Raw genomic sequence first — 114,647 nt, 5'->3', positions numbered from 1 at the left:
TAGGCGTTAATCATGTAGCGCCCCTGCGACCAGCGCGCCGCCAGCGCCGGCGGGCAAACATCGCCGCCTACCAGCAGCGTGTGCAAATGGGCGAATTCGCCCGCCGGCAGGGTCGCCAGCGCTGCCGGTGGAATCAATGCATGGCTGACCGTCTGCCGTGTCAGCAAGGCGGCCAGTTCTTCGCCCAGCAATTGTTGCGCCGTCGGCACCACCAGCGCCGCACCGGCGGCGAAGGCCATCAGTTGGTCCATGATGGAAGCATCGAAACCACATGAAGAAAATTGCAAAACACGCGAATCCGGCGTAATTGCCAAGCGCTCAAGCAGGGCAAGCGCCAGGCTGCTCAGACCCGCATGAGGCACCACCACGCCTTTGGGCGTGCCGGTGGAACCTGAGGTGTAGATGATGTAGGCCGCCTCTTTCTCATTAAATGACCGTCCTTTGCCAAGCTTGCCGAGATTGCTATCGGCCTGTATCGCCAGTGAGGCAACAATGGTGTCGCTATCGAGAACCAAGCGATGGGGAACGTCGACCAGCTGTGGCAGTTGCGCAGCGCAAGTGATCACGCAGGCTGGCGCCGCCTCGTAAAACACGAAAGAGCTGCGCGCAGTCATATGATTCGGATCGATAGGCAGATACGTCGCACCCACTTTGACGATGGCCAGATGCGCCAGCATCAGGTCCAGCGAGCGTGGCAATACGGTGGCGACGATCGCACCGGGAGCGATGCCTTGTCCGCGCAACAGATGCGCAAGCCGGTTGGCCCGGGCATTCAGCTCGGCATAACTTACCGTAGCGTGATCAAGCGCCACTGCTACTGCGTGCGGACGTGCGCTGGCCTGGGCTTCCACCAAGGATGCCATGGTGACTGGCTGCAAGTTGCGCGCACTACCGCTCCAATCGACCAGCAGGCGTTGGCTTTCCTCGGCGCTCAAGATATCGATGCTGCTGATTGCTTGGTCCGGTGCGTCGCAAGCCTGTTCCAGCAAATGCAACAGGCGCGCCGCGATGGCTTCGACGCTGCTGCGTTCGAACAGATCGCTACTGTATTGAATGCCGCCGCTGATGCCGCCCGGCAAACCGTCGGCGCTGCGTTGTTCGCTGAGAATGAAGGACAGATCGAATTTTGCGGTATCGATCGCCACCGGCTGTGGTGTGATCGACAAGCCGGGCAAGCTGAAGGAGAGCCGGCTGCTGTTCTGGAAACCCAGCATGACCTGGAACAAGGGCAGGTTGCTGCGTGAACGCTCGGGCCGCAGCAGTTCCACCAAACGGTCGAATGGAAATTCCTGATTGGCATAGGCGGCCAGGTTGGTAGTGCGGACCCGCGCTATCAGCTCACGCAAGCTGGGTTGACCGGAGGTGTCGGTACGCAGCACCAGCGTATTGACGAAACAGCCGATCAATTCGTCCAGTGCATGATCGCTGCGGCCGGCGACCGGGCTGCCGATGGCGATATCGTTACCGGCGCCCAAACGGCTCAACAGGCCTGCCAATCCCGCTTGCAATACCATGAATACGCTGGCCTGGCTGTCGCGCGCCAGTTGCAATATGCGTTGGTGCAATTGCGGCGCTATTTGCAGCGGTACGACGTCGCCCCGATAGCTGGGGGTGAGCGGGCGTGGATGATCCGAGGGTAATGTCAATTGCTCGGGAAGATCGCGTAACGTGGCGCGCCAAAACTCGCGCTGACGGCCAGCCATGCTATCGGGATCGTCTTCGTTGCCCAGCAATTCTTGTTGCCATAGGGCGTAGTCGGCATATTGCAACGGCAACGGGGTCCAGCCAGGTGCTTCAGCGCGGCAGCGCGCAGCGTAAGCGATGCTCAGATCGCGGCCTAGCGGCAGCAGCGATGCACCGTCGCCAGCGATATGATGGGTCAGCAACAGTAGTACATGTTCATCTGGCTCCAGCCTGAATAAATAGACCCGTAAAGGTGCTGCACTGCCAAGCGCAAAACCATGCCCAGCCGCTGCCTGCAACATGGCGGCCAGTTCATCTTCGCTGGTGTCGGCTTCGATCAGCGCCGGATAGGCAGCCGCGCCGTCGAGTATCTGTTGATATGGCAGCCCCGCTTCATTGGGATAAATTGTGCGCAGGCTCTCGTGACGTTGCACCAGATCGCCCAGGGCTGTGTGCAGAGCAGCGCGGTCGAGTGCGCCGGACAAACGCAAAGCCAGCGGCATATTGTAGGCAGGGCTGGGGCCTTCCAGCTGGTTCATCAGCCACAAACGGCGTTGTGCGAAGGAGAGTGGAATCCGCGGTGGGCGTGGCATGGGCGCCAGGCTCGGACGCGCTACCGACTCCTGATCAAGCCGCTCTGCCAGTCCGGCGATGGTGGATACCTGGAACAAGGTATCCAGCGGCAGATCGATCATGAATTGCTGACGGATCATCGAGATCAGTTGCACAATCATCAGCGAGTGGCCGCCGAGTTCGAAGAAATTGTCATGGACGCCGACGCGCGGCAGGTGCAAAGTCTCGGCCCATAGTTCAGCCAGTATTTTTTCGGTTGGCGTGCGTGGTGCGCTATACGGCGTCGCTGCCTGCCGTTCGGGCGCCGGCAACGCCTTGCGGTCGAGTTTGCCGCTGGGGCTGAGCGGCAGGGCCGGTAGATTGACGAAGGCTGAAGGCACCATGTAGTCAGGCAGGGCCAGCGCTACATGCTGGCGCAGTTCAGCCGCTTGCGGATCGGCGGCAGGGACGGCGACTACATAGGCCACCAGGCGTTTCTCGCCCGGCACGTCTTCACGCGCAATCACTGCCGCTTGCGCTACCTGCGGATGCTGCAGCAGCACCGATTCAATCTCACCCGGCTCGATACGGAAGCCGCGGATTTTTACCTGCTGATCGGCGCGGCCGAGGAAATCCAGGCTGCCGTCGCTGCGCCAGCGCGCCAGATCGCCGCTGCGATACATGCGGCTGCCTGCTGCGCCGTAGGGGTTGGCAACGAAGCGTTCGGCGCTGAGCACGGGCCGGTTCAGATAGCCGCGCGCCAGGCCGCTGCCGGCAATATACAAGTCGCCAGTGACACCGGCCGGCACCGGCTGCAAGCCGCTGTCGAGCACATACATTTGGGTATTCCAGATCGGGTAACCGATCGGAACCCGCTCTGGATTTGGTTCTGCAGGTGATGCTGCATCCGATCCGCGGCGGCATTCCCACGCGGTGACGTCGACCGCGGCTTCGGTCGGTCCGTACAGATTATGCAGTTCGCAGCCAAGGCGTTGCTGGAACTGCGCTTGCAGTGACGGCGCCAGCGCTTCGCCGCTGCAAATTACGCGCCGCAGTGTGCCACATGCCGCCGCCGCGGGTTCAAGCAGGAACACTTCCAGCATCGACGGCACGAAATGGATGGTGGTGATGTGCTCGCTGGCGATCAAGGCAGCCAGGTAGGCCGCATCCTTGTGACCGCCGGGTTTTGCCAGCACCAATGTGGCGCCGTCTATCAGCGGCCAGAAAAATTCCCATACCGAGACGTCGAAGCTTGAGGGGGTTTTCTGCAGCACGCGATCATCGCCCTGCAAGGCATAACGGGCTTGCATCCAGCGCAGGCGGTTGACGATCGCGCGGTGCGATACCACCACCCCTTTCGGAGTCCCGGTAGAGCCCGAGGTGTAGATCACATAAGCCGGGTGCAGAGGGCTAAGCGCCGCACTACGCAGGCTGTGGTCCAGGTTGGTGCCGGCAAAGCCAGCTAGCGCTGTCGTCGTCTGTGGCAGATCGAGCAATAGATGGGGGGCTTGGCCTGGCAGTGTCTGCGCCAGCTCCGCGATCGTGATCAGGCAAACCGGTTGTGCATCGCTGAGCATGAATGCAATCCGCTCTTGCGGATAGTCTGGATCGACCGGCAGGTAAGCGGCGCCGGTTTTCAATATTGCCAATAGTGCGACCACCAGTTCCAGCGAACGCGGGACGGCAATCGCCACGGTACGCTCTGGGCCGGCGCCACGCGCATGTAGCAGATGCGCCAATTGATTGGCGCGTTGATTCAGTTCGGCGTAGCTCAGAGCTTTGCCCTCGAAGCGCAGTGCGATGGCTTGCCCATTGCGGGCGACCCGGGCTTCTATCAGCGTCGCCAGGTTGCTGTCCGGCACAGCGTGTTCCGTGTCATTCCAGTCGACCAGCAACTGCGTGCGTTCGGCCGCATCAAGCAGATCTATGTGGCCGATTTTTTGCGTCGGTTGATGGATCACTGCCGTCAGGAAGGTCAGCAGGCGGCGTTGATGATCGGCCAGATCCTGCGCGGTATACAGCGCAGGATTGGCGTCAAAATCGATCTGCAAGTCCTGGCCGTTGCCGCGTTCGTAAAGAAATATTCCTAAATCTTCGGCCGTGCCGTTGGACAGATTGCGCGGCTTGGCGAGATGCTCGCCAAAACGAAAATCGTAATCGAACGGCTCGACGTTGATCACGGTGGTGAACAATTGCCGATTGTTGAGCAGCATGCCCAAGTCATTGCGCAGGTTTTCGTAGCGATAGGACTGATGCCGCAAGATCTGCCGCATCTGCCGTCCGACTGCCCGAATCAATTCTTCGATCGGCAGTTCCGCACTCAGCGCCAGACGCAACGGCAAGATATTCGCCACCATGGCCGGCACGCGCCGCATGCGATCGTTGTGGCGCGCCGTGACCGGCACGCCGATCACCATATCCGCAACGCCGGTAGCCCGATATAGATAGGCCGCAGTGGCGGCAATCAAGATCTGCGGCAGGGTAGCGCCCAATTCCTGCGCGATGGTTTGCAGAGCGCTCACGCTGGCAGCCGGCAGATGGACCGTCTGGCGTAGCAAGCCACCGATGTTGACCGAGCGGTTAGCGGCCAGGCTTAAAGGATCCGGGGCATCGCTAAAGTGCTCGATCCAATACTGGCGATCACGCGGGAAACGGCCCGATTCGCGGTAAGCGCTATCCTCTTGCGCAAGCTGCGAAATCGGCGCAAAACGCGATTCTTCCGGGGCGGCGCTACGCTTGACCAGCGCACTGTAAATGTCGGCCAGGCGGCGTGCGATCAGGCCGCCGCCAAAGCCGTCGAGTACGATGTGGTGGCTGCGGTGGTACCAGATATAGTGATCCGGCGCGGTGCGGATCAATGCCGACATCCATAACTGGCCGTGTGTCACATCAATGTTGCGACTGAAATCGGCGCGCATCCAGGCTTCCGCTGCAGCGCTTGGATCATGGTCGCGGCTGAAGTCGAGATAGGGCAGTTCGCCGCTGAAGCTCGCCGCCACTATTTGTTGCGGCCCATGTTCGGTATCGGCGAAACGCAGGCGCGCGGCCTCGGCTTCATTGGCCACTTCTCGCATGGCGGTGAAGAAATGCACCAGATCTATCTCGCCGAAGATATCGACGGCCTCGGCCAGATTGAAGTTGGTGTCTGGCGACGCGAATTTGGCGCCAAGCCACATTGCCATTTGACCAGGGGTCAGGGCTGCGGTCACAGCAGGGCGATCGACGGTATCCAAGCGTTTCTCCATATCATGAGTGAATGCGGCAATGAGTTGGCAACGGGTTCATGGCACGGGATGAATGCATGGCTCACCCTCTGATGCGGGGGAAATATGGATAACCTGTTCGCGTTAATGCACCCGTCGATCCGCACAAACGCTAGTCAAACGCTAGTTTTGCGGGTCAATTTTGTTGCAATGCGATGGATGATATTTGCGATGATGCAGGCAATCGAATATTTCCAAGCGGAAATTAATATATCTTGTCGATTTCTGCTTTGCTAGCTATAAAAAATGACAGCTATTTAAAAAAGAGAATTGGTGATAAAAGGCTCGCGCCGGTGTCTGGCGCGATAGCTTTTGATTAATTTTTTTGAAGGATTATGCTGCGTTGCGGTGCGTTAAATTGCTCTGCAACGCTTACTAGTGCACTAGTGTAGTGCGCTAGTGCTGAATTGGTTCGCCAGTCAGCATCTCGTTCAATACGGTTTCTGGTTTTAGGGTAGTGCAAACACCAGGCAGGTAGTAGTTGCATGTGCATAGATTTTGCCGTCGACATCCACGATATCGGCTTCCGCCACACCGACCCTGCCGCCGACCTGGATCGCTTTGCCGATGGCGCGCACCGGGCCGGTTTTATCGGTCAGCGCCCGGATCAGATTGACCTTCAACTCCAGCGTGGTATAGCCGCTGCCCTTGGGCAGCATCGATTGCACCACGCAACCGAGCGCCGAATCCAGCAAGGTGCAAAAGTAACCGCCGTGCACGCTGCCGATCGGATTGTAGTGCCGCATGTCTGGCGTACCTTGAAACACCACGCGGCCGGGCTCCGCCTCGATCAGGGTGAAATCCAGGGTTTGTGCTATCGGCGCTACCGGCAACTCTCCGTTCAGGATGCGTTGTAAAAATTCAACGCCGCTGTATTGCTTCAATTGTTCCAGCGAGGCTACGCCAGGGCCGGCCAGTTTGGCGCGTACGGCGCTTTCCTGTGCTTGCCATTGCGCCAGGATTTGTTCACGGTTGGACATTCGATTTGTTCTCCTGTTTGCTGCTTGTTGCAGCAGCTCATCATAATTAAATGTAAAAAGGATAATGCTTGAGGGTGAGATTTTGTTTGTGTAGCATTCGGCAATTTTTCAGGGGCTGCACGACAGTGCGCCCGCTTATCACGGAATATGAATATGAAATTGGTACGCCGAATTGTAGTTGCTTCTGTCTTTTGCTGTTGTTACACACTGGGGCAAGCGCATGCCTCTGAATCCAGCCTGCCCAGGGTCTCCAGCGCCTACGCACAAACTAAATACCCGATCGTGCTGGTGCACGGATTGACCGGTACTTCCAAATACTTTGGCCTACTCGACTACTGGTGGCAGATTCCTGGCGATCTGCGCGCCAACGGCGCCACTGTCTATGTTGCTAACGTCGCAGCCTTTAACAGCAACGAACAGTCCGGTGAAGAGTTGCTGAAGCAGATCGGCAGCGTACTGGCCGCCACCGGCGCCGCTAAAGTCAATCTGATCGGGCATAGCCAGGGCGGCACTACCTCGCGCTATGCCGCTGCTGTCAAACCGCAATGGGTCGCCTCGGTCACTACCATCGGTACTCCGCATGCGGGAACGGTGGTTGCCGATATGGTGAACGATATTGTGAATATGACGCCGCAGGCCCTGAAGAATTTGGTGGTTGACGGCAGCTCGCTATTTGGCTCCTTGGTGAGTTTGTTTGCCGGCAACTTGCAGTCGCAAGATCCGTTAGCGGCTTTGCACGCCTTGACCACAGTCGGCGCCGCCGATTTCAATCGCCGTTATCCTAGCGCCGGCTTGCCTGCCAGCTGCAGCAGCCAGAGCGGCGCGGTTTCCGAGGTCCGTAGCGGCAACACGCAATTGCTCTACTCCTGGACCGGCAACCAGCCCTTCACCAATTTTCTTGACGTCGGCGATTCGATGATGTTAGTGGGCAGTGCGATCATCAAAGGCGCGGGCGGCGGCGCCAATGATGGCACGGTGTCGGTATGCAGCGCACGCTTCGGCCGCGAACTGGGGGGGTATGGCTGGAATCATCTGGATGGAGCGAATCAGTTGTTCGGTTTGCGTGGCTTGTTCAGCGCCGATCCGGTGGTGACCATACGGACTCAGGCCAATCGTCTCAAGACAGCTGGTTTATAAAGGTTTGCCAGATGCAAGCCAAAAATCGGTTGCAGTTAGGGCTAGGGCTGCTGGCGCTCGTCATCGGCTTGCTTGCTGTGGCGTTGATCTGCTTCCGTTCGACGGGGCCGGCAGCGTTGACGAGCGGCGCGCAAGCTGACGCACAGGTAAATGCGTCTGGCCGCTTCGGTCCCGGCCAGTGGAGCGATGCGGCGCCGGCAAACGTCGCGGCTGCGGCTGATACCAGCCCGCCACAAGGGCTGGAAGTGGGCGTCGATCAGCATTTGCGCATTAACCGTGCCTTGCGCGATGTGTTCGACTATTACTTATTGGGTGGTTTTCCGGGTTCCAGGGCTGAACACATGGCGCAGTTGCTGGCGCATCTGAAAGCCGGCTTGCCGGCGCTTGCCTATGCCGATGCCGAGCGGCTTGCCCAGTCTTATCTGGCGTATCTGACGGCCCATGATGCATTGCTGGCGCGCCAGGCCATGCCGGTCGTGACGCTCGACAGCCAGATGGCAGCGCCGGATGCAGAGCGCATCGCGGCCTGGTTTTCGCAACTGTCGCGCCTGCGACAAGACATGCTGGGTGTTGCAGTGGCAAGAATCTGGTACGGCGACGAAGATGCGGAATCGCAACAGCTGCTGATGGCTTTAAGCGGCGGCGCCAAGATGCCTTTGAGTTCCGCCGCCGCGGACCCTGTGCAAAAGGGTTTTGACGACATCCGTCTGCTACGCCAGCAGGGCGGCGGCCGGCAAGCGCAACGTGACATGATGGCGCAGCAGTTTGGCGCGGCGGCGGCGCAGCGCTTCGATCGGCTTGGGCAGGAGGAGCAAGCCTGGCAGGATCGTTATGTGCAATATCGTCAGGCTGCCGAGCAGATCCGGCAACAGACCGGTAGCGCAAAAGAAGATCGCCAGCGGCAAATCGAGGCCTTGCGCAGCCGGGCCTTTAGCGATGACGCGGAACGCATGCGTGCGCAGGCGCTCGATCGTCAGTGAGTTTGCATATTAAATTAAACTATGCAACTGTGTTGCAATTAAGTTGCAAACAATACCGGTTCGAGATTACACTCGCAGCATGACGTCTTTGATTTTTACCAGAGACAAGAACCAGGCCAAAACCGCATGTATTGTCAGCAGATCAGATCCGTCCAGTCGTCGCCGCGCTTAGCACGCTTAGTGCACGATACGGACACGTCTGCAGATTTGCGGAAGATAGCCGTGCCTTGCCGCCGCGAGGACCGCGGGGGCCGCAGGTGTCTTCCATGCGGCTGATCGTCGAACCGCATTTCCATGCCCGGCGCCGCTTCAGGCTGCGTTTGCAGCAGCTTGCGCTGTGGCTGGCGCTGGCCATCCTGGTATTGCAACTGGTCGGGATGGCTTTCCACAACCATAGCCTGGCCGATGTTTCGTCCGACTGCGTCAGCTGCGATCTGGCTGCCGATTTCCCGTCTCCTGTCCCCTCCAGCCCGGTACCGGTGCTGACGCCGGTGCTGGTATTTGCGTACCGTACCGCTGTCGAACAGGCCTATGCCTTTATACCGGCACAAAAGCATTACCTGATTCCCCATTCTCAAGCCCCGCCGACCTCCCTCGTCTGACGTTTTGTTTTTCTATTTGTGTCTGACTTAGGACAGCCCTAAAGCTGTTTGCATGCCATTTCCCGCTCGTGTGGCGGCGCTTGCCGCCGCTCCGGAAATGCTGGTCGGGTTATTCGCGGGGTTATTCCCCTTGCTGGAGTTTGAGAATGAAAACACGTTTGTTACGACTAACTACTTTGATTGCGCTCGCCTACGGCGTTGCCATCCCGGCCGCTTATGCACAGTCCGCCGCAAAACAAATCAGCGGCGCCGTCCACGATGCGCTCGGCCATCCTTTGCCTGACGCCACCGTCGCCTTGAAAGACGCGACCGGCAACGCCGTCGGCAGCACCAGGAGCGATCAGCAGGGGCATTTTGTCTTTAGCGGCATTGCTCCCGGCAGCTACGCCATCAGCGTTGGCAAGCCTTCCTTCCAGTCCGAAACCGGCACCGTGACGGTAGCTGACGAGGCGGGTGCAACTGCCGATATCACCTTGAAAGCCAGCCAAGCCGGCACGGTCGAGGTTGGCAAGACGGTGGTCATCACCGCTGATCGCCTGGATCGCGCCAGGAACGGGATACAGGTAGAAACCGGCAGCAGCATTTATCGCATCGGCCGCAAGGAAATCGCCGCCATGCCGCAGGGCGAGGACACGGCGTTCAATGAAGTGTTGCTGCGCGCCCCCGGCGTGGCCCAGGATTCCTTCGGTCAGTTGCATGTGCGCGGCGACCACGCCAACTTGCAATACCGGTTGAACGGCATCATCCTGCCGGAAAGCATTTCCGGTTTCGGCCAGACCCTGGATACCCGCTTTGTCGACAGCGTCAGCGTCCTCACCGGCGCCTTGCCGGCGCAATACGGCTATCGGACCGCAGGTGTGGTCGATATCCATACCAAGACCGGCGAGCTGGCCAATGGCGGCGATATCGGCGTGCAGATCGGCAGCAACAATACGCGCCAGGTCAGCGGCGACGTCAGCGGCAGCACCGACTCCTTCAGTTATTACATCAACGGTTCTTTCGATGCCAACAATCTGGGCATAGAAAATCCGGTCGGCACGCGTAACGCTTTACACGACCGGACTTTGCAAAACAAGGCCTTTGGTTATTTTTCCTATTTGCTCGATCCTGATACGCGCGTCAGCCTGATCCTGGGCAATTCGGACGGCCGCTTCCAGATCCCGAACCGCCCCGGCCAGACGCCGAGCTTCCAGCTCGACGGCGTGACCGATTTTCCGTCGGCTAACGTCAATGAACGGCAGCGCGAAACCAATCGCTACGGGATTCTTGCCCTGCAAGGAAAAATCGGCTCCGACATCGATTACCAGGTGGCGGCGTTCAGCCGTTATACGAAAGTGCTGTTCGAGCCGGACCAGGTCGGCGATCTGTTGTATACCGGCGTTGCCTCCCGCGTATTGCGGACCGGCCTGGCGAACGGCTTGCAGGCCGACGGCAGTTATCGCCTGAACGCCAGCCATACAATACGCGCCGGTATCAATTACACGCGAGAGAACCTGAAGAACAGCAGCGACTCCCTGACTTTCCCCGCCGATGACAGCGGCGCCCAGCTATCTACGCAGCCGATCGCGCTGTCTGACCGCAACCAGAAGACCACCAACCAGACCGGCTTGTATCTGCAAGACGAATGGAAGCTGAACGATAAAGTGACCGTGAACTACGGCGCCCGCGCCGACTGGATCAACGCCTATGTCACTGCCAGCCAGTTCAGCCCACGCATCGGCGTGGTGTACCAGATGACACCGCGGACCACCTTCCACGCCGGTTACGCCAGATACTTCACGCCGCCTGCCAGCGAGCTGATCGGCTCCAGCACCATTGCCAGCTTCAACGGCACCACCAATGCTTCCGCCAGCAGCCAGAACGACCCGGTGCAGGCCGAACGTGCGAATTATTTCGATCTGGGCGTCAATCATCAATTGACGCAGCACCTGACCTTGGGGCTGGACGGCTACTACAAGAAAGTAACAAACCTGCTGGACGAAGGACAGTTCGGATCGGCCCTGCTGTTCACACCGTTTAACTATGCACAGGGCAAGGTTTATGGGCTGGAGCTGACCTTGAACTATCGCAATGGCGACCTGGGCGCCTATCTGAATCTGGCGCGCGCCACGGCGCTGGGAAAAAATATCGTGTCCGGCCAGTACAACTTCTCACAGGATAAGCTCGATTACATCTCCAACCACTGGGTGCACCTGGATCATGACCAGGCCATCACCGCGTCGACCGGCGTCTCCTATCTGTGGCAGGGCACGACGCTGACCGCGGATGCGCTGTTCGGCAGCGGCTTGCGCAGCGGCTTCGCCAATACCGATCACTTGCCTGCGTATACCGAGGTCAACCTGGGCGCCAGCCATGTATTCAAGGATAGTCCGATCGGCAAGTTCACTACGCGCTTAAGCGTCATCAATCTGTTCGACAAGGTCTACGAAATTCGCGACGGTTCCGGCATTGGCGTCGGCGCACCGCAGTTTGGGCAGCGGCGCGGTTTCTATCTGTCGATGACAAAATCGTTCTAAGTGTGCCAAAAGTGCACCAGGTGCGAGGCCGGGGAGTGTGCTTCCCGGTCTCCGATCGCGATATTTCAGGATGCGGAATTTGCGTTTCATAATATGAAATATGAAAATGCGAAGCACCATTTTCATATTTCACTCTCAGGGATTTTATTCCACATCGCGAAAATTGAAAGTTAAGTTATTGAATTTAAACGAAATAAAAATACTTATATGTCTTATATAAGACATTGTTGCCGCGCACAGATAAGCCTACTATTTAGTCATCGAATTTGATTTCACTTTTTGTTTTTAACAGGAGAACGACGATGACTACACGTGAACAGCAAGTAGCAGCATTGGCCAAGGACTGGGCTGAGAATCCACGCTGGAAAGGCGTTACCCGCAATTATTCGGCGGAAGACGTGGTCCGGTTGCGCGGTTCGGTACAGATCGAACATACGCTGGCAAAGCGCGGCGCCGAAAAACTGTGGAATCTGGTTCACGATGAGCCCTTCGTCAACGCCCTCGGCGCGCTGACCGGCAATCAAGCGATGCAGCAAGTCAAGGCTGGCTTGAAAGCGATCTATCTGTCGGGCTGGCAAGTTGCCGGCGACGCCAACCTGGCCGGCGAAATGTATCCTGACCAATCGCTGTATCCAGCCAACTCGGTGCCGCTGGTGGTCAAGCGCATCAACAATACTTTCCAGCGTGCCGACCAGATCCAATGGTCGGAAGGCAAAAACGATATCGACTTTTTCGCCCCTATCGTGGCGGATGCTGAAGCCGGTTTCGGCGGCGTGCTGAATGCCTACGAACTGATGAAATCGATGATCGATGCCGGCGCTGCCGGCGTTCACTTCGAAGATCAACTGGCATCCGTCAAGAAGTGCGGCCACATGGGCGGCAAGGTGCTGGTGCCAAGCCGTGAAGCAGTCGAAAAGCTGAACGCCGCACGTCTGGCTGCCGACGTTTCCGGCACATCGACCCTGGTGATCGCTCGCACCGATGCGGAAGCTGCCGATTTGCTGACTTCCGACGTCGATGACAACGACAAGCCATTCCTGACCGGCGAGCGCACCGTTGAAGGTTTCTACAAGACCCGTCCAGGTATCGACCAGGCAATCTCGCGCGCACTGGCCTATTCGCCTTACGCCGATCTGGTGTGGTGTGAAACCGGCAAGCCGGACCTGGCTTTCGCCAAGAAATTCGCGGAAGCGGTGCATGCCAAGTTCCCAGGCAAGATGCTGGCGTATAACTGCTCGCCGTCGTTCAACTGGAAAAAGAACCTGGACGACGCCACTATCGCCAAGTTCCAGAAAGAACTGGGCGCCATGGGTTACAAGTTCCAGTTCATCACGCTGGCTGGTTTCCATGCATTGAACTACTCGATGTTCAACCTGGCGCACGGTTATGCACGCAACCAGATGTCGGCTTTCGTCGAACTGCAAGAGGCCGAATTCGCTGCTGCCGACAAGGGCTTCACTGCGGTCAAGCATCAGCGCGAAGTCGGCACCGGTTATTTCGATGCAGTGACCCAGGCTATCCAGCAAGGTCAGTCGTCGACTACAGCTTTGCACGGGTCGACCGAAGATGAACAATTCTTCGAATCCAAGGTTGCCTGATCTGCCGTATGAAAGTTGATTGAATGCCGGTGCTATCTCGCCAGTGATTCAGGAAGCCGCATCCCACAAGGATGCGGCTTTTTTATTTGACCCGGAATTTATGCGGCCGGCAACGGCAGCATATTGGTTGCCTTGATTTCATCCAGGCAGACGCTGGAACGCACGCCGCTGACGCCGCGCATGCGCATCAGTTTTTCCATCAGAAAATCCGACAGTTCTTTCAAATCGTGCGCGGTAACCTTGAGCACGTAATCGAAATCGCCCGTGATTGAATAACACTCCAGAATCTGCGGCCATTCGTTGATGGCGATTTTGAAGCCGGACAAATCGTTGATATGACCTTTCTCCATCGATACGTGGACAAAGGCAATCACGTTCAAACCCAGGCTGGCCGGGCTCAGCCTGGTTTCATAGCCGACAATGAAGCCCGCTTGCTCCAGTCTGCGATGGCGGCGATGACATTGCGGCGCCGACAAATTGACCGCTTCCGCCAGTTCCAGATTGGATGCACGGCCGTTCTGCTGCAAGAAAGTCAAGATTTTGCGGTCGATTTGATCGATGTCGATTTTGTGCAATTTATTCTCGATTTATTGATTTACGCCGAAATTATATTTCATAAGCGATTAAAAATCGGGCTCAAGTCGCAAACCAATTTTCAGCGTTAAAAGCTATACTTTTTTCGAAGCTGGAGTCGCAGTTGGGTGGCGGCAAGTGTGCAATCAGGCCTGCCTGACTGCCGATTCCGGGTTTATATAAAATCTGTAGCGGCAGGGAAATATTTCTTGCCGTAATATAAAGAAGCCGATTCCCGGCAATCAAAACAGATCAATCTGGAGACAAATTCATGAAATTTCCTTTCTTACGTTCAGCTATCGCATCTGTAGTCCTGCTCAGCCTGGCGGGCGTATCCGCTTCGGCTGCCTATGCCGCTGACAAAACCGTGGTCGTCACGGCGATCGTTGAACATCCTGCGCTGGACGCTGTGCGCGACGGTGTCAAGGATGAGTTGAAGGCCGCCGGTTACGAGGCCGGCAAAAACCTGAAGTTCGAATACCAAAGCGCGCAAGGCAATAACGGCACGGCGGCGCAGATCGCGCGCAAGTATGCCGGCAGCCAGCCGGATGTCGCGGTGGCGATTGCGACCCCTTCGGCACAGGCGCTGGTAGCCGCTACCAAGACGGTGCCCATCGTGTACGCCGCGGTTACCGATCCGGTAGCCGCCAAGCTGGTGAAGAGCTGGGATGCCTCCGGCACCAATGTCACCGGCGTTTCCGACATGTCGCCATTGGCCAAGCAGATCGAACTGATCCGCCAGGTCGCGCCGAAGGCCAAGCGCATTGGCGTCATCTATAGCCCGGGCGAAGCGAACTCGGTGTCCATCGTCGAATCCCTCAAGAAGCTGCTGGCCGGCACCGACCTGACCCTGGTTGAAGCCGCTGCCGCCCGCACCGTCGATATCCCTGGCGCTGCCCAAAGCCTGATAGGCAAGGCCGATGTGATCTACGCGCCTACCGATAACAACGTCATGTCGGCGTTAGAGGGCATCGTCAGGGTTGCCGAGCAAGCCAAGCTGCCGGTGGTCGCCGCCGATACCGGCGCGGTAAAACGCGGTGCGGCAGCTGCCATCGGTTTGAACTATTACGATCTCGGCCGTCAAACCGGCAAGATTGTGGTGCGCATTCTGAAGGGTGAAGCGGCTGGCAAAATCGCCTCGCAAACCAGCACGACATTTGAACTCTACGTGAATCCTAAAGCTGCCCTGAAACAGGGACTGACCTTGTCGCCTGAACTGATCAAGTCGGCCAAGGTGGTCGAACAATAAGATGCGCGCGGGTGGCTGTTGCGGCCATCCGCATCGTTCGTACATTGCATCGCTGTTGATTCTGTTTTGTTGGTGAACCGCCTGCCGCTTGTCTGGCTGGGCGGTTCCGAGCTTATTTAAGGAAGTTTATGTCGCTCATCGCTTCGCTTGGCGCCATCGAGATCGGCCTGATTTTCGGCCTGGTCGCGCTTGGCGTGTTCTTGTCTTTCCGTGTCGTCAATTTCCCCGATCTGACGGTCGACGGCAGTTTTCCTCTTGGCGGCGCAGTCGCCGCAACCTTGATTGTCTCTGGCTGGAATCCCTTCCTGGCCACCTTCGTCGCGCTGCTGGCCGGCGGCCTGGCGGGCTGCGTGACAGCCTGTTTGAACGTGTATCTGAAGATCATGCAATTGCTGGCCAGCATTCTGGTGATGATCGCACTGTATTCAGTCAACCTGCGCATCATGGGCAAACCTAACGTGGCGCTGATCAGCGAGCCGACGGTGTTCAGCATGATTCACGTTGGCGATCTGCCGGATTATTGGGTGCAGCCTTTGGTGATGGCAGTGATCGTGCTGATTGCCAAGCTCTTGCTGGATGCCTTCTTTGCTTCCGAGACCGGGTTGTCGATGCGCGCCACTGGCGCCAATGCGCGTATGGCGCGCGCTCAAGGCATTTCCACCAACCGCCAGACTGTCTGGGGCCTGGCGATTTCCAACGCGCTGGTGGCGTTGGCCGGTGCGTTGTTTGTACAGACCCAGGGCGGCGCCGATATCTCGATGGGCATAGGCACCATCGTGATCGGACTCGCTGCGGTGATCATCGGTGAAACCGTGGTGCCGGCACGCAGCCTGGTGATTACCACTGCAGCCTGCATCTTCGGCGCCGTGCTGTATCGCTTCTTCATTGCGCTGGCGCTGGATATGGATTTCATCGGACTCAAGGCGCAGGATCTGAATCTGGTGACTGCCGCGCTGGTCGGATTTGCGTTGTTGATACCTAACTTCAAGCGCAGCTTCGGCCGCATGCGCGGCAATCCGAAACTGAAGCCATCAGGCAACGGTGTTTTGCCGGCCACCCGGGAAGGGGAAAACTGATGTTGCAACTGAATAATCTGGAAATTACTTTCAATCCCGGCACGCCGATCGAAAACAAGGTGTTGCGCGGCCTCTCGCTGGAGATCCCGTCAGGGCAGTTTGTGACGGTGATCGGTTCCAACGGCGCCGGCAAGTCGACCATGTTGAACGCCGTCAGCGGCGATCTGATGGTGGATAGCGGCTGCATCAAGATTGACGGTGTCGACGCCACCCGGCGTTCCAGCTGGCAGCGTGCCGATCTGGTGGCGCGGGTATTCCAAGACCCGATGGCGGGCACCTGCGAAAGCCTGACGATTGAAGAAAACATGGCGCTGGCGTGGAAGCGCGGCAGCGCACGCGGCCTGCGTTTTTCCTTGAACAGCAAGCTGCGCGAACTGTTCCGCGACAAGCTCAGCATTCTTAATCTGGGCCTGGAAAATCGTTTGTCCGACCGCATGGGTTTGCTGTCCGGCGGCCAGCGCCAGGCAGTCAGCCTGTTGATGGCTTCGCTGCAGCCATCGCGCATCCTGCTGCTGGACGAGCATACCGCTGCGCTGGACCCGAAAACCGCCGCCTTCATCCTGGCGCTGACAGCCAAGATCGTTGAATCCAGCCAGCTGACGGCGATGATGGTGACGCATAGCATGCGGCAGGCGCTGGACTACGGCACGCGCACCGTGATGCTGCATGAGGGCAAGGTAATCCTGGATGTGCATGGCGAGCAGCGGCGCGGTCTGGACGTGCCGGATCTGCTGAGAATGTTTGAAACCACGCGCGGCGAAAAAATTGACGACGACAAGTTGTTGCTTGGATAGGTATTGCTTGGTTAAGCATTACTTGAGCAAGCCGACAGCGTTGTCGTAACCACAGAAATATCAAGGAGAAGTATGAAGGCTTTACTGAATGCGTTTGAAAGCAAGGCGCCGGAAATCGTTTTTGAATGGCATGACGCAGAAACCCCTGCACGCGGCTGGATTGTCATCAATTCCTTGCGCGGTGGCGCGGCCGGCGGCGGCACGCGCATGCGCAGCGGCCTTGACCGGCGCGAAGTGGAATCGCTGGCGAAGACCATGGAAGTCAAGTTCACCGTCTCCGGCCCGGCCATCGGCGGCGCCAAGTCGGGCATCGATTTCGATCCTGCCGATCCGCGCAAGGATGGCGTGCTGAGCCGTTGGTACAAGGCGGTCACGCCTTTGCTGAAAACCTATTACGGCACCGGCGGCGATCTGAATGTCGACGAAGTCCATGAAGTGATTCCGATGACCGAGCGCTATGGTTTGTGGCATCCGCAGGAAGGAATTGTCAACGGCCATTTCCAGCCTAGCGACAGCGAACGAATCCAGAAAGTCGGGCAGTTGCGGATGGGCGTGGCCAAGGTGGTGGAAGATAGCCGCTACACGCCAGCCGCCAGCCGCAAATACCTGGTGGCGGATTTGATCACCGGCTGGGGCGTGGCGGAATCCGTATTGCATTACTACCGGCTGTACGGCGGCAGCGTAGCAGGCAAGCGCGTGATCGTGCAGGGTTGGGGCAATGTCGGTTCGACGGCGGCGTATTATCTATCCAAGGCCGGTGCGCGCGTGGTCGGCATCATCGACCGCAACGGCGGCCTGATCAACGCCGACGGCTTTAGCTACGAAGAGGTGCACGCCTTGTTCCTAGCCAAGCAGGGCAATCAGCTGATCGCCGACAACATGCTGTCCTTCGAGGCTTGCAATGCCGCCATCTGGAGCGTCGGCGCCGATATTTTCCTGCCATGCGCCGGCTCGCGCCTGGTCAAGCAGGAGCAGGTGGATCAGATGATCGCCAATGGCCTCCAGGTGGTTTCCAGCGGCGCCAATGTGCCGTTTGCCGACAGCGATATTTTCTATGGCCCGATCTATGAATATGCCGATAATCGAATCGCTGTGATACCTGATTTTGTTGCTAACTGCGGCATGGCGCGCGCTTTTGCTTTCTTGATGCAGAGCGAGGTTGAAATCTCGGATGAAGCCATTTTCGGCGACGTCTCGGCGACCGTGGCCGCAGCCCTGGAAAAATGCCACAGCCATTCCACCAGCCATACTGGCATCGCAAAAGTGGCTTTTGAAATCGCCCTGCAACAATTGATTACCCCAGGAACCCAGGAGCCGGTTGTTACCCACAACTGATCCGATTTGACCCAGTCCACCAGACTTTATATTTAGGAGCGCCTCATGTCCGACCTTTTTGAAAACCCAATGGGCCTGTGCGGCTTTGAATTTGTCGAGTTCGCCGCGCCAGCCCCAAACGTGCTGGAGCCGGCCTTCGAAGCCATGGGCTTCGTCAAGGTTGCGCGTCACCGTTCCAAGGATGTGACCTTGTATCGCCAGGGCGATATCAATTTCATCATCAACTATGAGCCGAAAAGCCCCGCCTATTACTTTGCCAAAGAGCATGGCCCGTCGGCCTGCGGCATGGCGTTTCGGGTCCATGACGCGCACCTGGCTTACCAGCGCGCGCTTGAGCGTGGCGCCGAACCGATGGAAATTACCACCGGCGTGATGGAGCTGCGTTTGCCGGCGATCAAAGGTATCGGCGGCGCACCGCTGTATCTGATCGATCGTTTCACTCCTGGCAAATCGATCTATGACATCGATTTTGAATTCATCGAAGGGGTCGACCGCAATCCCGTCGGCGCCGGCCTGAAGACCATCGATCACCTGACCCACAACGTGTATCGCGGCCGCATGGCGCACTGGGCTGCATTCTATGAGCGACTGTTCAATTTCCGCGAAGTCCGTTATTTCGACATCAAGGGTGAGTACACCGGGCTGACCTCCAAGGCGATGAGCGCGCCGGATGGCAAGATCCGCATTCCTTTGAATGAAGAGTCATCCAAAGGCTCGGGCCAGATCGAGGAATTCCTGATGCAGTTCAACGGCGAAGGGATTCAGCACATAGCTTTGCAAACTGACAACCTGGTAAAAACCTGGGATGCCTTGAAAAAGATGGGCACGCCATTCATGACGGCGCCGCCGGCCACCTATTACGAAATGCTGGAAGGGCGCTTGCCTAACCACGGCGAGCCGACTGCCGAACTGCAAACCCGCGGCATCCTGCTGGATGGCGTTTCGGACGACCAGGGCCAACGCCTGCTGTTGCAGATCTTTTCAGCAACCACGCTGGGCCCGGTGTTTTTTGAGTTTATCCAGCGTAAAGGCGATGAAGGTTTTGGCGAAGGCAATTTCAAGGCGCTGTTTGAGTCGATAGAACGGGATCAGATCCGGCGCGGGGTATTGAAATCCGAATAAAGACAGTTGGGTTTTAGCAACAACATGTCTTGGGGTAACGCTGTCCTGCTATGATGGCCGCACAGCTTTACCCCGGGCAACGCTGAAATGGCAGCGTAAAGAGTAGTAGCAGTGGCGGTAAAGCGACGGTGTAATGCTGTCGTTAAAAAATCTAAAAATGTTCAATCTATGGAGACATGCATGAAAAAAACTACTTTGTTATTGGCAGCGGCGGCAGGGGTGATCAGCAGCAGCGCGATGGCACAAACCAATGTCACGATATACGGCATTGTCGATACCAGCATTCGCTATCTCAGCAGCGACAACGCGGCCGGACAAAAGAACTTCATAGTCACGAATGGCGCAATTTCCAACAGTCGTATCGGTTTCAAAGGCAGTGAAGACCTGGGCGGCGGCCTGAAAGCGATTTTCCGCCTGGAGAATGGCTTCAACTCCAATAACGGCGCCATGGCCAGCCCGGGCGTGTTGTTCAGCCGCCAGTCTTACGTCGGCTTGAGCGGCAGCTGGGGCCAGTTCACAGTGGGTCGTCAACAGACTCCGTTGTTCGATCTGATGGCTGATCACTTCGATCCGCTGACAGTCGGTAATTACGACCAAAACGCATGGATGCCAGCCGGCGCAACCTTGGTCCGCAATTCGAATATGCTCAAATACTACGGTACATTCGGCGGCCTGGCTGCCGGTGTGAGTTATGCGGCAGGCGAGAAGGCCGGATCGGTTAGGTTAGGCAGCCAGATCGGCGGTACCCTGGCTTATACTGCTGGCCCGTTTGCTATTGGCGGCGGTTTTCAGCAAACCGTCAGCCCCACCAATTCGGACTGGAAAGATACTGCCTATAACCTGAGCGTTTCCTACACTTTGGGTGCGGCCAAGCTGTTCGGCGGCTACTATCAGATCAAGGACAGCATGGGCAATACGCCAGCATTTTTCGGCGTCTCCAATAGCGTGGCTGCTGCCGAAGGCGGCATCGGCGGCGTTCAGCGCAAGGACAACGCTTACTTCCTGGGCGCGACTTTCCAGGCAACTCCGGCCTGGTCACTGACCGCAGCTGGTTACTATGACAAGAGCAAGAACGTCACTATCGCCACCCTGGGCAACCTGGGCGACGGCACCCGTTACGCGCTGGTCGGCGTGGCGGAATACGCCTTGTCCAAGCGGACTCAGGTCTACGGCACGGTGGACTACAACAAGGCCAAGAATGCCGCCTTGTCGGAACTGGTCGGCAAGGATAGCGTGACTGGCGTCGCTGTCGGTATCCGTCATATTTTCTAAGCAGGATTAAGCAGCATTTAAGCTGAATTCGGCTTGAGAAAAAAGCGCAGACCCGATTCGGGTTCTGCGCTTTTTTTATGGTTTGACGGGGGGGGCGTGCTTATGCGTCGCTTATGCGTTTATCTTGCCGTCGCGGATTTCGAAGATCTCGTCGCCCAACAAGGCCAGGTCGGCCGGATCGTGGGTGATCACCATCATCGGCACATCGAGATGCCGTTGCAACTCGGATAGCTCGTGCCGCATCTTGTCGCGCAAGCTCAGGTCGAGCGCGGAAAACGGTTCGTCCAGCAGCAAGATATCAGGCTCCAGTACGAGTGCCCTGGCCAGCGCCACGCGCTGCCGCTGGCCGCCCGACAACTGATGCGGGTAACTGTTGGCGGTGGCGCTCAGTTCGAACGAAGCCAGCCATTTTTTTACCATCGGATGATCGTGCGGGCGGCGCAGATTGAAACTGCCTTTACGCAAACCGAAAGCCACGTTCTGCGCCACGGTGAGATGCGGAAACAGCGCATAGTCCTGAAACAGATAGGCGACTTTGCGTTGTTGCGGAGGCAGGCAAATCCCGGTGGCGCTATTAAACAAAACATTTTGCTTGAGACGTATCATGCCGTGGTCAGGTATCAGCAAGCCGGCGATGGCTTGCAAGGTCAGGCTCTTGCCGGCGCCCGACGGGCCGTACAACACTACCCGGTTGCTGCCGGTGCGCAAGGTGATATCCAGATTGAAGCCACGATCACCGGCTTGCAAGTGCTTGCGGATGCTGATCTCCATGCTCATGATTGCTGCCTGCGGCGCTGGCTTTTCGGCAGCAGGCGGCCGGCGATCAGCAACACCACGATGCAGGTGGCCGAGGTAATCAGTACCAGCAGATTGGCGGTCTGGTCGTCGCCGGCTTGCACCGCTTCATAAATCGCCACCGACAAAGTCTGGGTGCGGCCCGGCAGATTGCCGGCGATCATGAGGGTGGCGCCGAATTCGCCGAGTGCGCGGGCAAAGGCCAGCAAGACGCCTGCCGCGATACCCTTGGACGCCAACGGCAAGGTGACGCGGAAGAACACGCCGGCTTCCGAAACGCCCAGCACGCGGGCGGCGTTTTCCAGTTGGCCATCGACATTGTCAAAGGCGGCGCGGGCCGATTTGAGAACCAGCGGAAAGGCGACGATAGTGGCGGCGATCACCGCGCCTTGCCAGGTGAAGACCAGCTCGATGTCCCATTTTTCCAGCCAGGCGCCGAACACGCCACGGCGGCCCAGCAGCACCAGCAGGTAGTAGCCGAGCACCGTCGGCGGCAACACCAGCGGCAAGGTCAGCACGGCATCGACCAGATCGCGCGCCGGGGAGCGCCAGCGCGACAAGCCATAGGCGGCAGCGACGCCGAACAGCATGTTCAGCAGAGTCGCCCAGCCTGCAACTTTCAACGACAGCAACAGCGCGACCCAGGCACCGCTGTTCATGGTTTCTGCTTTCTATTCACCTTGTAACTTGCTTGTACGCAAACATAAAGCCTGACGATAACACCGCAGCTTCAAGGTTTCAAGAAACCGTAGCGCGCCAGCGTGGCTTGGCCGGTCGGCGACAGCACATAGGCGACGAACTTGGCGGCCATGTCAGCTTGTTTGGTATTGGCGGTGACGGCGATCGGATAGCTGACCGCGGTTTGCGACGGCACGTGTATGGCGACTTTGACTTTGTCCGGCATGATCGCGGCGTCGGTGGAAAAAACAAACCCGGCTTCGACTTCGCCGCGCGCCACGTAGTCAAGGCTCTGGCGCACGTTTTGCGCCGGCACGCCTTTGGCGGCAACCGCATCCCACAAGTTGACGTGTTCCAGTGCAGTTTTAGTGTAACGGCCGACCGGCACCGAAGCTGGATTGCCGTAGGCGATGCGCTTGACCGCCGGCAGGGTCAGGTCCTGCAATTGCTGGATGTGCAGCTGGCTGTCAGCCGGCACGATCAGCACGATCTGGTTATTCGCAAAATTCTTGCGGCTGGCGGCCAGCACTGCTTTTTCGCTTTCTGCCTTGTTCATGGCCTCCTGGTCGGCCGATGCAAATACATCGGCCGGAGCGCCTTTGATGATTTGCTGCAGCAAGACATCCGATGCAGCAAAGTTGAGGATCACCTTGGTGCCCGGATATTGCGCTTCAAAAGACTGGCCGAGATCCTTGAAGGCGTTGGTCAGGCTGGCCGCCGCCGAGACCACCAGATCGGCTGCATGTACTGCCGGCGTCAACAGCAACAGCGGCAGGGCGCTGACCAGAACCAGACGTTTAAAGCGACGCAGCATGCAATATCTCCTGAGCGGCAAATGGCAAACTCGAAATATATGGCAGGATACAGCGTAGGTCAACTTTAAAAAGCACCGGGGGCTATGTGAAATCTGCCTGGTTTCTTATTGAGCGGGCGATCTTGTCAACGAAATATCTGAATCGCGGCTGACCTCCTTGCTACAATCCCGCATATGGCAAATTCCAAATCGATTCGGATCAGAGTGTTGCAGGGCGATGTAATCGCCTTCGGTCCCGGCAAGGCGGCACTGCTGCTGGCCATTCATCAAAGCGGTTCGATTTCTGCGGCAGCGCGTGCGATCGGCATGTCGTATCGCCGCGCCTGGTTGCTGGTCGAAGCAATGAACCAATGCTTCAAGTCGCCGCTGGTGGCGACTGCGACCGGCGGCGCCAAGGGCGGCGGTGCGCAAGTCACGGCAATCGGGCATGAGATCATCGCCCGTTATCAAGCCATGCAAGGCAGGGCGGAAGCGGCGGTCGCGGCGGACATGGCGTATTTCGATACGCTGATGGTGCAGCCACGCGACTCTGGCGGTAACTAATTGGCCGCCAAAGCGCCGCCGGCGGCAGCACTCCAATCACGATCTTCTTGCCATCACACACTATGCTGTTACGAAGCACACTCCTAAGATACCGGATTCGCCTGCAACGCCTTTTCCATTTTTCCGAAAGCCATTCGATGCTGTTGTGGGCAGCGGTGGTCGGCTTCCTGGGGGCGCTGGCGACGATCTTGTTCCGCGAATGCATCTCCGGTTTGCAGTTGCTGCTGACTGGCCAGAGCGGCAGTTTTGTCGCGATTGCCAAAAGCCTGCCGTGGTCGATGCGCTTGTTGCTACCGACGGCGGGCGGTCTGCTGGCCGGCGCTATCCTGCTGTGGGCCAAGCGTATGCCGTCCAGCGCTACCTCGGATTATATGGAGGCAGTGGCGCTGGGCGACGGCAATATTCCGGTGCGGCAGAGCTTGTTGCGTAGTTTGGCGTCGCTGGCGACCGTGGTCTCCGGCGGCTCGATCGGGCGTGAAGGCCCTATGGTGCAACTGGCGGCGCTGGCGGCGTCGCTGGTCGGCCGTTTCACGTATTTCAACCCGGCCCGCTTGCGCTTGCTGGTGGCCTGCGGTGCGGCGGCCGGGATTACCTCGGCTTACAACGCGCCGATTGCCGGCGCATTTTTCGTGACGGAAATCGTGCTGGGCGCAATCGTCATGGAAAGTTTTGGGCCGGTGGTGGTGGCGTCAGTGGTGGCCAACATCACCATGCGCGAATTACCCGGCTATCATCCAGCCTACGAGATGCCGCCGTTCCCGCCGCTTGCCGGCATCGAGATCCTGTGGTTTGTTTTGCTGGGAATTATGGCCGGCGTCGCCGCGCCGCAATTCCTGCGTTTGCTGGGCTTCTCCAAAAAAATGTTCACCAAGAGCGCTTTGCCGTTGCCGCTACGGCTCGGCCTGGGCGGCTTGCTGGTGGGCATGATTTCGATCTGGATGCCGGAGGTCTGGGGCAACGGCTATAGCGTGGTCAATTCCTTGCTGCATACACCCTGGCTGTGGTGGAGCGTGTTGCTGGTGCTGGTGCTCAAGGTAGTGGCCACCGCTGTCACCACCGGCTCCGGTGCGGTCGGCGGCATCTTTACGCCGACCTTGTTTGTCGGCGCCGCCATCGGTTATCTGTTTGGACTGGCGCTGCACGCCGTGTTGCCGGGCACTACCTCGGGGCCGTTTGCCTATGCGATGGTGGGCATGGGCGCATTCCTGGCGGCGGCCACCAGTGCACCGTTGATGGCGATCCTGATGATTTTCGAGATGACCTTGAGTTATCAGGTAGTGCTGCCGCTGATGCTGTCCTGCGTGGTGGCTTATTTTATTGCGCGCAGCATCAATGGCGCTTCCATGTACGACATCACGCTCAAGCGCAATCGCGATGCGCAAGAGCGGGTGCGCTTGCGCGGCATCCACATGAGCGAACTGATCCGGCCGGCTGAGACAGTGCTGCCGCTGACGGCGCCGTTCGCCGAAATCAGCGGCCTGTTTTTGAAGTATCCGGTGAAATACATTTACATCATCGATCAGCGCAATCGCTATTGCGGCGTGGTGGCGCTGCAAGACATTACCTCCTGCCTGCTGGAGAAGAGCAATACGCAAGAGAAGGTAGCGGCGGATTTTGTGCGGCGTGAGTTCCTGCATGTGGTGACGCCCGAGATGTCCCTGGGCGAGGCCTTGCAGTCGTTTCTCGATCATCAGGGCGAACGGTTGCCGGTGGTGCGTAGCCATGACGACCCGGAGTTGCTGGGCGCGGTCTACAAGACATCCTTACTGGATGCGTACTTCCGGCTGGATCGTGCACAAGAGCTGCACGCGTAGAATATCGATATCAACTCTGAGGAGCGGCAACGTGATGCTTAATCGCCTACGCAATCGGCTGGCTGCACGCAAGTCGGCCAGCCTGAGCAGCGCACTGGCGCTGATCCCCGCTTCCGAGCATGCGCTACACACGGTGCGCCAGCGTTGCCGGCAGATGGTGGCGCAGCGTGCGTTGCTGTCGGCGGCCGCTTCGGCGTTGCCTGTCATGGGCGTCGATATCGCGATCGATATTCATCTGCTGTCGCGCCTGATCGAAGATATCAATGCCGAGTTCGGCATGACGCCGCAGCAGATCGAAAAACTCCAGCCCAAACTCAAGGTGGCTACCTACAGCACCATCGTCGGCCTCGGCAGTACGCTGGTGGGGCGGGCGGTGAGCCGCGAGCTGCTGCTGAAAATCCTGACCCGCAGCGGCGTCAAAGTGGTGTCCAAGAACGCTACGCGGCTGGTGCCTATCGCCGGCCAGATGGTAGCGGCGGCGATTGGTTTCTCTGCGTTCCGGGCGATAGGCAATCGCCATATCGAGGCATGCGTCAAGGTGGCGGAGGAAATGCTGAAAGTGCAGTCCGCCGGCGAATAGTTGTCTTTTGCTAATGAAACTCGTCAAATGCCGCCGACGATTGCTGCGATGTTAGAATGCGGGTCGCCGTCGCGCCGCCGCTGAATCAGTGGCGCAATGCTAGAGACAGTAGCGTTTGCAAGCGACCTTATTGCATTTTTACACAGCCCGGCACATATCCTTAGCATAGCCGCCGGGCAAGCTGTAAAGTGTAGCAACACACTTCACCACGATAGAGTTTCCTATGTTGAGTTACCGCCATGCCTTCCATGCGGGCAATCATGCCGATGTGCTGAAGCACTTGGTCACCATCCAGTTATTGCGTTACCTGGGCCAAAAAGACACCTCCTACATGGTGATCGATACCCATGCCGGCGCCGGCGTGTATGCGCTGGATGGCGGTTATGCATCGAAAAACGCCGAGTTCGAGACGGGCATCAGCCGCCTCTGGGATCGCAAGGATTTGCCGCCGGCAGTGGCGGAATATGTCGACGTGGTGCGGCAGTTGAACCCGGACGGCAGGCTGCGTTTTTATCCGGGCTCGCCATATTGCGCCGACGCCACCATGCGCGAGCAAGACCGCTTGCGCCTGTTTGAATTGCACCCCAGCGACGGCAAGATCCTGACCGACAATTTCCGCCGCCTCGAAGCCGAGCGCGAGCGTGGCAACAACCGCGGCAAGCGCGTCATGATTCAGCTGGGCGATGGCTTTCTTGGTTTGAAGTCCTTGCTGCCGCCGCCGTCGCGGCGCGGCCTGGTCCTGATCGACCCGCCGTATGAGGTGAAAGAGGATTACCGCCACGTCAAGAACACGCTGGAAGATGCGCTCACGCGTTTCTCCACTGGCACCTATGCTGTCTGGTATCCGCTGCTGAACCGGATGGAATCGCGCCAGATGCCGGATAAGCTCAAGCGCATGAAAGCCAATGGCTGGCTGAATGTCACCCTGACCGTACGGACGCCGTCGCCGGATGGTTTCGGTTTGCATAGCAGCGGCATGTTTGTGATCAACCCGCCGTGGACGCTGGAACCGATGCTGAAAGAATTGATGCCGTACCTGGTCAAGGTGCTGGGCACCGATTCCGGCGCTGGCTTTACGCTGGAATCGGGTCAGACCAAGGCCGTTGATACCGGCACCCGGCGGGTATAAAGCATAAAGCAAGGCCGATGAGTCAGACCTCAGGCTTGAATTTCAGCACCGCGCCGTTCATGCAGTAACGCAGGCCGGTAGGTTTCGGCCCATCGTTAAACACATGGCCCAGATGGCCACCGCAACGGCGGCAATGCACTTCGGTGCGACTCATGCCGAGCGTGGTGTCAGTTCTGGTGGCGACTGCGTTCGGCAGCGGTTGCCAGAAGCTGGGCCAGCCGGTGCCGCTGTCAAATTTATTCTTGGACGAAAAGTCGGCCAGGTCACAGCCTGCGCAAAAAAAGGTGCCGGCGCGTTTTTCATGGTCGAGCGGGCTGGAAAACGGCCGCTCTGTCGCTTCCTGCCGCAAAATCGCATACTGGGTCGCACTCAGGCGTTGTTTCCATTCGGCATCGGTATGCGTGACTTCAAACACTTCGGCGGCAATCGCCCGCCGGCTCCGGCTCGTCAGCAGTCCGCCCGCTAGCAGCGCGGCGCCAGCCCTGAAGATGATATTGCGTCGGGTAACCATGAGTGCATCTCCTTTGGTTTTGAAATTGCATCACATTGGTATACGCGGAAACGGGGTTGGCGGATGCAAATGTGCTTGTTTGCGCAAGCTCTAATTCCAATCTAATCAAAAAGACGGATAATGCGAGTCCTGTTTTAATCGCCCCCGGCTTCTTAGATTCCCTTAGACCCCATATATGCATGGTGATTTATTGGTATGCATATATGACAACAAAATAATGACAAATATAATAAAGCACCACCCCGCGTCTGGCCGCGGCTTGCCATTGCCTGCCAGGAAAAAACTGCTGACTACGTTGATTGCTGCAGCCTCTGCTACGGCCCACATGGCGCATGGACAAAGTATTTCCGATCAGGCAGGGACGGCTGCTGCTGCTACTGCTACGGCTGCTTCCGGGCAGCCACAAGCCAGGACGGATAACACCGCGACCTTGCCGACCATTACCGTGACCGGCAGCGGAACCGGCGCCGACAGTTATCGCAAGAAATCGGCCTCGATTGCTACCTTCGGCGACGCATCCCTGCTCGACACACCGGCCTCGATTTCAGTCATCACGCGCAGCCAGCTGGACGATCAGCAATCACGCCTGTTGAGCGAAGTAGTGCGCAACGACGCCGCAGTCGGCGACAATTACGCGCCGGTCGGTTATTACGAAAATTTCACCATTCGCGGTTTTGCTTTGGATCTGGCGTCCAGTTACCAGATCAACGGCATGAGCATTGCGGGTGAACAAAATGTGGCGCTCGAAAACAAAGAGAGCGTCGAAATCCTGAAGGGTCTGGCCGGCCTGCAAAGCGGCATGGCGGCGCCCGGCGGCTTGATCAATTATGTGACCAAACGCCCGGCCGACGTGCGTTCGGTGACGCTCGAAACAGACTCGCGTGGCTCCCGTTACCTGGCCACCGATATCGGCGCCTTGTTTGGCGAACAAAAGCAATTCGGCCTGCGCATCAACGCCGCCCACGAAAGCCTGCATTCGTATGTGAACGACGCCGACGGCCAGCGCAATTTCGCCTCGCTGGCGGCCGACTGGGTGATTACGCCGCAGGCGCGGCTGCAATTCGACGCCGAATATCAACACCGTGAACAACGTTCCGCGCCCGGTTATCAACTGTTGGGCGGCAGCGTCATTCCAAGCAATGTCTCGCCTTACAAGTTGCTGGGGGCGCAACCGTGGGCCAAGCCGGTGACGATCAATTCGGTGAACCTGAATCTGCGCCTGGATCTCGACCTGACGCCGGATTGGCATGCGTATCTGGCGGCCAGCCGCAGCCGGGTGGTGATCGACGATAACTCGGCATTTCCGTATGGCTGCGGTTACGGCAGCAGCTGCGGCGCAGGAGGAACGCCAGCTCGCTATTTCAGCGCAAACGGCGATTTCGATATCTACGATTACCGGTTCCCGGACGATACGCGACGCAACGACCAGTTGCAGGCCGTGCTGCAAGGACATCTCGATAGCGGTAAGCTGCACCATGAACTGACTCTGGGTGCGAGTACTTTCCGCCGCACCGTGGCGCAGAGTGATGGCGTCAATGAGTATGTCGGCAGCGATAATATTTATAACCCGAATCCGATTGCCTATGCGCCGTCGCCATCGACGCCAGACGCTTCCTATCTGCGTCTCGACAGCCGGCAAAAATCCTTGTTTGCGGTAGATCGCCTCAGCTTCAATCCGCAATGGCAGCTGATCGCCGGCGCGCGCCAGGTGTGGGTGAATGAACGGGCGCTGGATATCACCGGCGCGGCGACGCGCACCACGGACAAATCCTTGCTGCTGCCGCAAATTGCCCTGGTCTACAAACCGCAAGCGGACCTGTCGCTATACGCCAGCTACAGCAAGGGTTTGACGATGGGCGGCCAGGCGCCGTGGTGGACCGAAAACGCCTATGCCTTTTTGGCGCCTACCGTTTCACGCCAGATCGAGGCAGGTATCAAATACGACTGGCGCGACCAGCTCAGCCTGAGCGCGGCGATATTCCAGATGAGCAAGCCTTACGAATATCCGAAACCGGATGAGAATGGTTTTACCTACGTTCAGCAAGGCAAGGAAACCCATCGCGGGATAGAACTGAGCGCGGCCGGCCAGGTCAGCAAGCAATTGCGGCTGACCGCCAGCCTGGCTTTGATTCAAGCGCGCGCCGAAGATACCGGCACCACAGCTTACGACAGCCATCAAGCCATCAACGTGCCACGCCTGCGCGCCGCCCTGTATGCGGCTTACGCGGTGCCGCAGATCAGCGGCCTGAGTTTGCTGGGCGGCTGGCAATACAGCGGCAGCAAGGCGGCGACCCGGGAAGGCAATGTCGAGGTGCCGGCCTATCATGTGTTTAATGCCGGCATGCGCTACAAAACCAGCTGGTGGGGCCATGCCACGGTGCTGCGCCTGAGCGTCGATAACCTGTTCGACAAGCGTTACTGGAAAGATGTCGGCGAGTACATAGGCGATGGTTATCTGCATCTGGGCGCACCGCGCACGGCACGTTTGTCGGTTCAGTACGACTTTTAATCTTAATTATTGAGAGTTTCGTCATTCATGACATCGCCTCGGCAAGAGTCATCTGGGGTCAGAGTCAACGGGGTTAGTCAATTTCTGCAGTGCTTCATCGCCAACTTGACTCTGACCCCACATGACGGATTCGGAGAAAGATAGGGCGCACTGGGTGGTTTTGTTCTTTTTAAAGGCAGGTACTCCGTGGCCCGCTAAGTGGGGTCAGAGTGAAGTTTCTGCAAAAAGCGCGCAGAAAGTTCACTCTGACCCCAGTTAGCTTCGTTTGTTAAACGCAACCGGGCAAGGGCATGTCATGTTTTATGAAACTCTCAATAGGAACTAAGGAAACACGCCGCATGAGCGAGGCAAAACAAAATGACGCTGTCGGCAATGGCAAACCCAACGGCAAACCAACCGTGTTGAGCCACGGCATGGGGCTGGATGCGGTGCCGCCGAGCTGGCCTGCATTGACACTGGATGAAGTGGCGCGGCTGTTGCGCCACTATCCCCAAGTCGGCACAGTCACGCGCCTGAACTGGCATAGCCCGCGGCCGTTTTCAAGCGCCTGCGTGGCGGATACCGAATCGGGGCCGGTATTTGTAAAGCGCTTGCTGCAACAGATCCGGACTGCCGATGAGCTGATGGAAGAGCACCGCTTCATGGCCCATTTGCGGCAGCACGGACTGGCGGTCAGCGAGGTATTGCGAACCAGCGACGGCAACACTGCGCATGCTGACGGTAACTGGACTTACGAGCTGCAACGCCTCGGGCAGGGAGTTGACCGCTATCGCGACGCTACCTCATGGACTCCTTTTGTCAGTACGGCGGATGCGGCGGCGGCAGGCAGTGCCTTGGCCAGGCTGCATCTAGCCGCACGCGGCTACGATGCGCCCGCACGCAGCACCAAACTGCTGGCGTCCGGCTTTACCCTGTTCAATACCGAAAATCCGCAAGAGGTGATCAAGCGGACCGGGCGCTACATACAGGAGCGGCCGGCATTGGCAGACTATCTGGCGCGGCGCGACTGGCAACAGGAAATGAGCCGCGTGCTACTGCCATTCCATGCGCGCTTGAGCCCCTGCTTGCATGGACTGGCACCCTTATGGACACATAACGACTGGCATGCTTCCAACCTGTTATGGCAGGCGCAGGGGGTGAACCAAGCACGGTCCGCGGTGACGACGGTGGTCGATTTCGGCCTGGCCGACCGCACTTGCGCAGTCTACGATCTTGCCATCGCCATCGAGCGCAACCTGATCGAATGGCTGGCGTTGCCATCGACGCCTGTCGACCAGCGTGCGCTGGTGCATATCGATCAGCTGGACGCCATGCTCGACGCTTATGAAGCGATACGGCCATTGTCCGCGCTGGAGGCCGCCGCTTTGCCGGCGCTGTTACCGGTGGCGCATGCCGAGTTTGCACTGTCGGAACTGGCTTATTTTCACGGCGTGCAGAAATCCGCCGAGAACTCGGCGCTGGCATACGATACTTATTTCCTCGGTCACGCCGAGTGGTTTAACAGCGACGCCGGCCAATATCTGCTGGATCATCTGCAGCGACGCAGCAACTGCAGCAACCGTAAAATCCATCAACAGGAGTCATGATGTCAGGCTTGGAAATCAGCGCCGTCATAGTGAGTGCATTAGCAGTCTGGCTGACCGCCCGCCGCCATCTATGGTGCTGGCCGATCGGCCTGGTCTCGGTGCTGCTGTATGCGCGGATATTTTTCGCCGCCAAGCTCTACTCCGATTTGTTGCTGCAACTGATTTTTGCCGTCATGCAGCTGTACGGCTGGTGGCAATGGAGCAGCAGGGGAGCGCAAAGTAGTCAATCCAGCGACCAGCACCATATCCAGCCGCAGCGCTTGTCGAAGTCGGGCTGGCTGGCGGGTTTGCTGGCAGGGGCGATAGGCAGCGTACTGCTGGGTTATGTCATGGCTAGTTTTACCGACGCCCATATTCCGTGGCTGGATTCGGCGCTGACCAGCTTCAGCCTGGTGGCCCAGTTCTGGATGGCGCGCAAATATGTCGCTAACTGGTGGTTATGGATTGCGGTCGATATTATCTATGTCGGTGTATATATCTATAAAGACCTGAACCTGACTGCGGGTTTGTATGCTGCGTTCATCGTGCTGGCGATTATCGGCTTGCGCAACTGGCAGCGGCAGCTGGTTGTGCATCAACCGGCAACCGCTGCGGCAGCGCTTTAATTGGCAAGCAGCGCAGTCTAAGCGGCTTGCATGCGCAGCTTCTGCGCCCACGCCAGCGCCGACAGATGCGCCAGATTGACCTCCATCGGGCTGATCTTGAGCGAGCCGGCCAATGGGCCGAGCAGCGGCGAATTCAGCTCGCAAGCCTCGGCCAGCGCCACGTATGAGCCATACACTCCGGAGCGGGTCAGCAGCGCCGCAGCCACTTGGTCAGACAATTTGATACCGGCGAGAACTTCTTCCATGCTGACGCCCAGCAGGCGATCCAGCAGCGAAAAAATTCCGGCGACAAACAAGTTTTCCGATTCGCCTCTAGGCAGATATTTTTGTCCGAGCAACTCCGAGAAGCGTCCGCGGACGATCGCGGTTTCCATCAACACCGGCGAATAGCCGCTGCTGCTGGCTGTGGCCATCAATAACGACAGCCATTGAAACAGCGCTGAGTAACCTAGCAAAGCGAGGGCGGCGCGCAACGACTGTACTTCTGCTTTCAAGCCGAACGCAGCGGAATTGATAAAGCGCAGCAATTCATAGGACAAGCCAGGATCGCGCTTGAACATTTCTTCGATCTTTTGCAGATCATCGTTCCTGGCGACCATGTTCATGATTTGCACAATGATCTGTTGCGCCGGGTTCAAGCCCGTGGCGCGTTTGCCCGGGCGCGGCGTCAGGTGCAGTTTGCCGACGAATGCATCCAGCCCCAGTATGGCGCAGGCGTCATAGTCTTGCCAGCTGTTGACCGGCCGGCCGAGCATCCGCACCGATGATTTTTTCAGGGTGGCGTAGTGACGTGCCTGCGCGGCAAAATCGCCAGCGGAAAAACGTACTTCAAGGTGTGAGATATCGGAGGACTGCGCAGAAGACAGCGCGGCAGGCAGCGTTGGCCCGGTTAGTTCGGCGTCGCGCAACGATATGCCATAACCTTCGGCACGCAGGGTTTTTACGGCATCCAATGTGTCGGGATCGGCCAGGTCGCTATGCTTGAGCGTCAGCACCGTGCTGGCGGGCGGCATCCTTTTAATTGCCTCGCTTTTAAGCAGGGCCGGAGACACCTCCAGGAACAGCAGCTTGTTGCCCAGCAACCAGCCGGCTTGCTCATCGCTGAATTGATCTGCCACGAAAGTCAGCAAGGCATGCAAATCCTCTTCATTGGTCTGCACCTCGTCGCTGCCGGCATCCTGCCAGGTGAGCTCGTAACCGACAACGCCCTGTTTCGGGTCAAGCAAAGGTTCTCGGACTATGAAATTTTCATTACGCATCTTGGATTTTTTTTGGTGGATGGTGGAGGAGGTAACAAGATCGATTTTCCTAAACAGTATTAACGGCTGTTTTCCAGAAAAATTGAGCAGATGGCCTGATCTGCAAAGAAATGTGTCACGGAACTGAAGAAAAGATGTCGGATTATCACGACAAATGCGCATATTGCCTGTAAGTATTGGGAGGTGTTTCAGATGGGAAATTGCTTACTTTTTGGATATGTGCATTTTTCAATATCGCCCGGAGACGCAGGCCAGTACTAGCGTTATGACATTTAATTGATTGTTATTGAAGGTCGCTCACGTCAAATTTTCCCTTAATTTATGCCCAATTTGTTTCGATAGAATAATTAATGACAATTAGCAATTGTTAAACATTGTCATTACTGTATTTTTGTGAATTTTTACCCTTAGAATATGTTTCGCAGTATTGGCAATTCATTAACTTGAATCGAACATCAACTTTATTTCTGAGGGTAATAATGAAACAAACGACTATCGCTAAATTGCTTGCAGTTGCTGCTGCAGGCTTGTTGTCCCAAGCGGCTTTCGCTGACGGCGGCGCCATCACTTTTACCGGCAACATTGTTGACTCCCCATGCTCGATCTCTCCTGATAGCCAAAACAAGCTGGTGCCTATGGGTACCGTTGCTCGTACCGCACTGGACGGCGCTGCGGGCAAGAGAGCCACGCCATCCAAGTTCACACTCCTGTTGCAGAACTGCGGCGCGACTGCCAAGGGCGCAACCGTCACTTTCACCGGCACAACCGATGCAACAGTGACTGACGACCTGCGTATCGGCGTGGGCGAAGTTGCCGGCGCTGCGGCAACCGGTGTGGCCATCGAACTGGGTGACTCGGCCGGCGCCAAGATCCCGGTTGGCTCGGCATCGGCTACTTACGCCTTGGCAATGGGCGACAACCCATTGAAATTCCAGGCGACCTACGTTTCCACCGGGCCTGCAGTCACCGTTGGTACCGGCAACGCTACTGCGCAGTTCGTTGTTAATTATCTGTAATCAGCGCGCTTAGCAAAAATCCAAAAATCGCACTAATTCCTCCGCACTGCTTCCTCCGCACTACTTTGGCTCTTCATGCGTGCGGGGGAAGAACCGCCTGGCGCTTGCTATGGCCAAGCTTTAAGAATGGGTCGGCGAGCCGACACGATAACGGCATGCCGACCATCATTTTCCGTTACCCATGCATCAATTTGTGAGCACGCGCCAGCGGCTTGCTTAGAAATTTGTGCATTGAACATTTGATAGACGAGGTTTTCCATGTTGAGCAAACGATTCATCACTTCCGCCATCCTCGGCGGCATGCTGGCAACGTGCGCGCTGGCGGCGAACGCCAGTGTGATGCTGGGCGGCACTCGCGTGATCCTGGGCGAGAAAGACCGGCAGGCGTCGATCCCGCTGAAGAACACCGGCAACTCGCCGTATGTGGTGCAGACCTGGATCGATGCCGGCGAAGGCAAGAACAAGACGCCGCTGCTGGTGACGCCGCCTTTGTCGCGGCTCGACCCGGGTGCAGAAAACATCTTGCGCATCGTGCGCATCGCCGGTGACTTGCCGGGCGATCGCGAATCGGTGTTCTGGCTCAACGTCAAGGAGATCCCGGAAAAATCGGATCAGCCGAATGTGCTGCAAATCGCGGTGCGCACCCGCATCAAGATTTTCTACCGGCCGGCAGGCCTGGCCGGCAAGCCGGATGAGGCGCGCGGCCTGATCGCGCTGACGGTGGTGCCGGCTGTGGACGGCAAGGGCGCTGCGCTGCGGGTCAGCAATCCGAGCGCTTATCACGTGACATTTACCGGTTTCAAAATCAACGGCAACAAAGAACAGACCAAGGCCGGCATGGTGCAGCCTTTCGGCGCGCTTGATTTCCCGCTGAGCGCGATCGGCAGCCCGCAAGCCGTCGATGTCAGCTACACCACGATCAACGATTACGGCGGTGAAACCCCGGAAGTCGTGACCAGGGCGGCGGTCGCCAGCGCTACGCCAGCAGCCGCTGGAAAATAAGCGCCGCCGCAATCCGTCAGCAACGCCAGGTCCTGTTAGGGCAAATCAGTCTGTCGCGCGAGGCAGAAATAAAGGAAGGGAAAGCTGTGATCAGATCGTCGCATCAACGCAAGCCGGTACGCCTGGCATTGTCCACGATTACGCTGGCGGTGCTGTCGTTGGCCACGTTATCGCAGCTGGCCCATGCGCAAGGAGCGGCCGGCTCGGTATTCAATGAACAGTTTTTGGATATCGGCGGCGAGCAAAGCCGCGCTGACTTGTCTTTGTTCGCGTTTGGCAATCGCGTCATGCCCGGCAGTTATCTGGTCGACGTCAGCTTGAATGAAAGCGGCATCGGTCAAAACCAGGTGAATTTCGTCGACAAGGGTGATGAAAAAAATGCGCAAGCTTGCCTGACGCGCGCCATGCTGGACGGCTGGGGCGTCAAGGTCGAGGTGTTTCCAGTCTTGATGGCGGCCGGCGATCAATGCGTCGATCTGGCGCAAGCGATTCCCGGTTCCAGCGTCTCCTTCGATGGCGAAAAACTGCGCCTGTTCATCAGCATCCCGCAAGCCGCCATGAAGCGCCAGGCGCGCGGCGCCATCAGCCCCGATAAATGGGACCAAGGCGTCAATGTCGGCATGCTGGACTATCAGTTTTCGGCGGCGCGTTACGACGGCGGCAACAATAACACCAGCAGCAGTGTCAACAGCAGCATCACCGAATTCAACGCCAACCCCAGCACCAATCCCAGCACTACCGCCACCACCCAAGCGCGCAATACCTTGTATGCCGGCCTGCGCGGCGGTTTCAATCTCGGCGACTGGCGCTTTCGTAATTTCTCCACCTATAACCGCGGCGTCGATGGTGAAGGGCACTGGCAATCGGTGACGTCGTATCTGCAGCGCGATATTGCTTCTCTGGGCGGCCAGCTGGTGATCGGCGACAGCACCACTCTCGGTAATTTCTTCGACGCCTTCCAGTTTCGCGGCGTCCAGTTGTCATCCGACGATGGCATGCTGCCTGACAGCCAGCAAGGTTATGCGCCAACCATCCGCGGCGTGGCTCAGACCAATGCACGGGTGACGGTGCGGCAGAACGGTTATGTGGTGTACAGCAGCTATGTCGCGCCTGGCCCGTTCGTGCTGGACGACCTGTATCCGACTTCCTCCAGCGGCGATCTGGAAGTGACGATTACTGAAGCCGACGGCCGTGAAACCAAATTCAAGCAAGCATTCTCCGCCGTGCCGACTTTACTGCGCGAAGGCAGCTGGCGTTACGGCGTGACCGGCGGCCAGTATCGTAACGGCTATTCAGCCATCAATAGCGGTTCCAGCAACGCCAGGCCCAAATTCGTGCAGGGTACTTTGGCGCGTGGCCTGGGGCAGGAATACTCGGTGTATGGCGGTGTGATCGCCGCCGATATTTATCAATCGATCCTGTTCGGGGTCGGCAAGAACCTGCGCGATTTCGGCGCGATTTCAGCCGATCTGTCGCAGGCGCGCAGCAAGGTGCCGAACCAGCAAGACGTCAACGGTCAGTCGCTGCGTTTCCTGTACGCCAAAGCGTTCGAAAATTATGGCACTACGGTGCGCATGGCTGGTTATCGCTATTCCACCGGCGGCTTCCGCACCTTCCAGGAAGCGGCGCAGATGCAGGATCTGCAAGCCGGGCAAAACCTCAATAACCGCCGCAATCAGCTGCGGCTGGAGCTGGCCCAGCAATTGGGCAGCAAGGGCGGTACCGCCTACGCCTCGGCACAGCAGCAAAGTTACTGGGGCACCGATCAGAAAGACCGCTTGATCCAGGTCGGTTATTCGAATTTCTATAAACAGTTCAGCTATAGCGTTTTCTATAACCAAAGCAGCAATCTGAACGGACCGTCGAACCGGCAGTTGATGCTGACGCTGTCGATTCCATTGGGCGATACCCGTTCCTATGCCCGCTACACCGTGGCCAAGGGCAATAACGGCGACCTCACGCAACAGGCCAGCGTGTACGGCTCGGCGCTGGATGACGGCCGTCTGACTTATAACGTCAGCGCGGCCCATTCTAATCAGCAAGGCAACAGCGGCAGCGGCAGCGCCAGCTACCTGTCGCAAATCGGCCGGGTCGATTTCGGCCGTGCGCAAGGATCCGGTTATGGCCAGACCACGCTCGGCATGGCCGGCGGTGTGGTGGTGCATGGCGGCGGCGTCACCTTGTCGCAGCCTCTGGGCGAAACCATGGCGCTGGTGCAGGCGCCGGACGCCGCCAATGTCGGCTTTGAAGTGTATCCCGGCGTGCGTACCGATAGCCGCGGCAACGCGGTATTGGCGAATCTGAGCCCGTATCGGGTGAATCGCCTGGCAGTGCGTACCGAGGATCTGGGCGATAACGTTGAAGTCAGGAATGCAGCGCTGGAAGTGGTGCCGACGCGCGGTGCGGTGGTGCTGGCCAAGTTCGAAACATCGATCGGCTTGCGCCTGATGCTGAACCTGAGCGACAAGAACGGTAAACCGCTGCCGTTCGGAGCCAAGGTCGAGAACCTGCAGGGACAGGAAATGGGTATCGTTGGCAACGAAGGCCAGACCTTCATCAGCGGCGCCAGGGAGGCCGACGCGTTTACCGTGAAATGGGGCCAGGGCGCGGCCGAGCAGTGCCGCATTAAATACCATGTGCCGCCAGAAAAAAATCCAGCGCCGATCCGTGAATTGAATGCGCAGTGTGAATGAGCGCCGACGCCAATCTACTAGGCAGGCAAATAGGGAGTAGGGAAAGAATATGAAGATATTGCGGATCAAGGTTGTCGGCACAAGGCGTTGCCTGGTTTTGCTGGCGTTGTCTGCGCTAGCCCTGTTGAACGTTAGCGGTGCGCGGGCTGCCTGCGTGCGGCCGGCTGGCGCCACCGAGAAAATCATCCAGATGGACATGGGGTCGGTGGTGATCCCCAACAATGCAGCCGTCGGTGCGGTTTTTGCCACCAAGAGCTTCACGATTCCAATTGCCGGCGCATCTGAAATATCATGGAACTGCCCTGGCGGCGGTTATGTCTCCGGCCGCATATTGCAAGGCTCGCCGCTAGCCGGCATGCCCAATGTGTACACAACCGCCGTCACCGGCGTAGGCATCAGATTGTCACGGCAGATTACCGGCATTGGCCAGACTTTTTATCCTCATGTGATCAACATCCCGAATGGCAATGCGCAGTTTTTAAGTCCGTCGTATTTCACGGTCGAGTTGATTAAAACTGCAGCCAAGACTGGCAACGGGCCACTTGCGGCGGGTACTTACACCACCTACACAGGTAACGGCGACAACAAATCGGCCATCACCTCTATCCTGTCCGGCAACGGCATCACCATCATTACGCCGTCGTGCACGGTAGATGTGGGTTCGCAGAACATCGCGGTGAATTTCGGTTCGATAGCGCGCGCCAGTTTCAAGGGCGTCGGCAGCTCAGCCGGATCCAAGGGTTTTAATATCAAGTTGAATTGCCAGCGTGGCGAAAACGCCCAGAATACGATCGGGTTGAGAATGTCCGCTACTGCGGATCCATCCAATCAGCTCGGCGTGCTGCAATTGACGCAGGGCGCCGGTGTCGCCACCGGCGTCGGCATCCGGGTGCTGGATCAAGCCAGCAAGCCGGTCAGCTTCGGCGCATTGATGACGGTCGGTCCTTCCGCCGATATTCAGTATGTCGTGCCGTTCACCGCCAACTATTACCAGACTGCGCCGACGATCACAACCGGCATAGCCAACGGCGCCGCGACTTTTACCGTCGAATATCAATAACGGCGACCCATCCTGCCAGGTCGGGCTGTGGCCATCAACAGCCTGGCGTCATTCCCGCGAACGCGGGAATCAATTTTCACCGCGATACTCAGCAACCTGGATTCCCGCGTTCGCGGGAACGACGGAGCTGCCATGTGGGGAAATTGCCCCTAACTGAACGGTATTGGCGCTAGTGGCCTAATTCACGCCGGAACAAGTCATGGCGTTAACGAGTTGTCGTAATAACACAACACAGCACGCATTGTTCACAGGCACTCATCTAATTTTCAATAGGAAACTAATTGTTCTTTTTGGGACTTATTCGATTGTTAATTATCGACAGGAAAAACTGATTTAAGGTGGTTGTTTGACAATAAATTAATTGTTTTTTATAGAAATAATTTTGCTAAAAATGTTACTGATAGTGGTATTGCACGATTGTAAATGGCCGTGATTTCGCAATTCCCATCGAGATTTTTGAGTTGCATATTGCAACCAGATGATGAGCGTTAAGTGGTGATGCATATATTTTTGTCATAGATGTTTTTTTGTAAACTTTTTGCCGTTAGAATGTGCTGTCCTTAATTGTTAATAGGTTAACTTTTTTGTTAATTTATTGCTTACTTTGAATAGGACATAACTTTACATCTGAGGGTAAAAAATGAAACAAATGACTATCACTAAATTGGTTGCAGTTGCTGTTGCAGGTTTGTTGTCTCAAGCGGCCTTCGCTGACGGCGGCACCGTCATTTTCAACGGTAATATCACTGACTCCCCGTGCTCGATCTCGTCCGGCAGCACCAGCCAGGTTGTGCAATTGGGCAGCATTTCTAAAGCAGCGTTGAACGGCGCTGCGGCCAAGAAGTCGACGCCAGCCAAGTTCAATATCCTGCTGACAGACTGCGGTTCGACTGCCAAAGGCGCCACCGTCACTTTTACCGGCACAACCGATGCAACAGTGACCGACGATCTGCGTATTGATAACGCTGGCCAGGTTGGCGTCACTGCTGCAACTGGCGTCGCCATCGAGTTGGGCGACTCAGCCGGCACCAAGATCCCTGTCGGTAAAGCATCGGCCGCATACGTTCTGGGTTTGGGCGACAATCCTTTGGCCTTCCAAGCTGCTTACGTTTCCACCGGCGATACAGTTACCGCTGGCCCGGCTAACGCTACTGCGCAGTTCGTTGTTGCATACAACTAATCGGCGCGTCTGGAAAAAATCCTAAAACTGCGGTACTTCGTTTTACCGCACACGACGAAACAGAATGCCTGGCGCTAATTACGGCCGGGTTGTGAGGATGCGTCGACATACCGCAGCAGGAAGCGTATGTCGGCCATCATTTCCCCAGAACCAATGCATCAATTTGTGAGTACGCCGCGGCTGCTTGCTTAGAAGTTTGTGCATTGAATATTTGATAGACGAGGTTTTTATGCTGAGCAAACGATTCATCACTTCCGCCATCCTCGGCGGCATGCTAACAGTGTGCGCGCTAGCGGCGAACGCCGGCGTGATGCTGGGCGGCACTCGCGTGATCCTGGGCGAGAACGATCGGCAGGCGTCGATCTCGCTGAAGAATACCGACACTTCTCCTTATGTAGTGCAAACCTGGATCGACGCCGGTGAAGGCAAGAACAAGACGCCGCTGCTGGTGACGCCGCCTTTGGCGCGGCTCGATCCGGGCGCGGAAAACATCTTGCGCATCGTGCGCATCGCCGGTGACTTGCCGGGCGATCGCGAATCGGTGTTCTGGCTCAACGTCAAGGAAATACCTGAAAAAGTCGATCAGCCGAATGTGCTGCAAATCGCGGTGCGCACCCGCATCAAGATTTTCTACCGGCCGGCAGCTCTGGCTGGCAAGTCAAGCGAGGCATTCGCTTTAATCAAACTGAGTGTGGTTCCAGGCGAAGGCGGTAGCGGCGCGGCGCTGCGGGTTAGTAATCCGAGCGCTTATAGCGTGACCTTTCCCGGCTTCAAGATCAACGGCGGCAAGGAGCAGACCAAGGCCGGCATGGTACCGCCTTTCGGCACGCTTGATTTTCCGCTGAGTGCGATCAGCAGCCCGCAGGCTGTCGATGTCAGCTACACCACACTCAATGACTACGGCGGTGAAACGCCGGAAGTTGTGACCAAGGCGACAGTCGCTAGCGCTGCAACGGTGCTGGCACCGACGGCAGAGCAGGCTGCGCCGGCTGTCGTTGGCATCCCCAGGTAACGCCAAGTCCTGTCGGGGCATGTCGCGCAAGACAGAAATAAAGGAAGAAAAAAGTGATCAGATCGTCACATAAACGCAAGCCGGTACGTCTGGCGCTGTCCACGATTACGCTGGCGGTGCTGACGCAGCTGGCCCATGCGCAAGAAAAGGCCGGCTCGGTATTCAATGAACAGTTCCTGGATATCGGCGGCGAGCAAAGCCGCGCTGACTTGTCTTTGTTCGCATTCGCCAATCGTGTCATGCCCGGCAGTTATCTGGTTGACGTTAGCTTGAATGAAAGCGGCATCGGCCAAAGCCAGGTGAGTTTCGTCGACAGGGACGGCGAAAAAAATGCCCAGCCTTGCCTGACGCGCGCCATTCTGGACGGCTGGGGCGTCAAGGTTGAGGTGTTCCCGGCCTTGATGGCGGCCGGCGATCAATGCGTCGACCTGGCGCAGGCGATTCCCGGTGCCAGCGTTTCATTCAACAGTGAGAAGCTGCACCTGTCAATCAGCATCCCGCAAGCCGCCATGAAGCGCCAGGCGCGCGGCGCCATAAGCCCGGACAAATGGGACCAGGGCGTCAATGTCGGTATGCTGGACTACCAGCTTTCGGCGGCGCGCAATGACGGCAGAAAAAATAACGGCAGGGACGTCGAGTTCAACGCCAACCCCGGCACTACAAACACTGCGCAAGCGCGTAATACCTTGTATGCCGGTCTGCGCAGTGGCGTCAATTTTGGCGACTGGCGCTTTCGTAATTTCTCCAGCTATAACCGCAGCGCTAACGGCCGCGGCCGCTGGCAGTCGATGACGTCGAATTTGCAACGAGATATTGCCTCCCTTGGCGGTCAATTGGTGATCGGCGAGAGCACTACACCGGGTAATTTCTTCGACGCCTTCCAGTTCCGCGGCGTCCAGTTGTCGTCCGACGACGGCATGCTTCCCGACAGCCAGCAAGGTTATGCGCCAACCATCCGTGGCGTAGCCCAGAGCAATGCGCGGGTGACTGTGCGGCAGAACGGTTACGTGGTGTACAGCACCTACGTCGCGCCTGGCCCGTTTGTGCTGGACGACTTGTATCCGACTTCGTCCAGCGGCGATCTGGAAGTGACGATTACGGAAGCCGACGGCCGTGAAACCAAGTTCAAGCAAGCATTCTCCGCGGTGCCGACTTTACTGCGCGAAGGCAGCTGGCGCTACAGTGCGACCGGCGGCCAGTATCGCGACGGTTTTTCAAACGCCAATAGCGGCGCCAAGCCTAAATTCATGCAAGGCACGATAGCGCGCGGGATGGGCAAGGAATTCTCGATATATGGCGGTGTGATCGCCTCTGATATTCATCAATCGTTGTTGTTCGGGGTCGGCAAGAACCTGCGCGATTTCGGCGCGATTTCGGCCGATCTGTCGCAGGCGCGCACCAAGGTGCCGAACCAGCAAGATGTCAACGGCCAGTCGCTGCGTTTCCTGTACGCCAAAGCGTTCGAGAATTACGGTAGCAATGTACGCATGGCCGGTTATCGCTATTCCACCGGCGGCTTCCGCACCTTCCAGGAAGCGGCACGGATGCAGGATCTGCAATTCGGTCAGGTACTCAATAACCGTCGCAATCAATTGCAGATCGATCTGTCTCAGCAATTGGGCAGCAAGGGCGGCACCGCCTACATTTCGGCGCAGCAGCAAAGTTATTGGGGCGCCGCAAAAAAAGATCGTCTGATCCAGGTCGGTTATTCGAATTTCTACAAACAGCTTAGCTATAGCGTTTTCTATAACCAAAGCAGCAATCTGTACGGAACCGCGAATCGGCAGTTGATGCTGACCTTGTCGATTCCGCTGGGCGATAGCCGTTCCTATGCTCGCTACACCGTAGCCAAGGGCAACAACGGCGAGGTAAGTCAACAGGCCAGCGTATACGGCTCGGCGCTGGATGACGGCCGCCTGACTTATAACGTCACCGCGGCCCATTCGAATCAGCAAGACAATAGCGGCAGCGCCAGCGCCAGCTACCTGTCGCAGATCGGCCGGGTCGATTTCGGCCGTACCCAAGGCTCCGGTTATGGACAGACTACGCTCGGCGTGGCCGGCGGCCTGGTAGTGCATGGCGGCGGCGTCACCTTGTCGCAGCCTTTGGGCGAAACCATGGCGCTGGTGCAGGCGCCGGACGCTGCCAACGTCGGCTTTGAAGCGTATCCCGGCGTGCGTACCGATAGTCGCGGCAACGCGATATTGGCGAATCTGAGCCCGTATCGGGTGAATCGCCTGGCAGTGCGTACCGAGGATCTGGGCGATAACGTTGAAGTCAAGAATGCCGCGTTGGATGTGGTGCCGACGCGCGGTGCGGTGGTGCTGGCGAAATTTGAAACATCGATCGGCTTGCGCCTGATGCTGAATCTGAGCGACAAGAACGGCAAGCCGCTGCCGTTCGGCGCCAAGGTCGAGAACCTGCAGGGGCAGGAGATGGGCATCGTTGGCGGTGAAGGCCAGACCTTCATTACCGGCGCCAGGGAGTCTGATGAGCTCAATGTGAAGTGGGGCCGTGGTGCGGCAGAGCAGTGCCGCATTAAATACCGCGTGCCGGCTGAGAAAAATCCACCGCCGATTCGTGAATTGAATGCGCAGTGTCAATGGACGTCTGCATCAATGCCGGCAAATAAGGAATAGAGAAGGGACTATGAATATATTGCGAATAAATGTTGCTGGCGGGAGCTGCCGCCTGGTATTGCTGGCGTTGTCTGCGTCAGCCCTGTTGAGAGTTAGCGGCGCGCAGGCTGCTTGTGTGCGGCCAGCCGGCGCTACCGAGAAAATCATTCAGATGGACTTGGGCCCACAGGTCATCCCCGCTAATACCGCCATCGGTGCTGTATTTGCGACCAAGGATTTCACGATTCCAATTGCCGGTGCATCTGAAGTAGCATGGAACTGCCCTGGTGGCGGCTCTGTGACCGGCAGCATATTGCAGGGAACAGCCATAGCCGGCATGTCCAATGTCTACACAACGGCGGTGCCCGGCGTGGGGATTAGATTGTCACGGCAGATTACCGGTGTCGGCCGGACTTATTATCCACACACGCTTAATGTGCCCGCCGCCCCTGTGCTATTTTACAGTCCGTCGTATTTCACGGTCGAATTGATCAAGACGGCCACCAAGACCGGTAGCGGACAGCTGGCCTCCGGTACTTACACCACCTATAAAGGCAACGGCGATAACATATCGGCGATCACCTCTATCCTGTCCGGCAGCGGCATCACCATCATTACGCCGTCATGCACGGTGGATGCGGGCTCGCAGAATATCCCTGTTAATCTCGGTGACGTTGGCAAGAGGGGCTTCAAGGGCGTCGGTTCGACTGCCGGCGAGCGGTCGTTCAATATCAAACTCAATTGCCAACGCGGCGAAAATGCCCAGAATACGATCATGCTGAAGATGAGCGCCACCGCCGACCCATCCAGTCAGCCTGGCGTGTTGAAATTGAAGCAGGTTGCCAACATGGCGACCGGTGTCGGCATTCAGATCCTGGATAAAGGCGGTCAGCCAGTCATTTTCGGTACGCCGGTAGTGGTGGGGCCCTCTGCCGACATCCAATATATCGTGCCGTTCAGCGCCAGGTATTATCAGACCTCGGAGACCATGAAAGCAGGTCCTGCCAACGGCGAAGCGACTTTTACCGTCGAATATCAATAGCGGCTGTAATAGCGGCTGTCCATGCCGCCCGACGCAGGCTTAAGGTTTGACCAGGGCGGCGCGCTGCTGCAGTAAACCAAGCCAGCGCTCGCCGCACTGCGCATCGCTGATGCATAACGCGTAGTCGGTCACGGTACGGGCGGCGCGTTCCAGTAACTGGATATCCGCTTCGTGCTGGCGGGCGACATGCGGATCTTCCAGGAATAACACGCGCCGGCATTGCTGGCGATCCAGGATCAATTCAGCGATTTGCGCATCGCCGCCTAGCGGGCCGCTGAGGAAGGGTTTGACCCAGTTGCGCCCGGCTTCCTCGCCCTTGATTTTCTGCGCCAGCTTATTCAGCAGGCTGCCGGTAGTGCCGGTAGCACAGCGAAATGCAAACTGATCGAGTAGCGCGAAATGACGTTCAGCTATATCCAGCATCCGTTCTTTCATTGCATCATGAGCAATCAGCGCGATGCCTTCCTGTGCCAGATCGAAAGTCGGATCCAGTTCAGGATTCGGTGCGGCGCCGGCGGCCACGGCTTCCAGCTCCAGCCATTCGCGGGCGCCGGCCAGCGTCGATAAGAACGGTTTGCCGTGGATCACGCATTGCCGTTTCAAGGCTACCGCTTCTGGAAAGGTGGATGAGGGATCGACCGGATCCATCAGGTAAATCACCGCATCCAGGGTGCGCGCCGGGTCGGCGTCGACCACGCGCGACACCAGCTTCATCAAGCCGCCGTGGCGGCCGTAAGGGAAGCGTTCGATGTACGGATAAGCAGCGAGCAAGCCTAGTTGCTGCATGGCGTCCAAAGTTCGTCCAACCACTATGAGTTGCGGTTGCAACTGCTGTTCGATGCTATGGCGGCTGCCATTCAGCAACTGGGCCAGCGCGGATTCGGGACCGTGCTGGTGGCTGCGGCTGGTGGCGAGGCCGATCCGGAAGCGGGCGGCAGGGGCGTTGGAGGAGGAATTGGCAGGCATATAACAAGAAACTCGCAGAGGTCAGCAGGGGCAACATTGCACCGGCCTGACTTTACCATATTGGCATGCTGGAAAAACCATGGCGTTGGGCCAAATTGGCAGTCATAGCGCAATTGGAACTACAATGTCAGCCATGAACAAGGCATTTGTAAAAGAATCTGAAGGCGATGACGACGATCTGGAATTCGGGTTGCCGGCGATTCCGCCCGGCACCAAGAATTACATGACGCCGCAGGGCTATCAACACATGAAAGACGAGCTATTGCGTCTGATTGATGCAGATCGGCCGGAGGTGGTGCGCATCGTGTCCTGGGCTGCCTCCAACGGCGACCGTTCGGAAAACGGCGATTATATTTACGGCAAGCGCAGGTTGCGTGAAATCGACCGCCGCATCCGCTTTTTAACCAAGCGCCTGGATCTGGCCGAGGTGGTTGATCCAAGCGTGCATCACGGCCGCGACCAGGTGTTTTTCGGCGCCACGGTGAGTTACCAGAATCATGCCGGCGAAGAGCATACGGTGACGATTGTCGGCATCGATGAGCTGGATCCGCTGCATGGCAAGATCAGCTGGATTTCACCGGTGGCGCGCGCCTTGACCAAGGCCCACGAAGGCGAGAGCGTCACCTTGATGACGCCGGCCGGGCTGGACGAATTGGAAATCCTGGCGGTCAGCTACCCTGCGCCTTAAACTTGCTACGTCCGTTAGCGCGAATCGGACAGCGGCGACGCTGCCATCCGATTCGCCGTGCTTATCGTTTCTGATACTGCTGGCTGCCAAACAAGATATCCCGCGCCTTGTCATCGGTCAGCGGCTTGCGCGCCGAGGCTAGTATTTCGACGCCGCGTTTTACTGCAGGACGTTCGCTGATGGTGTCGAACCAGGTTTTCAGATGCGGATAATCGCTCAGCTCTATGCCCTGATTTTTCCAGGAACGAATCCACGGGAAAGTGGCGATGTCGGCGATCGTATATTCATTGCCAGCCAGGTAAGGGTGTTGCGACAATTGTTTGTCGATCACGCCATAGATGCGCTTGGCTTCGTTGGTGTAGCGATTGACTGCATACTCAATCTTTTCCGGCGCGTAGATGCGGAAATGGTGGGTCTGGCCCAGCATCGGTCCGACAGCGCCCATCTGGAACATCAGCCATTGCAGGGTGTTGAATTTCTCGCGATCGGTGTGGCCCAGGAACTGGCCGCTCTTGCCGGCCAGGTAAACCAGGATCGCACCCGATTCAAACAGGGAAATCGGCTTGCCGTCGGGGCCGTGGGCGTCGACGATGGCCGGGATCTTGTTGTTGGGTGAAATCGACAGGAAGTCCGGTTTGAACTGGTCGCCGGCGCCGATATCGACCGCGTGTACACGGTAGGGCAGGCCCAGTTCTTCCAGCAGGATATGAACCTTGTGGCCGTTCGGGGTGGCCCAGCTATAGACATCGATCATGGCTATTTCCTTTTTTAATGTGCTGCGTTCAGATTTTTGCCAGCCGCTGCAGCGCCTGCTGCAAGGTCTGGTCTTGTTTGGCAAAGCAGAAACGGACGATGCCAGACTCGCGTGGTGACTGATAGAACGCCGATACCGGAATTGCCGCAACGCCGATTTCGGAGGTCAGCCAGATGGCAAAATCAGCCTCGCTTAGCGACGAAATGGCAGAGTAATCGACACACAGGAAATAGGTGCCGTCGGCCGGCAGCAGCTTGAAACGGGTATGCTTCAAGCCATCGCGGAACAGGTCGCGCTTGCGCTGATAGAAAGCCGGCAATTCGATATAGGGCGCGGGATTTTGCATATACTGCGCAATCCCGTGCTGCACCGGTGTATTGACGGTGAAAATATTGTATTGATGGACTTTGCGGAATTCCGCGGAAAGCGCCGCCGGCGCCGCCACATAGCCGATTTTCCAGCCGGTGACATGATAGGTTTTGCCGAAGCTGGAAACCACAAACGCGCGTGCCGCGAGTTCAGGATGACGGCAAATCGATTCATGGCGGATGCCGTCGAACACCATGTGTTCATAGACTTCGTCCGACAGGATCAGGATCTCGGTGCCGCGCACGATGTCTTTCAGCGCCTCGATGTCGGCCAGAGTCAGCACGCTGCCGGTCGGGTTGTGCGGCGAGTTGACCAAGATCATCCGCGTAAGCGGGCTGACCGCCGCTGCAATCCGGTCCCACGGGATCGCGTAGCCGTCCGCGCCCAATGTCATTTGCACCAGCACCGGCTTGCCGCCGGCCAGTTCGATCGCCGGCACGTAGCTGTCATACGCCGGTTCGATCACAATCACCTCGTCGCCTGGATGCACCGCGCACATGATGGCGGTCAGCAGGCCCTGAGTAGCGCCGGCGGTGACTGTGATTTCGGTGGCTGGATCGTAGTTGTGACCGTAGAGTTTTGCGATTTTATCGACGATGGCCTGGCGCAAGGCCGGTACGCCGGGCATCGGCGGATACTGGTTGAAACCGCTTTTCATGGCGTTGCTGACGGCGTCGACCAGCGCTGGATCGCAATCGAAATCCGGGAACCCTTGCCCCAGGTTAACCGCGGATTTTTCGCTGGCGAGGGTCGACATCACCGTGAAAATGGTGGTGCCGACCTTGGGCAGTCTGGATTGAAGTTGCTTGGGCGTGTAGTCTGCATGGGTTGTGTCAACTGCTGCAGCGTCAGGAATTCTCAAATCACGGTTCATCTGCTGTCAATCTCGCTTAGTGTCTGGCTTAGTGCCTAGATTAATGTCTGAATTCGGCATTTTAGCGGTTTGTATGAGACTGCACAGCGGCCGGCGAATTCCTGAGATTAAGCGTTAGCCGGGCTCCATGCCTGGGGCGGGATGATGGCGAAAAGTCCTGCCTTGGCCGTCTTGCGCGCCAGCTTCAACAGGGCCTTGTCTTTGGTGATCAGAGTGGTGGCTTGCGCGCCCAGCGCCAGCTCCAGGAATTTCTGGTCGTCTGGGTCGGTACAGATGGGCAGGAGGATGTCAGTACGCGGTGTCAGCGCCCCGGCTTCCAGGCAGCTGATCAAGGCGTCAAATTCGGCATTGATGGCAGGGCGGGTCTCATCGGTGATGGGAAGATGGGGGTAATGCAACACCATTTGCCACTCCTGGCGGCAGTCGGCGCGGGTTACAGCTTCCACTTCGCCGCTTTGCAAAGCCGCCATTAATCCGCTCCAGCGCGGATCGCGGAAGACAAATAAATCGAGACAGACATTGGTGTCGATGACGATGCGTGGTTTGGTCTGGCGGGTTTGAGTCGTTGCCGGTAAATCTGGGGTCATGCTTAGCCTATGCGGGTTTCCATCAATCGGTAGCGCGCATTTTACCCCGGCTGCGAGGCCGGCAAGCCAGCTTCCAGCAGCTGCGCGAAAGTGGCGGCAAAAAGATGGACGTCGCCGGGCCAGCGGGCCGAGATGTAATTGTGGTCTTGCATCACGAAAGCCGGGCGGCTGTCATGCGTGCTGTCGCGGAACAAGCCGCTGCTTTTACGAAAATAATCCGGCGCACCGGGTGCGACATCGATGAAATCGTCCGACTGCACCAAAGCCCGCGTTACTTCCGCCTGGACGCCGCGATAGCCGGCCGCTTCGCCAGCTTGTTCGCCATAGGTGCGGTAATAGGCGGGGTTCCAGAAACGGCCGCAGAATTTCATCAGAGTCCAGGCGCTGTGCTCCAGTTTCCATGTCAGTGCGGTGGTCTTACGGCCGTACAGGACCGATTTGCCGGTGCGCGGCGACCGGCTGCGCGCGGCAAGAACGACGCCGTGGCAGATTGCCGCCACCGGTTTATTGCTGTCGAAAAAAGCGCCGACGAAATGCTGCAACGGCTGGCTTTCCAGATAGGCGCGCATGCCGCGGGAGTTGTGGCCGCCTGGCAGTAGCAGACCGTCGTAGTCTGCAACTTGCAGCTCAGCATAGGTCAGCGGCGTTTGAAATGCGCGCTCGCCCTGGAGCGTAGCGTAGTCGGCGCGTGCGGCAGCATTGGCGCGCAGCGCCAGGCCTAGCAGCTTTATTTTTTTCAGCAGCGGGAGGAAACCCCAGATATCCAGTCCCTCGCCGGACACCATCAGTGGATCGGCAGCGGCGGGCCGGCCGTCGGGCGTGGCAAAAACCACCGTATGCCCGCGTTCGGTCAATATGCGCCAGGACACCGCCACCTCGCTGGGATCGAAATCCAGATTGGGTATGGGGATCAGGATAATTTTTGACGATGCGCTCATGGCTGGTTCTTGGTCGGATGTGGCGCTAGCTTAGCGTATATCGTGATGTACCGATCAGTAGACAACAAACGGCTCAGTGCTTATGCTTGAGCGCTGCTGGCAAAATTCAACTCCAAGGATAAATAAAGCCTATGAAAGTTCTTGAAACAGAGCGCTTGATCTTGCGCAAGCTGAACGGCGCTGACGCCGCATTTTATCTGCGCTTGGTGAACGAGCCTTCGTGGCTGCAATTCATAGGCGACCGCGGCATAAGAACCGTGGATCAAGCGCACGCAACGCTTCTGAGCGGCCCGATGGCGATGTATGAGAGTCATGGCTTCGGTTTGTACATGGTCGAGCTGAAGGATGGGGCAGTGCCGATCGGCATGTGCGGCTTGATCAAACGCGAAACCTTGCCGGACGTCGATATCGGCTATGCCTTTCTGCCGGAATTCTGGGGCAAGGGCTACGCTTACGAGGCTGCGGCGGCAGTGCTGGAGTACGGTAACAGCGTCTGCGGCCTGCAGCGGATCGTGGCAATTACTGCACCTGATAATTATCAATCGATCAAATTGCTTGAAAAGATAGGTTTGAAATTTGAAGCAATGCTGCAGTTGAAAAACGATGGTTCCGAGACTAAATTGTTTGCCTGTCATTTCTAGCCAGGCTGGTGCGCGTCCACGGTGCTTTAACCCACATCCCGTTTTTCGCGGCGCGCAGTAGCAGCAACATGGCGACCAGGAAGCAAATTGCGATGGCGGCCACCGATGCTTCAAGCCCGAACACGCCACCGGAAATCCATAACGGCCCGCTGACTTCCCCTTGCAGCAAACTGGCGCTTTTGCGGCCGGACACCGCCAAACCGAAGATCCCGCCCTGTGTGAAATTCCATGCGAAATGCGCTCCGATTGGGAACCATAGGCGGCGTTTCAGTAAAAAGGCTGCGGCCAGGAAAACCCCGGCTTCGAGCATGATCGACACAGCGCCTTGCAGGCCGGCGCCGGGATTGAGGAAATGCACCGCGCCGAATAATGCAGCCGAAATAATCAGTGCCAGCCATGTGCCTGACGCCTGCTCGCTGATCCGGAAAATGACGCCACGGAAAATCAATTCTTCCGTTATCGCCGCGTTTGCCGCCGCCATTGCCGCCGGAAAGAGGACGCCCCATGCTCCCATTCCGGTCAACCGGTAATAGCCCGTCATCCACAAGATGGCGAGCGTTAGCGTGAACATTGCGGCGCCCAGCAACACGCCGCCGAACAACTCCAGAAATGCTCCCCGTGCGGCAAATTCAATGACGGGCCGACGTTCTACGCGACTGACGTAAAAACGATAGGCAAGAATCGCCAGCACCATAGTCAAAAGATTGGTCAGCGATATGGCGTGTGAAATGCGGCCCACAAGCGGAATTTCTTTTTTTAACCAATCCAGGGCAGGCAAGGCGACCAGAAGCGGAACGACGATGGCGCTGCATCCTAGCAGGATGCGAAGCAGAGGCCATTGGCGCGCCCGATCCCAAGTGATCTTGCGATTTACGCTCTTGGCCGTGTGAGGTTCTTTGTGCACGCTGTATCTCCGGTTCGAACTTTTGTAAAGTTGATATTCTTTGACTAGTATTGTCTCTATGCGCAAGTTGCCATTTGTGAATGGAAAATCGGCTCGAAATATTACTCTGAAGAAAATAAATTTGGGGGAAATATTTATATTGCGAGCGCCGAGAAGCCATCGACGATCCGGGCGAAATGCATTGTAAGTACCGTCGTGCTAAGGTGATGACTCGCGATTCCACTTCAGCAGGAGGCACAAATGAAGTTGATTGAGCCAGACGAAAAGAACGACTTTCATGCGATTTTGCAAGCGCAGCATCTTGCTGCGGACGACTTTGAATTGCATGAGGTGGATACGACAGATCCCAAAACCGATGAAATATTCGCGTTGAGCGGTTTTGTCACGGTCAGCAGGAAATCCACTGGCCGCAAAAAACAATATCCGATCGGGGACGGTTCGAGCTGGGTCGCTGAATTTGAGCGCGATCTGTCGTCAGGTGATTTTGGCTAAGAGCCGATGGCGCTCAGCAATTGGACTGCGCTCAGCGGCGCCAGCGCCGATATGTTTGTTTCGGTATCATTGCGAACATTCTCAGGTTTATTTGGATGTTCACATGCTGATTGTTTTGTCGCCCGCAAAATCCCTTGATTACAGCACTCCCAGCACTACCGAAACACACACCACGCCAGATTTCATCGATCATTCGGCTGAGTTGATCAGCGTCTTGCGGGAATTGTCGCCGGCGCAGATCGGCAGCATGATGAAGATTTCGGATCCGCTGGCGCAATTGAACACGGCCCGTTTTGCCTCGTGGTCAGAGAAATTCACCAGCGCCAATTCGAAACAGGCGATCATGGCCTTCAACGGCGATGTCTACGAGGGCCTGGATGCGGCGTCCTTGAATACCACCCAACTGAACTATGCGCAAAGCCGCATCCGGATCTTGTCTGGCTTGTATGGCGTATTGCGGCCGCTAGACCGGATGCAGCCCTATCGGCTGGAAATGGGCACCAGCCTGGCCAATCCGCGCGGCAAGAATCTGTACGCTTTCTGGGGTGATACGGTGACCCAGGCTTTGAACCGGCAACTGAGCCAGCAAAAGGCCAAGACGCTGGTGAACCTGGCCTCGGAAGAATATTTCAAGGTGGTGCGGCCGAAGGTTCTCGACGCCAGTATCGTCACTCCGGTATTCGAGGATTGGAAGAACGGCAAGTACAAGATTATTTCCTTCTACGCCAAGCGGGCGCGCGGATTGATGGCGCGTTACGCGGCACTGAACAAAATCAGCGATGCGGAAAAGTTGAAAGCGTTTGATCTGGGCGGCTATCAATATATTCCGCAGGATTCCGATAGCGGCCGCTGGATGTTCCGGCGCCGTTCAGGAGAATAGTCAGGCGGAGGCCGAGCGTCGTCTGCTGCGAGTTAAATATAAAGGATGAAAAAATGGCTGGAACCGAATTTGCTGCACTTGCCGGGCTTGCCGTCACTTACCAGGATATCGCCGCCGCGGCCAAACGCCTTGAGGGCGTCGCTTACAAGACGCCGGTACTTACCTCAAGCCAGGCAGACCACTTGGCGGACGCCAGTATTTTCTTCAAGTGTGAAAATTTTCAGCGAGTAGGCGCTTTCAAGTTTCGCGGCGCGTATAACGCCATCAGCTGCCTTAGCGAACAGCAGAAGCAGCAAGGCGTGGTCGCTTTTTCTTCCGGTAATCATGCGCAAGGCATGGCGCTGGCGGCGCGCATGCTGGGCGTGCATGCGACCATCGTCATGCCGAGCAATGCGCCGGCCATGAAGCTGGCGGCGACGCGCGAATACGGCGCCGAGATCATTTTGTACGATCGTGAGCGCGAGGATAGGGAAGAGATTGCAGCCCGTTTGTCCGCTGAGCGCGGTTGCGCCGTGATTCCTGCTTACGATCATCCTGATGTGATTGCCGGCCAAGGCACGGCGGCGAAGGAATTGTTCGAGGCCGTCGGGCCGCTTGATTATTTGTTTGTTTGCACCGGCGGCGGCGGTTTGCTGTCCGGCTGCGCTATCGCAGCGGCGCATTTGTCGCCCGCTTGTATTGTCATCGGCGTCGAGCCGGAAGCCGGCAACGATGCGCAGCAGTCCTTGCGCAGCGGTAGCATCGTGCATATTCCGGTGCCCGACACGATTGCCGACGGTGCCCAGACGCAGCATGTCGGCAAGCTGGTGTTGCCGATTCTTCAGGCATATGTAAAAGACATCGTTACCGTCAGCGACGATCAGTTGCGCACCCAAATGCGATTTTTTGCCGAGCGTATGAAGATCGTGGTCGAGCCGGCCGGTTGCCTGGCTGCTGCTGCAGTCATGCACCGGGTGCTGCCGTTCGCTGGAGAAAAAGTCGGCGTGATCGTGAGCGGCGGCAATGTCGATATGGAACTGTTTGCGCGCAGTATTGCTGCTGCGAAAACATTTTCTTGATGTGTGTCGGATAAAAGCTGTTTTGCAAGAATTGGGTAAGGGCGCGGAGATCTATGGTTAAGCTGCATGTCATATGAATGTCATATATTTCTTGCTGGTTTGACCGCTTTCCCCGCGACGCGTTAGAATGCCGGGTTATTGAAAACCTGGGCCTTGCTGAATATGCGTCGTAAACTTGTAGCCGGTAACTGGAAAATGAATGGCAGTCTGGTTGCCAACGCTGCATTACTGGCGGAAATCAAGGCTGGCCTGAGTGCAATAGCTTGTGATATTGCGGTGTGCGTACCTGCTCCTTATTTCGCACAATGTCAGTCTGAGCTTGCCGGATCGGCAATTGCATTGGGCGCGCAGGACATTTCGGCGCACGCAGCCGGTGCTTATACCGGTGAAGTCGCGGTCAGCATGTTGCAGGATTTTGCTTGTCGCTACGCTATCGTCGGCCATTCCGAACGGCGCGCTTACCACGCGGAAAGCGATGAATTGGTAGCGCAGAAGGCCTTGCGCGCGTTGCAGGCTGGCATTACGCCTATCGTCTGTGTCGGCGAAACCCTGGCTGAGCGCGAAGCCGGCCAGACCGAGGCAGTGGTGGGGCGGCAGTTGGCAGCGGTGCTGGATCTGCTGGATGCAGCCGATCTGGCCAGGATTGTGGTGGCGTATGAGCCTGTGTGGGCGATCGGGACCGGTAAGACGGCGACCCCGCAGATGGCGCAAGATGTACATCTGGCCTTGCGCGCCAGGCTGGCAGGGAAGAATCCCGCAGCCGCAGTCGAAGTAAAGATTTTGTATGGCGGCAGCATGAAGCCGGACAACGCTGCTGAATTGCTGGGCATGCCGGATATAGACGGTGGTTTGATCGGCGGCGCAGCGTTGAAGGCAGTTGATTTTCTGGCGATTGTCGCTGCAGCCCGATAGTTTGGATTTGGTAATTAGTAAAAACAAAGCATCAACTCTCATTGGAAATCATTAAATGAACACAGTATTTAATATCATTGTCATCGTTCAGGTGTTGTCGGCGTTGACGATTATCGGCCTTGTGCTACTGCAGCATGGCAAGGGCGCCGATATGGGTGCGGCCTTCGGCTCCGGCGCCTCGGGAAGTTTGTTTGGTGCGACCGGTTCTTCGAATTTTCTGTCGAAATCGACGGGCCTGGCGGCAGCGATTTTCTTCATCGCGACCTTGGCTTTGGTGTATCTGGGGAATCACCGTACGGTAGCCAGCGGCGGCGTGATGGATAATCTGCCCGCGGCTCCAGCGCCTGCGGCAGCAATTCCGGCGACGACGGCGGCGCCGGCAACTGCCCCTGCAGCTGCTTCCGCATCGGCTAGTGTATCGACTAGTGCAGCTGCTTCCGTGCCAGCACCTTCGACCGGCAGCGCGCAGTCGAATCAAATTCCTAAATAAGTACTGTTTGTGAGTGAAATTGCTGACTTTTAATCCGATTGTGCATTGAACAAAAGTACTAAATCAGGTTAAAATACGCGCTTATGCCGACGTGGTGAAATTGGTAGACACGCTATCTTGAGGGGGTAGTGGCGAAAGCTGTGCGAGTTCGAGTCTCGCCGTCGGCACCAAAGAATATGAGGCCAGCAACGGTTGCCCCTGCGCTGGCTTTTTGTCGAGGAACTTGTGGTCTGGTTTGCTGGATTGGGGGCGTCAGGTTTGATCATTCAAGCCGGCAAATCATTCTGCAAAGGGGCTGCGAGGGAGTGATCCTCTCTCGTAGTCTCGACTGTTCAAACTACTGGCGCAAAATCGTGAACCTCGAAAATTATTTTCCCGTCCTGCTGTTTATCCTGATCGGTATCGCGGTTGGCATCGCCCCGCAATTGCTTGGTCGTGTACTTGGGCCGCATCGGCCTGACTCCCAAAAAACTTCTCCATACGAATGCGGTTTTGAAGCATTCGAAGATGCGCGCATGAAGTTCGATGTGCGTTATTACCTTGTCGCCATTTTGTTCATTTTGTTCGATCTGGAAACCGCATTTTTCTTCCCGTGGGGGGTTGCCATGCGCGACCTCGGTTGGCCGGGCTTTATCACGATGATGGTGTTTATCGCTGAATTCGTGGTGGGCTTCTGGTACATCTGGAAACGCGGCGCTCTGGATTGGGAGTAAGCCATGTCTATTGAAGGTGTATTGAACGAAGGCTTTGTCACCACTACGGCTGACAAACTGATCAACTGGACCCGCACCGGCTCTTTGTGGCCGATGACGTTTGGCCTGGCCTGTTGTGCGGTCGAAATGATGCATGCCGGCGCTTCGCGCTACGACATGGACCGTTTTGGTGTGATTTTCCGGCCGTCGCCGCGTCAGTCCGACGTGATGATCGTGGCCGGCACGCTGTGCAACAAGATGGCGCCTGCCTTGCGTAAGGTGTACGACCAGATGCCGGAACCGCGTTGGGTGATTTCCATGGGTTCCTGCGCCAACGGCGGCGGCTATTATCACTATTCGTATTCGGTGGTGCGCGGTTGCGATCGTATCGTGCCGGTCGATATTTACGTTCCTGGTTGCCCGCCGACTGCTGAAGCACTGCTGTATGGCATCATCCAGCTGCAAAACAAGATTCGCCGCACCAACACGATTGCGCGCTAAGAGAACACCATGACGACCAAACTGGAAACCCTGGAAGCCGCCGTGCGCAATGCGCTGGGCGATGACCTTCAAAGTCTGACTGTGGCCTTTGGCGAGATCACGATCGTGGTCAAGGCTTCGAATTATCTGTCGGCGATGCGCGTGCTGCGCGATCACGCCGATACTCGTTTTGAAGAATTGATCGACCTCTGCGGCGTCGATTATTCAACCTATGGCGAGGGTACATGGGACGGCGCGCGCTTTGCGGCGGTTTCCCATTTGCTGTCGATCGAGCATAACTGGCGCCTGCGGGTGCGTGTTTTCGCGCCGGACGACGAGATGCCGATGCTGGCTTCGCTGACCGATATCTGGGCCTCGGCCAACTGGTACGAGCGCGAAGCCTTCGACTTTTTCGGCATCCTGTTCGAAGGTCACAACGATTTGCGCCGCATCTTGACCGACTACGGTTTCATCGGCCATCCTTTCCGCAAGGATTTCCCGGTTTCGGGTTATGTCGAGATGCGCTACGACGCGGAGCAAAAACGCGTAATTTATCAACCCGTAACGATCGATCCGCGCGAAATCACGCCGCGGGTGATTCGTGAAGAACATTACGGGATCAAATAATGGCAGAAATTAAGAATTACACGCTCAACTTCGGCCCGCAACATCCGGCCGCGCACGGTGTGTTACGCCTGGTGCTGGAGTTGGATGGTGAAGTGATCCAGCGTGCCGACCCGCATATCGGCCTGCTGCATCGCGGCACCGAAAAGCTGGCAGAACAAAAAACCTATCTTCAGTCAGTGCCTTACATGGATCGCCTCGACTACGTCTCGATGATGTGTAACGAGCACGGTTATGTGATGGCAATCGAGCGCTTGCTCGGTCTTGAAGTGCCACTCCGTGCGCAGTACATCCGCGTCATGTTCGACGAAATCACGCGTCTGCTGAATCACCTGATGTGGATCGGCGCGCATGCGCTGGACGTCGGCGCGATGGCGGTATTGCTGTACGCATTCCGCGAGCGCGAAGATCTGATGGATTGCTACGAAGCCGTTTCCGGCGCCCGTATGCATGCTGCTTATTATCGTCCGGGCGGCGTGTATCGCGATCTGCCGGACACCATGCCGCAGCACAAGGCGTCGCTGGTGCGTAACGCCAAGGCAATCAAGGCCCTGAACGAAAATCGCCAGGGTTCGCTGCTGGATTTCATCGAAGATTTCACCGTGCGCTTCCCGAAATACGTGGATGAGTACGAAACTCTGCTGACCGATAACCGTATCTGGAAACAGCGTCTGGTCGGCATCGGCGTGGTGTCGCCGGAGCGCGCCAAGGCGATGGGCTTTACCGGACCGATGCTGCGCGGTTCAGGTGTCGAATGGGATTTGCGCAAGAAGCAGCCGTATGAAGTGTACGATTTGTTGGACTTCGATATTCCGGTCGGCAAGAACGGCGATTGCTACGATCGCTACCTGGTGCGGGTGGAAGAAATGCGCCAGTCCAACCGGATTATCAAGCAATGCGTAGAATGGCTGCGCAACAACGGCGGTCCGGTGATGACGACCAACCACAAGGTTGCGCCATCGTCGCGGGTCGACATGAAATCCAATATGGAAGAGCTGATCCATCACTTCAAGCTCTTCACTGAAGGTTTCCATGTGCCGCCAGGTGAGGCGTATGCAGCGGTCGAGCATCCAAAGGGCGAATTCGGCGTGTATATCGTGTCGGACGGCGCCAACAAGCCTTACCGTCTGAAGATTCGTGCACCAGGCTTCCCGCATCTGCAAGGCCTGAACGAAATGGCCAAAGGCCACATGATCGCCGACGCCGTTACCATCATCGGCACGCAGGATATCGTGTTCGGTGAGATCGACCGCTAAGTCTAAGTCTGCTGGTACGCAAACGCAGTTATTACTAAACTATTAGCGCAAAACACCGCGCACGAATGGCCAACGACATGTTGTTAAGTCAAGATACATACAAAAAGATCGATCGCGAAGTAGCGAAATTCCCCGCCGACCAGAAACAGTCGGCGGTGATGGCCGCATTGGCGATTGCGCAAGATGAAAAGGGCTGGCTGGCGCCGGAAACCATGCAGGATGTCGCGGATTACCTCGGCATGCCGGCCATCGCGGTGCAGGAAGTCGCGACCTTTTACAATATGTACAACACCAAGCCGGTCGGCAAGCACAAGATCAGCATCTGCACCAACCTGCCATGCCAGTTGTCCGGCGGCGATCGGGCGGCAGCGCATCTGAAGCACAAGCTCGGCATCGATTTCCGCGAAACCACCGCGGACGGCCAGTTCACGCTGGTTGAGGGCGAATGCATGGGCGCTTGCGGCGATGCGCCGGTGCTACTGGTCAATAACAAACGCATGTGTAGCTGGATGTCGAATGAAAAGATTGATGGCTTGATCGCGGAACTCAGTGAGGTAACCCCGAAATGACCAGTCTGCATAACCGTCATATCAATCCGCTGATCCTGGCTGACCTGGACGGCAACAACTGGCACTACGCCGATTACGTCAAGCGCGGCGGCTATACCGCCCTCAAGCGCATCCTGTCCGAAGGCATCACGCCGGAACAAGTCATCGCAGAACTCAAAGCCGGTTCGCTGCGCGGCCGCGGCGGTGCAGGTTTTCCTACCGGCCTGAAGTGGAGCTTCATGCCGCGTCAGTTCCCTGGACAAAAATACCTGGTCTGCAACACCGACGAAGGCGAGCCGGGTACATTTAAAGACCGCGACATCATTCGCTACAATCCGCATGCGCTGATTGAAGGCATGGCCATCGGCGCTTACGCCATGGGCATTTCGGTTGGTTACAACTATATCCACGGCGAAATCTGGTCCGGCTACGAGCTCTTTGAAGAAGCGCTGGACGAGGCGCGTGCCGCTGGTGCGTTGGGCGACAAGATTTTCGGTAGCGAATTCAACTTCCAGCTGCATGCCTTCCACGGCTATGGCGCATATATCTGCGGCGAAGAAACTGCATTGCTGGAATCACTCGAAGGCAAGAAGGGCCAGCCGCGCTTCAAGCCGCCGTTTCCGGCCAGCTTCGGCCTGTACGGCAAGCCGACCACGATCAACAACACCGAGACTTTCGCGGCGGTGCCTTTCCTGCTGAACATGGGCGGCGAGGCTTATGCAGCGCTGGGCAAGCCAAACAACGGCGGCACCAAGATTTTCTCGATCTCGGGCGACGTTGAAAAGCCAGGCAATTATGAAGTGCCTTTGGGCACCCCATTTGCCAAGCTGATGGAACTGGCAGGCGGCATGCGTGGCGGCAAAAAGATCAAGGCTGTGATTCCTGGAGGTTCGTCGGCACCGGTAATTCGCGGCGAAGTCATGATGGATACCGATCTCGATTACGATTCGATCGCCAAGGCCGGCTCCATGCTCGGTTCCGGCGCCGTGATCGTGATGGACGAAACGCGTTGCATGGTGAAATCGCTGCTGCGCCTGTCGTACTTCTATTTTGAGGAATCCTGCGGCCAGTGCACGCCATGCCGCGAAGGCACGGGCTGGCTGTATCGCCTGGTGCATCGCATCGAAACCGGGCACGGCCGTCCGGAAGACATGGATCTGCTGGATACGGTAGCGGGCAACATCATGGGTCGCACCATCTGTGCGCTCGGCGATGCGGCGGCGATGCCGGTGCGCGGTTTCCTGAAGAATTATCGCGAAGAATTTGAATATCACATCGAGCATAAGCATTGCTTGGTGCCGGCATACGTTTAAGCCTGCGCAAGCAGCGGCGTGCAAAACACTTAGGCAAGAAAAGCAAAAGCCATGGTTGAAATCGAAATAGACGGCAAGAAAGTGGAAGTCCAAGAGGGCAGCATGGTAATGGATGCTGCCAACAAGATTGGTACTTACATTCCACATTTCTGCTATCACAAAAAACTCTCCATCGCGGCCAACTGCCGCATGTGCCTGGTCGAGGTGGAAAAGGCGCCTAAGGCCCTGCCTGCCTGCGCCACTCCGGTGACTGCAGGCATGATCGTGCGCACCGCCAGCGACAAGGCTACGACTGCGCAAAAGAGCGTGATGGAATTCCTGTTGATCAACCACCCGCTGGATTGCCCGATCTGCGATCAGGGCGGCGAATGCCAGTTGCAGGATCTGGCGGTCGGTTACGGTAAATCGTCTTCCCGCTACGAAGAAGAGAAGCGTGCAGTGGCGCCGAAAGAAGCCGGTCCGCTGATCTCTATGCAGGAAATGAGCCGTTGCATCCAGTGCACCCGCTGCGTCCGCTTCGGCCAGGAAATCGCTGGCGTGATGGAATTCGGCATGGTTGGTCGTGGTGAGCACTCCGAGATCACTACCTTTGTCGGCAAGACTGTCAATTCCGAATTGTCCGGCAACATGATCGATCTGTGCCCGGTCGGCGCGCTGACATCCAAGCCTTTCCGCTACAGCGCCCGCACCTGGGAATTGTCGCGCCGCAAATCGGTCAGCCCGCATGACGGCCTGGGCGCTAACCTGGTGGTGCAAGTCAAGTCCGGCAAGGTGATGCGCGTGCTGCCACTGGAAAACAACGACGTCAACGAATGCTGGCTGTCGGACAAGGATCGTTTCGCCTATGAAGGCTTGAACAGCGCTGAGCGCCTGACCAAGCCTATGCTCAAGCAAGACGGCAAGTGGCAGGAAGTCGAATGGCAAGTCGCGCTGGAATATGTGGCGCACGGTCTGCGTAACATTCGGCACGAGCATGGCGCTGACGCGATTGCTGCTGTCGGTACGCCGTATTCGACGCTGGAAGAACTGTCGCTGCTGCAAAAAGTGGTGCGCGGCCTGGGTTCCGAAAATATCGATTTCCGCCTGCGCCAGTCCGACTTCGCGCTGGATGGCAAAGTCATGCCGTGGCTGGGCATGTCGATCAATGAATTTGCACAACTGGATCGCACTTTCATCATCGGCTCGTTCCTGCGCAAGGATCATCCGCTGCTGTCGGCACGGTTGCGCCTGGGTATCAAGCGCGGCGCCAAGCTGAGCATCCTGCATGCCACCGACGACGATCTGCTGATGCCGGTTGCTAACAAGATGATCGTTGCACCGTCGGCCTGGCTGTCGGCCTTGGGCCAGGTAGCGGTTGCTGTGGCGCAAGCCAAGAGCATTGCGGTTCCGACCGGTTTCGAGAATGTCGAAGCTTCAGCTGAAGCCAAACAGACCGCTGCCAGTTTGTTGTCTGGCGCAAGCAAAGCGGTATTGCTCGGTAACGCCGCGGCACAACATCCGCAAGCTTCGCAACTGCACGCGGTGGCGCAGTGGATTGCACAGCAGACTGACGCCAAGTTCGGCTACATGACTGAGGCTGGTAATACTGTCGGTGGCTATTGGGCCAATGCCTTGCCTGCTGGCGGCAAGGGACGCAATGCACAACAGATTTTCGCGCAGCCGCACAAAGCATATGTGTTGTTGAACGCTGAGCCTGAACTGGACAGCTTCGACCCGCAGGTCGCTGTGGCGGCATTGAAGCAGGCCGAGATGGTCGTGACCTTGTCCGCCTACAAGCACGGTGCCGATTACGCAGATGTGTTGCTGCCGATCGCGCCATTTACCGAAACTTCCGGTACTTTCGTCAACTGCGAAGGCCGCGCCCAAAGTTTCAATGGCACCGTCAAGCCGCTGGGCGACGCCCGTCCGGCCTGGAAGGTATTGCGCGTACTGGGTAATCTGCTGGGCTTGCCTGGTTTTGATTACGATACTTCAGAAGCGATTCGCGATGAAGTGCTGGGTACCGGCGAAGTTGCTGACGCTAACCTGGCGGCACGTTTGAATAACTTCTGTGATCTGGCGCCACAGACGGTAGCTCAGACCGCGAATGGCGTTCTGGAACGCATTGCCGATGTGCCGATTTATTTTGCCGATGCGGTAGTGCGTCGTGCGCCATCGTTGCAGGAAACCGTGGACGGCCAGGCGCCGCAAGCATGGTTGTCAGCAGCACTGGCAGCAAAACTGGGTGTCGCCGCTGGCGATCGCGTCAATCTCAAACAAGGGCAGGGCGCTGCTGCGCTGGCAGCGGCAATCGATCCTAAGTTGCCGGAAAATGTGGTGCGGGTTGCCGCGTCGCATGCCTCGACCGCAGCCTTGGGCGCGATGTTTGGTTCTATCGTAGTGGAGAAAGCATGATGGATCATTTCATCGCCACCATCAATGCCACCGGTGCCGGCTGGTTCGGTTTTATCTGGCCGCTGATCTGGAACCTGATCAAGATCATCGTCGTCGTCGTGCCGCTGCTGCTGTGCGTGGCCTACATGACTTACTGGGAGCGCAAGCTGATCGGCTGGATGCATATCCGCCTCGGCCCTAACCGGGTTGGTCCGGCCGGTTTGCTGCAACCGATCGCCGACGCCCTCAAGCTGCTGTTGAAGGAAGTCACCTTGCCGGCACGTGCCAACAAGGTCTTGTTCTTCATCGCGCCGATCATGACCATCATGCCGGCTCTGGCCGCATGGGCAGTGGTGCCGTTCGGTCCGGAAACTGTTTTGGCCAACGTCAATGCCGGCCTGCTGTTCGTGATGGCCATCACTTCGATGGAAGTGTATGGCGTGATCATCGCCGGCTGGGCCTCCAACTCCAAGTATGCCTTCCTTGGCGCGATGCGCGCTTCGGCGCAGATGGTGTCCTACGAAATTGCGATGGGCTTCGCGCTGGTCATCGTGCTGATGGTGTCCGGCAGCCTGAACCTGATCGATATCGTGATGGCGCAAAGCAAAGGCTACTTCTACGATCACGGTGTAGGCGTACTGTCATGGAACTGGCTGTCGTTGCTGCCGGTGTTCCTGATTTACTTTATCTCGGGAATTGCCGAAACCAACCGTCACCCGTTCGACGTGGTGGAAGGCGAATCGGAAATCGTCGCCGGCCACATGATCGAGTACTCGGGCATGTCGTTCGCGATGTTCTTCCTGGCCGAATACGCCAACATGATCCTGGTCTCTATCCTGGCAACGCTGTTTTTCCTGGGTGGCTGGGCCTCGCCACTGGCGATTCTGGACTGGATCCCAGGCTGGATCTGGCTTGGCCTCAAGACCTTTTTCTTGTTGTCGGTGTTTATCTGGGTGCGTGCCTCTTTCCCGCGTTATCGCTATGACCAGATCATGCGTTTGGGCTGGAAAGTATTTATCCCTTTGATTCTCGCCTACCTGGTGATCGTCGCTGCCTGGATTCAAAGTCCATGGAATATCTGGAAGTAATGGAAGGTTTAGTGTAAATGGAAGCCATCAAGGATTTTTTCGGCAGTTTAATGCTGCTGGAGTTGCTCAAAGGGCTGCGGCTGACCGGCCGCTACCTGTTCGCACGCAAGATTACGGTGCTGTTCCCGGAAGAGAAGACACCGCAGTCGCCGCGTTTTCGCGGCTTGCATGCGCTGCGTCGTTATCCGAACGGTGAAGAACGTTGCATCGCCTGCAAACTGTGCGAAGCAGTTTGCCCGGCAATGGCGATCACCATCGAATCCGAGCAGCGTGCAGACGGCTCGCGCCGCACCACGCGCTACGATATCGATCTGACCAAGTGTATTTTCTGCGGTTTCTGCGAAGAGTCTTGCCCGGTCGATTCGATCGTCGAGACCCATATCCTGGAATACCACGGTGAAAAGCGTGGCGATCTGTACTACACCAAGGAAATGCTGTTGGCGGTGGGCGATCGTTACGAACCTGAGATTGCTGCGGCGCGTGCTGCGGATGCTGCATACCGCTAACTGTTTGATTAGTTGGGGACAGAGTAATTCGGCGCAAGGTTAACCTTGGCGACTCTTAAGCTCCGTCCCACAATTTGTTTATAGGCCATTATGGAATTTAAGACCTTCTTGTTCTACGCGTTTTCGGTGGTGCTGGTGATCGCCGCCTTGCGCGTAATTACCGCACGCAATCCAGTGCATGCTGCGCTGTTCCTGGTATTGTCGTTTTTCTCTGCGGCCGGTATCTGGATGTTGCTGAAAGCTGAATTCCTCTCCATCGTGTTGGTGCTGGTGTATGTCGGCGCGGTGATGGTGCTGTTCTTGTTCGTGGTGATGATGCTGGATATTAATCTGGACAAGATGCGAGAGGGGTTCTGGGGTTATTTCCCGCTGGCGGCGACAGTCGGCACTATCATCGTGCTGGAAATGGCAGGCGTCATATTCCACGGTTTCCAAGGTTACGACGCTGACGTACCTGCCATCTCGGCCAATATCGGCAATACCAAAGAGCTGGGCAAGCTGATCTATACCGAATATGTGTATGCGTTTGAAATCGCTGCGGTGGTGCTGCTGGTGGCGATTGTCGCCGCAGTGGCGCTGACATTGCGCCGCCGCAAGGACACCAAATATTTTTCACCTTCTGCTGCAGTCAAGGTCAAGAGCACCGACCGGGTTCGCATCGTGAAGATGAAATCGGAAGCCAAGGTTGACCCGATTGCGCCTGCAAGTCCTGCGGCTGCTAACCCTGCGGCTGCGCCAGCGGCCCCACAAAAATAACAAGGACGCAATATGGCTCTTTCGCTCGCTCACTATCTGATCCTTGGCGCGATCCTGTTCGCGATCGGCATCGTCGGTATTTTCCTGAACCGCAAGAACCTCATCGTATTGCTGATGGCAATCGAATTGATATTGCTCGCGGTGAACATGAACTTCATCGCCTTTTCGTATTACCTGGGTGATGCGGCCGGGCAGGTTTTCGTTTTCTTTATCCTGACCGTAGCAGCTGCCGAATCGGCGATCGGCCTGGCGATCCTGGTGGCCTTGTTCCGTAACCTGGATACCATCAATGTGGAAGATCTGGACAGCCTTAAAGGCTAACGCGGTTTGTTCCTGCAAACCTAGGTTTGCAGGGATGGACAGATAAAGAATACACAGATAAATAACGAATAAAGATAAGGTTCATCATGGCGGGGCAACTTAACCCACAATTACTTCTTGCCGTACCGTTGGCGCCCCTGGCTGGCGCTGCGATCGCGGGCTTATTCGGTACCAAATTCTTCGGCAATCTGGTCGGTCGCAAGACCTCGCATACGGTCACCATTCTGGGCGTGTTGATCGCTCTGATCATTTCCGTGCAGACCTTGCTGGCGGTGAACGACGGCGCCACTTTTAACGGCACCTTGTACACCTGGATGACGGTCGGCGGCGTCAAGCTGGAAATCGGCTTCCTGATCGACAGCCTGACCGCGATGATGATGTGCGTGGTGACCTTTGTCTCGCTGATGGTGCATATCTACACCATCGGCTACATGCAAGAGGACGAGGGTTATAACCGCTTCTTCGCCTATATCTCCTTGTTCACGTTCTCGATGCTGATGCTGGTCATGAGCAACAACTTCCTGCAGCTGTTCTTCGGCTGGGAAGCAGTGGGCCTGGTGTCGTATCTGCTGATCGGTTTCTGGTACACCCGTCCGACCGCGATTTTCGCCAACATGAAAGCGTTCCTGGTCAACCGTGTCGGCGACTTTGGCTTCATCCTCGGCATTGGTTTGCTGCTGGCGTATTCCGGTTCGATGAACTATAGCGAAGTGTTCGCGCAAAAGGGCATGCTGGCGCAACTGACGCTGCCCGGCAGCGACTGGATGCTGCTGACCGTAGCCTGTATCTGCCTGTTCATCGGCGCCATGGGTAAGTCGGCACAGTTTCCGCTGCATGTCTGGCTGCCGGATTCGATGGAAGGCCCGACCCCGATTTCGGCACTGATCCACGCCGCGACCATGGTGACCGCCGGCATTTTCATGGTGACCCGCATGTCGCCGCTGTTTGAACTGTCCGACACCGCCTTGTCGTTCATCCTGATCATCGGCTCGATTACCGCCTTGTTCATGGGTTTCCTCGGCGTGATCCAGACCGACATCAAACGCGTGGTGGCTTACTCGACCTTGTCGCAGCTCGGCTACATGACCGTGGCTCTGGGCGCTTCCGCCTATTCGGTAGCAGTCTTCCATCTGATGACGCACGCCTTCTTCAAGGCCTTGCTGTTCCTTGGCGCCGGTTCGGTCATTATCGGCCTGCATCACGATCAAGACATGCGCAATATGGGCGGCCTGCGTAAATACATGCCGATTACCTGGATCACTTCCCTGGTCGGTTCGCTGGCGCTGATCGGCACGCCGTTCTTCTCCGGTTTCTACTCGAAGGACAGCATCATCGAAGCGGCGCACGCATCGACCCTGTTCGGTTCTGGCTTCGCCTATTTCGCTGTACTGGCAAGCGTATTTGTCACGGCTTTCTATTCTTTCCGTATGTACTTCATGGTGTTCCACGGCGAAGAGCGTTTCGGCTTGGCACACAATGGCCATGAACACGAAGAGGAAGAGCCGGGCCATCATGGCTTGGCTCCGGGAGAAAAGCCGCACGAGTCGCCTTGGGTGGTGACGCTGCCGCTGATCCTGCTGGCGATTCCTTCGGCCGTCATCGGCTTCCTGGCGATCGAGCCAATGCTGTTTGGCAGCTTCTTCAAGGACGTGATTTTCGTCAACGAGGCACACCACGCGATGGAAGAGTTACGCAATGATTTCCATGGCCCGGTCGGCATGGTTGCGCACGCATTCAGCTCGGCGCCGTTGTGGCTGGCGATTGCCGGCGTGGCGTCAGCCTACTACTGCTATATGGTCAATCCGCGCCTGCCTGCTGCGATCAAGCAGAAGGCCGGCCCGATCTTTACGCTGCTCGACAACAAATACTATATGGACAAGTTCAACGATGTGGTATTTGCCGGCGGCGCGCGCTTGCTAGGCCGCGGCTTGTGGAACGCCGGTGACCGTGGCCTGATCGACGGTTTGATCGTCAACGGCAGCGCCAAGGCAGTCAGCTGGTTCTCGAAAATTACCCGTCTCTGGCAGTCCGGATACATCTATCACTATGCGTTCGTGATGATTATTGGCGTGCTGGGTTTCCTGGTTTGGTTCATGCCGTATCCGTTTGCCAAATAAGCTAGCGAAGCAAACTCAGCAAGGTAGATAAATAATAAATATGATGCAGTCAACTTTCCCTCTTCTTAGCCTCGCGATCTGGTGTCCGGTCGCGTTCGGTATCCTGGTCCTGGCAGTGGGCCGCGACGATAATCCAACTTTGGTGCGCTGGCTGTCGCTGCTAGGCGCAGTGGTCAGTTTCGTGGTGACCTTGCCGATCGTGAGCCAGTTCGATAATGGTTTCCACGGCATGCAGTTTGTTGAAAAGGCCGCCTGGATCGATCGTTTCAACATCAATTACTTTTTAGGTATCGACGGCCTCTCGCTGTGGTTCGTGCCGCTGACGGCGTTCATTACCGTCATCGTGGTGATTTCCGCCTGGCAGGTGATCGAGAAGAAAGTCGCGCAATACATGGGCGCTTTCCTGATCTTGTCAGGCGTAATGGTCGGCGTCTTCTGCGCACTGGACGGCTTGCTGTTCTATGTGTTCTTCGAAGCGACGCTGATCCCGATGTTTATCATTATCGGTGTCTGGGGCGGCGCCAACCGCGTGTACGCAGCGATCAAGTTCTTCCTGTACACCCTGATGGGTTCGCTGTTGATGCTGGTGGCATTGCTGTATCTGTATTTCCAGTCGGGCGGCAGTTTCGACATCCTGACCTGGCATGAACTGCCGCTCGGCATGACCGCACAGATCCTGATTTTCCTGGCGTTCCTGTTGGCGTTTGCGGTCAAGGTGCCGATGTGGCCGGTGCATACCTGGTTGCCGGACGCCCACGTCGAAGCGCCGACCGGCGGTTCCGTGGTGCTGGCGGCAATCATGCTGAAGCTGGGCGGTTACGGTTTCCTGCGTTTCTCGCTGCCGATCACGCCTGACGCCAGCCATTATCTGGGCGCTTTCGTCATCACCCTGTCGTTGATTGCCGTGATCTATATCGGCCTGGTGGCGATGGTGCAGAACGATATGAAAAAGCTGATCGCCTATTCGTCGATCGCTCACATGGGTTTCGTTACCCTCGGTTTCTTTATTTTCAACGATATCGGGCTGCAAGGCGGTATCGTGCAAATGATCTCGCACGGCTTTGTGTCCGGCGCAATGTTCCTGTGTATCGGCGTGCTGTATGACCGCATGCATACACGTCAGATCGCCGAATACGGCGGTGTAGTCAATGTCATGCCGCGTTTTGCCGCCTTGTTCGTGTTGTTCTCGCTGGCCAATTCCGGCCTGCCGGGCACCTCCGGTTTCGTCGGCGAGTTCATGGTGATCCTGGGCGCGGTCAAATTCAATTTCTGGATCGGCATGGCGGCTGCGACTGCATTGATCCTGGGTGCTGCGTATTCGTTGTGGCTGGTCAAGCGCGTGGTGTTCGGCGCCGTCACCAGTTCGCATGTGAAAGAAATGCTGGATCTGAACAAGCGCGAGTTCGTCATGTTGGGTGTGCTGGCGATTGCTGTCATCGCGATGGGTGTGTATCCGGCGCCGTTCACCGATGCGATGCAAGTATCGGTGGCCGACCTGCTCAAGCATGTCGCGATTACCAAGTTGAATTGATGAATTGCGGGACAGAGTTTAAGAGCCACCGCAGCGTGGCGAATTACTCTGTCCTCAACTGACTAGATAGAAGTGCAGTGCACAAAATAAGCGGCAAATAAATGAATAACATGAATCTGATCCCTGTTTATCCGGAAATCTTTCTGCTGATTGCGACCTCGGTCGTGTTGCTGATCGATATGTTTGTTTCGGATGCCAAGCGCCATCTCACTTACTACCTGACGCTGGCGGTACTGGCCGTGTGTTTCGTATTGACGCTAGGCGCATTCCAAAGCGGGGAGACGGTCTACACCTTCCACAACATGTTTGTCTCGGATTCTCTGAGCAGCCTGTTGAAACTGGTTTCTTACGTGGCGGTAGCGATCACGCTGGTGTATTCACGCCGTTATGTGACTGAGCGCGGCATGGTCAGCGGCCATCTCGGCGGCGAGTTCTATCCATTGGCGCTGTTTGCCTTGCTGGGTCAGATGGTGATGATCTCCGGCAGCAATTTCCTCAGCATCTATCTGGGCCTGGAATTGATGTCCTTGTCGCTGTACGCATTGGTGGCGATGCGCCGCGACAGCGCTGCCGCGACTGAAGCAGCGATGAAGTATTTCGTGCTGGGCGCGATGGCTTCCGGTTTCCTGTTGTACGGGATGTCGATGCTGTACGGCGCCACCGGTTCGCTCGACCTGATCGAAGTCACCCGCGCTGCATCGTCCGGCGGCATCAACCCGACCGTGCTGGTATTCGGCGTGGTGTTCGTGGTAGCCGGCCTGGCGTTCAAGCTGGGCGTGGTGCCGTTCCATATGTGGGTGCCTGATGTCTACCAGGGCGCACCGACTGCGGTCACCCTGTTGCTGGGGGGCGCACCAAAGCTGGCCGCTTTTGCGATTTGCTTCCGCTTGCTGGTTGAAGCACTGCTGCCGCTGGCGTTCGACTGGCAGCAAATGCTGACCGTGCTGGCGGTACTCTCTATGGCAATCGGTAACATCACCGCGATCGCCCAGACCAACATCAAACGCATGCTGGCGTATTCGACCATTTCCCACATGGGCTTCATGTTGCTCGGTTTGCTGGCGGGCGTGGTCGACGGCAATTTGTTCTCCGCTGCCAATGCGTATAGCTCGGCACTGTTTTATTCGATCACTTACGTGATGACCACGCTCGGCACCTTCGGCGTCATCATGCTGCTGGCGCGTTCCGGTTTCGAAGCGGAAAACATGGACGACTTCAAAGGCTTGAATCAGCGTAGCCCTTGGTTTGCCGGCGTGATGCTGGTTCTGATGCTGTCGCTGGCAGGGATTCCGCCGCTGATGGGTTTCTACGCCAAACTGTCGGTGCTGCAGGCGGTGCTCGGCACTGGCCAGGTCTGGCTGGCGGTGGTGGCAGTGTTGTTCTCCCTGATCGGCGCTTTCTACTATCTGCGTGTGATCAAGCTGATGTATTTCGATGAGCCGCAAGACAGCGCGCAGATTGTTGCGCACCTCGACGTGCGGGTATTGCTGAGCCTGAACGGCATGGCAGTACTGGTATTTGGCTTGTGGCCTGGCTTGCTGATGAATGCGACCACCACTGCCATCGTGCGGACCTTGACTTCCTTCCTCGGCCGAGTGGTGTCGTAATCCGTGAACGTCTCGCTCTCCAGCTGGTTCGTGATTCTGTTGGCGCTGCTAGCTGCCAACCTGCCGTTTTTTAACGAACGGCTGTTCGCCCTGGTACCGCTCAAGTCCGGCGGCCAGGCAGCAGTCAAGCCGATCTGGGTGCGCTTGCTTGAACTATTGGCTTTGTACGGACTGGTTGGCGTGCTGGGGCATGTGTTGGAATCGAATATTGGCAATGCCTTTAGCCAAGGCTGGGAATTCTATGCGGTGACCGGCTGCATGTTCCTGGTACTGGCCTATCCTGGCTACGTGCTGCGGTATTTAAAGAAACATCGCTGAAGAAGCAGCGCTGAGCCAGCCTCGTCCTCCTGTGCTGTTCTAGCAGGCAACACAGCCTGCGCCCCTGCATTACAATCTTCCTCTTGTCAGCCTCATCTTTCCTCGGAGTCCCCGCATGGATAGTCACCTGAAAGAAATCCGTATCGCCAGTGCCGAAGCCTATGACGGCAGCTTCCTCAAAGTGCAGCGCGATACGGTGCAACTACCCGACGGCAAACCGACTACGCGTGAATATATCAAGCATCCCGGAGCGGTAGTGATCCTGCCCTTGTTTGAGGACGGCACGGTCTTGCTTGAGCGGCAATACCGCTACCCGCTGGACCGCGTGTTCATTGAATATCCGGCGGGAAAAATCGACCTCGGCGAAGACCACCTGAGTTGCGCCAAGCGTGAATTGCTGGAAGAAACCGGCTATACCGCGACTGAGTGGCAGCACGTCTGCACGATTCACAATGCGATTGCTTATTCCGACGAGCATCTGGAATTGTTCCTGGCGCGCGGCCTGGTCGCCGGCGAGCGCAAGCTCGATGACGGTGAATTCCTGGACGTGTTCAAGGCGCCGCTTGCGGATATGCTGAACTGGGTGAGGGAGGGCAAGGTGACCGACGTCAAAACCGTGATCGGCACCTTTTGGCTTGAAAAAATCGTGGCGGGCAACTGGCAGTTGCCCAAGTAATCTTTAAGGCAGCTACACCATGTAGCTGCCTCTCAGGCAGTCGCTAAGAACACTCGCCTACATATTCGGATAGTTCGGCCCGCCGCCGCCTTCCGGCGTTACCCACACGATATTCTGGGTAGGATCCTTGATGTCGCAGGTTTTGCAATGCACGCAGTTTTGCGCATTAATCTGCAGGCGTTCGGTATTGTCTTCGTTGGTGACGAATTCATAGACACCGGCAGGGCAGTAACGCGCTTCCGGTCCGGCGTAATCGCGTAGATTGACGTTGACCGGCACGTTCGGGTCTTTCAAGGTCAGGTGAATCGGCTGGTCTTCGGCGTGATTGGTGTTGGAGATGAATACCGACGACAGGCGGTCGAAGGTCAGCTTGCCGTCCGGTTTCGGATACTTGATCGGCGCATAATTGGCTGCTGGTTTCAGGCATTCATGATCGGCATGGTTGTGACGCAAGGTCCACGGCGCTTTGCCGCCGAACACCACCTGATCGATACCCACCATCAAAGTGCCGAGATACAAGCCTTTGCTCATCCACGGCTTGAAGTTGCGCGCCTTGTGCAATTCCTGATGCAACCAGGATTGTTCGAAAGCCTGGCTATAGGCGGTCAGTTCGTCAAACTGGCGGTTAGCGCCCAAGGCTTCAAACGCAGCGTTGGCGGCCATCATGCCGCTCTTGATGGCGGCGTGGCTGCCCTTGATGCGGCTGGCGTTGAGGAAGCCTGCATCGCAGCCGATCAAGGCGCCGCCAGGGAAAGTCAGCTTAGGCAGCGATTGCAGGCCGCCGGCGGTAATTGCGCGGGCGCCGTAGGAAATGCGCTTGCCGCCCTGGAAAAACTTGCTGATTTCCGGATGGGTTTTGTAACGCTGGAATTCTTCGTAGGGCGACAGATAGGGGTTCTCGTAAGCCAGGCCAACCACGTAGCCGACTGCGACCTGGTTGTTTTCCAGGTGATACAGGAAGGAGCCGCCATAGGTGTGGGTATCCAGCGGCCAGCCTGCGGTATGCACGACCAGGCCAGGCTGATGCAGCTTGGGATCGATTTCCCACAGTTCCTTGATGCCGATCGCATAGGTTTGCGGATCCTTGCCTTTGTTCAAGTCGAATTTTGCCATCAGCTGCTTGCCCAGATGGCCGCGCGCGCCTTCGGCAAACAGGGTGTATTTGGCGTGCAGCTCCATGCCCAGCTGGAAGGCGTCGGTCGGCTGGCCATGACGGTCCACGCCCATATTACCGGTGGCGACACCCTTGACCGAGCCGTCGTCGTTGTACAAGACTTCGGCAGCCGGGAAGCCAGGGAAAATCTCCACGCCCAGCAGTTCCGCCTGCTGGCCCAGCCAGCGCACCACGTTCGCCAGCGAGATGACGTAATTGCCATGATTCTGGAAGCAGGCCGGCAGCAGCCAGTTAGGTGTCTTATAGGCTTTTTTCTCAGTCAGGAACAGGAAACGGTCTTCGCTGACTTCAGTCGTCAGCGGTGCACCCAGCTCTTTCCAGTCAGGCAGCAACTCAGTCAATGCCTGCGGATCCATGACTGCGCCGGAGAGGATATGGGCGCCGATTTCGCTGCCTTTTTCCAGCACGCAGACTGACACTTCACGGCCTTGTTCGGCAGCCTGCTGTTTCAGCCGGATTGCCGCCGCCAGGCCGGCCGGCCCGCCGCCGACCACCACCACGTCATATTCCATGGCTTCGCGTGGACCGTATTGTTCCAGGAGGTTTTGCTGGTTCTGCCCTTGGGTGGGAGTCATTGTCTCTTACCTATAATTAATTTTACGAACGGATGTGCTAATTGTCGGGGATTTTGCGGCAGAATGCTAGGCTTCGTCGGCGGTTAGTATTATTCCTCGCTTGTCGAGACACTAAACTACAGTATTCAGGAAAGCTAGAGTAATGGAAAACAAAAAACACATCCACACCACACGTATTGCGATGCGCTGGGGCGATATGGATGCGCTCGGCCATGTCAACAACACCGTGTATTTCCGTTATATGGAGCAGGCGCGTATCGAGTGGCTGCAACAGATAGGCTGCGACTTTGACGCGCGCCACGGGCCGGTGCTGGTCAATGCGCAATGCAGTTTCTTGCGGCAATTGAAATACCCCTGCGAGGTTGAAGTCAAATCCTATGTCGGCACTGTCGGCCGCTCCAGTTTCGAGGCGAGCTATGAAATCCGTCGCGCTGACATGCCGGACGTGGTGTTTGCCGAAGGAACGGCGAAGATTGTCTGGGTAGATTTCGACTTGGAAAAATCGATGCCGCTGCCTGACGACCTGCGCCAGTTGCTAACCAATCCCGTTGCAGCGGTCTAAACGCCTTCACTTTGGGCAATGCCCAGCAGGCGATGCACCAGTTCGCTGGAAGTCGACGCCGTGAATTTCTTCATCAGATTGGCCCGGTGCATTTCCACCGTACGCGGGCTGAGGCCGATCTGCTTGCCGATCAGCTTGCTGGTCTTGCCTTCCACCAGCAGTGCTGCGATTTCCCGCTCGCGCGGCGACAGCGTGGCTGAAGCGCGACGCTTTTCACTCAAATCTTCAAAGGTCCAGATACCCGCGGCGTGGGTGTCTTCCGGCACCAGGGCGTGGCCGGTGACATGGCACCAGAACAGCTCGCCGTTGGCGCGCCGCATGATTCTCTCGTCGGAATAGACGCCCTTGGCGTTCATGATCGGCACGATGCGGGCGCCGGTGCGCTCAAACTCATCCTGGGTCGGATACAGTATCTGAAATGACTGGCCGTTTAGCTCGCCAGGTTGATAAGCGAACATCCGTGCCAATGCCAGGTTGCAGACCTGCATGATGCGGCGTTCGGAGACGCACATGCCGATCGGCGCATGGGCAAAGATGGAAGCGTAATCGATAGTGGAGTTAGGCAAGGGCACTGGGGAGATCAGTCAGGTGTTGATTTCGTATTTTTACGGTATTGTTGGAAGCATCGCTTCGTCATATCCTAACAGACTGCACGCAAACCAATAATAGTTAGAGTTTACACAAACAGGAGGCATTGGTATGAACAAAGTTTATCCTGACGCGGCAAGCGCGTTAGCTGGCATAGTCAAAGATGGCCAGACCATCGCCGTCGGCGGTTTCGGACTGTGCGGCATCCCTGAAGCGCTGATCCTGGCGCTGCGCGATTCCGGAGTGCAGAATCTGACCGCGATTTCGAATAACGCGGGGGTTGACGGTTTCGGTCTCGGGCAATTGCTGGCGACCCGCCAGATCAAAAAAATGATCGCTTCTTATGTCGGCGAGAACAAGGAATTCGAACGTCAATACCTGGCAGGCGAACTGGAGCTCGAGTTTACGCCGCAAGGGACGCTGGCGGAAAAGCTGCGTGCCGGCGGCGCCGGCATCCCGGCATTTTTCACTAAAACCGGCGTCGGCACCCTGGTTGCCGAAGGCAAGGAAATTCGCGAATTCGACGGCGCCAGGTATGTGATGGAACGTTCGCTGGTGGCTGACGTTTCCCTGGTCAAGGCCTATAAGGCTGATCGCAGCGGCAACCTGGTATTCAACAAGACTGCCCGCAACTTCAATCCGAACGTCGCCATGGCGGGAAAAATCACCGTAGTGGAAGTCGAGCATCTGGTCGAAGTCGGCGAGATCGATCCCGACCAAGTGCATACGCCGGGCATATTTGTCCATCGCATCGTGGTTAATGCGACGCCGGAAAAGCGGATCGAACAGCGCACCGTGCGTACAACATAAGCGTACGGCATAACAAAACAGACGTAGCACAGGAGAGCAAAATGGCATGGACACGTGACGAAATGGCTGCGCGGGCGGCAAAGGAATTGCAAGATGGGTTTTACGTCAACCTGGGGATCGGCTTGCCGACGCTGGTGGCGAACCATGTACCGAAAGAGATTGAAGTGTGGTTGCAGTCGGAGAACGGTTTGTTGGGCATAGGACCGTTCCCGACCGAGGATGCAGTCGATGCCGATCTGATCAATGCTGGCAAGCAGACCGTGACATCGCTGCCGGGATCGTCCTACTTCAGCTCGGCGGATTCGTTCGCCATGATACGCGGCGGCAAAATCAACATCGCCATACTCGGCGCGATGCAGGTCTCCAAAGACGGCGACCTGGCGAACTGGATGATCCCCGGCAAGATGGTCAAGGGCATGGGCGGTGCGATGGATCTGGTGGCCGGCGTCGGCAGGGTAGTGGTGTTGATGGAGCACGTTGCCAAGGCCAAGGATGGTTCGACTTCGCACAAGATTCTCGATGCCTGCAATTTGCCTCTCACCGGCGTTGGCGTCGTCAACCGCATCATCACCGATCTCGGCGTGCTGGATGTGACGCCGCAAGGTTTGAAGGTGATCGAACTGGCGCCGGGCGTCAGCCAGCAAGATATCATCGAACAAACCGGTGCGCCATTGGATCTGAGCGCATTGCACTAAGGTATTGCGTCAAAACCAGTAGAAAAAAGCGGCGTTTGACACCTGGTGTCAGGCGCCGCTTTTTTTTGTCGCTGGGGTTCGCTTGAAAAGCGATCGCGGCAAGCCGGCGGCCGGGTTTTTAGACTTTTCTGTTTACGGTAACGTGCAAGGGTAGCGGCATATGCGATAAGATGTTGCATATACGCAAAGCAAAACATAAAGATTCAATTGCCGTTTTGCTTGCCGCCATCCATCAAGTCCTTACCAAAATCGGGATCGCAATGACCATCGCTACGCACCAGACTGTCCAGTGTATTTCGCCTGCCGGTTTGCATAAAATGGCTTACCAGGAATGGGGCGATCCGCATAATCCCAATGTGTTGTTATGTCTGCATGGCTTGACCCGGGTTTCGGACGATTTCGACCAGCTGGCGCGCGCGCTATGCGATACCTACCGGGTGATTTGCCCGGACGTGGTCGGCCGCGGCCGTTCCGACTGGCTGCGCGATCCGCAATACTACGTGTTACCGCAGTATCTGAACGATGTCGTCACTTTGCTGGCGCGGCTCAATGCTGAAACCGTCGATCTGGTCGGCACTTCGATGGGCGGCCTGATCGGTATCGGGCTGGCCTCGCTGCCGGAGAATCCGCTGCGCAAGCTGGTTTTGAACGATGTCGGCCCCAGCCTGAACGCGGAAGCGATGGGGCGTATCGGCGCTTATATCGGCGCCGACATGCGGTTTGCCACGTTTGACGAAGCCGCGGCTTATATTCGCGCCATCTCGGCCCCGTTCGGCCCGCACACCGACGCCGAGTGGCATAAACTGGCTACTGATGTATTGCGCCAGAATGCAGACGGCCAATGGATTCGCCACTACGACTTGAAACTGGCCCAGCCTTTTATCTCGACCAGCGAAGAGACCTTCAAACTGTCGGAAATGCTGTTGTGGAAAGCGTATCAGGCGATTACCTGTCCGACCTTGCTGGTGCGCGGCGCCGAATCCGATTTGTTGTCGGCCGAGACGGCCCGGATCATGGCGGAAAGCGGACCAAAAGCCAAGCTGGTTGAGCTGGCCGGTGTCGGCCATGCGCCAACCTTTTTGCATACTGACCAGATAGAAATTGTCAGCGATTTCCTGATCGGCTGATTTGTGATTGCTCAAGTTGTTTTTACGTTGCTGTTTAACTGAAGAGGAGATGAATTATGACTATCCAGCGCCTGCATGTCGGCAAGAGACTTTCGGAGGTCGCTATCCATAACGGCACCGTTTACCTGGCCGGCCAACTGGCAGAGGACACTACCCAGAACATTGAAGGCCAGACCCGCGAATCGCTGGCGCATATCGACCGTCTGCTGGCCGAAGCCGGCAGCGACAAACACAACATTCTGTCTTGCCAGATCTACCTGGCCGACGTCAAGGATTTCGATGGCATGAACGCGGTTTGGGATGGCTGGGTTTCAGCTGGCAATGCGCCGCCGCGGGCGACGGTGGAAGCCAAGCTGGCACGTCCGGAAATCCTGATAGAAATTATCGTGGTCGCAGCACAAAAATAAAGATGTAAGCATGGTTTCGCTCACTGCAACACAACGCGCAACGCAAATTCAGCTATGCACCGCCGGCTTGAGTGCCGAGGATAGCGCGCGGGTGCTCGATGCGCTGGCTTTCGTCGAGCCGTTGTATGCCGATAATTTCATCGCTACCGGCCAGAACACGCTTGATTTCTCGCAAGGTGTGACCAGCATTCTGGCCGTGCTCGATACCGATGTCGAAACCCGGATTGCGGCTCTGTTGTTTGAGCTGCCTTTGCTAGACGCCAGTTATGCCGACACCATCGAACAGCGGTTCGGCAAGGAGATCTCGGACCTGGTCGGCGGCATCCGGCAACTGATGCGCCTGCACGGTTTTACCTTCAATTTGCCGCAGGAAGTCATGCGCGGGAAAAATGCCGCGCAGCAGGCCGCCAGCCAGGTGGAAACCTTGCGCAAGATGTTGCTGGCGATGGCGACCGATATGCGGGTGGTGCTGGTGCGGCTGGCTTCGCGCGTGACGACACTGCGTTATTTTGCCGAGCACAAGATGGAAAACGAGCGCACCAGTCAATATGCGCGCGAGACGCTCGAATTGTACGCGCCGCTAGCCAACCGGCTCGGGATCTGGCAGCTCAAATGGGAGCTGGAGGATCTGTCGTTCCGCTTCATCGATCCGGTCACTTATAAACGCATTGCCAAAATGCTGGAAGAGCGGCGCATCGAACGCGAAGGTTTTGTCGATGCGGCTATCACACGTTTGCGCAGCGAGCTGGCGGCAGCTGACATCAAGGCCGAAGTCTCGGGCCGGCCCAAGCACATCTATAGCATCTGGAACAAGATGCAAGGCAAGGAACTCGATTTTTCCGAGCTGTATGACGTCCGCGCGTTCCGGGTGATTGTTGACGACGTCAAGACTTGTTATACGGTGCTCGGCATCGTCCACAACATCTGGGTGCCGATACCGAAAGAATTCGACGACTATATTTCGCGTCCCAAGCCCAACGGTTACCAGTCCTTGCACACGGTGGTATTGGCCGACGACGATCGGGCGCTGGAGGTGCAGATCCGTACCAACGAAATGCACCATTTCGCCGAATACGGGGTGGCTGCACACTGGCGCTACAAGGAAGCCGGCGGCTCCAATTTTGCGGCACAAAAATACGACGAAAAAATCGCCTGGCTGCGACAGTTGCTGGCCTGGAAAAGCGAAGTGGTGGATGCGGTTGTCGAGCATGAGGACAGCCGCCGCGAATGGTTGGAAAAACTCAAGCAAGCCACGCTCAACGATCACATCTATGTGTTGACGCCGCAAGCGCGCGTGATCGAGTTGCCTAGCGGCGCCACGCCTATCGATTTCGCCTACTACCTGCATACCGACGTCGGCCATCGCTGTCGTGGAGCGCGGGTGGATGGCAGCATGGTGCCGCTGAATACGCCGTTGAAGAACGGCCAGACGGTGGAAATCATCACCGCCAAAAACGCACCCGGCGGCGCCGGCCCGTCGCGCGACTGGCTGACGCCGGGTTACGCCGCCAGCGCCCGCACCCGCTCCAAGGTGCGCGCCTGGTTCAATGCGATCGAACAGCAAGAGACGCTGGCGACCGGCCGCAGTTTGCTGGACAAGACCTTGCAACGCGAAGGCAAGACCGCGGTCAACCTGGAAGAGCTGGCGCGCAAGCTCGAGTTTGCCAAGCTGGAAGATCTGTTGCTGGCGCTAGGCAAGGACGAATTCAGCCTGCGCCACGTCGAACAAGCCTTGCACGACGATCATGGCGTCAAACAGGCCGAGCACGGCAGCGAATTTGAAGAAGCGGCGATTACCCGCAAGAGCCGCGCCTCAAGCGTAGCGCATGGCGGCAGGTCAGGGGTGCTGGTGGTGGGTACCGATGGCTTGATGACGCAACTGGCCAAGTGTTGCAAACCGGCGCCGCCGGATCCGGTAGTCGGCTTCATCACGCGTGGCAAAGGTGTTTCCATCCATCGAGAAAACTGCAAGAATTTCGCCGAGATGCGTATCAAGGCGCCAGAACGCGTGATCCAGACCACCTGGGGCGCGCCGGAAGCGGAAACCGTCTATCCGGTGGATATCTTCGTGCTGGCCAGCGACCGCCAGGGCTTGCTGCGGGATATTTCGGAAGTGTTTTTGCGCGAAAAAATCAATGTCATCGGCGTCAGTACCCAAAGCGCCAAAGCGCATGCACGCATGGCGTTCACTGCGGAAATCGCGTCCACCGCCCAGTTGCAAAAAGCGCTGACCGTGATTCGCGAAGTAAAGGGAGTGCTGGAGGCCAAGCGCCAGTAGGCCGGCATGCAGGGTGAGCAGGGTGAGCAGGGGCTGGACGATGATGTGCTACATCGTCTCAGCACCTGCTTTATTTATCAGGAATTTCATGCCATAATGGCGGCCTCTCCGGGAGGTTAGCTCAGGGGTAGAGCGATCGCCTCACACGCGATAGGTCACAAGTTCGAAACTTGTACTTCCCACCAAAATTCCTGTTTTAAATCAATAGTTTAAGCAGATCTCGAAATTCTCAGGAATTGTTCTGGGATATTTTCCTTATTCTGCGCCTCGATTTTGATCGTTCCTGGTTCTTCATCTTTAGCGTGACTCCACGCTGCGCAATCACGGTAAAACATATCCAGACCAAACAATCGAGATGAGTCAGTGTCGCATCGGCACCTCAATTTTTTGTTGTTTTGAAACGGTTTGCGTGAAAAATTGCTGCGATAAACAACGAAGCCCATCGCAATAATGGGCTTCGTTGTTAGCTGCCGAGCGGATTCGTTTGCTGTGCACAGACTGCGGGTGTGAACACTCTTGTTGCAGGGCGCGCTCACCCATCATTGCTGTCATGCCGCGGCCTCGTTCGACCACCACGAAGCAGTTCGATTGCTGCACCAGCAATTTGAGTACCGGTACGGTCGAGCCGAGTTTGTACTGGCCGGTGAGGATGCCATACCAGGGCGCAGCGGTATCTTCGATGATCGCGATGGTGCCGAGCGAACGGTCGCAGTGCTCAAGCGAAGCATTGGCGTTTTCGGCATTGGCGCCGCCGGCCGAGCCGGTTGCTACAGTTTTTGCTCCCGCGTTGCCCACGTCCATGCTGGAACAGGCGGTCAACAGAACGGCGCCGCTCAGGCAGAGCGGCAAGATACGCAGCAAATGATTGTTATCTATTTTTTTGGGGAATAAAAAATTAGAATTTTGCAACATTTGTCCGTATTCACCGTGCTGCGTTCCTGTCCCGATTCAGAAACTGTCCAGCCGCCTGCGTTCCAGGTCAGTCCTTGCTGTCACCATTAATCCGCCATGGCGGCACCGGCCCGAACTGCCGGCTCACATACTCGATGAATTGCTTAACCCGTGCAGACATGCCCTTGCGCTGCGGAACCAAGGCGATGACGTCAGCCGGCGCTATGTTCCATTGAGGCAGGAGTGTGACCAATTTGCCGCGCCGGAGGTTTTCAGCGACGTCCCATTCGGAGCGGATCATGATGCCTTTTCCGTACAGGGCCCATTGATGAATCACTTCACCGTCGTTGGAACTTAAAATGGGTTCCACGCGGACGCTGTGATGGAGCGCTCCTTTTGAAAATTTCCAGAGGCTGACGTCCTCATCGTTCTCTCGCAATACCAGGCACTGATGTGCGGCCAGCGATTGCGGATCTGCCGGCGCCCCCATGCGTCGGATATAGGAGGGGGCTGCACACAGGATTCTTGCATTTGCGCCGATCTTGTAGCGCACCAGGCTGGAGTCGGCCAAGGCGCCGATGTGAAATGTGACATCGGCCTTATGCGCCTCGCTGACGGTGATGCTGTCGAGCAGGGTCAGCGAAATCTTGATGCCAGGATGGTCGGTCTGGAATTGCGCCACCAGCGGCGTCAGGTAACGACGGCCAAAGCCAAACGGGGCGTTTATCCGCAGATGTCCGGCTACAACTCCTTGTCGCGCCTTCAGTTTTTCAAACAAAAGATCATTACTGTCGCAAATCGCCGCGCCTTCTTCCGCCAACAACTCGCCTTCGTCGGTCAGGCGCATATTGCGCGTTGAGCGATCGATCAGCCGCACCCCCAGCCTTGCTTCGATCTGTTGCAGGCGTTGCGTCACGGCCGAAGCGGTGACGTTGATTTCGCGCGCGGCTGCGGCTAGGCTGCCGGCCTTTACTACAACCATAAAAAAACGAATGTCGTCGAGCGCTATCATCATTAAGTAAAACTTAAGTTAGACATGTGTTTCATTTAACCACAGTCATGGCAATACGATCGATAATTCACCGACATCAACTGCATCGAGGCTGAAATGGCGCAAAAGTATCAGGCAGTCTTGTTCGATCTGCTCACCGCACTGCTGGATTCCTGGTCGGTCTGGAACCGTACCGCCGGCTCGGAACCAGCCGGGCGTGTCTGGCGTGCAGAATATCTGCGGCTGACCTATGGCTGCGGCGCCTATCAGCCCTACGAGGAACTGGTGGCGCAAGCAGCGCAGAACGTCGGGCTGGCGCCGCAACTGGCGCAACAGCTGGAACGGAATTGGCATAGCCTCGCGCCGTGGCCGGATGTGGCAGCGACCCTGACGCGCTTGAAGCAAAGTTATCGGCTTGGCGTGGTGACCAACTGTTCAGCCAGCCTCGGTCGGTTGGCGGCCGCTCGTGTGGGCGTGGAATTCGACGTGATCGTGACTTCGGAGCAAGCCGGTTTTTACAAGCCGGATCCGCGGCCGTATCAACTGGCATTGGAGCAACTGGGCTTGCCGGCGCAACGCGTGCTGTTTGTGGCCGGCTCTGCTTACGATATGTTTGGCACTGCGCAAGTCGGTCTGGACACCTTTTGGCATAACCGTATCGGCCTTGTTGCGCCCACCGGTGCGCCGCCGCCGTTGGGCGAGTCGAGGAAGATTACAGATCTGCTTGAGTTTGCCAACGCCAGACAAATTTAGGAAATCATATGGACGATTCTTCAAAAAATCCGGCGCGCCATTTAAGCGATCTTGAAACGCCGGCGCTGATCCTCGATCAGTATCGCATGGAGCAGAATATCGCCCGCATGCGCGCCAGCCTGGCCCGCTTCGACGTGGTTTTCAGGCCGCATGTCAAGACCAGCAAATCGATCCAGGTCACCCGCTCCACGCTCGGGCAAGCCAGCGGGCCGATTACCGTATCGACGCTCAAGGAGGCGGAGTATTTTTCTGCCAGCGGCTTCACGGATATTTTGTACGCGGTTGGCATTGTTCCCGGCAAGTTCGATCATGTGATCAGGTTGCGGCAACAAGGGGTAAAGCTGACGCTCATTCTGGATAGCCTGGAGATGGCCCAGGCATTGTGCGACAAGGCCAGGCAAGAAAACATGCGCTTCGACGTGATGATCGAAATCGATTCCGACGGTCATCGTTCCGGCGTCGTTCCAGATTCTCTGGCGCTGCTCGACATCGGGCGTTGCCTGGTCACCGGCGGGCAGCATCTGGCTGGCGTCATCACGCATGCCGGCAATTCCTATAACTGCCGCTCGATACCGGCCATCAGGCAGATGGCGCAACAGGAACGCGATGCAGCGGTTGGCTGTGCGGATCGCTTGAGGGCGGCTGGAATTGCCTGTCCCACGGTCAGTATCGGCTCGACGCCAACCGCCATGTTTGCCGATAATCTGGATGGCGTCAGCGAAGTGCGGGCAGGTGTGTTTGTGTTTGGCGACCTGGTCATGGCCGGTCTCGGCGTCTGCCGCCAGCAAGACATTGCGCTATCCGTGCTCACCACGGTTATCGGCCACCAAAAGGAAAAAGGTTGGATCATCACCGATGCCGGCTGGATGGCAATGTCGCGCGACCGCGGAACCAGCAAACAGGCGCTGGACCAGGGTTATGGCCTGGTCTGCGATCTGGCCGGCGAACTGCTACCGGATATATTGATGGTCGACGCCAATCAGGAACACGGCGTGATCGCGCATCGCTCCGGCGATCCTGCGCAAACGCCGGCGCTGCCCATTGGCACCATGCTGCGCATCCTGCCGAACCATGCCTGCGCAACCGGCGCACAGCATTCCCGTTACCATGTCGTCAGCCGGGATGCGCCGGATATCCTGGATGTCTGGGAGCGATTTCGCGGCTGGTAGTAATTGCTCTGATTCCGTCATGCACACTTACCAGGAAAAATTATTATGAAAATCATACATACCCCAGCCGTGCCGGCGCCGCGCGGCCACTATTCCCAGGCGATTGAACAGAACGGTTTTGTCTTTTTGTCAGGCATGCTGCCGGCCTCAGACACGATAGACCCGGCCAGGCATGACTTCCGGCAGCAGTGCGAAGCAGTGTTCCGCCAATGCCAGGAAGTCTTGCAAGCCGCCGGCTGCGGTTTTGGCGACGTGGTGCAAGCTACGGCGTATCTGGTCGGGGTCGAAAACTGGGGCTTGTTCAACGAAATCTATGCCAGTTACCTGGGCGCGCACAAACCGGCGCGCGCCGTCGTGCCGGTGCCCGCCCTGCATCACGGCTACGGCGTCGAGTTGCAGCTGATTGCTTGCGTTCCCAGCCGGGATTAGTCATGCTAAATTTGCGTTCCGCAATACATGCTTCCTTACCACGACAAAATCATGTGGACTCATGCAGAGCTTGACTGACGGCCAGAGCGAGCAGCTTGGTGACCGTGTTGATGTTGCGGACGGTAGCGACCCCGGTCGATGGCGGCAGCTTCAGTTTTGATCTGCCCATGCCTTCGGGATAGTGGATATAGATTTCTTTCTTTCCCGGCTCGACTTCTTCTTTGCCGGGGATGCGCAGCAGTTCAAGCCAGTCCTTAGGCAGGTTAGCGCTGCAAAAAACCACCGCGACTTTCGATGGTTCCGCATCGGGGAAGGGGTTGGCTTTCAAGATGGCGCGCAACTCGGCGGCGGTGCGCAGCAAGACATCGACCGGCTTGCCCATCTTTTTACCTAGCGCTTGCGCTAGCTCCTGGGTGACCAGGTCTTTGCCCAGCGGGCTGTCGAAGATCACGTTGCCGCTTTGGATGTAGGTGCGGACATGGTTGAAGCCTAGCTCGGTGCACAAGATGGCAAGTTCCTTCATCGGCAGCATGCCGGTTCCGCCGACATTGATTGCACGCAAAAGCGCCACGAAAACCGTCATTGCGATACTCCGTTCTGAGCTAAAAACGATAGGTTGATGCAGGGATTTTAATAGAGAGTTGCTTTAACCCGTTCTGGCAATTCGCGATCGTAGGTGTCGGCGTCAAAGCCGCCGCCACTGTTAAGACGCTTCAACATGGCGCCGGGGCTCGGGAAACTGCTACGTTCAATTTGCTGCGCAGGATCCCACAGTTTCGAGCGCACCAGCGCTCTTGAACAATGGAAGTAAGTCGCCTCCACCTTGACGATGATGACCGTGCGCGGCAGTTTGCCATTCGTCGCGAATTGTTCGAGCAAAGCCGGTTCCGCTGAAATTTCGGCGCGGCCGTTGACGCGCAAGGTTTCGCCGATGCCTGGCACGACGAACAGCAGGGCAATGCGCGGATCTGCAATGATGTTGCGCAGAGTGTCGATACGATTGTTGCCCGGACGATCGGGAATCGCCAGCGTGCGTTCATCCAGAATCTTGACGAATCCCGGGGCATCGCCCTTGGGTGAGCAATCCATGCCTCCCGGGCCGCCGGAAGCGAACACCACAAAGGGCGAGGCTTTGACGAAGGCCTGGTAGTCCTGATTCAGGAAATCTATTTCTTTCCACAATGATCGCTCATGCGGTTGGCCGTAAATTTCCTCCAGCTGCTCGACGTTGGTAAGCATATCGGTCCCAGGGCAATTGTCTGGTCGTGATTTTACCGGGAAAGCGTTACGCCCGCAGGGTTCCTCAAGGCTGTGATTCTGCACGCAGAGAGCTTAGAATAGCATCGCCGAGGCGCTCGCTTGCGCGCTAATCCATGCACATACGTCTTGCACCTCAGTGCGCCTGGCTTCCGGATACACGAGGTAGAAAGCATAGTTGTTGAGTATCGGACCGAACGGCTGCTCAAGTACGCCGCTTTGCAATTCCGGCTCGATCAGGGAGGTACTCAACAGGGCGACGCCTTGTCCGGCGATCGCTGCCGAGATGGCGTGGCTTTCGTCCGAGAAGACCATGCCGCCGTGGCTATCCAGAGCGGCGAAGTCAGCGCGCTGCGCCCACGCGCGCCAGGTCGAGGCCTTGCGCAGCGTGGTTTGCCATTCGCAATGAATCAAGGTGTGTTTGAGCAGGTCCTTGGGTTTGCGTACTTTTAGCAGAGGGCTGCAAACCGGGGCGATACGGTCGTCAAATAATTTTTCCGCCACTAATCCCGGCCATGATCCAAGGCCGTAGCGAATCGCGATATCCGCGGTATGGCCATCGAGCAACGCTACTTCCACCGCAGTGTGAATCCGCAGATCCTGCTTGGGATAGGCGCTGCGGAAAGCGCCCAGCCTGGGTAGCAACCAGCGTGCGGCAAACGCCGGCGTGGTGGAAATGGTCAGCAGAGGGGCCGTGTCGCGCAGCTGAATTCGCTTGATGACTGCCGCGAACAAGTCGAAGCCGTCGCGCAATGCCACATACAGCTCCGAACCGGCAGCGGTCAGGCGCAATTGCCGTGGCAGGCGCTGGAACACGGCCACGCCGAGACTCTCTTCGAGGCGCCTGATCTGATGGCTCACCGCAGTCGGCGTAACTGCGAGTTCCGCTGCGGCTGACTTGATGCTCAGATGGCGAGCTGCTGCCTCGAACGCTCTCAGGGCGGCGAGAGGCAGCTTGCGGCGTGCTGTTTTGCTATCCATATGGATGAATTCTATTTTCCAGAAATGCGCAGAATTTGTCGCTTGTCTCGGTATTGTCGGGCATTTACAGTTTATCGGGAAAGCTGGTACATGAAATTAATTCACAGAGGATAACTGAAATGACTACCTTGCTACACCTGGATGCAAGCGCCCGCGCCGGACGTTCCGATCTGCAACCGCATGGTTCCCACACGCGCCGGCTGTCGCACCGGTTTGTCCAGCAATGGCTGCAGCAGCGGCCCGGCGATCAAGTCAGTGTGCGCGATGTCGGCCTTAATCCACCGTCGCCGGTGAGCGGCGCATGGATACACGCAGCCTTTACCGCGCCCTCGTCGCGCCAAGACTGGATGCACAAGGTGTTGGCGGAAAGCGATGCGCTGGTCGACGAAATATTGGCGGCCGATATTCTGGTGCTGGGGGTGCCCATGTATAACTTCAACGTGCCGGCACAATTCAAATCCTGGATCGACAACATAGTGCGAGTAGGGCGCACCTTCGGCTTTGACCGCAATCGTCAGGGCGAGCCGTATTGGCCCATGCTAAAGGACGCCAACAAGCGTGCGGTAGTGCTTTCATCCAGAGGAGATTACGGTTACGGGGCAGGGCAGAGAAGCGCCGCCATGAATCATGTAGAGCCGAGCACTCGCAGCGCGCTCGCTTACATCGGCGTCAGCGAGCTGCATAGCATTGCGATCGAATACGATGAATTCGGCGACGACCGTCTCGCCGCGTCAATCGCTGCGGCCGAGACCGAGGTCGATACTTTGATAAGCCGGATGATCAGGGATACGCGCTAGCGATGCGCGTTAGTGCGAGCGGCCGTCGAAGTGGGTGACGCTGATTTATGCTTTGAATTTGTTTTTGAGGGCGTCAAGTTTTGTGCTTGAGGCTGCTTGCCCGCGGCTGTCGCCGGCATCGGTGTCGATCTCAGCGTCTATATCAGTGTCCATATCGTGCTCGTCGGCGAATTCCTCGGCCAGGTTGTTCCAGCCCTTGCTTGCGGCGAATACATTGAATTCTTCCGGTGCTTCCAGCACGATCAGTTTGTCATCTTGCAAACCAAGATCGCCGTGGCCGAAATCCGGGCCGACATAGCCGATCCGGCGCAACTGGCTCAGGATCTGGGCGATCAGCACCTGATCTTGGTACAGCCGCTCCTTGCCGATCGCTGCGGCGAAATCGACATAGACGTCGATGATCCCGTAGCCTTCGTCGAAGATGCGGATTGCTTTTATGTTATGGCTGCGGCCTGCGGCGTCGGTGACGCTGAATGGCCCACTGAGTTGGATGTCGGTTTCGCTGTTCATCCCGGCAGGATACACCAAAGGCGACCAAAGGCGATGAACCTAACCCCGGCGCTGCCGTCAGAACAGTGACATCGACAGCGATTCAACGGTAGACTGAGCAAAATCAAATCGTTGAGAGGCGCTCCAGCGTCCGCAGAGAGGTTCATGGACCCCGCCTGAAGGAGACAAGATGCGTGATATCTCGTGCAACAGAGCAAGCGATCATTTGTCCTGCGATCCCGCAGTGATCGAAAAATCGCACCAAAGATCGACAGCATTTGGCCTGGGGAAAAACGACAAGCCGGACATTCTGCCGCTTGATCGCAGCTCTTTGTCCATGTTGCTGGAACAGAACCGGACCCTGCATCTGCATGCCTTGCCGGTCATGGAAACCCTGTACGAGCAGATCGTCAATACCCATAACATGGTGATTTTGACCGATGCCCATGGCGTGATCGTGCATGCGCTGGGGGATGACGATTTCCTGATCAAGGCCAATCGCGTGGCGCTGAATCCGGGGGTTACCTGGTCGGAGCAAAGCAAGGGCACCAATGCGATCGGGACCGCGATTGCAGAGCGAGCGCCGACCACCGTGCATGCCGACGCCCATTATCTTTCCGCCAATCATTTCCTGACTTGTTCGGCGGCGCCGATTTTCGATTACCAGGGCAATATCCTGGGTGTGCTGGATGTTAGCGGCGATCGCGGCAGCTATCACAAACACACCATGGCTCTGGTGCGGATGTCGGCGCAGATGATTGAAAACCAACTGTTTACCGCAGCCTTTGAAAATGCCGTCACTCTGCATTTTCACAGCCGGCCAGAATTTATCGGCACCTTGGTGGAGGGCATTGCCTGCTTCACGCCCGGCGGCCGTTTCCTGTCGGCTAACCGCAGCGCCTTGTTTCAATTGGGGCTGCCGCAGACGGCATTGCAATCGCATACCTTCAGCTCCTTGTTTGGCTTGCCGCTGTCGACCTTGTTCGACCATTATCGGGCTGCCGCGCCGGGCTTGCTCAATCTTTGCCTGCATAGCGGAGTAAAGGTATATGCCCGCGCTGAACTGCGGCTGTCGAACAGCGTTTTTCAGCACTACAGCGAATTGCCTGCGATGGCTGAGACGGTCGCGACGGCAACCGCGACGGCCGCAACAATCGCAACAACAAGGCCGAAGACGGCGCCGCGCCGCTTGTCCAGCCTGCGTTATCTGAATACCGGCGATCCGCACATGGCCGCCCTGATCGGCAAGCTCGACAAGGTGATAGGGCGCGACATCCCGATTTTGATTACCGGCGAAACCGGCACCGGTAAAGAATTGCTGGCGCAAGCGGTGCACAACGATTCGCCTCGCAAAAACAATGCTTTCGTCGCAGTCAACTGCGCCTCGATTCCGGAAACCTTGATCGAGTCGGAGCTGTTCGGTTATGAGGAGGGCGCATTTACCGGCGCCAGGAAAAAAGGTGGGCAGGGCAAGCTGTTGCAAGCCAACGGCGGCACCTTGTTTCTGGATGAGATCGGCGACATGCCGCTTAGCCTGCAAGCTCGCTTGCTGCGGGTGTTGCAGGAAAGAGTGGTGACACCGCTGGGCAGCACCAAGTCGATCCCGGTCAACCTCGCCGTGATTTGCGCCACCAACCGCAATCTGCGTGAATTGATTGCCGCCAACTTGTTTCGTGAAGACCTCTACTATCGCTTGAATGGCCTGGTAGTCAAACTGCCGGCCTTGCGCGAACGCAGCGATCTTGATGTCATCGTCGAAAGATTGTTGGCGGAAACAGAAAATGAGGGGGGCTGTTGTAGCGTCGCGCCCGACATCATGGCCCTGTTCCGGCGGCACAGCTGGCCTGGAAATTTCCGCCAGTTGAGCAATTTGCTGAGGACTGCGGTGGTCATGGCCGGGGATGATCGCATCATCAAGCTGGAACATTTGCCCGATGATTTCCTGGAGGATGTACAGGCCGAACAGCCGCTGCCGGCGAGCGTGATCGTTTCGCCAGCGGCAGTAGCAGCAGCGGCGAATGACGGTGTCGGCAGTCTGGAGGATCTGGCGCTGGCGGCAGTCAAAAAAGCTTTTGAGGCCAGCGGCGGCAATGTTTCCGCTACCGCCAAGGCATTAGGGGTTTCGCGCAATACCGTGTATCGCAAGCTGCGTCTGCGTTAAAAGGTGACGGTGGCCACTACGGTATCGGTAAAAGTAGCGGCAGTCGCGCTCTGTCCGGATGGGAGGCGTGCGTAAATCGTGAGTGGGGTGGCAGAGCCCGAGGCACTTGCAGCTCCAGGCGAGGTTCCGGCCGTGTTGCCCCAGGTAGTGCTACGGCCGGAATCCGAGAACAGCGAATAATTGAGATATGTCGGCGAGCCGCCGCCGCTGGACAGGCGTCGCAGCGGTACCGCATCGGTGGAGCCGGTATTGGCGTTGGCGCCTTGTCCCAGCGTGATCACGGGCGAGGCGCCAGGGGTGCAGGTGGTGGTGACGCTGGCGGTGACATCTTGGTTGGCGGTGGCATTGGTCACGATCGGATCATAGGTCGTGGTAAAGCCAACGGTGGCAATGCTGCAATTGTTGGCGACGGTGACGGTGTTGGTCATGGTGGCCGTGGCTGTCGCCGCGAAAGCACTGACGGCGCTGCTTGCCGATATGACAAATAAGATAGGCAAGATGAAAGCTAGAATCGATTTTTTCATGACTGATCTCCCGATTGCCACTGCTTGTTTGCTTTGCAGGACCACGTTTGATTACGATTGCTAGGCGTATCTATAGCATATAAATTTCCTTATGGAAATATTGGTTTGAATATTTATTTGACGCCCATTGTTACTTTTGGCTGCGGACAAGCTGCGCGGCAAAGCCGGGCAGCTTGTCATGAAGGCACTATAAAGTTGGCAAAACCAAGCTTGATTGCTGGCTCGGATTGAATTCAAAGCGCACGCCAAACCGTTCACCCGGATTCACTGGGGAGGCATACAGGCTGTCGGCGGTATCCAGCACCACGCCAATATGATGGCCGGCCGGCACGTCATACGCCGTGGCCGAGAATTCAATCGGGAAATCGACGGTCTGGCCTGGTGTGGCCCAATGCAGGGTAGTGGCGCCGTGGGTAATCAAAACTCCGGTGCCGATCGCATCGACGTCATACAGATAGGCGACCACCTGGGCGCGGGCTTGTGAAGGCGTGATGCGCAAATTCAGTTTTGGAATGCCCCTGATTTTTTGGGTGGCGGCGAGCGCCGGCGCTTCATAGCGCACGCCGGCGGCCAGGCTGACTGTCAGCAGTGAATTGATTATCGGCAGGTTGACCGTTTCGCCCAGGGTGGAGAGGATAGGAATCAGGCCGCTGCTGGCGGTAGTGTCGAACAGATTCTGGATCAGGTCGGAATCGGTGCTCTGGTTCGGCGTGGTGGAGATAGTCCCTTTGTCGCCTTTGCCGCAGAAGCAACTGAGATCGAAGCGGATCGCACCGCGTGGCGCCAGGTAATAAGTCTTGTTGCTCAGCTCAGGCGCCGGCCATGTGGAAAACGACTCGCGACGATCACTGAACTTGATTTGCATAGATACCTTGGGTTCGGTGTCGATGCCGTTCTTTTCTCCCTTCAACCAGCGATTAAACCAGCGATGCGCCTGATCGTAAGGATAGTTGGGTGCGCCCAGCAGAGCGCCAGTCAATTCTGCGGAGGCATGAATGCCGGCGTTGAGCAGCATCTTCTTCGGCCCGGTGAACGCAGCGAACATCGCCAGCGACGAATTCGGCGTGAACATGTCGTCCTGGAAGTTCTTGCTGATGAATACAGGTGCGTTGCGCTGGTTGATAGCTGCCACATAGCTGGATGGCGAACGCGGTTTGGCCCAGGCCGTGATTTCGGCAATTCTGGCGGCGCTGGTATTGGGATCGAGCAGCGCCAGTATGTTTTGATTTACCTCTGGCGCAGGCCTGCCGGTGACGCTGCCGGCCAGGCCCAGCACGGTGGCCCAGGTCAGGTTGGGCGAGCCGGCTGTGTACAGCTGGTCCGCCAGGGTGGCCCAGCCGGACAGCGCGACCGCAGTCTTGAAGCGCGGATCTTGTCCGAGTGCGATCAGCGACAGGCCGGCGCCGTAGGAAATGCCGCTGGCGGCGACGTTGTTGATGTCGATCGGGGCGTTGGCTTGCAGCCAGTCGAGTACCGATGAGACATCGCGCGCGTCTGCCGGCGCGGCGACGTCGACCTGCCCTTCGGAAAGGTAGAAGCCGCGTGCGGTATAGCTCACCACCACATAACCGTCTTGCGCCAGCTTCTGCTGCTGGCCGACATATTCGACGCGGCCGGGAGCGGCCCAACTGGCGATCATGACGATGGCGGGGAATTTCTGATCGCTGCTAGTGCGCTTCGGCAGGAACAGATTTGCCGCCAGTTTGGTACCGTCGAAACTACTGATGGTCATGGCGGGGATCCAGCAGGTGCCGTCGATTGGCGAGATAATTCCTGGCGACTGCATGGGGCTGGTATAGCTTGCTGCTTCCGCGGCGCTGGCGCTGCGGCACAGTTCGGCATTGGCGGTGGCGGAGGCCAGGCTCAAGCCTAGCGTCAGGGCAATTCCGGATAGGGAAAGCTGAGACAAGATGCGCATGCGACGTTCTCCTGTATTTGTGATTGATTGTTCGTTTCGTGTCAAAGTGGGTTGGGAAGCGGCAAGTTTTACCAAACAAGAAGATAAGTGAACGATCGTTCGTTTTTAACCGTTTTATTAACCCACGCATCGCATCGCAGCATCAATAAAAAGATTAGAAGATAGCGACTAATTATCAATATGCACTGTTGGTAGTGAGAATAAATCGGAGGGCAGCCATGTTAAAGCGGATCGATGCAGGCGTTTTGAATGTCAGCTACGAAGAGAGTGGCGATGCGGCCGGTCGCGTGGTTTTGCTGCTGCATGGTTTTCCCTACGATATCCACGCTTACGACGAGGTGAGCGTATTGCTGGCTGCCGCCGGCTGCCGCGTCATCACTCCCTATTTGCGCGGCTACGGGCCGACCCGATTTCTATCGGCCGCTACGCCGCGTTCCGGCCAGCAGGCTGCGCTCGCTCACGATCTGCTGGCCTTGATGGATGCGCTGGCGATCCCGAGTGCAGTGTTGGCGGGTTACGACTGGGGCGGCCGCGCTGCCTGCATTGTTGCTGCGCTATGGCCGGCACGGGCGAGCGGCCTGGTGTCTGCAGGTGGTTATAACATCCAGGATATTGCGGCATCGGTAAAGCCGCAGACTCCAGAAAATGAATTGCGCTACTGGTATCAATATTATTTCCACGGTGAGCGTGGGCGGGCAGGGCTGCAGCAAAACCGCTACGAGTTTTGCAAATTGCTTTGGCGTTTATGGTCGCCCAACTGGCGCTTTGATGAAGAGACTTATCAGCGCAGCGCGGTTGCCTTCGATAATCCCGATTTCGTTGAAGTTGTGATCCATTCCTACCGCCATCGTTTTGCCCTGGCGCCAGGCGATCCGATGTTTGAGAGTACCGAGTTATTGTTGGCCGCACAGCCGCTGATCAGCGTACCGACCGTGGTACTGGACGGCGGCGGCGATGGCGTCAGTTTGAGTGGCGGCTCGGAACGGCACGATAGATTTTTTAGTGGGCCGTATGAACGCCGCGTGATCCCGCTTGTGGGGCACAATCTGCCGCAGGAAGCCGCGCAGGATTTTGCTGCCGCCATCCTGGCGGTAGCTTGAGCATGCCGGCATGCTGCGTACTATCGGTGTACGGCGTCTATTTTTCCTAACAGCCACTGCAAGCCCGCCAGATGCTGCTGGTCGTGGCTGCACAGATAGTGCACCAGGCCGCGCAGCGTCAAGGGGCCATAACCTTCAAACTCGGCGCGGCGCTTGAATTGCTCTTGATCCAGGTTTGACAGCAATTCAATCGTCTTGGCTCGCGCTGCGCGAAACGCCGTAAATACTTCGGCTGGATTGGCAGCAGCGTAATTGCGCTCGCTGGCAAGGATATCGCTGTCGATCGAAGCCAGCAGCGGATTGCATTCATCCAGAGTGCGCTGGAAGCGGAGATGGTAACCGTCGATCTCGATATCGCGCACGTGGCAGATTTGTTCGATGGCGCTGAACGGTTCGCTCGGCACGCCTTCCCAGGACGCCGGTTTCCAGTGTGTGAACTCGGTGGGAAAGGCAGCGTAGTGCGCTTCCAGTTGTTGCGGAAAAGCGGCGAGGGTATTGAGTGTAATAGGGTTCATGCTTGGCGCACCTGGAGGCGTGGAATTTCGGATGGGCAAGGAATTGGGCCGAGCCGGCAACGGGGCGGCCATTCGGGGTGGCTATTATATGGCGGCGCAAAAAAATGCGCCGCGGCACGGCTGGTTTCCAGCGTGCGGCAACGCAAGTTACATAGGCTATCGCGGTTACGGCGTTTTTCTTTTATCTCCAAGGAAAGTCGACAGCAAGTCCATCGGCAGCGGAAACACCACCGTGGTGTTCTTGTCGGCGCCGATCACCGTCAGCGTTTCCAGGTAGCGCAGCAGGATTGCTTGCGGTTCTTGCGCCAGGACGGCGGCGGCCTGATAGAGTTTTTCCGATGCTTGCAGCTCGCCCTCGGCATGAATCACCTTGGCGCGCCGTTCGCGTTCTGCCTCGGCCTGGCGAGCGATGGCGCGGATCATCGATTCAGTCAGGTCGACCTGTTTGATTTCGACGTTGGAAACCTTGATGCCCCAGGAATCTGTTTGTGCATCGAGCGCCAGTTGAATCGCCAGGTTCAGCTTTTCGCGTTCGGCCAGCATGTCGTCCAGTTGATGCTTACCCAGCACCGAGCGCAGCATGGTTTGCGACAACTGACTGGTCGCATTGAAAAAATTGGCGACTTCGACGATGGCTTTTTTGGGGTCGGTGACGCGGAAATAAACCACTGCGTTAACCCGCACCGAGACGTTATCACGCGAGATGACATCCTGCGTCGGCACTTCCAGCACAACGGTACGCAGATCCACTCTGACCAGCTGCTGTATGGCCGGAATCAGTAGCACCAGCCCCGGTCCCTTGACGCCGGAAAAGCGTCCCAGGGTGAAGATCACGCAACGCTCATATTCTCGAAAAATGTAAATTGCCGCATTCAGCAGGATGATCAATACGAAAATGCTTGCGACCAGTCCGAACCAGGCGAAATTCCAGGGCATTTTGTGCCTCCTTCCTTGTCGAGGATGAGCTTGCATCCCTAGCCTCATAGCCGGATCGGCTGGATAGGGGATGCAAGGTCATATCAGCAGTATAGGTCAGCTCACGCGACTTAAACATCCCGAGCGGATGGGGTGGTGTCTTGAACGGTAAATGCCTGTCTTGAATCGAGGTTTCCCCGGGGTTTCTCAATCCGCAACTAATTGTTTCAAGCCGGCCGCCGCCTGAACCAGCCGGCAAGCGACAAGCGGTCACGCGTCGCAGGCAGCACCTCGTGCAGCATGTCGGCAGACAGGAACAGCACCAGGCGGCTGCCTAGCGGCGCGATATCTTGCGTGCTCTCGCCCTGTGGATGCAGGCGCAAGGCGCCGCCTTGTTCCGGCAGCCAATTGTGATTGAGATAGATGACTACCGACACTGTGCGGCAGTCGTCGTCGCGAAACCGGTCCAGATGGGTCTGATACGAGGCGCCCGGCGGGTAAAACGCAAAATGGCTTTCATACTCGTCCAGCCCCAGGTAAAGCGCGCGGTTGAGTGCGATGCGCAGGTTCTCCATGAGCTGCAGATATTGATCGCATGCAGGCGATTGTCCGGCCTTCAGCCAAAGAATCCGGTCGCCACGGATCTCCGTCCGTAGCGCCTGAGCCGTGCCGCGGCCTACTTTTGCCGGATTCAGTACGCCGTTTGCCGCCAGTGCCCGGCATTCAGCGGCCAGTTCCAGCGTCAGCTGCGCCGACAAAAAAATGTTCTGTTGTGACCAGCCGTGCTCAGTCAGGCCATCAAGCAGGCCATCGGCCAGATGTGATGGCGCCGCCGCGCTGAGGCAGGCGGGGAAAGCCGGGGACTCCGAACGCATTGCTACCACTCTTTGCTGGAAAACCTGCATTAACTGCAAATCGTCAATACGCCAGGAGTGCTGTGTTTAACGATGCCGCCCTGAACAGGTTTGCGCAAGCGAATTGTGGGGCTAACCAACCATAGTAGCACCGCCGCAGCAGGAGCGTTGCGGTGGCGTCAGCCGAAGCTCAGGTCTCGCTCCATTGCCGCATCAGATTGTGATAGCAGCCGATCAAGGTGCGGCGCGCTGCTTCGTCGGCGTTGGTCTGGTTCAGTTTCTGGATGGCGTTATCCATGTCGAACAGCAGGCTGCGCTGGGTGTCGTCGCGCACCAGGCTTTGCACCCAGAAAAAGCAGGCAGTGCGGACGCCGCGCGTGATCGGCGTGACTTGATGCAAGCTGGTTGCCGGATAAATCACCATGTCGCCGGCTGCCAGTTTTACTGCGTGCATGCCATAGCTGTCTTCAATCTGCAGTTCGCCGCCGTCGTACGATGCCGGGTCCGATAAAAACAGCGTGGCAGAGATATCGGTACGCAGCTTGCGGCCGTCATGCGGATGAATCCGCACGCTGCCGTCGACGTGCGCGCCAAACGTCATGCCCTCGCCGTAGCGGTTGAACAGCGGCGGGTACACGGTATTCGGCAGCGCCGCACTGATAAAACGCGGGTGACGCTCCAACGCCGCCAGAATGGTCTGTTGGCATTGCAACGCCACTTCAGAACGTTCGTCGATCTGCTGATTGAACTTGACGGCCGCCCCCTGGTAGCCGGCCGTGACGCGGCCGTCGACCCACGCCGGTCCGGCGTGGTCGAGCAATTGGCGCACGGCGTTTAATTGCTGTGCATCGAGTACTTTGGGAATGGTAATCAGCATGAGCGTTTCTTCATTTAAATACTAGGACTTGCGCAAAATTGTCCCAACAAGGCGTACCGAGCGTAGACAGTACGGTTGTACGGCAAGCCGGTACAACGCAGTTGGGGCGGTTTTGCGCAAGTCCTACATACGATAGATTACATACGGTAGCTCAGCGACAGCATGGCGGTACGTCCGGTGCCGGGCACAGAACGGCCGCCGTCGGACTGGATCAGCGCATCGTAATACATCTTGTTGGTCAGGTTGAACAGGTTCAGGCGGATATCGTACTTCGGTTGCGTGTAGGCCAGCGTCGCATCCCAGCGCGTGTAACCACCGACCTGCACGCTGTTGGCAGGATTGGCGTAGCGCTCGGACATATAAGTGGCGCCGCCGCCGGCTTCCCAATGCGGCGCGACCTTGTAGGTGGACCAGGCCGTCAGCGTATTCTTCGGCGTGTTGACCGGGGTCTTGCCCAGTGTGCCGTCGAGTGCGGAAGACTGGATTACCTTGGCGTCGAGATAGGTATAACCGAGCGCGATCTGCCAATCCTTGGTGATATTTCCGGTAGCGCCGGCGCGTGCGCCGTTGACGCGCACTGTGCCGTCCAGTTCGTAGACACCGGTGGTCACCAGGCTACGCGCGTTTTCCTTCTTGATCTGGAAGATGGCCGAGTTGAGCGACAGCTTGCCGTTGGCCAGATCCCATTTCCCGCCCAGCTCGTAGGAGCGGTTCTTTTCCGGATCGAGACCTTGCTGGCCGGTAGTGCCGGTCAGTTGTTCCAGCGATGGGTTGAACGAAGTGCCGTAGGACAGGTAATAAGACTGCTCGGCGCTCGGTTGCCAGATGCCGCCCAGGCGCACGCTGGTGAAGTTGACGGTTTGCTGAGCATAGGCCAGGGCGGTGTTCTTGGCGGCAGCGGGCGCGTTGGTCGCATTCAGCGAATTGGTGATGCTGGCGATGTATCTGTCGTAGCGCAGGCCGCCGACCAGCTTGAATTCCGGTGTCAGCGTCACGGTGTCGTTGAGGTAGGTGGCGATGGTGTTGGCGGAGCCGCCGGCACGATTGCCGGCCTGGCTGGCGACGCTACTGCCTGCCGAGCTGTAGCCTGGATTGAGCAGCGGCACGCAGTCGACATAGCCGGCTACCGTCGAGGCAGCGTTCAATGCCACGCCGTTGCAACTGCCGTTGCGGTAATAGCCCTGGTTATCGTAGCCGTCATGGCCGAGTTCCAGGCCCAGCAGCAGCTCATGCTTGATGCTGCCGGTGCTGAGTTTGGCCGATAGTTCGGTCTGGTTGAAAATCGAATAGTCGCGGATATCGCGATCATGGCTTTGGCCGCGCACGTACAAGCTGCTCAACGGCAGCGAACTGACGGCCGCAGTCGGCAGGGCGGTAAAGCCTTTGGCGGAAACCGTGCCGATGGTGTTGGGCGCCGTCTCTACCGCGCTGGTGCGGACATAGTTGAATTGCGTCTGGTTGCGCAACACGATGTCCGGCGTGATCTTGTGGTTGATGGTGGCGTTCAGTGCTGCCACATCCTGGTTGGTGTGATCGCTGTTGAGACCGTAGGAAGTATTGCGGTCAACCTGGGCCGGATGGCCGTTGAGCGGCGGCAGGCCGTAATCCGGCATGTCGTGATTGTGTTGCACCAGCGCCGACAAGGTGATTTCGGTCGGGCTGCCGATGCCAAACACATAGGAGCCGGCCAGGCCGAAATCCTGGACATCGGTCTGGTCGCGCGTGCTTGCCTTGCCGTTTTGCGCCATCGCCGACAGGCGCAAGGCCGAAGTATCCGACAAGGGGCGGTTGTAATCTGCGGTGGTGCGCAGCAAGCCGTTGCTGGTGGCCGATGCCGAGACTTCCGTCGAAGCCCGCAGATTGGCTTTCTTGGTCACCTGGTTGATCACACCGCCGGTAGAGCCGCGTCCGAACAGCATCGATGACGGGCCCATTAGCACTTCGACTTGATCGATGGCGAAAGTATCACGATAGTACTGGCCGCGATCGCGGAAACCGTCCAGATAGATGTCGGTGCGCGCGGAAAATCCATTGAGATTGATGTTGTTGCCGATCTGCCCGCCTTCGGCGCCGCCCAGGGTGATGCCGGCGACGTTGCGCAAAGCATCAGCCAGCGAGCTCGCGCCTTGCGACTGCATCAGCGCCTTGTTCACCACCACGACCGATTGCGGCACGTCATGCAGATCGGCCGGCAGTTTTGTGATGGACGTCGCGTTGGCGTTGAAGTCGCCGCGGCTGCCTTCTACCGTCACTTCCTGCAGCACCGCAGGACTGGCATTGGTTTTTGGGCTTGGGGCTTGTTGTGCATGCAAGGGCAGGGGAGCGGCGAACACTGCAACCAGGGCAGCGGCAATCGGATTAAGGCGGTTCATTGTTTTAGTTGTCAAAGGTTGTGCTTCAACGAAGGAGCGAAGAAACAGTTTTTGGCTGGCTAATACAGTGAACCCGTTTTGCTGGCTGATATGGGCGAATTACAAATGAGAGTGATTATGTAAGCGATTCTTATTTGTATTTAAATGGCGACGCAATTATAGACGAGAGTCATCGTTAATTGTTAATTGATAGCGGAGAATTGCAAAAAGTCCCGAATAGCGACAGTTTGCGGCTTCTTTCATGGCTCTCTTTTGGCATAGATCAATCTGCTAATTATTGCTATCGGGTCAAATATCATTTGACCATATCTGTATTTCCCGCAACAAAAAATGAGCGCACAGTACGTCTTTCGTTAATTGGCCCGGCGCGGCTCTCGTCGTTCCCCATTCAATCCAAAGGACATCATGACTATCAGCATCCCTAACATCGGCCTTGGTACTTTCCGTCTGCAGGAGCAAGTCGTGATCGACTCGGTCCGTACTGGCATCGAGCTCGGTTATCGGCATATCGATACCGCGCAAATCTACGGCAACGAAGCCGAAGTCGGGCAAGCGATTGCCGCCAGCGGCGTTGCGCGCGCCGAGTTGTTTATTACCACCAAGATCTGGATCGACAATCTGGCGCACGACAAGCTGATCCCGAGCCTGAAGGAAAGCCTGCGCAAGTTGCAGCTGGAGCAATTGGACCTGACGCTGATTCACTGGCCGTCGCCAAAGGATGCGATCCCGGTCGCAGAATATGTCGCGGCCCTGGCAGAAGCCAAGGCGGCCGGGCTGACCAGGCTGATCGGCGTCTCTAATTTCACCAATGCCCATCTGGCGCAGGCGATAGCTACTGTGGGCGCGGCCGAGATCGCGACCCAGCAAGTCGAGATTCATCCGTTTTTGCAGAACCGCAAAGTGGTGCAGTTTGCGCGCGAACAGGGCATCCATATCACTGCCTATATGCCGCTCGCTTACGGCAAGGTGATGCAGGAGCCAGCGATTGCACGCATCGCCGAGCGGCATCAAGCCAATCCGGCGCAGATCGCCCTGGCATGGGCGCTGCAGCAAGGTTTCGCGGTGATTCCTTCATCGACCAAACGCGCCAATCTGCAAAGCAATCTCAAGCTGCAAGGTATCGTACTGTCGGCAGAAGACATGGCGCAGATCGCCAGCCTGGAGCGCAACGAGCGCCTGGCTAATCCGGAAGGCTTGGCGCCGGTTTGGGATTAATTGATGTCATCAGTTCTTTCCAGGCTGAACGCCGGCCGTTTCAGCGATCGAGGGTTTCATAATTCATGACATCGCCCCGGCAAGAGTCATCTGGGGTCAGAGTCAACTTTCGCAGTGTTTCATCGCGAAACTTGACTCTGACCCCAGTTAGCTGCTTCTGTTAAGCGCACTGAAAAAGCTGGCGTTGAGAAGCAAATTCGACAGCCGGCGCGGCTTAACGCTGTTCCAGCAAGAAGTTGCGCTCCGGCTGTTGCAGTTTTTCGTGTTCGCTTGCGGTTTCATCTTTCAATAACACGCCGGACAATTGCCGCTGATGCGCTTGCGTCAGCAGGTAGTGCAGCTTGTATGCCGCCTCCGCATAGGGCAAGCCGGCGGGCCTGACGTTGGAGATGCAATTGCGGCTTTCATCGGTCAGGCCAAGCCGCGGCGCCCAGGTCAGGTACAAGCCCATGCTGTCCGGCGAACTCAGGCCGGGGCGTTCGCCGATCAGCACCACAACCATTTTTGCGCCCAGCAGCTCGCCCACCTCGTCGCCGATGGCAACCCGGCCCTGGCGCACGATGGCGATTGGCGCCAGAGTCCAGTTTTCCGGCAGCAGTCTTTGTTTGAGGGCGTTCAGGAAAGGCTGGGCATTTTGCTCGATGGCGAGTGCGGACAAGCCGTCGGCGATCACGATGGCGAGATCGTAGCGCCGTTGGTTGCTGCGCTGCCGCTCTTGCAACGCGCTGCGTGACGCTGCATCGAGCCGGCGTCCCAGGTCCGGGCGCTGCAGATAAATATCGCGCGTCTCTGCAGCGCTGGATAGGGTGATGCAGCTGTCGCCGCTATCGCTCAAGCCCTGGCTCAATGTTTGAGTGTCGAGCGCCAGATGCACCGCATCCCGTGCTCTGGCGTGCGCCAGCTGGAATTCCAGCTGCGCCGAGGTGGGCAGGCTGACGCCGCTACGGCCCAGCGCAATGCGAGCGGCGGTGAACTGCCTTAACGCCTGCCAGGGATTGTCAACTACCGTAGGATTCGAATCGCTCATGAATATCTCATATAAATACCTCAAGACAAACGCAACAACGCTTGTTGAAATGCCGGCGGCAGCTCCTCACCCAATTTGACGTAGCTATCCTCGGTAAAGATTTTCATGGTCTTTAACCATGCTTCGAATTCCGGCGCCGGCTTCAAGCCGAGCACGCGGCGTGCATACAGCGCGTCATGGAAAGAAGTCGTCTGGTAATTGAGCATAATGTCGTCCGATCCCGGAATGCCCATGACAAAGGTACAGCCTGCCGTGCCGAGCAGGGTCAGCAAGATGTCCATGTCGTTCTGGTCGGCTTCGGCATGATTGGTGTAGCAGACGTCGCAACCCATGGGCAGGCCGAGCAGCTTGGCGCAGAAATGGTCTTCCAGTCCGGCGCGGATGATTTGCTTGCCGTCGTACAGATACTCGGGACCGATGAAGCCGACCACGGAATTGACCAGCAGCGGCTTGAACTTGCGCGCCACCGCATAGGCGCGCGCTTCGCAGCTTTGCTGATCGACGCCGTGATGGGCGTTGGCCGACAGCGCGCTACCCTGGCCGGTTTCGAAATACATGACGTTATTGCCGACGCTGCCGCGCTGTAGTGATAGCGCCGCCTGATGCGCTTCGGTTAGCAATTTCAGGTTGATGCCAAAACTGCTGTTGGCGGCTTCGGTGCCGGCAATCGATTGAAACACCAGATCCACCGGCGCGCCGCGATTAATCGCTTCGATGGTGTTGGTGACGTGGGTCAGCACACAGGATTGGGTTGGAATCTGATAGCGATCGATGATGTCGTTCAGCATGGCGACGATCTTGATCACCTGCGGCACATTGTCAGTGGCCGGGTTAATGCCGATCACCGCATCGCCGCTGCCGTACAGCAAACCGTCGAGGATGCTGGCGGCGATGCCGCTGGCGTCGTCGGTCGGGTGATTCGGCTGCAAGCGTGTCGAGAGACTGTTTGGCAGGCCGATGGTGTTGCGGAAGCGGGTCACCACCCGGCATTTTTTTGCGACCAGAATCAGGTCTTGCACGCGCATGATTTTGGATACCGCTGCCGCCATCTCCGGCGTGACGCCGGGCGCAACCGCCGCCAGCACCGTCTCGTCAACCTGGTCGCTCAGCAGCCAGTTGCGGAAATCACCCACCGTCAGATGCTTGATTGCGGCAAAGGCGATGACATCATGCTCGTCGATAATCAGACGGCTGATTTCGTCATGTTCGTAAGGCACCAGCAGATGGTTGAGGAAGGTCGTCAGCGGCAGCTCGGCCAGCTGCATCTGGGCCGCCACTCTTTCCTCTGCACTGCCTGCTGCCAGCCCCGCCAGATAGTCGCCGGAGCGGGGCGGGGTAGCCTTGGCCATCAAGTCTTTCAGGTCGCGGAACAAATAGGTTTTTGTGCCGACGATATGGCTGAACTGATGCTTGCTGTTATTCACTGATAGCGTCCTCCATGCAGGTGGGCGGTCTTATGCGACATCATAGGCGCTCTGCGCAATATCGCGGCTGTTTTTTGTCATCAGGAAGACTGCGTAGCCGCAGGCCAGGAAAGCAGAGAAAATACCGAAAATCAGCGGATTGTAATAAATCATGGTGGCCATGCAGACACATGCGCCGACCAGCGCAAACGCCGGGAACCATGGATAGAACGGGGCGCGGAACGGCCGCGCCATGTCGGGCGCGCTGCGGCGCAGGCGGAACAGGCTCAGCATGCTGATGATGTACATGGTGATGGCGCCGAACACCGACATGGTGACGATGTTGGCGGTCAGGGTCTGGCCGCCAAGCGTGATCAACTCATCGCTGTAGATGGCCGCGATACCGATCACACCGCCAGCCAGGATGGCCCGGTGCGGAGTCTTGAAACGCGGATGGATTTTGGCGAAGTAGCCGGGCAGGTAACCATCCCGCGCCAAGGCGAAAATCTGCCGCGAATAACCAAGAATGATGCCGTGGAACGAGGCGATCAAGCCGAACAGGCCAAGCCAGACCAGCATGTGCAGCCAGCTGCTATGTTCGCCGACGATCAGTTTCATCGCTTGCGGCAGCGGGTCGTTGATATTCGCCAGTTTGGTCCAGTCGCCGGCGCCGCCGGCAAACACCATCACGCCGATGGCCAGCAGCACCAGGGTGATGATGCCGGTGATGTAGGCAATCGGAATCGAGCGCTTCGGATCCTTCGCTTCTTCTGCGGCCATCGCGACGCCTTCGATCGCCAGGAAAAACCAGATGGCGAACGGAATCGCGGCAAACATGCCGGGAATCGAGGCCAGGCTGAAATTGTCTTGTCCGGACCAGCCGCCCTTGACGAAATGGGCGATCGAAAATCCCGGCGACACCACGCCCATGAACACCAGTAGTTCGAAAATCGCCAGCAAAGTCACGCACAATTCAAACATGGCGGCAATCTGCACGCCGACGATATTCAGCGCCATGAACACCACATAGGCGCCGACTGCGGCAGTCTTGGGATCGAGTGAGGGGAACTGCACGTTGAGGTAGGCACCGATCGCCAGCGCAATCGCCGGCGGTGCAAACACGAATTCGATCAGGGTGGCGGCGCCGGCAAAGTAGCCGCCCAGCGGCCCGAAGGCTTTCTTGCTGTAGGCGAACGGCCCGCCTGCATGCGGAATGGAAGTGGTCAGTTCGGTGAAGCTGAAGATGAACGCGGTGTACATGGCGGCGATAAACAGCGCGGTCACGGTAAAACCTAGCGTGCCGGCGGAAGCCCAGCCATAACTCCAGCCGAAGTATTCACCCGAAATCACCAGGCCGACGGCGATGCCCCATAGCTGAATTGTACCGAGGGTCTGTTTCAGGGCTGGGCTTGAGCTGGCGCCGGGGCCGGTTTTTGCATTCATGAAGCTTCTCCACGGGGTAGTTTGGATGCACGAAAATTGAAAGAAAAATCTGCTCGTTCTTGGTCTGTTGCGCCACTTTGGGCTGGCGGTAGGCGAAAGCGGTGCATCTCTGCGGCTGTTGCTCTGGCAAAGCGCGAGTACGGATTGATCTCAATGGTTGGAAAAGCAAAATACGTGCCGTTGTGGTGCACAGTCAATCGGCCGTTTGTTTGCCTAGCGATGGCGGCGATCCGGCCAGCAACGCATATTCTTCGTCGCTGAACAGCCGCGAGCGGCTCAGGAAGCGCATGCCGCTGCCGTTGTCGAGCGAAAACATGCCGCCGTTGCCTGCCACCACGTCGATGATCAACTGGGTGTGTTTCCAATATTCGAACTGGTCGGCGCCGATATAAAACGGCGTACCATCCAGATCGCCCAGATAGACATCGGCATCGCCGACCTGGAAATCGCCGATGGCGTAACACATCGGTGAACTGCCATCGCAGCAGCCGCCCGATTGAAAGAACATGAGCGGCCCATGCTTTTGCTTGAGCTGCTGCAAAAATTCCAGTGCTGCGCCGGTGGCGCTGACTCTTGCGGGAATGGCGGTCATTATGCGTGGTCGTTTAGCGGGAAGATAAGGAAGAAACGAAAGCGGCATCCGGCCCCGATGAGCAGGGAGCAGGATGCCGCGTGCTTTAGAAAAAGCCCAGCGCGTTTGGACTGTAGCTGACCAGCAGATTCTTGGTTTGCTGATAGTGATCCAGCATCATCTTGTGGTTTTCTCGGCCTATGCCGGATTGTTTATAACCGCCGAACGCAGCATGCGCCGGATACAGGTGATAGCAGTTGGTCCAGACCCGGCCGGCCTGGATCCCGCGTCCCATGCGGAAGGCGCGCGAGCCATCGCGGGTCCACAAACCTGCGCCCAGGCCGTACAGGGTGTCGTTGGCCAGCGCCAGTGCTTCTTCCTCATCCTTGAAAGTGGTGACGGACAATACCGGGCCAAAGATTTCTTCCTGGAAGATGCGCATCTTGTTATTACCTTCGAAGACTGTCGGCTCGACGTAATAACCGGCGTCGAAATCGCCGCCCAACTGCTTGCGTGCGCCGCCGGTGAGTAATTTGGCGCCTTCCTGCTTGCCGATGTCGATGTAGGACAGGATTTTTTCCAATTGTTCCTGCGAGGCCTGGGCGCCGATCATGGTGGCGCTGTCGAGCGGGTTGCCTTGCTTGATCGCTTTGACGCGTTTCAAGGCGCGTTCCATGAAGCGCTCGTAGATCGATTCCTGGATCAGCGCGCGCGAGGGACAGGTGCAGACTTCACCTTGATTCAAGGCAAACATGGCGAAGCCTTCCAGGCATTTGTCGAAGAACGCATCGTCCTGGTCCATCACATCGGCAAAAAACACGTTGGGCGATTTGCCGCCCAGTTCCAACGTCACCGGAATGATGTTTTGCGACGCGTATTGCATGATCAGGCGGCCGGTGGTGGTCTCGCCGGTGAAGGCGATCTTGGCGATCCGCTTGCTGGACGCCAGCGGCTTGCCAGCCTCCAGGCCGAAGCCGTTGACGATGTTGAGCACGCCGGGCGGCAGCAGGTCTTGCACCAGTTCGATCCAGACCATGATCGAGGCCGGTGTCTGCTCTGCCGGCTTGAGTACCACGCAATTGCCGGCAGCCAATGCCGGCGCTAGTTTCCAGACCGCCATCAGGATCGGGAAATTCCATGGGATGATCTGGCCTACTACGCCCAGCGGTTCGTGGAAGTGATAGGCGTAGGTCTGGTCGTCGATGGTGGCGACCGAGCCTTCCTGGGCCCGGATGCAAGCGGCGAAATAACGGAAATGGTCGATTGCCAGGGGAATGTCGGCCGCTGTGGTTTCACGGATCGGTTTGCCGTTGTCTATGGTTTCGGAAATTGCCAGCAATTCCAGGTTGGCTTCCATCCGATCGGCGATCTTGTTGAGGATGTTGGCGCGTTCGGCTGGCGAGGTCTTGCCCCAGGCCGCTTTGGCGGCGTGGGCGGCGTCCAGCGCCAGTTCGATATCCTCCGCGCTGGAGCGGGCGATTTCACAGAAGGTCTTGCCGATTACCGGACTGACGTTTTCGAAATATTCGCCCTTGACCGGCGCCACGAATTTGCCGCCGATGAAATTGTCGTAACGTTGCTTGAATGGATTGCGGGTGGCTAGTTTGCTGATGTCTGCGAGATTCATGTCGTCCTCTGGCTTGGAGTGATTGAGTGGGGTTCCGCGATGTTCAGCGATGTTCTGCGATACAGCAGCGATACAAACTACATCCGGTATTGCGCAATGAACATGCCAGCTCTGTTTGCAGTGCGGCCGCAATGGCGCGGGAGCCTGTGGAATCAGCGATTGCAGAGGATTGAGCAGCGGGTGATGGCGCCTTGCGCGCTAGTCTGGTACTTTAAAAACACAGAGCAAGTGTTCCGTTTTTGAACAATGATTGAGCACAATTGCTACAAAACGTGCCAGTGGTGTTGCTGTCAATGCAGCATCAGAAAAATGCACTAAGCGCACTTAGCCAAAGATTGGTAAATTAGCGGAGTGGGAGACTGTGAGGAGACTATGGCCAGACCTTGCCATCGCTATAAAAACCGCGAACCTGCAGGCAAGGATCCATTTCAACCGATAGCAATCTTCAGGATGATTTTCATGTCAAACAAAATAGTAACTTTGGCCTTGCAGGGCGGCGGCTCTCACGGCGCGTTTACCTGGGGCGCCCTGGATCGCCTGCTGGAAGACCCCAGGATCGATATAGAGGGCATCAGCGGCGCCAGCGCCGGCGCCATGAATGCGGTGGTGATGAGTTATGGCCTGGCGATCGGCGGCCGTGACGGCGCGCGGCAGGCGCTGGCCGATTTCTGGGATGGCGTCAGCACCAGGGATCTCTACAGTTTCATGCGGCCGGACGCCTTGAGCGAGGCCGGGATTGCTTCGCAGGCAACCTCATCGGCGCTGTTGAAGCACATGTTTTCCGTCACCAGGATGTTTTCACCGTATCAGCTCAATCCGTTTGACCTCAACCCTTTGCGCGATATCTTGAGCAAGCAGATCGATTTTGAACGTTTGCGCGCGGACGGCAAAGTCAAGCTGTTCATCGCCGCCACCCAGGTCAGTACCGGCCGCCTGCGCATCTTCCGCAATGACGACCTGACGCAAGACGCGCTGCTGGCGTCGGCCTGTCTGCCGTCGATGCATCATGCGGTCGAGATCGATGGCGAAGCCTATTGGGATGGCGGCCTGACTGCCAATCCGCCGATTTTCCCGCTGCTGCATTTATGTAACTCGCCTGACATATTGGCGGTGCTGCTGCATCCGTTCCGCCGTCCGCTGCTACCCACCGCCACCGACGAAATCGGGCAGCGCCTGAGCGAAATCAGTTTCAGCTCCACCTTTTTTACCGAACTTGGCGGGCTGGCGCTGGCCAAGCGCGAAACTGAAGCCGATCCCGAGGCGCGTGGAAAAATGCATGAGCGGCTCAAGGAATTGCGCATTCATGTGATCGATTCGGACGCCTTGATGAGCCAGTTGAGCGTCGCCAGCAAATTGAATACCAAAGCATCCTTCATCCTGGCCTTGCGCGACGCTGGACGGACGCGCGCGGAACACTGGCTGACCGAGAAATTTTCCGGCGCCGAACTGGAGTCCAATTTCGATCTCGATCAATTTCTGGCCTAGCCTGAATTAGCCTAAGCTAACCTAAATCATGCAAATGAAATTATCCCGATCGGAATTCATCCCCTTGCGCGGCTTGCGCTATCACATACGGCACTGGGGCCGGGCCGGCGCTCCAAAAATTTTCATGCTGCACGGCTGGATGGATGTCTCGGCCTCGTTTCAATTCGTGGTCGATTGCCTGCAGCACGACTGGCATGTGATTGCGCCGGACTGGCGCGGCTTCGGTTTGACCGAGGGACCGCCGGTGGACAGTTACTGGTTCCCCGATTACCTGGCCGATCTGGACGCCATCTTGCAGCATTATTCGGCCAGCGCACCGGTCAATCTGCTTGGGCACAGTATGGGCGGTTATGCGGTCGGTCTGTACGCCGGCGCCCGGCCGCAGCGGATCAAGGCTTTGATCAACCTGGAAGGTTTCGGCGGCGCGCGGCAGCCGGCCGAACTGGCGCCGGCGCGTTACGCCAAATGGCTGGATCAGTTGGCCGAAGCGGCAGCGTTGCAGAGTTATCCAGACCAGGCTGCGGTAGCTGCACGCTTGCAGAAAACCAATCCGCGTTTAAGCGATCAGCGGGCGGCGTTTCTGGCGCAGCATTGGTCGCGCCAGAATGATTTTGGACGTTGGGAGATCCTGGCCGATCCCGCACATAAAATCATTAACCCGGTATTGCCGAGAGTCGAGGAAATGCTGGACTGCTGGCGCGCCACCACGGCGCCGGTGTTATGTGTCGAGGCCGAGCACACCAATATGTGGCTATGGATGGGCGGCAAGGAAGTGATGCGCAGCGAGATCGAGAACCGTATCGCCCAGTTGCCGCATGCCAGGAGCGCGGTCATTGCAGATGCCGGCCACATGTTGCATCACGACCAGCCGCAGGCCCTGGCGGCATTGATCGAACAGTTTCTGCAAGAGTGTTCCGGATAGATATCGATCGAGCTACTTGACCGCAGTTTCTGCTGCGGCAATCAAACCACGAAGAAACAGCATGATCATCTTGCCGGCAGGGGCGGGATGGACGGCCGTACCCTGCAATCCAAGTCCGTGAGCCAGGGCCATGAAGCCGGCCGCCAGTTGCTCGGGTTCGGCTGGTGGCACCAAGGCCAGATGCGCAAACAGGCGTTCGATAACATGCCCGAGTGCGCTACGGTGGGTTTTCCAGACGGCCTCATATGCTGCGGCGAAAGCGGGGCTGCGGCTGGCGTGCAGCTGTAATTCAATCGAGAGCATGGTCCAGTTGGCGTCTGCATGCAGGGTGTCTGCCCATGCATCCAATGCCGCCAGCACTTCCTCGCCGCTAAGCTCGGCGCTTGCAAACACGGCCGCGAGCTGGGCCGCCTCAGTCTCCATGTGGGCGCGCAGCAGTTCCAGCAGGATGGCGTCTTTGTCAACAAAATTCGAATAGAAGGCACCTTGTGAGTAACCGGCTGCTTCGGCAATCTCACGAATCGACGCTCCCCCAAAACCGTTTTGCACGAACAGTTTGCGTCCTGCCTGAAGCAGTCGTTCGCGCGTCAGCGCCTGGCTTTGTTCTCGGTTCAAGCGGGTTTTTGTGGTTTGCTGATTCATCTCGATGTCAATTAATTTCAAATATCAATTGAATTTTGAATTTCAATTGATATAATTTCGGATATCAATTGATATCTTAAATCCATTCATCTATCGGGAGCAAGCATGCAACTACAAACCGCCTTTGTTACAGGGGCCACCGGGCTGCTTGGCAATAATCTGGTACGTGAACTGGTGCGCCGTGGGATCGCCGTAAAAGCCCTGGTGCGCTCGCCGGAAAAGGCCGCGCGCCAATTCGGCAGTCTGGCGCGGATTGAATTAGCCAGGATTGAACTGATACAGGGCGACATGGAGAACGTCGGAGCGTTCTCTGCGGCTTTGCGCGGCTGCGACGTAGTGTTTCATACCGCCGCCTTCTTTCGCGACAACTACAAGGGCGGCAGCCATTGGCAAACACTCAAGCGGATTAATGTCGACGGCACGGTCGCGCTGATTGAGCATGCGTACCGTGAGGGCGTCCGGCGGTTTGTGCAAACTTCCTCGATCGCAGTACTGGACGGTGTGCCAGGCTTGGCGATCGATGAAACCAGGGAACGCGACCCGGCCGACGCCGATGATTATTACCGGAGCAAGATTCTGGCCGATCATGCGGTGTTGGCCTTCTCTAAAAAATTTCCCGAGATGCATGCCAGCTTTGTCTTGCCCGGATGGATGTGGGGACCAGGCGACATTGGCCCGACTTCGTCCGGACAGGTAGCGCTGGACACCGTTCTGGGAAAATTGCCGGGCCTGGTGCCGGGCAGTTTTTCCGTGGTTGATGCGCGTGATGTCGCATTGGCGCAAATCGCCGCCGCAGAGCGCGGGCGCAGCGGCGAGCGCTATCTGGCCGCCGGCCGCCATATGACGATGCGTGAACTGATTCCCCTGATCGGCCGGATTGCCGGAGTCGCCACACCCAAGCGCATGCTGCCTTTGCCGCTTTTGTTTGCACTGGCCGGCTTGCAGGAAATCTACGCCCGCATCAGCGGCAAGCCGATCTTGCTCAGTATCGCTACGGTGCGGCTGATGGTCAAAGAGGCAGACCGCACGCGCTTCAATCATGCCAAGAGTGAACGTGAGTTAGGCTTGAAATTCAGGCCGGTCGACGACACGGTGAGTGATGTCATTGCCTGGTATCGGGAGCACCAATGGCTGCCGGTTCAGTTAGATGCAAGCTGAATTAGTTCTGGATGCTTTCTGGTTTTGCCAGCGGTTTTCCTCAAAAGCATCGATGATTTTGATCATGTTGTCCATGCGACTCTGCTCCTGCAGAGTCGTCCGGCGATTCCACAGGAAGTCGAATTCGACCACGGTCAAGTGATACTCAATTTCACCTAACTCGCTTATTTGGCGTATTTCGTCCATGGCGTTTACCTCCATTTCTTTGTCAGTGCGCTGCCGAGGTATCGGCAATGCGGGTTGGCTTGGGTGCAAACCACACCGCCGTCGCTGCCAGCAAGAATGAAAACGCGGCCAGCATGAAAATATGATTGGTCGACAACATGATGCTTTGCGACTGCAAGCTTTGCTCGATGCTGACGCGCGCCTGTTCGGCGCTCAGGCCGGATTGCGTCAACGCATTGCTGGCGTCGCCGCTCTTGTCGACCAGGCCGGCCAGCTCCGCGTGATAATAAATCGCCTTGTTTTCCCAGCCGGTGTTGACCAGTGAAGTAGCGATGGCGCCGGACATGGTGCGGCAAAAGCTCATCAGACCGGCCGCCGAAGCCGTCTCGGAAAAGTTGACGCTGCTCAGCGCCAGTCCGGTCAATGGCACGAAGAACAGCGGCAAGCCGATCCCTTGCAGCAGCAACGGCCAGCCGATCTGGAAAGTAGTCATGTCGGTGCTGTTGAAACTGCGCAGCAAGGTTACCGAGCCCAGCCACAATACGCCGAGGCACACCAGTTTGCGCGGATCGACCTTGGTCGACAATTTGGCGACGAAAGGTGCAGTGATGACCGCCAGGATGCCGCTCAAGGCAGTGGTCTGGCCCGAGTGGGTGGCGGTATATCCCATGTAGCTTTGCAACCACAGCGGCGTCAGCACGGTAGCGCCGAAGAAGGCGCCGAACGCCAGGCAGATGGTCACCACGCTGGCCGAATAACCGCGATGCCGGAATACCCGCAGATCGACTATCGGATTGCGCTCGGTCAGTTCCCAGATCAGGAAGGCGATAAAGCCGATGATGGCGATCAGCGCCAGCGCGACGATTTCAGGCGAGGCGAACCAATCTTTTTCCTTGCCTTGATCCAGCATCAGTTGCAAGGCCGCGACCCAGATGATCATCAGCCCCAGCCCAACCGTATCGATAGGCACTTTCACCAGCGGCGACTCATAGCGCTTGAACATTTTCCAGCCGAGATAACCGCATAGCAGCGCCACCGGTACATTGATGTAGAAGATGTAGGGCCAGCTATATTGATCGCACAGCACGCCACCCAAAATCGGGCCGGCAATCGGCGCGATCAGGGTTGTCATCGCCCACAAGCCGACTGCGGTCGGCGCCTTTTCTTTGGGAAAGACGCGCAGCAGCAAAGTCTGCGACAGCGGAATCAGCGGGCCGCCGGCCAGTCCCTGCAATACGCGGAAGGCGATCAACAGGCCGAGCGAATTGGCCAGCCCGCACAAGGCTGAAAAAACCCCGAACATGATCATCGAGGTGATGAACACCCGCACTGCACCGAAACGATTGGCGAGCCAGCCGGTCAGCGGCACCGTGATCGCTTCCGCCACCGCGTAGGAGGTGATGACGTAGGTGCCCTGGCTGGAGGAGGCGCCGAGCGCGCCCGAGATGGTCGATACCGAGACATTGGCGATGGTGGTGTCGAGCACGGCAATGAAGTTGGCAGCGGCCAGCAACAGGCCGGCGCCGATCAACTGAGCACCTGCCAAAGGCTTGATCGACAGCTCTGAAGAAGTGGATGACATGATCTGCTTTCTTGTTGTTCTTTTACATGGGCGAGGCCGCTGCGGCCTTGCCGCCACGGGTATCGATCGACACTTCCATCGACAAGCCGACGCTCAGCGGCCGTGCGATCAACTCCTTGCGATCTATCGAAATCCGCACCGGCAGACGCTGCACCACCTTGATCCAGTTGCCGGTGGCGTTTTGCGCAGGGATCACCGCGAACGCCGAACCGGTACCGCCGGACAAGCCGACCACGGTGCCGTGGTATTCAACCGAACCGCCGTAAATATCGGCGCTCATGGTGACCGGCTGCCCCAGTTGCACCTGGGTCAGCTGGCCTTCCTTGAAATTGGCGTCGACGTGCAGCGATTGCGTCGGCACCACCGACAGCAAGGCAGTGCCGGCCTGCACCCGTTGCCCAATCTGCACCTGGCGCCGGGCTATCACGCCGTCGACCGGCGCCCGCAACACGGTGCGCTCCAGATCGAGCCTGGCCTGGTCGCGCCTGGCGCGCGCCAGTGCGACTTCAGGATTGGTGGCGACCGTGGTGTTGGCGGTCAGCACCGTACTGGCTTGTTGCGCGCCGATGGTTGCGTTGCGGTTGCTCTTGGCTTGTATCGCTCCGGCTTCGGCTACTTTCATATTGGCTTGCGCCGTCAACAGCGTACTGCGGGCATTGCTCACTTCTTCACCGGAGACTGAGCCTGATTTGGCCAGCGCTTCGCGCCGATGCAGATCGAGTCCGGCCCGTTGCAGATCCGCTTGCGCCGACAAAACCTGCGCTGCGGCGCGATTCTGCTCTGCTTCACGCGCCAATACCTGGGCCGCCAGTCCGGCATCGTTGGCGAAGTAGCTTTGCACCCGGCGCTGGGCGCGATCGAGGTCGGCCTCAGCCTGCAACAACGCCAGCTTGGCGTCGCTGCTGTCGATCACTACCAGCACATCGCCCTGTTTCACGTACTGGGTGTCGACCACCTTGACGTCGGCTACGATGCCGTTGACAGCCGGTGTGATCGAGGCAATTTCGGCAGCGGTATACGCGTTATCGGTGCTGACATAACGCGAGCCGATGAAATGCCAGTAAGTGCCGTAGGCGAGGGCGGCAAGCAGGATGGCGCCGCCCAACAGGGTGAACAGTTTCTTGCGCTTTTGGCTGGCGGCGGCCTGTGCCGCTTGTGCCGCCTGTTCGGTTTGTTCGGCGCTTGCGACGGCTGCAAGTTCTTGCGCGGCTTGAGAATCGGAATGTGACATGTTGTGCTTACCTATGATGTTTGATCAAATTGCAGCTTGCCGGTAGCCGCCGCCTAGCGCCCGCACCAGTTCCACATCCAGCGAGAACATGCGTGAGCGTAGCGTCGACAGGTCGCGCTGGTTGGTGAGGAAGGTGTCTTGTGCGTTGAGCACGTCGAGGTAGGTGGCCAGCCCGCCCTGGTAGCGGTTTTGGGCGATCTGGAAGGCGGCTTCGGCAGCGTCGACCGCTTCCTGCACTTTTGCCAGGCGCCCCGATAGCGCTTTTTCACTGACGGCGACATCGGCCACATCTTGTAGCGCCTGCGTCACGGCGCCGTCGTAGTTGGCGACGGCTTCGTCGTAGCTGCCGCTGGCTTGGCGATATTGACCGCGCAGGCGGCCGCCTTCAAAGATCGGCAACGATATAGCCGGGCCGATGCTGCCGATATCGGAGCCGGCTTTGGTCAGCATGCCGAGGCCGAGCGATTGCAAGCCCAGATAGGCGCTCAGGTTGACGTTGGGATAGAACTGCGCCCTGGCCACCTTGATTTGTTTGGCGGCGGCTTCGGCGCGCAGGCGTGCAGCAACTACGTCGGGCCGGCGGCCCAGCAGATTGACCGGCAATTGCGACGGCAATGCAAATGGCTTGGAGAGATCGAGAACCGGGCGCTGCAATCGCAAGCCGCGATCCGGGCCGGCGCCGATCAGGGCTGCGATCTTGTTGCGTTGGCGGTCGATGGATTCGTCCAGGCTCAGCAGATCGGCCTCGGCGCTGGCCTTGCGCGCCAGCACTTGCTTGACGCTGCCTAGCATCTCAAGGCCGTTGATGCGGCGCTGCTCAAACAAGTCCAGAGTCTGGATCCGCACTTGCAGCGCCTCCTGCGCGGTATCGTGCTGGCTCAGCAGACGCTCGAATTCGGCATAGGCGGCGGCAATCGACGTCGCCAGCGTGATTCTGGCCTGCGCGGCGTCGGCCTTGGCGGCTTGCAGATCGGAAGTGGCGGCAGCCAGCGCGGCGCGGTTCTTGCCCCAGAAATCGATTTCATAACTG

At 57.4% G+C, this 114,647-nt stretch carries 104 protein-coding genes and 2 tRNA genes (2 of these 106 only partly in view); 67 read left to right on the top strand and 39 right to left on the bottom strand.

What is annotated here, in order from left to right; genetic code table 11:
* Both VNZ60_RS09135 and VNZ60_RS09130 read right to left on the bottom strand, forming a co-directional pair.
* On the bottom strand, window positions 1-5,468 hold the 5' portion of the coding sequence (locus VNZ60_RS09135; RefSeq protein ID WP_325658304.1) for a non-ribosomal peptide synthetase. 2,053 nt of this gene lie to the left of the window's left edge; the window shows 5,468 of its 7,521 coding nt (coding positions 1-5,468); the start codon lies at window positions 5,466-5,468; its stop codon lies off the left edge, out of view.
* A gap of 479 nt (window positions 5,469-5,947) precedes the next feature.
* Window positions 5,948-6,478 (bottom strand): PaaI family thioesterase, encoded by a 531-nt coding sequence (locus tag VNZ60_RS09130; protein ID WP_325658302.1) that lies wholly within the window; start codon window positions 6,476-6,478, stop codon window positions 5,948-5,950.
* A gap of 147 nt (window positions 6,479-6,625) precedes the next feature.
* Here VNZ60_RS09130 and VNZ60_RS09125 point away from each other — a divergent pair, with 147 nt between their 5' ends.
* From VNZ60_RS09125 to aceA, 5 genes are all read left to right on the top strand, one after another.
* Window positions 6,626-7,615, top strand: coding sequence for an esterase/lipase family protein (locus VNZ60_RS09125; RefSeq protein WP_414648801.1), 990 nt, complete (start codon window positions 6,626-6,628; stop codon window positions 7,613-7,615).
* An 11-nt stretch (window positions 7,616-7,626) separates the two neighbouring features.
* A complete protein-coding gene (locus VNZ60_RS09120) occupies window positions 7,627-8,595 on the top strand; it encodes a lipase secretion chaperone (RefSeq protein ID WP_325658298.1) in 969 nt (322 codons plus the stop codon).
* 266 nt (window positions 8,596-8,861) lie between these two features.
* Entirely contained in the window at window positions 8,862-9,197 is a 336-nt protein-coding gene (locus tag VNZ60_RS09115; RefSeq protein WP_325658296.1) for a hypothetical protein, read from the top strand.
* 146 nt (window positions 9,198-9,343) lie between these two features.
* Window positions 9,344-11,713, top strand: a complete 2,370-nt coding sequence (locus tag VNZ60_RS09110; RefSeq protein ID WP_325658294.1) for a TonB-dependent receptor — start codon at window positions 9,344-9,346, stop codon at window positions 11,711-11,713.
* Between the two features lie 302 nt (window positions 11,714-12,015).
* Complete coding sequence (gene aceA, locus VNZ60_RS09105) at window positions 12,016-13,311, top strand: isocitrate lyase (protein WP_211461921.1); 1,296 nt, start codon at window positions 12,016-12,018, stop codon at window positions 13,309-13,311.
* A gap of 98 nt (window positions 13,312-13,409) precedes the next feature.
* On the opposite strand, the gene VNZ60_RS09100 is transcribed toward aceA, so the two are convergent.
* Window positions 13,410-13,886 (bottom strand): Lrp/AsnC family transcriptional regulator, encoded by a 477-nt coding sequence (locus VNZ60_RS09100; RefSeq protein ID WP_325658290.1) that lies wholly within the window; start codon window positions 13,884-13,886, stop codon window positions 13,410-13,412.
* Window positions 13,887-14,155: 269 nt separating this feature from the next.
* Between VNZ60_RS09100 and VNZ60_RS09095 the strand changes: the two genes are divergently transcribed.
* The 6 genes from VNZ60_RS09095 (at window position 14,156) to VNZ60_RS09070 (ending at window position 20,732) form a co-directional block, all read left to right on the top strand.
* On the top strand, window positions 14,156-15,133 hold the full coding sequence (locus tag VNZ60_RS09095) for an ABC transporter substrate-binding protein (RefSeq protein ID WP_325658288.1): 978 nt from the start codon (window positions 14,156-14,158) through the stop codon (window positions 15,131-15,133).
* Window positions 15,134-15,261: 128 nt separating this feature from the next.
* Window positions 15,262-16,209 carry an ABC transporter permease gene (locus tag VNZ60_RS09090; protein ID WP_325658286.1) on the top strand — a complete coding sequence of 316 codons (948 nt, stop codon included), beginning with the start codon at window positions 15,262-15,264 and terminating at the stop codon, window positions 16,207-16,209.
* Complete coding sequence (locus VNZ60_RS09085) at window positions 16,209-17,003, top strand: ABC transporter ATP-binding protein (RefSeq protein WP_325658284.1); 795 nt, start codon at window positions 16,209-16,211, stop codon at window positions 17,001-17,003. Before VNZ60_RS09090 ends, VNZ60_RS09085 begins: the two co-directional genes overlap by 1 nt.
* Before the next feature lie 72 nt (window positions 17,004-17,075).
* Window positions 17,076-18,338, top strand: a complete 1,263-nt coding sequence (locus VNZ60_RS09080; RefSeq protein ID WP_325658283.1) for a Glu/Leu/Phe/Val dehydrogenase dimerization domain-containing protein — start codon at window positions 17,076-17,078, stop codon at window positions 18,336-18,338.
* Between the two features lie 45 nt (window positions 18,339-18,383).
* A complete protein-coding gene (gene hppD, locus VNZ60_RS09075) occupies window positions 18,384-19,460 on the top strand; it encodes a 4-hydroxyphenylpyruvate dioxygenase (protein WP_325658282.1) in 1,077 nt (358 codons plus the stop codon).
* 180 nt (window positions 19,461-19,640) lie between these two features.
* Window positions 19,641-20,732, top strand: a complete 1,092-nt coding sequence (locus VNZ60_RS09070) for a porin (protein ID WP_325658280.1) — start codon at window positions 19,641-19,643, stop codon at window positions 20,730-20,732.
* A 111-nt stretch (window positions 20,733-20,843) separates the two neighbouring features.
* Here the strand turns inward: VNZ60_RS09070 and VNZ60_RS09065 are convergent, their stop codons facing one another.
* From VNZ60_RS09065 to modA, 3 genes are all read right to left on the bottom strand, one after another.
* Window positions 20,844-21,509: an ABC transporter ATP-binding protein gene (locus VNZ60_RS09065; protein WP_325658278.1), complete on the bottom strand. Its 666-nt coding sequence runs from the start codon at window positions 21,507-21,509 to the stop codon at window positions 20,844-20,846.
* Window positions 21,506-22,186, bottom strand: coding sequence for a molybdate ABC transporter permease subunit (gene modB, locus VNZ60_RS09060; RefSeq protein ID WP_325658276.1), 681 nt, complete (start codon window positions 22,184-22,186; stop codon window positions 21,506-21,508). Before modB ends, VNZ60_RS09065 begins: the two co-directional genes overlap by 4 nt.
* A 71-nt stretch (window positions 22,187-22,257) precedes the next feature.
* Window positions 22,258-23,019, bottom strand: a complete 762-nt coding sequence (gene modA, locus VNZ60_RS09055; protein ID WP_325658274.1) for a molybdate ABC transporter substrate-binding protein — start codon at window positions 23,017-23,019, stop codon at window positions 22,258-22,260.
* 174 nt (window positions 23,020-23,193) lie between these two features.
* On the opposite strand from modA, the gene VNZ60_RS09050 reads away from it, so the two are divergent.
* The 4 genes from VNZ60_RS09050 (at window position 23,194) to VNZ60_RS09035 (ending at window position 27,085) form a co-directional block, all read left to right on the top strand.
* Window positions 23,194-23,562 carry a winged helix-turn-helix domain-containing protein gene (locus tag VNZ60_RS09050; protein WP_325658273.1) on the top strand — a complete coding sequence of 123 codons (369 nt, stop codon included), beginning with the start codon at window positions 23,194-23,196 and terminating at the stop codon, window positions 23,560-23,562.
* A gap of 62 nt (window positions 23,563-23,624) precedes the next feature.
* Window positions 23,625-25,376: a ClcB-like voltage-gated chloride channel protein gene (locus tag VNZ60_RS09045; protein WP_325658271.1), complete on the top strand. Its 1,752-nt coding sequence runs from the start codon at window positions 23,625-23,627 to the stop codon at window positions 25,374-25,376.
* A 34-nt stretch (window positions 25,377-25,410) separates the two neighbouring features.
* Window positions 25,411-25,956: a hypothetical protein gene (locus tag VNZ60_RS09040; RefSeq protein WP_325658269.1), complete on the top strand. Its 546-nt coding sequence runs from the start codon at window positions 25,411-25,413 to the stop codon at window positions 25,954-25,956.
* 223 nt (window positions 25,957-26,179) lie between these two features.
* Entirely contained in the window at window positions 26,180-27,085 is a 906-nt protein-coding gene (locus tag VNZ60_RS09035; RefSeq protein ID WP_325658267.1) for a 23S rRNA (adenine(2030)-N(6))-methyltransferase RlmJ, read from the top strand.
* 22 nt (window positions 27,086-27,107) lie between these two features.
* Here VNZ60_RS09035 and msrB read toward each other — a convergent pair whose 3' ends face one another.
* The gene (gene msrB, locus VNZ60_RS09030) at window positions 27,108-27,596 is read right to left on the bottom strand and encodes a peptide-methionine (R)-S-oxide reductase MsrB (RefSeq protein WP_325658265.1); all 489 of its coding nucleotides are present in this window, start codon (window positions 27,594-27,596) and stop codon (window positions 27,108-27,110) included.
* 325 nt (window positions 27,597-27,921) lie between these two features.
* Here msrB and VNZ60_RS09025 point away from each other — a divergent pair, with 325 nt between their 5' ends.
* From VNZ60_RS09025 to pnuC, 3 genes are all read left to right on the top strand, one after another.
* A complete protein-coding gene (locus VNZ60_RS09025) occupies window positions 27,922-30,105 on the top strand; it encodes a TonB-dependent siderophore receptor (RefSeq protein WP_414648803.1) in 2,184 nt (727 codons plus the stop codon).
* Between the two features lie 338 nt (window positions 30,106-30,443).
* Complete coding sequence (locus VNZ60_RS09020) at window positions 30,444-31,691, top strand: phosphotransferase enzyme family protein (protein ID WP_325658261.1); 1,248 nt, start codon at window positions 30,444-30,446, stop codon at window positions 31,689-31,691.
* Window positions 31,691-32,296 carry a nicotinamide riboside transporter PnuC gene (gene pnuC / locus VNZ60_RS09015; RefSeq protein WP_325658358.1) on the top strand — a complete coding sequence of 202 codons (606 nt, stop codon included), beginning with the start codon at window positions 31,691-31,693 and terminating at the stop codon, window positions 32,294-32,296. The genes VNZ60_RS09020 and pnuC overlap by 1 nt, the downstream gene beginning before the upstream one ends.
* Before the next feature lie 17 nt (window positions 32,297-32,313).
* Here the strand turns inward: pnuC and VNZ60_RS09010 are convergent, their stop codons facing one another.
* Window positions 32,314-33,555, bottom strand: coding sequence for an EAL and HDOD domain-containing protein (locus VNZ60_RS09010; RefSeq protein WP_325658259.1), 1,242 nt, complete (start codon window positions 33,553-33,555; stop codon window positions 32,314-32,316).
* Between the two features lie 479 nt (window positions 33,556-34,034).
* On the opposite strand from VNZ60_RS09010, the gene VNZ60_RS09005 reads away from it, so the two are divergent.
* From VNZ60_RS09005 to VNZ60_RS08970, 8 genes are all read left to right on the top strand, one after another.
* Window positions 34,035-34,571, top strand: a complete 537-nt coding sequence (locus VNZ60_RS09005; protein WP_325658257.1) for a fimbrial protein — start codon at window positions 34,035-34,037, stop codon at window positions 34,569-34,571.
* Window positions 34,572-34,829: 258 nt separating this feature from the next.
* Entirely contained in the window at window positions 34,830-35,573 is a 744-nt protein-coding gene (locus tag VNZ60_RS09000) for a fimbrial biogenesis chaperone (RefSeq protein WP_325658255.1), read from the top strand.
* 86 nt (window positions 35,574-35,659) lie between these two features.
* Entirely contained in the window at window positions 35,660-38,266 is a 2,607-nt protein-coding gene (locus VNZ60_RS08995) for a fimbria/pilus outer membrane usher protein (RefSeq protein WP_325658253.1), read from the top strand.
* 49 nt (window positions 38,267-38,315) lie between these two features.
* On the top strand, window positions 38,316-39,326 hold the full coding sequence (locus VNZ60_RS08990; RefSeq protein ID WP_325658251.1) for a fimbrial protein: 1,011 nt from the start codon (window positions 38,316-38,318) through the stop codon (window positions 39,324-39,326).
* Window positions 39,327-39,966: 640 nt separating this feature from the next.
* Window positions 39,967-40,506: a fimbrial protein gene (locus VNZ60_RS08985; RefSeq protein WP_422653311.1), complete on the top strand. Its 540-nt coding sequence runs from the start codon at window positions 39,967-39,969 to the stop codon at window positions 40,504-40,506.
* A 229-nt stretch (window positions 40,507-40,735) separates the two neighbouring features.
* On the top strand, window positions 40,736-41,518 hold the full coding sequence (locus VNZ60_RS08980) for a fimbrial biogenesis chaperone (protein ID WP_325658247.1): 783 nt from the start codon (window positions 40,736-40,738) through the stop codon (window positions 41,516-41,518).
* 53 nt (window positions 41,519-41,571) lie between these two features.
* Window positions 41,572-44,157, top strand: a complete 2,586-nt coding sequence (locus tag VNZ60_RS08975) for a fimbria/pilus outer membrane usher protein (RefSeq protein WP_325658245.1) — start codon at window positions 41,572-41,574, stop codon at window positions 44,155-44,157.
* Between the two features lie 10 nt (window positions 44,158-44,167).
* Entirely contained in the window at window positions 44,168-45,178 is a 1,011-nt protein-coding gene (locus tag VNZ60_RS08970; RefSeq protein ID WP_325658243.1) for a fimbrial protein, read from the top strand.
* Window positions 45,179-45,217: 39 nt separating this feature from the next.
* Here VNZ60_RS08970 and VNZ60_RS08965 read toward each other — a convergent pair whose 3' ends face one another.
* Window positions 45,218-46,144: a methylglyoxal synthase gene (locus VNZ60_RS08965; RefSeq protein WP_325658241.1), complete on the bottom strand. Its 927-nt coding sequence runs from the start codon at window positions 46,142-46,144 to the stop codon at window positions 45,218-45,220.
* 133 nt (window positions 46,145-46,277) lie between these two features.
* On the opposite strand from VNZ60_RS08965, the gene greB reads away from it, so the two are divergent.
* The gene (gene greB, locus VNZ60_RS08960) at window positions 46,278-46,832 is read left to right on the top strand and encodes a transcription elongation factor GreB (protein WP_325658356.1); all 555 of its coding nucleotides are present in this window, start codon (window positions 46,278-46,280) and stop codon (window positions 46,830-46,832) included.
* Between the two features lie 61 nt (window positions 46,833-46,893).
* On the opposite strand, the gene VNZ60_RS08955 is transcribed toward greB, so the two are convergent.
* From VNZ60_RS08955 to VNZ60_RS08940, 4 genes are all read right to left on the bottom strand, one after another.
* A complete protein-coding gene (locus tag VNZ60_RS08955; protein ID WP_325658239.1) occupies window positions 46,894-47,586 on the bottom strand; it encodes a glutathione binding-like protein in 693 nt (230 codons plus the stop codon).
* A gap of 28 nt (window positions 47,587-47,614) precedes the next feature.
* The gene (locus VNZ60_RS08950) at window positions 47,615-48,829 is read right to left on the bottom strand and encodes a pyridoxal phosphate-dependent aminotransferase (protein ID WP_325658237.1); all 1,215 of its coding nucleotides are present in this window, start codon (window positions 48,827-48,829) and stop codon (window positions 47,615-47,617) included.
* 107 nt (window positions 48,830-48,936) lie between these two features.
* Window positions 48,937-49,416, bottom strand: a complete 480-nt coding sequence (locus tag VNZ60_RS08945; protein ID WP_325658235.1) for a putative toxin-antitoxin system toxin component, PIN family — start codon at window positions 49,414-49,416, stop codon at window positions 48,937-48,939.
* Window positions 49,417-49,457: 41 nt separating this feature from the next.
* Window positions 49,458-50,354: a type 1 glutamine amidotransferase domain-containing protein gene (locus VNZ60_RS08940; RefSeq protein ID WP_325658233.1), complete on the bottom strand. Its 897-nt coding sequence runs from the start codon at window positions 50,352-50,354 to the stop codon at window positions 49,458-49,460.
* A gap of 131 nt (window positions 50,355-50,485) precedes the next feature.
* On the opposite strand from VNZ60_RS08940, the gene VNZ60_RS08935 reads away from it, so the two are divergent.
* On the top strand, window positions 50,486-50,995 hold the full coding sequence (locus VNZ60_RS08935) for a GNAT family N-acetyltransferase (RefSeq protein WP_325658231.1): 510 nt from the start codon (window positions 50,486-50,488) through the stop codon (window positions 50,993-50,995).
* On the opposite strand, the gene VNZ60_RS08930 is transcribed toward VNZ60_RS08935, so the two are convergent.
* Window positions 50,970-51,965, bottom strand: a complete 996-nt coding sequence (locus tag VNZ60_RS08930; protein WP_325658229.1) for a CPBP family intramembrane glutamic endopeptidase — start codon at window positions 51,963-51,965, stop codon at window positions 50,970-50,972. The two genes, VNZ60_RS08935 and VNZ60_RS08930, sit on opposite strands and share 26 nt — an antisense overlap.
* Before the next feature lie 174 nt (window positions 51,966-52,139).
* On the opposite strand from VNZ60_RS08930, the gene VNZ60_RS08925 reads away from it, so the two are divergent.
* The 22 genes from VNZ60_RS08925 (at window position 52,140) to VNZ60_RS08820 (ending at window position 71,937) form a co-directional block, all read left to right on the top strand.
* Window positions 52,140-52,391: a transcriptional regulator gene (locus VNZ60_RS08925; RefSeq protein ID WP_325658227.1), complete on the top strand. Its 252-nt coding sequence runs from the start codon at window positions 52,140-52,142 to the stop codon at window positions 52,389-52,391.
* 103 nt (window positions 52,392-52,494) lie between these two features.
* Window positions 52,495-53,271 (top strand): peroxide stress protein YaaA, encoded by a 777-nt coding sequence (yaaA, locus tag VNZ60_RS08920; RefSeq protein WP_325658225.1) that lies wholly within the window; start codon window positions 52,495-52,497, stop codon window positions 53,269-53,271.
* A 53-nt stretch (window positions 53,272-53,324) separates the two neighbouring features.
* Entirely contained in the window at window positions 53,325-54,329 is a 1,005-nt protein-coding gene (locus VNZ60_RS08915) for a threo-3-hydroxy-L-aspartate ammonia-lyase (RefSeq protein ID WP_325658223.1), read from the top strand.
* 162 nt (window positions 54,330-54,491) lie between these two features.
* Window positions 54,492-55,241, top strand: coding sequence for a triose-phosphate isomerase (gene tpiA / locus VNZ60_RS08910; protein WP_325658221.1), 750 nt, complete (start codon window positions 54,492-54,494; stop codon window positions 55,239-55,241).
* A gap of 55 nt (window positions 55,242-55,296) precedes the next feature.
* Entirely contained in the window at window positions 55,297-55,731 is a 435-nt protein-coding gene (secG, locus tag VNZ60_RS08905) for a preprotein translocase subunit SecG (RefSeq protein ID WP_325658219.1), read from the top strand.
* A gap of 85 nt (window positions 55,732-55,816) precedes the next feature.
* A tRNA-Leu gene (locus VNZ60_RS08900) sits at window positions 55,817-55,901 on the top strand.
* A gap of 183 nt (window positions 55,902-56,084) precedes the next feature.
* The gene (locus VNZ60_RS08895; RefSeq protein WP_325658217.1) at window positions 56,085-56,444 is read left to right on the top strand and encodes an NADH-quinone oxidoreductase subunit A; all 360 of its coding nucleotides are present in this window, start codon (window positions 56,085-56,087) and stop codon (window positions 56,442-56,444) included.
* 3 nt (window positions 56,445-56,447) lie between these two features.
* On the top strand, window positions 56,448-56,924 hold the full coding sequence (locus VNZ60_RS08890; RefSeq protein WP_014005578.1) for a NuoB/complex I 20 kDa subunit family protein: 477 nt from the start codon (window positions 56,448-56,450) through the stop codon (window positions 56,922-56,924).
* A gap of 9 nt (window positions 56,925-56,933) precedes the next feature.
* A complete protein-coding gene (locus tag VNZ60_RS08885; RefSeq protein ID WP_325658212.1) occupies window positions 56,934-57,530 on the top strand; it encodes an NADH-quinone oxidoreductase subunit C in 597 nt (198 codons plus the stop codon).
* Window positions 57,530-58,783 (top strand): NADH-quinone oxidoreductase subunit D, encoded by a 1,254-nt coding sequence (locus VNZ60_RS08880; RefSeq protein WP_211461721.1) that lies wholly within the window; start codon window positions 57,530-57,532, stop codon window positions 58,781-58,783. The genes VNZ60_RS08885 and VNZ60_RS08880 overlap by 1 nt, the downstream gene beginning before the upstream one ends.
* A gap of 65 nt (window positions 58,784-58,848) precedes the next feature.
* Window positions 58,849-59,352 (top strand): NADH-quinone oxidoreductase subunit NuoE, encoded by a 504-nt coding sequence (nuoE, locus tag VNZ60_RS08875; protein ID WP_325658207.1) that lies wholly within the window; start codon window positions 58,849-58,851, stop codon window positions 59,350-59,352.
* Complete coding sequence (nuoF, locus tag VNZ60_RS08870; RefSeq protein WP_325658205.1) at window positions 59,349-60,644, top strand: NADH-quinone oxidoreductase subunit NuoF; 1,296 nt, start codon at window positions 59,349-59,351, stop codon at window positions 60,642-60,644. The genes nuoE and nuoF overlap by 4 nt, the downstream gene beginning before the upstream one ends.
* 51 nt (window positions 60,645-60,695) lie before the next feature.
* On the top strand, window positions 60,696-63,038 hold the full coding sequence (nuoG, locus tag VNZ60_RS08865; RefSeq protein WP_325658203.1) for an NADH-quinone oxidoreductase subunit NuoG: 2,343 nt from the start codon (window positions 60,696-60,698) through the stop codon (window positions 63,036-63,038).
* Complete coding sequence (gene nuoH, locus VNZ60_RS08860; protein ID WP_325658355.1) at window positions 63,038-64,105, top strand: NADH-quinone oxidoreductase subunit NuoH; 1,068 nt, start codon at window positions 63,038-63,040, stop codon at window positions 64,103-64,105. Before nuoG ends, nuoH begins: the two co-directional genes overlap by 1 nt.
* 17 nt (window positions 64,106-64,122) lie before the next feature.
* A complete protein-coding gene (nuoI, locus tag VNZ60_RS08855; RefSeq protein ID WP_014005585.1) occupies window positions 64,123-64,611 on the top strand; it encodes an NADH-quinone oxidoreductase subunit NuoI in 489 nt (162 codons plus the stop codon).
* A 90-nt stretch (window positions 64,612-64,701) separates the two neighbouring features.
* Entirely contained in the window at window positions 64,702-65,367 is a 666-nt protein-coding gene (locus VNZ60_RS08850; RefSeq protein ID WP_325658198.1) for an NADH-quinone oxidoreductase subunit J, read from the top strand.
* A 12-nt stretch (window positions 65,368-65,379) separates the two neighbouring features.
* Window positions 65,380-65,688 (top strand): NADH-quinone oxidoreductase subunit NuoK, encoded by a 309-nt coding sequence (gene nuoK / locus VNZ60_RS08845; protein WP_325658196.1) that lies wholly within the window; start codon window positions 65,380-65,382, stop codon window positions 65,686-65,688.
* 86 nt (window positions 65,689-65,774) lie between these two features.
* The gene (gene nuoL / locus VNZ60_RS08840) at window positions 65,775-67,805 is read left to right on the top strand and encodes an NADH-quinone oxidoreductase subunit L (RefSeq protein ID WP_325658194.1); all 2,031 of its coding nucleotides are present in this window, start codon (window positions 65,775-65,777) and stop codon (window positions 67,803-67,805) included.
* Window positions 67,806-67,845: 40 nt separating this feature from the next.
* On the top strand, window positions 67,846-69,336 hold the full coding sequence (locus tag VNZ60_RS08835) for an NADH-quinone oxidoreductase subunit M (RefSeq protein ID WP_325658192.1): 1,491 nt from the start codon (window positions 67,846-67,848) through the stop codon (window positions 69,334-69,336).
* Between the two features lie 101 nt (window positions 69,337-69,437).
* The gene (gene nuoN, locus VNZ60_RS08830; RefSeq protein ID WP_325658190.1) at window positions 69,438-70,943 is read left to right on the top strand and encodes an NADH-quinone oxidoreductase subunit NuoN; all 1,506 of its coding nucleotides are present in this window, start codon (window positions 69,438-69,440) and stop codon (window positions 70,941-70,943) included.
* A 3-nt stretch (window positions 70,944-70,946) separates the two neighbouring features.
* On the top strand, window positions 70,947-71,261 hold the full coding sequence (locus tag VNZ60_RS08825) for a DUF2818 family protein (protein WP_325658188.1): 315 nt from the start codon (window positions 70,947-70,949) through the stop codon (window positions 71,259-71,261).
* A 115-nt stretch (window positions 71,262-71,376) separates the two neighbouring features.
* A complete protein-coding gene (locus VNZ60_RS08820; RefSeq protein WP_325658186.1) occupies window positions 71,377-71,937 on the top strand; it encodes an NUDIX hydrolase in 561 nt (186 codons plus the stop codon).
* A 57-nt stretch (window positions 71,938-71,994) separates the two neighbouring features.
* Here VNZ60_RS08820 and VNZ60_RS08815 read toward each other — a convergent pair whose 3' ends face one another.
* Window positions 71,995-73,686 (bottom strand): electron transfer flavoprotein-ubiquinone oxidoreductase, encoded by a 1,692-nt coding sequence (locus tag VNZ60_RS08815; protein ID WP_325658184.1) that lies wholly within the window; start codon window positions 73,684-73,686, stop codon window positions 71,995-71,997.
* Between the two features lie 142 nt (window positions 73,687-73,828).
* Between VNZ60_RS08815 and VNZ60_RS08810 the strand changes: the two genes are divergently transcribed.
* Complete coding sequence (locus VNZ60_RS08810; RefSeq protein WP_325658182.1) at window positions 73,829-74,248, top strand: acyl-CoA thioesterase; 420 nt, start codon at window positions 73,829-73,831, stop codon at window positions 74,246-74,248.
* On the opposite strand, the gene VNZ60_RS08805 is transcribed toward VNZ60_RS08810, so the two are convergent.
* Window positions 74,245-74,820, bottom strand: coding sequence for a LuxR C-terminal-related transcriptional regulator (locus VNZ60_RS08805; RefSeq protein ID WP_414648800.1), 576 nt, complete (start codon window positions 74,818-74,820; stop codon window positions 74,245-74,247). The genes VNZ60_RS08810 and VNZ60_RS08805 overlap by 4 nt on opposite strands.
* A 127-nt stretch (window positions 74,821-74,947) precedes the next feature.
* On the opposite strand from VNZ60_RS08805, the gene VNZ60_RS08800 reads away from it, so the two are divergent.
* The 6 genes from VNZ60_RS08800 to VNZ60_RS08775 all read left to right on the top strand — a co-directional run bounded on the left by VNZ60_RS08800 (window position 74,948) and on the right by VNZ60_RS08775 (window position 80,338).
* Window positions 74,948-75,646: a CoA transferase subunit A gene (locus tag VNZ60_RS08800; protein WP_325658178.1), complete on the top strand. Its 699-nt coding sequence runs from the start codon at window positions 74,948-74,950 to the stop codon at window positions 75,644-75,646.
* A 41-nt stretch (window positions 75,647-75,687) separates the two neighbouring features.
* A complete protein-coding gene (locus tag VNZ60_RS08795; protein WP_325658177.1) occupies window positions 75,688-76,341 on the top strand; it encodes a 3-oxoacid CoA-transferase subunit B in 654 nt (217 codons plus the stop codon).
* 260 nt (window positions 76,342-76,601) lie between these two features.
* Window positions 76,602-77,468: an alpha/beta fold hydrolase gene (locus tag VNZ60_RS08790; protein WP_325658175.1), complete on the top strand. Its 867-nt coding sequence runs from the start codon at window positions 76,602-76,604 to the stop codon at window positions 77,466-77,468.
* A 56-nt stretch (window positions 77,469-77,524) separates the two neighbouring features.
* Window positions 77,525-77,875, top strand: coding sequence for a RidA family protein (locus tag VNZ60_RS08785; protein WP_325658173.1), 351 nt, complete (start codon window positions 77,525-77,527; stop codon window positions 77,873-77,875).
* 10 nt (window positions 77,876-77,885) lie between these two features.
* Complete coding sequence (locus VNZ60_RS08780; protein WP_325658171.1) at window positions 77,886-80,153, top strand: RelA/SpoT family protein; 2,268 nt, start codon at window positions 77,886-77,888, stop codon at window positions 80,151-80,153.
* Window positions 80,154-80,263: 110 nt separating this feature from the next.
* Window positions 80,264-80,338, top strand: a tRNA-Val gene (locus VNZ60_RS08775).
* Between the two features lie 175 nt (window positions 80,339-80,513).
* Here the strand turns inward: VNZ60_RS08775 and VNZ60_RS08770 are convergent.
* Window positions 80,514-80,972, bottom strand: a complete 459-nt coding sequence (locus VNZ60_RS08770; RefSeq protein WP_325658169.1) for a hypothetical protein — start codon at window positions 80,970-80,972, stop codon at window positions 80,514-80,516.
* A gap of 160 nt (window positions 80,973-81,132) precedes the next feature.
* Window positions 81,133-82,056 (bottom strand): LysR family transcriptional regulator, encoded by a 924-nt coding sequence (locus VNZ60_RS08765; protein WP_325658353.1) that lies wholly within the window; start codon window positions 82,054-82,056, stop codon window positions 81,133-81,135.
* 96 nt (window positions 82,057-82,152) lie between these two features.
* On the opposite strand from VNZ60_RS08765, the gene VNZ60_RS08760 reads away from it, so the two are divergent.
* Genes VNZ60_RS08760 through VNZ60_RS08750 form a run of 3 tightly spaced genes read left to right on the top strand, consistent with a single transcriptional unit; the run spans window position 82,153 to window position 84,386 of the window.
* Window positions 82,153-82,788 (top strand): HAD-IA family hydrolase, encoded by a 636-nt coding sequence (locus tag VNZ60_RS08760; RefSeq protein WP_325658167.1) that lies wholly within the window; start codon window positions 82,153-82,155, stop codon window positions 82,786-82,788.
* Between the two features lie 8 nt (window positions 82,789-82,796).
* On the top strand, window positions 82,797-83,957 hold the full coding sequence (locus VNZ60_RS08755) for a DSD1 family PLP-dependent enzyme (RefSeq protein WP_325658165.1): 1,161 nt from the start codon (window positions 82,797-82,799) through the stop codon (window positions 83,955-83,957).
* A 45-nt stretch (window positions 83,958-84,002) separates the two neighbouring features.
* Entirely contained in the window at window positions 84,003-84,386 is a 384-nt protein-coding gene (locus tag VNZ60_RS08750; RefSeq protein ID WP_325658163.1) for a RidA family protein, read from the top strand.
* 49 nt (window positions 84,387-84,435) lie between these two features.
* Here VNZ60_RS08750 and VNZ60_RS08745 read toward each other — a convergent pair whose 3' ends face one another.
* The 3 genes from VNZ60_RS08745 to VNZ60_RS08735 form a co-directional block, all read right to left on the bottom strand.
* Entirely contained in the window at window positions 84,436-84,969 is a 534-nt protein-coding gene (locus VNZ60_RS08745) for a DUF1697 domain-containing protein (RefSeq protein WP_325658162.1), read from the bottom strand.
* 47 nt (window positions 84,970-85,016) lie between these two features.
* Window positions 85,017-85,625 carry a pyridoxamine 5'-phosphate oxidase family protein gene (locus VNZ60_RS08740; RefSeq protein WP_325658160.1) on the bottom strand — a complete coding sequence of 203 codons (609 nt, stop codon included), beginning with the start codon at window positions 85,623-85,625 and terminating at the stop codon, window positions 85,017-85,019.
* 93 nt (window positions 85,626-85,718) lie between these two features.
* Window positions 85,719-86,624, bottom strand: coding sequence for a LysR substrate-binding domain-containing protein (locus VNZ60_RS08735; protein ID WP_325658158.1), 906 nt, complete (start codon window positions 86,622-86,624; stop codon window positions 85,719-85,721).
* Window positions 86,625-86,743: 119 nt separating this feature from the next.
* Between VNZ60_RS08735 and VNZ60_RS08730 the strand changes: the two genes are divergently transcribed.
* On the top strand, window positions 86,744-87,421 hold the full coding sequence (locus tag VNZ60_RS08730; RefSeq protein ID WP_325658156.1) for an FMN-dependent NADH-azoreductase: 678 nt from the start codon (window positions 86,744-86,746) through the stop codon (window positions 87,419-87,421).
* A gap of 45 nt (window positions 87,422-87,466) precedes the next feature.
* On the opposite strand, the gene VNZ60_RS08725 is transcribed toward VNZ60_RS08730, so the two are convergent.
* A complete protein-coding gene (locus tag VNZ60_RS08725; RefSeq protein WP_325658154.1) occupies window positions 87,467-87,931 on the bottom strand; it encodes a hypothetical protein in 465 nt (154 codons plus the stop codon).
* A 169-nt stretch (window positions 87,932-88,100) separates the two neighbouring features.
* On the opposite strand from VNZ60_RS08725, the gene VNZ60_RS08720 reads away from it, so the two are divergent.
* Window positions 88,101-90,071, top strand: a complete 1,971-nt coding sequence (locus tag VNZ60_RS08720; protein ID WP_325658152.1) for a sigma-54-dependent Fis family transcriptional regulator — start codon at window positions 88,101-88,103, stop codon at window positions 90,069-90,071.
* On the opposite strand, the gene VNZ60_RS08715 is transcribed toward VNZ60_RS08720, so the two are convergent.
* A complete protein-coding gene (locus VNZ60_RS08715) occupies window positions 90,068-90,595 on the bottom strand; it encodes a Csu type fimbrial protein (protein WP_325658150.1) in 528 nt (175 codons plus the stop codon). The genes VNZ60_RS08720 and VNZ60_RS08715 overlap by 4 nt on opposite strands.
* 187 nt (window positions 90,596-90,782) lie before the next feature.
* The gene (locus VNZ60_RS08710) at window positions 90,783-92,513 is read right to left on the bottom strand and encodes a CocE/NonD family hydrolase (RefSeq protein WP_325658148.1); all 1,731 of its coding nucleotides are present in this window, start codon (window positions 92,511-92,513) and stop codon (window positions 90,783-90,785) included.
* A 218-nt stretch (window positions 92,514-92,731) separates the two neighbouring features.
* On the opposite strand from VNZ60_RS08710, the gene VNZ60_RS08705 reads away from it, so the two are divergent.
* Window positions 92,732-93,613, top strand: a complete 882-nt coding sequence (locus VNZ60_RS08705; protein WP_325658146.1) for an alpha/beta fold hydrolase — start codon at window positions 92,732-92,734, stop codon at window positions 93,611-93,613.
* Window positions 93,614-93,633: 20 nt separating this feature from the next.
* Here the strand turns inward: VNZ60_RS08705 and VNZ60_RS08700 are convergent, their stop codons facing one another.
* The 5 genes from VNZ60_RS08700 to VNZ60_RS08680 form a co-directional block, all read right to left on the bottom strand.
* A complete protein-coding gene (locus VNZ60_RS08700; RefSeq protein WP_325658144.1) occupies window positions 93,634-94,128 on the bottom strand; it encodes a DinB family protein in 495 nt (164 codons plus the stop codon).
* 165 nt (window positions 94,129-94,293) lie between these two features.
* Window positions 94,294-95,064, bottom strand: a complete 771-nt coding sequence (locus VNZ60_RS08695) for a slipin family protein (protein WP_325658142.1) — start codon at window positions 95,062-95,064, stop codon at window positions 94,294-94,296.
* Window positions 95,065-95,270: 206 nt separating this feature from the next.
* Entirely contained in the window at window positions 95,271-95,918 is a 648-nt protein-coding gene (locus VNZ60_RS08690) for a 2OG-Fe(II) oxygenase (protein ID WP_325658140.1), read from the bottom strand.
* 169 nt (window positions 95,919-96,087) lie between these two features.
* The gene (locus tag VNZ60_RS08685; RefSeq protein ID WP_325658138.1) at window positions 96,088-96,774 is read right to left on the bottom strand and encodes a Fe2+-dependent dioxygenase; all 687 of its coding nucleotides are present in this window, start codon (window positions 96,772-96,774) and stop codon (window positions 96,088-96,090) included.
* Between the two features lie 137 nt (window positions 96,775-96,911).
* Window positions 96,912-99,146, bottom strand: coding sequence for a TonB-dependent receptor (locus VNZ60_RS08680; protein ID WP_325658351.1), 2,235 nt, complete (start codon window positions 99,144-99,146; stop codon window positions 96,912-96,914).
* A gap of 405 nt (window positions 99,147-99,551) precedes the next feature.
* Here VNZ60_RS08680 and dkgB point away from each other — a divergent pair, with 405 nt between their 5' ends.
* A complete protein-coding gene (dkgB, locus tag VNZ60_RS08675) occupies window positions 99,552-100,361 on the top strand; it encodes a 2,5-didehydrogluconate reductase DkgB (protein ID WP_325658136.1) in 810 nt (269 codons plus the stop codon).
* A gap of 214 nt (window positions 100,362-100,575) precedes the next feature.
* On the opposite strand, the gene eutC is transcribed toward dkgB, so the two are convergent.
* The 5 genes from eutC to adh form a co-directional block, all read right to left on the bottom strand.
* Complete coding sequence (gene eutC, locus VNZ60_RS08670; RefSeq protein ID WP_325658134.1) at window positions 100,576-101,388, bottom strand: ethanolamine ammonia-lyase subunit EutC; 813 nt, start codon at window positions 101,386-101,388, stop codon at window positions 100,576-100,578.
* 20 nt (window positions 101,389-101,408) lie between these two features.
* Window positions 101,409-102,812 carry an ethanolamine ammonia-lyase subunit EutB gene (locus VNZ60_RS08665; RefSeq protein WP_325658132.1) on the bottom strand — a complete coding sequence of 468 codons (1,404 nt, stop codon included), beginning with the start codon at window positions 102,810-102,812 and terminating at the stop codon, window positions 101,409-101,411.
* Between the two features lie 30 nt (window positions 102,813-102,842).
* A complete protein-coding gene (gene eat / locus VNZ60_RS08660; protein WP_325658130.1) occupies window positions 102,843-104,234 on the bottom strand; it encodes an ethanolamine permease in 1,392 nt (463 codons plus the stop codon).
* A gap of 193 nt (window positions 104,235-104,427) precedes the next feature.
* Window positions 104,428-104,826, bottom strand: coding sequence for a DUF779 domain-containing protein (locus VNZ60_RS08655; protein WP_325658129.1), 399 nt, complete (start codon window positions 104,824-104,826; stop codon window positions 104,428-104,430).
* An 85-nt stretch (window positions 104,827-104,911) separates the two neighbouring features.
* A complete protein-coding gene (gene adh, locus VNZ60_RS08650; protein WP_325658127.1) occupies window positions 104,912-106,432 on the bottom strand; it encodes an aldehyde dehydrogenase in 1,521 nt (506 codons plus the stop codon).
* A gap of 459 nt (window positions 106,433-106,891) precedes the next feature.
* On the opposite strand from adh, the gene VNZ60_RS08645 reads away from it, so the two are divergent.
* Together VNZ60_RS08645 and VNZ60_RS08640 are read left to right on the top strand one after the other, a co-directional pair.
* Window positions 106,892-107,917 (top strand): patatin-like phospholipase family protein, encoded by a 1,026-nt coding sequence (locus tag VNZ60_RS08645; protein WP_325658125.1) that lies wholly within the window; start codon window positions 106,892-106,894, stop codon window positions 107,915-107,917.
* A 34-nt stretch (window positions 107,918-107,951) separates the two neighbouring features.
* The gene (locus tag VNZ60_RS08640) at window positions 107,952-108,839 is read left to right on the top strand and encodes an alpha/beta fold hydrolase (RefSeq protein WP_325658123.1); all 888 of its coding nucleotides are present in this window, start codon (window positions 107,952-107,954) and stop codon (window positions 108,837-108,839) included.
* A 12-nt stretch (window positions 108,840-108,851) separates the two neighbouring features.
* On the opposite strand, the gene VNZ60_RS08635 is transcribed toward VNZ60_RS08640, so the two are convergent.
* Complete coding sequence (locus VNZ60_RS08635) at window positions 108,852-109,481, bottom strand: TetR/AcrR family transcriptional regulator (protein ID WP_325658121.1); 630 nt, start codon at window positions 109,479-109,481, stop codon at window positions 108,852-108,854.
* A 105-nt stretch (window positions 109,482-109,586) separates the two neighbouring features.
* On the opposite strand from VNZ60_RS08635, the gene VNZ60_RS08630 reads away from it, so the two are divergent.
* Entirely contained in the window at window positions 109,587-110,639 is a 1,053-nt protein-coding gene (locus VNZ60_RS08630; RefSeq protein ID WP_325658119.1) for an SDR family oxidoreductase, read from the top strand.
* Here the strand turns inward: VNZ60_RS08630 and VNZ60_RS08625 are convergent.
* The 4 genes in view from VNZ60_RS08625 to VNZ60_RS08610 are tightly spaced (at most 24 nt apart) and all read right to left on the bottom strand, a layout consistent with a single transcriptional unit that may run on beyond the window.
* Window positions 110,625-110,825, bottom strand: coding sequence for a hypothetical protein (locus tag VNZ60_RS08625; protein WP_325658117.1), 201 nt, complete (start codon window positions 110,823-110,825; stop codon window positions 110,625-110,627). The two genes, VNZ60_RS08630 and VNZ60_RS08625, sit on opposite strands and share 15 nt — an antisense overlap.
* A gap of 22 nt (window positions 110,826-110,847) precedes the next feature.
* Entirely contained in the window at window positions 110,848-112,386 is a 1,539-nt protein-coding gene (locus VNZ60_RS08620) for a DHA2 family efflux MFS transporter permease subunit (protein ID WP_325658115.1), read from the bottom strand.
* Between the two features lie 22 nt (window positions 112,387-112,408).
* Window positions 112,409-113,617: an HlyD family secretion protein gene (locus VNZ60_RS08615; protein ID WP_325658113.1), complete on the bottom strand. Its 1,209-nt coding sequence runs from the start codon at window positions 113,615-113,617 to the stop codon at window positions 112,409-112,411.
* 24 nt (window positions 113,618-113,641) lie between these two features.
* A protein-coding gene (locus VNZ60_RS08610; RefSeq protein ID WP_325658111.1) for an efflux transporter outer membrane subunit crosses the window boundary here: on the bottom strand, window positions 113,642-114,647 show its 3' portion. Its footprint extends 455 nt past the window's final position; the window shows 1,006 of its 1,461 coding nt (coding positions 456-1,461); its start codon lies off the right edge, out of view; the stop codon is at window positions 113,642-113,644.

The organism is Collimonas sp. (assembly GCF_035566375.1).
GTDB lineage: Bacteria > Pseudomonadota > Gammaproteobacteria > Burkholderiales > Burkholderiaceae_D > Collimonas.
This window is presented reverse-complemented; position numbering and strand designations above follow the sequence as displayed.

What these genes read in the sequence shown, in the direction of transcription:
- VNZ60_RS09130 (WP_325658302.1), bottom strand. Translation starts at nt 6,478, where the DNA reads ATGTCCAACCGTGAACAAATCCTGGCGCAATGGCAAGCACAGGAAAGC.
- VNZ60_RS09125 (WP_414648801.1), top strand. Translation starts at nt 6,626, where the DNA reads ATGAATATGAAATTGGTACGCCGAATTGTAGTTGCTTCTGTCTTTTGC.
- VNZ60_RS09120 (WP_325658298.1), top strand. Translation starts at nt 7,627, where the DNA reads ATGCAAGCCAAAAATCGGTTGCAGTTAGGGCTAGGGCTGCTGGCGCTC.
- VNZ60_RS09115 (WP_325658296.1), top strand. Translation starts at nt 8,862, where the DNA reads ATGCGGCTGATCGTCGAACCGCATTTCCATGCCCGGCGCCGCTTCAGG.
- VNZ60_RS09110 (WP_325658294.1), top strand. Translation starts at nt 9,344, where the DNA reads ATGAAAACACGTTTGTTACGACTAACTACTTTGATTGCGCTCGCCTAC.
- aceA (WP_211461921.1), top strand. Translation starts at nt 12,016, where the DNA reads ATGACTACACGTGAACAGCAAGTAGCAGCATTGGCCAAGGACTGGGCT.
- VNZ60_RS09095 (WP_325658288.1), top strand. Translation starts at nt 14,156, where the DNA reads ATGAAATTTCCTTTCTTACGTTCAGCTATCGCATCTGTAGTCCTGCTC.
- VNZ60_RS09090 (WP_325658286.1), top strand. Translation starts at nt 15,262, where the DNA reads ATGTCGCTCATCGCTTCGCTTGGCGCCATCGAGATCGGCCTGATTTTC.
- VNZ60_RS09085 (WP_325658284.1), top strand. Translation starts at nt 16,209, where the DNA reads ATGTTGCAACTGAATAATCTGGAAATTACTTTCAATCCCGGCACGCCG.
- VNZ60_RS09080 (WP_325658283.1), top strand. Translation starts at nt 17,076, where the DNA reads ATGAAGGCTTTACTGAATGCGTTTGAAAGCAAGGCGCCGGAAATCGTT.
- hppD (WP_325658282.1), top strand. Translation starts at nt 18,384, where the DNA reads ATGTCCGACCTTTTTGAAAACCCAATGGGCCTGTGCGGCTTTGAATTT.
- VNZ60_RS09070 (WP_325658280.1), top strand. Translation starts at nt 19,641, where the DNA reads ATGAAAAAAACTACTTTGTTATTGGCAGCGGCGGCAGGGGTGATCAGC.
- VNZ60_RS09065 (WP_325658278.1), bottom strand. Translation starts at nt 21,509, where the DNA reads ATGAGCATGGAGATCAGCATCCGCAAGCACTTGCAAGCCGGTGATCGT.
- modB (WP_325658276.1), bottom strand. Translation starts at nt 22,186, where the DNA reads ATGAACAGCGGTGCCTGGGTCGCGCTGTTGCTGTCGTTGAAAGTTGCA.
- modA (WP_325658274.1), bottom strand. Translation starts at nt 23,019, where the DNA reads ATGCTGCGTCGCTTTAAACGTCTGGTTCTGGTCAGCGCCCTGCCGCTG.
- VNZ60_RS09050 (WP_325658273.1), top strand. Translation starts at nt 23,194, where the DNA reads ATGGCAAATTCCAAATCGATTCGGATCAGAGTGTTGCAGGGCGATGTA.
- VNZ60_RS09045 (WP_325658271.1), top strand. Translation starts at nt 23,625, where the DNA reads ATGCTGTTACGAAGCACACTCCTAAGATACCGGATTCGCCTGCAACGC.
- VNZ60_RS09040 (WP_325658269.1), top strand. Translation starts at nt 25,411, where the DNA reads ATGCTTAATCGCCTACGCAATCGGCTGGCTGCACGCAAGTCGGCCAGC.
- VNZ60_RS09035 (WP_325658267.1), top strand. Translation starts at nt 26,180, where the DNA reads ATGTTGAGTTACCGCCATGCCTTCCATGCGGGCAATCATGCCGATGTG.
- msrB (WP_325658265.1), bottom strand. Translation starts at nt 27,596, where the DNA reads ATGGTTACCCGACGCAATATCATCTTCAGGGCTGGCGCCGCGCTGCTA.
- VNZ60_RS09025 (WP_414648803.1), top strand. Translation starts at nt 27,922, where the DNA reads ATGGCGCATGGACAAAGTATTTCCGATCAGGCAGGGACGGCTGCTGCT.
- VNZ60_RS09020 (WP_325658261.1), top strand. Translation starts at nt 30,444, where the DNA reads ATGAGCGAGGCAAAACAAAATGACGCTGTCGGCAATGGCAAACCCAAC.
- pnuC (WP_325658358.1), top strand. Translation starts at nt 31,691, where the DNA reads ATGTCAGGCTTGGAAATCAGCGCCGTCATAGTGAGTGCATTAGCAGTC.
- VNZ60_RS09010 (WP_325658259.1), bottom strand. Translation starts at nt 33,555, where the DNA reads ATGCGTAATGAAAATTTCATAGTCCGAGAACCTTTGCTTGACCCGAAA.
- VNZ60_RS09005 (WP_325658257.1), top strand. Translation starts at nt 34,035, where the DNA reads ATGAAACAAACGACTATCGCTAAATTGCTTGCAGTTGCTGCTGCAGGC.
- VNZ60_RS09000 (WP_325658255.1), top strand. Translation starts at nt 34,830, where the DNA reads ATGTTGAGCAAACGATTCATCACTTCCGCCATCCTCGGCGGCATGCTG.
- VNZ60_RS08990 (WP_325658251.1), top strand. Translation starts at nt 38,316, where the DNA reads ATGAAGATATTGCGGATCAAGGTTGTCGGCACAAGGCGTTGCCTGGTT.
- VNZ60_RS08985 (WP_422653311.1), top strand. Translation starts at nt 39,967, where the DNA reads ATGAAACAAATGACTATCACTAAATTGGTTGCAGTTGCTGTTGCAGGT.
- VNZ60_RS08980 (WP_325658247.1), top strand. Translation starts at nt 40,736, where the DNA reads ATGCTGAGCAAACGATTCATCACTTCCGCCATCCTCGGCGGCATGCTA.
- VNZ60_RS08970 (WP_325658243.1), top strand. Translation starts at nt 44,168, where the DNA reads ATGAATATATTGCGAATAAATGTTGCTGGCGGGAGCTGCCGCCTGGTA.
- VNZ60_RS08965 (WP_325658241.1), bottom strand. Translation starts at nt 46,144, where the DNA reads ATGCCTGCCAATTCCTCCTCCAACGCCCCTGCCGCCCGCTTCCGGATC.
- greB (WP_325658356.1), top strand. Translation starts at nt 46,278, where the DNA reads ATGAACAAGGCATTTGTAAAAGAATCTGAAGGCGATGACGACGATCTG.
- VNZ60_RS08955 (WP_325658239.1), bottom strand. Translation starts at nt 47,586, where the DNA reads ATGATCGATGTCTATAGCTGGGCCACCCCGAACGGCCACAAGGTTCAT.
- VNZ60_RS08950 (WP_325658237.1), bottom strand. Translation starts at nt 48,829, where the DNA reads ATGAACCGTGATTTGAGAATTCCTGACGCTGCAGCAGTTGACACAACC.
- VNZ60_RS08945 (WP_325658235.1), bottom strand. Translation starts at nt 49,416, where the DNA reads ATGACCCCAGATTTACCGGCAACGACTCAAACCCGCCAGACCAAACCA.
- VNZ60_RS08940 (WP_325658233.1), bottom strand. Translation starts at nt 50,354, where the DNA reads ATGAGCGCATCGTCAAAAATTATCCTGATCCCCATACCCAATCTGGAT.
- VNZ60_RS08935 (WP_325658231.1), top strand. Translation starts at nt 50,486, where the DNA reads ATGAAAGTTCTTGAAACAGAGCGCTTGATCTTGCGCAAGCTGAACGGC.
- VNZ60_RS08925 (WP_325658227.1), top strand. Translation starts at nt 52,140, where the DNA reads ATGAAGTTGATTGAGCCAGACGAAAAGAACGACTTTCATGCGATTTTG.
- yaaA (WP_325658225.1), top strand. Translation starts at nt 52,495, where the DNA reads ATGCTGATTGTTTTGTCGCCCGCAAAATCCCTTGATTACAGCACTCCC.
- VNZ60_RS08915 (WP_325658223.1), top strand. Translation starts at nt 53,325, where the DNA reads ATGGCTGGAACCGAATTTGCTGCACTTGCCGGGCTTGCCGTCACTTAC.
- tpiA (WP_325658221.1), top strand. Translation starts at nt 54,492, where the DNA reads ATGCGTCGTAAACTTGTAGCCGGTAACTGGAAAATGAATGGCAGTCTG.
- secG (WP_325658219.1), top strand. Translation starts at nt 55,297, where the DNA reads ATGAACACAGTATTTAATATCATTGTCATCGTTCAGGTGTTGTCGGCG.
- VNZ60_RS08890 (WP_014005578.1), top strand. Translation starts at nt 56,448, where the DNA reads ATGTCTATTGAAGGTGTATTGAACGAAGGCTTTGTCACCACTACGGCT.
- VNZ60_RS08885 (WP_325658212.1), top strand. Translation starts at nt 56,934, where the DNA reads ATGACGACCAAACTGGAAACCCTGGAAGCCGCCGTGCGCAATGCGCTG.
- VNZ60_RS08880 (WP_211461721.1), top strand. Translation starts at nt 57,530, where the DNA reads ATGGCAGAAATTAAGAATTACACGCTCAACTTCGGCCCGCAACATCCG.
- nuoE (WP_325658207.1), top strand. Translation starts at nt 58,849, where the DNA reads ATGGCCAACGACATGTTGTTAAGTCAAGATACATACAAAAAGATCGAT.
- nuoF (WP_325658205.1), top strand. Translation starts at nt 59,349, where the DNA reads ATGACCAGTCTGCATAACCGTCATATCAATCCGCTGATCCTGGCTGAC.
- nuoG (WP_325658203.1), top strand. Translation starts at nt 60,696, where the DNA reads ATGGTTGAAATCGAAATAGACGGCAAGAAAGTGGAAGTCCAAGAGGGC.
- nuoH (WP_325658355.1), top strand. Translation starts at nt 63,038, where the DNA reads ATGGATCATTTCATCGCCACCATCAATGCCACCGGTGCCGGCTGGTTC.
- nuoI (WP_014005585.1), top strand. Translation starts at nt 64,123, where the DNA reads ATGGAAGCCATCAAGGATTTTTTCGGCAGTTTAATGCTGCTGGAGTTG.
- VNZ60_RS08850 (WP_325658198.1), top strand. Translation starts at nt 64,702, where the DNA reads ATGGAATTTAAGACCTTCTTGTTCTACGCGTTTTCGGTGGTGCTGGTG.
- nuoK (WP_325658196.1), top strand. Translation starts at nt 65,380, where the DNA reads ATGGCTCTTTCGCTCGCTCACTATCTGATCCTTGGCGCGATCCTGTTC.
- nuoL (WP_325658194.1), top strand. Translation starts at nt 65,775, where the DNA reads ATGGCGGGGCAACTTAACCCACAATTACTTCTTGCCGTACCGTTGGCG.
- VNZ60_RS08835 (WP_325658192.1), top strand. Translation starts at nt 67,846, where the DNA reads ATGATGCAGTCAACTTTCCCTCTTCTTAGCCTCGCGATCTGGTGTCCG.
- nuoN (WP_325658190.1), top strand. Translation starts at nt 69,438, where the DNA reads ATGAATAACATGAATCTGATCCCTGTTTATCCGGAAATCTTTCTGCTG.
- VNZ60_RS08820 (WP_325658186.1), top strand. Translation starts at nt 71,377, where the DNA reads ATGGATAGTCACCTGAAAGAAATCCGTATCGCCAGTGCCGAAGCCTAT.
- VNZ60_RS08815 (WP_325658184.1), bottom strand. Translation starts at nt 73,686, where the DNA reads ATGACTCCCACCCAAGGGCAGAACCAGCAAAACCTCCTGGAACAATAC.
- VNZ60_RS08810 (WP_325658182.1), top strand. Translation starts at nt 73,829, where the DNA reads ATGGAAAACAAAAAACACATCCACACCACACGTATTGCGATGCGCTGG.
- VNZ60_RS08800 (WP_325658178.1), top strand. Translation starts at nt 74,948, where the DNA reads ATGAACAAAGTTTATCCTGACGCGGCAAGCGCGTTAGCTGGCATAGTC.
- VNZ60_RS08795 (WP_325658177.1), top strand. Translation starts at nt 75,688, where the DNA reads ATGGCATGGACACGTGACGAAATGGCTGCGCGGGCGGCAAAGGAATTG.
- VNZ60_RS08790 (WP_325658175.1), top strand. Translation starts at nt 76,602, where the DNA reads ATGACCATCGCTACGCACCAGACTGTCCAGTGTATTTCGCCTGCCGGT.
- VNZ60_RS08785 (WP_325658173.1), top strand. Translation starts at nt 77,525, where the DNA reads ATGACTATCCAGCGCCTGCATGTCGGCAAGAGACTTTCGGAGGTCGCT.
- VNZ60_RS08780 (WP_325658171.1), top strand. Translation starts at nt 77,886, where the DNA reads ATGGTTTCGCTCACTGCAACACAACGCGCAACGCAAATTCAGCTATGC.
- VNZ60_RS08765 (WP_325658353.1), bottom strand. Translation starts at nt 82,056, where the DNA reads ATGATAGCGCTCGACGACATTCGTTTTTTTATGGTTGTAGTAAAGGCC.
- VNZ60_RS08760 (WP_325658167.1), top strand. Translation starts at nt 82,153, where the DNA reads ATGGCGCAAAAGTATCAGGCAGTCTTGTTCGATCTGCTCACCGCACTG.
- VNZ60_RS08755 (WP_325658165.1), top strand. Translation starts at nt 82,797, where the DNA reads ATGGACGATTCTTCAAAAAATCCGGCGCGCCATTTAAGCGATCTTGAA.
- VNZ60_RS08750 (WP_325658163.1), top strand. Translation starts at nt 84,003, where the DNA reads ATGAAAATCATACATACCCCAGCCGTGCCGGCGCCGCGCGGCCACTAT.
- VNZ60_RS08745 (WP_325658162.1), bottom strand. Translation starts at nt 84,969, where the DNA reads ATGACGGTTTTCGTGGCGCTTTTGCGTGCAATCAATGTCGGCGGAACC.
- VNZ60_RS08740 (WP_325658160.1), bottom strand. Translation starts at nt 85,625, where the DNA reads ATGCTTACCAACGTCGAGCAGCTGGAGGAAATTTACGGCCAACCGCAT.
- VNZ60_RS08735 (WP_325658158.1), bottom strand. Translation starts at nt 86,624, where the DNA reads ATGGATAGCAAAACAGCACGCCGCAAGCTGCCTCTCGCCGCCCTGAGA.
- VNZ60_RS08730 (WP_325658156.1), top strand. Translation starts at nt 86,744, where the DNA reads ATGACTACCTTGCTACACCTGGATGCAAGCGCCCGCGCCGGACGTTCC.
- VNZ60_RS08725 (WP_325658154.1), bottom strand. Translation starts at nt 87,931, where the DNA reads ATGAACAGCGAAACCGACATCCAACTCAGTGGGCCATTCAGCGTCACC.
- VNZ60_RS08720 (WP_325658152.1), top strand. Translation starts at nt 88,101, where the DNA reads ATGCGTGATATCTCGTGCAACAGAGCAAGCGATCATTTGTCCTGCGAT.
- VNZ60_RS08715 (WP_325658150.1), bottom strand. Translation starts at nt 90,595, where the DNA reads ATGAAAAAATCGATTCTAGCTTTCATCTTGCCTATCTTATTTGTCATA.
- VNZ60_RS08710 (WP_325658148.1), bottom strand. Translation starts at nt 92,513, where the DNA reads ATGCGCATCTTGTCTCAGCTTTCCCTATCCGGAATTGCCCTGACGCTA.
- VNZ60_RS08705 (WP_325658146.1), top strand. Translation starts at nt 92,732, where the DNA reads ATGTTAAAGCGGATCGATGCAGGCGTTTTGAATGTCAGCTACGAAGAG.
- VNZ60_RS08700 (WP_325658144.1), bottom strand. Translation starts at nt 94,128, where the DNA reads ATGAACCCTATTACACTCAATACCCTCGCCGCTTTTCCGCAACAACTG.
- VNZ60_RS08695 (WP_325658142.1), bottom strand. Translation starts at nt 95,064, where the DNA reads ATGCCCTGGAATTTCGCCTGGTTCGGACTGGTCGCAAGCATTTTCGTA.
- VNZ60_RS08690 (WP_325658140.1), bottom strand. Translation starts at nt 95,918, where the DNA reads ATGCGTTCGGAGTCCCCGGCTTTCCCCGCCTGCCTCAGCGCGGCGGCG.
- VNZ60_RS08685 (WP_325658138.1), bottom strand. Translation starts at nt 96,774, where the DNA reads ATGCTGATTACCATTCCCAAAGTACTCGATGCACAGCAATTAAACGCC.
- VNZ60_RS08680 (WP_325658351.1), bottom strand. Translation starts at nt 99,146, where the DNA reads ATGAACCGCCTTAATCCGATTGCCGCTGCCCTGGTTGCAGTGTTCGCC.
- dkgB (WP_325658136.1), top strand. Translation starts at nt 99,552, where the DNA reads ATGACTATCAGCATCCCTAACATCGGCCTTGGTACTTTCCGTCTGCAG.
- eutC (WP_325658134.1), bottom strand. Translation starts at nt 101,388, where the DNA reads ATGAGCGATTCGAATCCTACGGTAGTTGACAATCCCTGGCAGGCGTTA.
- eat (WP_325658130.1), bottom strand. Translation starts at nt 104,234, where the DNA reads ATGAATGCAAAAACCGGCCCCGGCGCCAGCTCAAGCCCAGCCCTGAAA.
- VNZ60_RS08655 (WP_325658129.1), bottom strand. Translation starts at nt 104,826, where the DNA reads ATGACCGCCATTCCCGCAAGAGTCAGCGCCACCGGCGCAGCACTGGAA.
- adh (WP_325658127.1), bottom strand. Translation starts at nt 106,432, where the DNA reads ATGAATCTCGCAGACATCAGCAAACTAGCCACCCGCAATCCATTCAAG.
- VNZ60_RS08645 (WP_325658125.1), top strand. Translation starts at nt 106,892, where the DNA reads ATGTCAAACAAAATAGTAACTTTGGCCTTGCAGGGCGGCGGCTCTCAC.
- VNZ60_RS08640 (WP_325658123.1), top strand. Translation starts at nt 107,952, where the DNA reads ATGAAATTATCCCGATCGGAATTCATCCCCTTGCGCGGCTTGCGCTAT.
- VNZ60_RS08635 (WP_325658121.1), bottom strand. Translation starts at nt 109,481, where the DNA reads ATGAATCAGCAAACCACAAAAACCCGCTTGAACCGAGAACAAAGCCAG.
- VNZ60_RS08630 (WP_325658119.1), top strand. Translation starts at nt 109,587, where the DNA reads ATGCAACTACAAACCGCCTTTGTTACAGGGGCCACCGGGCTGCTTGGC.
- VNZ60_RS08625 (WP_325658117.1), bottom strand. Translation starts at nt 110,825, where the DNA reads ATGGACGAAATACGCCAAATAAGCGAGTTAGGTGAAATTGAGTATCAC.
- VNZ60_RS08620 (WP_325658115.1), bottom strand. Translation starts at nt 112,386, where the DNA reads ATGTCATCCACTTCTTCAGAGCTGTCGATCAAGCCTTTGGCAGGTGCT.
- VNZ60_RS08615 (WP_325658113.1), bottom strand. Translation starts at nt 113,617, where the DNA reads ATGTCACATTCCGATTCTCAAGCCGCGCAAGAACTTGCAGCCGTCGCA.